The 112,182-nt window shown below is 70.4% G+C and carries 99 protein-coding genes and 7 pseudogenes (2 of these 106 running past the window's edge); 48 read left to right on the top strand and 58 right to left on the bottom strand.

What is annotated here, in order from left to right; translation table 11 throughout:
- Window positions 1-571: the 5' portion of a pyruvate formate-lyase-activating protein gene (gene pflA / locus IE274_RS33885; protein ID WP_229909984.1), read on the bottom strand. The gene continues 176 nt to the left of window position 1, outside the view; only the first 571 of its 747 coding nucleotides appear in the window; it begins with the start codon at window positions 569-571; its stop codon lies beyond the left edge, outside the window.
- On the bottom strand, window positions 568-2,829 hold the full coding sequence (gene pflB, locus IE274_RS33880; RefSeq protein WP_190119768.1) for a formate C-acetyltransferase: 2,262 nt from the start codon (window positions 2,827-2,829) through the stop codon (window positions 568-570). Before pflB ends, pflA begins: the two co-directional genes overlap by 4 nt.
- Before the next feature lie 285 nt (window positions 2,830-3,114).
- Between pflB and glgX the strand changes: the two genes are divergently transcribed.
- Window positions 3,115-5,223, top strand: a complete 2,109-nt coding sequence (glgX, locus tag IE274_RS33875) for a glycogen debranching protein GlgX (protein ID WP_190119767.1) — start codon at window positions 3,115-3,117, stop codon at window positions 5,221-5,223.
- Here the strand turns inward: glgX and IE274_RS33870 are convergent.
- From IE274_RS33870 to IE274_RS33860, 3 genes are all read right to left on the bottom strand, one after another.
- Window positions 5,198-8,134 carry an AAA family ATPase gene (locus IE274_RS33870; protein WP_190119766.1) on the bottom strand — a complete coding sequence of 979 codons (2,937 nt, stop codon included), beginning with the start codon at window positions 8,132-8,134 and terminating at the stop codon, window positions 5,198-5,200. The genes glgX and IE274_RS33870 overlap by 26 nt on opposite strands.
- Window positions 8,134-8,484, bottom strand: a complete 351-nt coding sequence (locus IE274_RS33865; RefSeq protein WP_190119765.1) for a CU044_2847 family protein — start codon at window positions 8,482-8,484, stop codon at window positions 8,134-8,136. The genes IE274_RS33870 and IE274_RS33865 overlap by 1 nt, the downstream gene beginning before the upstream one ends.
- A gap of 72 nt (window positions 8,485-8,556) precedes the next feature.
- Entirely contained in the window at window positions 8,557-8,751 is a 195-nt protein-coding gene (locus tag IE274_RS33860; RefSeq protein ID WP_229909983.1) for a hypothetical protein, read from the bottom strand.
- 346 nt (window positions 8,752-9,097) lie between these two features.
- Here IE274_RS33860 and IE274_RS33855 point away from each other — a divergent pair, with 346 nt between their 5' ends.
- From IE274_RS33855 to IE274_RS33845, 3 genes are all read left to right on the top strand, one after another.
- Complete coding sequence (locus IE274_RS33855) at window positions 9,098-10,081, top strand: Acg family FMN-binding oxidoreductase (protein WP_190119764.1); 984 nt, start codon at window positions 9,098-9,100, stop codon at window positions 10,079-10,081.
- A gap of 162 nt (window positions 10,082-10,243) precedes the next feature.
- Entirely contained in the window at window positions 10,244-11,143 is a 900-nt protein-coding gene (locus tag IE274_RS33850; protein ID WP_190119763.1) for a universal stress protein, read from the top strand.
- Between the two features lie 32 nt (window positions 11,144-11,175).
- Window positions 11,176-12,054 (top strand): universal stress protein, encoded by an 879-nt coding sequence (locus IE274_RS33845; RefSeq protein WP_190119762.1) that lies wholly within the window; start codon window positions 11,176-11,178, stop codon window positions 12,052-12,054.
- Window positions 12,055-12,126: 72 nt separating this feature from the next.
- On the opposite strand, the pseudogene IE274_RS33840 reads toward IE274_RS33845, so the two are convergent.
- Window positions 12,127-12,460 (bottom strand): annotated as a pseudogene (locus IE274_RS33840) (polyphosphate kinase 2 family protein); the annotation flags it as partial.
- 92 nt (window positions 12,461-12,552) lie between these two features.
- Between IE274_RS33840 and IE274_RS33835 the strand changes: the two are divergent.
- The 3 genes from IE274_RS33835 (at window position 12,553) to IE274_RS33825 (ending at window position 18,176) form a co-directional block, all read left to right on the top strand.
- Window positions 12,553-14,943, top strand: a complete 2,391-nt coding sequence (locus IE274_RS33835) for a phosphoketolase family protein (protein ID WP_190119761.1) — start codon at window positions 12,553-12,555, stop codon at window positions 14,941-14,943.
- Between the two features lie 69 nt (window positions 14,944-15,012).
- Window positions 15,013-15,756, top strand: coding sequence for an HAD family hydrolase (locus tag IE274_RS33830; RefSeq protein WP_190119760.1), 744 nt, complete (start codon window positions 15,013-15,015; stop codon window positions 15,754-15,756).
- A gap of 2 nt (window positions 15,757-15,758) precedes the next feature.
- Complete coding sequence (locus tag IE274_RS33825; RefSeq protein ID WP_190119759.1) at window positions 15,759-18,176, top strand: glycoside hydrolase family 65 protein; 2,418 nt, start codon at window positions 15,759-15,761, stop codon at window positions 18,174-18,176.
- Between the two features lie 54 nt (window positions 18,177-18,230).
- On the opposite strand, the gene IE274_RS33820 is transcribed toward IE274_RS33825, so the two are convergent.
- Together IE274_RS33820 and IE274_RS33815 are read right to left on the bottom strand one after the other, a co-directional pair.
- Window positions 18,231-18,860 (bottom strand): DoxX family protein, encoded by a 630-nt coding sequence (locus tag IE274_RS33820; RefSeq protein WP_190119758.1) that lies wholly within the window; start codon window positions 18,858-18,860, stop codon window positions 18,231-18,233.
- A gap of 151 nt (window positions 18,861-19,011) precedes the next feature.
- Entirely contained in the window at window positions 19,012-19,521 is a 510-nt protein-coding gene (locus tag IE274_RS33815; RefSeq protein WP_190119757.1) for a hypothetical protein, read from the bottom strand.
- Window positions 19,522-19,953: 432 nt separating this feature from the next.
- Between IE274_RS33815 and IE274_RS33810 the strand changes: the two genes are divergently transcribed.
- The gene (locus IE274_RS33810; RefSeq protein WP_190119756.1) at window positions 19,954-20,370 is read left to right on the top strand and encodes an STAS domain-containing protein; all 417 of its coding nucleotides are present in this window, start codon (window positions 19,954-19,956) and stop codon (window positions 20,368-20,370) included.
- A gap of 194 nt (window positions 20,371-20,564) precedes the next feature.
- Window positions 20,565-21,029, top strand: a complete 465-nt coding sequence (locus IE274_RS33805) for a cyclic nucleotide-binding domain-containing protein (protein WP_190119755.1) — start codon at window positions 20,565-20,567, stop codon at window positions 21,027-21,029.
- Between the two features lie 164 nt (window positions 21,030-21,193).
- Here the strand turns inward: IE274_RS33805 and IE274_RS33800 are convergent, their stop codons facing one another.
- From IE274_RS33800 to IE274_RS33790, 3 genes are all read right to left on the bottom strand, one after another.
- On the bottom strand, window positions 21,194-22,588 hold the full coding sequence (locus IE274_RS33800) for an alpha/beta hydrolase family protein (RefSeq protein WP_198897882.1): 1,395 nt from the start codon (window positions 22,586-22,588) through the stop codon (window positions 21,194-21,196).
- Between the two features lie 254 nt (window positions 22,589-22,842).
- Window positions 22,843-23,454 (bottom strand): dihydrofolate reductase family protein, encoded by a 612-nt coding sequence (locus IE274_RS33795; RefSeq protein WP_190119753.1) that lies wholly within the window; start codon window positions 23,452-23,454, stop codon window positions 22,843-22,845.
- Window positions 23,455-23,739: 285 nt separating this feature from the next.
- Window positions 23,740-24,285 carry a dihydrofolate reductase family protein gene (locus IE274_RS33790; RefSeq protein WP_190119752.1) on the bottom strand — a complete coding sequence of 182 codons (546 nt, stop codon included), beginning with the start codon at window positions 24,283-24,285 and terminating at the stop codon, window positions 23,740-23,742.
- Between the two features lie 185 nt (window positions 24,286-24,470).
- On the opposite strand from IE274_RS33790, the pseudogene IE274_RS39795 reads away from it, so the two are divergent.
- Both IE274_RS39795 and IE274_RS33785 read left to right on the top strand, forming a co-directional pair.
- Window positions 24,471-24,599, top strand: a pseudogene (locus tag IE274_RS39795) (LysR family transcriptional regulator); the annotation flags it as partial.
- A 197-nt stretch (window positions 24,600-24,796) separates the two neighbouring features.
- The gene (locus tag IE274_RS33785; protein WP_229909982.1) at window positions 24,797-25,438 is read left to right on the top strand and encodes a substrate-binding domain-containing protein; all 642 of its coding nucleotides are present in this window, start codon (window positions 24,797-24,799) and stop codon (window positions 25,436-25,438) included.
- Between the two features lie 120 nt (window positions 25,439-25,558).
- Here the strand turns inward: IE274_RS33785 and IE274_RS33780 are convergent, their stop codons facing one another.
- Genes IE274_RS33780 through wecB form a run of 5 tightly spaced genes read right to left on the bottom strand, consistent with a single transcriptional unit; the run spans window position 25,559 to window position 36,002 of the window.
- On the bottom strand, window positions 25,559-27,865 hold the full coding sequence (locus IE274_RS33780) for an NHL repeat-containing protein (RefSeq protein ID WP_229909981.1): 2,307 nt from the start codon (window positions 27,863-27,865) through the stop codon (window positions 25,559-25,561).
- Window positions 27,866-27,885: 20 nt separating this feature from the next.
- On the bottom strand, window positions 27,886-30,192 hold the full coding sequence (locus IE274_RS33770) for an NHL repeat-containing protein (protein WP_190119751.1): 2,307 nt from the start codon (window positions 30,190-30,192) through the stop codon (window positions 27,886-27,888).
- A 19-nt stretch (window positions 30,193-30,211) separates the two neighbouring features.
- Complete coding sequence (locus tag IE274_RS33765) at window positions 30,212-32,494, bottom strand: NHL repeat-containing protein (RefSeq protein ID WP_190119750.1); 2,283 nt, start codon at window positions 32,492-32,494, stop codon at window positions 30,212-30,214.
- Window positions 32,495-32,517: 23 nt separating this feature from the next.
- The gene (locus tag IE274_RS33760; protein ID WP_229909980.1) at window positions 32,518-34,806 is read right to left on the bottom strand and encodes an NHL repeat-containing protein; all 2,289 of its coding nucleotides are present in this window, start codon (window positions 34,804-34,806) and stop codon (window positions 32,518-32,520) included.
- 2 nt (window positions 34,807-34,808) lie between these two features.
- Entirely contained in the window at window positions 34,809-36,002 is a 1,194-nt protein-coding gene (wecB, locus tag IE274_RS33755) for a non-hydrolyzing UDP-N-acetylglucosamine 2-epimerase (protein ID WP_198897883.1), read from the bottom strand.
- Between the two features lie 795 nt (window positions 36,003-36,797).
- Between wecB and IE274_RS33750 the strand changes: the two genes are divergently transcribed.
- Complete coding sequence (locus tag IE274_RS33750; RefSeq protein WP_198897884.1) at window positions 36,798-38,165, top strand: glycosyltransferase; 1,368 nt, start codon at window positions 36,798-36,800, stop codon at window positions 38,163-38,165.
- A gap of 137 nt (window positions 38,166-38,302) precedes the next feature.
- On the opposite strand, the gene IE274_RS33745 is transcribed toward IE274_RS33750, so the two are convergent.
- Window positions 38,303-40,426 (bottom strand): GTPase family protein, encoded by a 2,124-nt coding sequence (locus IE274_RS33745; RefSeq protein ID WP_190119748.1) that lies wholly within the window; start codon window positions 40,424-40,426, stop codon window positions 38,303-38,305.
- A gap of 290 nt (window positions 40,427-40,716) precedes the next feature.
- Between IE274_RS33745 and IE274_RS33740 the strand changes: the two genes are divergently transcribed.
- Window positions 40,717-41,550, top strand: a complete 834-nt coding sequence (locus IE274_RS33740) for a lipase family protein (protein ID WP_190119747.1) — start codon at window positions 40,717-40,719, stop codon at window positions 41,548-41,550.
- On the opposite strand, the gene IE274_RS33735 is transcribed toward IE274_RS33740, so the two are convergent.
- The gene (locus IE274_RS33735; RefSeq protein WP_190119746.1) at window positions 41,531-41,836 is read right to left on the bottom strand and encodes a DUF1330 domain-containing protein; all 306 of its coding nucleotides are present in this window, start codon (window positions 41,834-41,836) and stop codon (window positions 41,531-41,533) included. The two genes, IE274_RS33740 and IE274_RS33735, sit on opposite strands and share 20 nt — an antisense overlap.
- Before the next feature lie 188 nt (window positions 41,837-42,024).
- Here IE274_RS33735 and IE274_RS33730 point away from each other — a divergent pair, with 188 nt between their 5' ends.
- From IE274_RS33730 to IE274_RS33700, 7 genes are all read left to right on the top strand, one after another.
- Window positions 42,025-42,927 carry a LysR family transcriptional regulator gene (locus IE274_RS33730; RefSeq protein ID WP_190119745.1) on the top strand — a complete coding sequence of 301 codons (903 nt, stop codon included), beginning with the start codon at window positions 42,025-42,027 and terminating at the stop codon, window positions 42,925-42,927.
- Between the two features lie 377 nt (window positions 42,928-43,304).
- Window positions 43,305-44,168 (top strand): hypothetical protein, encoded by an 864-nt coding sequence (locus IE274_RS33725; RefSeq protein WP_190119744.1) that lies wholly within the window; start codon window positions 43,305-43,307, stop codon window positions 44,166-44,168.
- Window positions 44,169-44,603: 435 nt separating this feature from the next.
- Window positions 44,604-45,230 carry a DUF2589 domain-containing protein gene (locus IE274_RS33720; protein ID WP_190119743.1) on the top strand — a complete coding sequence of 209 codons (627 nt, stop codon included), beginning with the start codon at window positions 44,604-44,606 and terminating at the stop codon, window positions 45,228-45,230.
- Between the two features lie 16 nt (window positions 45,231-45,246).
- The gene (locus tag IE274_RS33715) at window positions 45,247-45,960 is read left to right on the top strand and encodes a hypothetical protein (RefSeq protein WP_190119742.1); all 714 of its coding nucleotides are present in this window, start codon (window positions 45,247-45,249) and stop codon (window positions 45,958-45,960) included.
- A 3-nt stretch (window positions 45,961-45,963) separates the two neighbouring features.
- On the top strand, window positions 45,964-46,512 hold the full coding sequence (locus IE274_RS33710; RefSeq protein WP_190119741.1) for a DUF2589 domain-containing protein: 549 nt from the start codon (window positions 45,964-45,966) through the stop codon (window positions 46,510-46,512).
- Window positions 46,509-47,147 carry a hypothetical protein gene (locus tag IE274_RS33705; protein WP_190119740.1) on the top strand — a complete coding sequence of 213 codons (639 nt, stop codon included), beginning with the start codon at window positions 46,509-46,511 and terminating at the stop codon, window positions 47,145-47,147. Before IE274_RS33710 ends, IE274_RS33705 begins: the two co-directional genes overlap by 4 nt.
- Window positions 47,144-47,866 (top strand): peptidoglycan-binding domain-containing protein, encoded by a 723-nt coding sequence (locus IE274_RS33700; RefSeq protein ID WP_190119739.1) that lies wholly within the window; start codon window positions 47,144-47,146, stop codon window positions 47,864-47,866. Before IE274_RS33705 ends, IE274_RS33700 begins: the two co-directional genes overlap by 4 nt.
- A 167-nt stretch (window positions 47,867-48,033) precedes the next feature.
- Here the strand turns inward: IE274_RS33700 and IE274_RS33695 are convergent, their stop codons facing one another.
- Together IE274_RS33695 and IE274_RS33690 are read right to left on the bottom strand one after the other, a co-directional pair.
- Window positions 48,034-49,149, bottom strand: coding sequence for a hypothetical protein (locus IE274_RS33695; RefSeq protein ID WP_190119738.1), 1,116 nt, complete (start codon window positions 49,147-49,149; stop codon window positions 48,034-48,036).
- Window positions 49,150-49,418: 269 nt separating this feature from the next.
- Window positions 49,419-49,910 carry a DUF6086 family protein gene (locus tag IE274_RS33690; protein ID WP_190119737.1) on the bottom strand — a complete coding sequence of 164 codons (492 nt, stop codon included), beginning with the start codon at window positions 49,908-49,910 and terminating at the stop codon, window positions 49,419-49,421.
- A 41-nt stretch (window positions 49,911-49,951) separates the two neighbouring features.
- On the opposite strand from IE274_RS33690, the gene IE274_RS40135 reads away from it, so the two are divergent.
- A complete protein-coding gene (locus IE274_RS40135; RefSeq protein ID WP_268255599.1) occupies window positions 49,952-50,086 on the top strand; it encodes a hypothetical protein in 135 nt (44 codons plus the stop codon).
- Window positions 50,087-50,694: 608 nt separating this feature from the next.
- Here IE274_RS40135 and IE274_RS33685 read toward each other — a convergent pair.
- Together IE274_RS33685 and IE274_RS33680 are read right to left on the bottom strand one after the other, a co-directional pair.
- Window positions 50,695-51,312, bottom strand: coding sequence for a DUF7691 family protein (locus IE274_RS33685; RefSeq protein WP_190119736.1), 618 nt, complete (start codon window positions 51,310-51,312; stop codon window positions 50,695-50,697).
- Window positions 51,313-51,470: 158 nt separating this feature from the next.
- On the bottom strand, window positions 51,471-51,881 hold the full coding sequence (locus IE274_RS33680) for a winged helix-turn-helix transcriptional regulator (protein ID WP_190119735.1): 411 nt from the start codon (window positions 51,879-51,881) through the stop codon (window positions 51,471-51,473).
- A gap of 100 nt (window positions 51,882-51,981) precedes the next feature.
- Here IE274_RS33680 and IE274_RS33675 point away from each other — a divergent pair, with 100 nt between their 5' ends.
- Window positions 51,982-52,839 (top strand): alpha/beta fold hydrolase, encoded by an 858-nt coding sequence (locus IE274_RS33675; protein WP_190119734.1) that lies wholly within the window; start codon window positions 51,982-51,984, stop codon window positions 52,837-52,839.
- 101 nt (window positions 52,840-52,940) lie between these two features.
- Here IE274_RS33675 and IE274_RS33670 read toward each other — a convergent pair.
- The 3 genes and pseudogenes from IE274_RS33670 to IE274_RS33660 all read right to left on the bottom strand — a co-directional run.
- Window positions 52,941-53,129 (bottom strand): annotated as a pseudogene (locus tag IE274_RS33670) (IS5/IS1182 family transposase); the annotation flags it as partial.
- 79 nt (window positions 53,130-53,208) lie between these two features.
- Window positions 53,209-54,090, bottom strand: a complete 882-nt coding sequence (locus IE274_RS33665; RefSeq protein ID WP_190119733.1) for a GNAT family N-acetyltransferase — start codon at window positions 54,088-54,090, stop codon at window positions 53,209-53,211.
- A gap of 78 nt (window positions 54,091-54,168) precedes the next feature.
- The gene (locus IE274_RS33660) at window positions 54,169-55,098 is read right to left on the bottom strand and encodes a VOC family protein (RefSeq protein ID WP_229909979.1); all 930 of its coding nucleotides are present in this window, start codon (window positions 55,096-55,098) and stop codon (window positions 54,169-54,171) included.
- Between the two features lie 365 nt (window positions 55,099-55,463).
- Here IE274_RS33660 and IE274_RS33655 point away from each other — a divergent pair, with 365 nt between their 5' ends.
- Window positions 55,464-56,093 carry a TetR/AcrR family transcriptional regulator gene (locus IE274_RS33655; protein WP_190119800.1) on the top strand — a complete coding sequence of 210 codons (630 nt, stop codon included), beginning with the start codon at window positions 55,464-55,466 and terminating at the stop codon, window positions 56,091-56,093.
- A 438-nt stretch (window positions 56,094-56,531) separates the two neighbouring features.
- Here the strand turns inward: IE274_RS33655 and IE274_RS33650 are convergent, their stop codons facing one another.
- From IE274_RS33650 to IE274_RS33640, 3 genes and pseudogenes are all read right to left on the bottom strand, one after another.
- A complete protein-coding gene (locus IE274_RS33650; RefSeq protein ID WP_190119732.1) occupies window positions 56,532-57,095 on the bottom strand; it encodes a DinB family protein in 564 nt (187 codons plus the stop codon).
- Between the two features lie 37 nt (window positions 57,096-57,132).
- Window positions 57,133-57,316: pseudogene (locus IE274_RS33645) on the bottom strand (transposase); the annotation flags it as partial.
- 102 nt (window positions 57,317-57,418) lie between these two features.
- Window positions 57,419-58,285, bottom strand: a complete 867-nt coding sequence (locus IE274_RS33640; protein WP_190119731.1) for a GNAT family N-acetyltransferase — start codon at window positions 58,283-58,285, stop codon at window positions 57,419-57,421.
- 271 nt (window positions 58,286-58,556) lie between these two features.
- On the opposite strand from IE274_RS33640, the gene IE274_RS33635 reads away from it, so the two are divergent.
- Window positions 58,557-59,408 carry a class I SAM-dependent methyltransferase gene (locus IE274_RS33635; protein ID WP_190119730.1) on the top strand — a complete coding sequence of 284 codons (852 nt, stop codon included), beginning with the start codon at window positions 58,557-58,559 and terminating at the stop codon, window positions 59,406-59,408.
- A 322-nt stretch (window positions 59,409-59,730) separates the two neighbouring features.
- Here IE274_RS33635 and IE274_RS33630 read toward each other — a convergent pair whose 3' ends face one another.
- Entirely contained in the window at window positions 59,731-60,204 is a 474-nt protein-coding gene (locus IE274_RS33630; protein ID WP_190119729.1) for a carboxymuconolactone decarboxylase family protein, read from the bottom strand.
- 188 nt (window positions 60,205-60,392) lie between these two features.
- Between IE274_RS33630 and IE274_RS33625 the strand changes: the two genes are divergently transcribed.
- Both IE274_RS33625 and IE274_RS33620 read left to right on the top strand, forming a co-directional pair.
- A complete protein-coding gene (locus tag IE274_RS33625) occupies window positions 60,393-60,971 on the top strand; it encodes a sigma factor-like helix-turn-helix DNA-binding protein (protein WP_190119728.1) in 579 nt (192 codons plus the stop codon).
- Window positions 60,972-61,193: 222 nt separating this feature from the next.
- Window positions 61,194-61,604, top strand: coding sequence for a VOC family protein (locus tag IE274_RS33620; protein ID WP_190119727.1), 411 nt, complete (start codon window positions 61,194-61,196; stop codon window positions 61,602-61,604).
- Between the two features lie 221 nt (window positions 61,605-61,825).
- Here the strand turns inward: IE274_RS33620 and IE274_RS33615 are convergent, their stop codons facing one another.
- On the bottom strand, window positions 61,826-62,260 hold the full coding sequence (locus IE274_RS33615) for a peptidoglycan-binding domain-containing protein (protein WP_190119726.1): 435 nt from the start codon (window positions 62,258-62,260) through the stop codon (window positions 61,826-61,828).
- A 140-nt stretch (window positions 62,261-62,400) separates the two neighbouring features.
- The gene (locus IE274_RS33610) at window positions 62,401-63,729 is read right to left on the bottom strand and encodes a flavin monoamine oxidase family protein (protein WP_190119725.1); all 1,329 of its coding nucleotides are present in this window, start codon (window positions 63,727-63,729) and stop codon (window positions 62,401-62,403) included.
- 76 nt (window positions 63,730-63,805) lie between these two features.
- On the opposite strand from IE274_RS33610, the gene IE274_RS33605 reads away from it, so the two are divergent.
- Entirely contained in the window at window positions 63,806-64,348 is a 543-nt protein-coding gene (locus tag IE274_RS33605) for a TetR/AcrR family transcriptional regulator (RefSeq protein WP_190119724.1), read from the top strand.
- A gap of 178 nt (window positions 64,349-64,526) precedes the next feature.
- Window positions 64,527-65,333: an alpha/beta fold hydrolase gene (locus tag IE274_RS33600; RefSeq protein ID WP_229909978.1), complete on the top strand. Its 807-nt coding sequence runs from the start codon at window positions 64,527-64,529 to the stop codon at window positions 65,331-65,333.
- 113 nt (window positions 65,334-65,446) lie between these two features.
- On the opposite strand, the gene IE274_RS33595 is transcribed toward IE274_RS33600, so the two are convergent.
- The 3 genes from IE274_RS33595 to IE274_RS33585 form a co-directional block, all read right to left on the bottom strand.
- A complete protein-coding gene (locus tag IE274_RS33595) occupies window positions 65,447-66,217 on the bottom strand; it encodes an alpha/beta fold hydrolase (protein ID WP_307822171.1) in 771 nt (256 codons plus the stop codon).
- A 148-nt stretch (window positions 66,218-66,365) separates the two neighbouring features.
- Window positions 66,366-67,358, bottom strand: a complete 993-nt coding sequence (locus IE274_RS33590) for an NADP-dependent oxidoreductase (RefSeq protein WP_229909977.1) — start codon at window positions 67,356-67,358, stop codon at window positions 66,366-66,368.
- Between the two features lie 302 nt (window positions 67,359-67,660).
- A complete protein-coding gene (locus tag IE274_RS33585) occupies window positions 67,661-68,164 on the bottom strand; it encodes a hypothetical protein (RefSeq protein ID WP_190119722.1) in 504 nt (167 codons plus the stop codon).
- Window positions 68,165-68,450: 286 nt separating this feature from the next.
- Between IE274_RS33585 and IE274_RS33580 the strand changes: the two genes are divergently transcribed.
- Window positions 68,451-72,449 carry an nSTAND1 domain-containing NTPase gene (locus tag IE274_RS33580; RefSeq protein WP_190119721.1) on the top strand — a complete coding sequence of 1,333 codons (3,999 nt, stop codon included), beginning with the start codon at window positions 68,451-68,453 and terminating at the stop codon, window positions 72,447-72,449.
- Between the two features lie 152 nt (window positions 72,450-72,601).
- Here the strand turns inward: IE274_RS33580 and IE274_RS33575 are convergent, their stop codons facing one another.
- Window positions 72,602-73,078, bottom strand: a complete 477-nt coding sequence (locus IE274_RS33575) for a hypothetical protein (RefSeq protein WP_190119720.1) — start codon at window positions 73,076-73,078, stop codon at window positions 72,602-72,604.
- A 65-nt stretch (window positions 73,079-73,143) separates the two neighbouring features.
- Here IE274_RS33575 and IE274_RS33570 point away from each other — a divergent pair, with 65 nt between their 5' ends.
- Entirely contained in the window at window positions 73,144-74,115 is a 972-nt protein-coding gene (locus IE274_RS33570) for a helix-turn-helix transcriptional regulator (protein WP_190119719.1), read from the top strand.
- Window positions 74,116-74,446: 331 nt separating this feature from the next.
- On the opposite strand, the gene IE274_RS33565 is transcribed toward IE274_RS33570, so the two are convergent.
- Window positions 74,447-74,827, bottom strand: coding sequence for a VOC family protein (locus IE274_RS33565; protein WP_190119718.1), 381 nt, complete (start codon window positions 74,825-74,827; stop codon window positions 74,447-74,449).
- A 364-nt stretch (window positions 74,828-75,191) separates the two neighbouring features.
- Window positions 75,192-76,388, bottom strand: coding sequence for a serine hydrolase domain-containing protein (locus tag IE274_RS33560; protein WP_190119717.1), 1,197 nt, complete (start codon window positions 76,386-76,388; stop codon window positions 75,192-75,194).
- A 201-nt stretch (window positions 76,389-76,589) separates the two neighbouring features.
- Here IE274_RS33560 and IE274_RS33555 point away from each other — a divergent pair, with 201 nt between their 5' ends.
- Entirely contained in the window at window positions 76,590-77,222 is a 633-nt protein-coding gene (locus IE274_RS33555) for a DUF6461 domain-containing protein (RefSeq protein ID WP_190119716.1), read from the top strand.
- A 30-nt stretch (window positions 77,223-77,252) separates the two neighbouring features.
- Here the strand turns inward: IE274_RS33555 and IE274_RS33550 are convergent, their stop codons facing one another.
- Complete coding sequence (locus IE274_RS33550; protein ID WP_190119715.1) at window positions 77,253-78,026, bottom strand: TetR/AcrR family transcriptional regulator; 774 nt, start codon at window positions 78,024-78,026, stop codon at window positions 77,253-77,255.
- 306 nt (window positions 78,027-78,332) lie between these two features.
- On the opposite strand from IE274_RS33550, the gene IE274_RS33545 reads away from it, so the two are divergent.
- The 3 genes from IE274_RS33545 (at window position 78,333) to IE274_RS33535 (ending at window position 82,448) form a co-directional block, all read left to right on the top strand.
- A complete protein-coding gene (locus IE274_RS33545; protein ID WP_190119714.1) occupies window positions 78,333-80,570 on the top strand; it encodes an MMPL family transporter in 2,238 nt (745 codons plus the stop codon).
- A 398-nt stretch (window positions 80,571-80,968) separates the two neighbouring features.
- On the top strand, window positions 80,969-81,712 hold the full coding sequence (locus IE274_RS33540; protein WP_190119713.1) for an FG-GAP repeat domain-containing protein: 744 nt from the start codon (window positions 80,969-80,971) through the stop codon (window positions 81,710-81,712).
- An 88-nt stretch (window positions 81,713-81,800) separates the two neighbouring features.
- The gene (locus tag IE274_RS33535) at window positions 81,801-82,448 is read left to right on the top strand and encodes a helix-turn-helix transcriptional regulator (protein WP_190119797.1); all 648 of its coding nucleotides are present in this window, start codon (window positions 81,801-81,803) and stop codon (window positions 82,446-82,448) included.
- A 100-nt stretch (window positions 82,449-82,548) separates the two neighbouring features.
- Here the strand turns inward: IE274_RS33535 and IE274_RS33530 are convergent, their stop codons facing one another.
- The 3 genes and pseudogenes from IE274_RS33530 to IE274_RS33520 all read right to left on the bottom strand — a co-directional run bounded on the left by IE274_RS33530 (window position 82,549) and on the right by IE274_RS33520 (window position 84,306).
- Complete coding sequence (locus tag IE274_RS33530; protein ID WP_190119712.1) at window positions 82,549-83,097, bottom strand: hypothetical protein; 549 nt, start codon at window positions 83,095-83,097, stop codon at window positions 82,549-82,551.
- 373 nt (window positions 83,098-83,470) lie between these two features.
- Window positions 83,471-83,749: pseudogene (locus tag IE274_RS39790) on the bottom strand (arsenate reductase/protein-tyrosine-phosphatase family protein); the annotation flags it as partial.
- Window positions 83,750-83,907: 158 nt separating this feature from the next.
- Window positions 83,908-84,306 carry an ArsR/SmtB family transcription factor gene (locus IE274_RS33520; RefSeq protein WP_190119711.1) on the bottom strand — a complete coding sequence of 133 codons (399 nt, stop codon included), beginning with the start codon at window positions 84,304-84,306 and terminating at the stop codon, window positions 83,908-83,910.
- Window positions 84,307-84,384: 78 nt separating this feature from the next.
- Here IE274_RS33520 and IE274_RS33515 point away from each other — a divergent pair, with 78 nt between their 5' ends.
- Window positions 84,385-84,843: an ArsI/CadI family heavy metal resistance metalloenzyme gene (locus IE274_RS33515; RefSeq protein ID WP_190119710.1), complete on the top strand. Its 459-nt coding sequence runs from the start codon at window positions 84,385-84,387 to the stop codon at window positions 84,841-84,843.
- 55 nt (window positions 84,844-84,898) lie between these two features.
- Here IE274_RS33515 and IE274_RS33510 read toward each other — a convergent pair whose 3' ends face one another.
- The gene (locus IE274_RS33510; protein WP_190119709.1) at window positions 84,899-85,924 is read right to left on the bottom strand and encodes a LacI family DNA-binding transcriptional regulator; all 1,026 of its coding nucleotides are present in this window, start codon (window positions 85,922-85,924) and stop codon (window positions 84,899-84,901) included.
- Between the two features lie 69 nt (window positions 85,925-85,993).
- Window positions 85,994-86,467 (bottom strand): annotated as a pseudogene (locus IE274_RS33505) (substrate-binding domain-containing protein); the annotation flags it as partial.
- Between IE274_RS33505 and IE274_RS33500 the strand changes: the two are divergent.
- A pseudogene (locus IE274_RS33500) lies at window positions 86,460-86,900 on the top strand (FGGY-family carbohydrate kinase); the annotation flags it as partial. The pseudogenes IE274_RS33505 and IE274_RS33500 sit on opposite strands and share 8 nt — an antisense overlap.
- A 78-nt stretch (window positions 86,901-86,978) precedes the next feature.
- Here the strand turns inward: IE274_RS33500 and IE274_RS33495 are convergent.
- From IE274_RS33495 to IE274_RS33485, 3 genes are read right to left on the bottom strand one after another with little or no spacing between them, the layout of a single operon-like run.
- Complete coding sequence (locus IE274_RS33495; RefSeq protein WP_190119708.1) at window positions 86,979-87,704, bottom strand: FAD:protein FMN transferase; 726 nt, start codon at window positions 87,702-87,704, stop codon at window positions 86,979-86,981.
- A gap of 1 nt (window position 87,705) precedes the next feature.
- Window positions 87,706-88,116: an FMN-binding protein gene (locus IE274_RS33490; RefSeq protein WP_190119707.1), complete on the bottom strand. Its 411-nt coding sequence runs from the start codon at window positions 88,114-88,116 to the stop codon at window positions 87,706-87,708.
- Between the two features lie 11 nt (window positions 88,117-88,127).
- Entirely contained in the window at window positions 88,128-89,465 is a 1,338-nt protein-coding gene (locus IE274_RS33485; RefSeq protein ID WP_229909976.1) for a ferredoxin reductase family protein, read from the bottom strand.
- 153 nt (window positions 89,466-89,618) lie between these two features.
- Between IE274_RS33485 and IE274_RS33480 the strand changes: the two genes are divergently transcribed.
- The 3 genes from IE274_RS33480 to IE274_RS33470 all read left to right on the top strand — a co-directional run bounded on the left by IE274_RS33480 (window position 89,619) and on the right by IE274_RS33470 (window position 92,556).
- Window positions 89,619-90,317: a response regulator transcription factor gene (locus IE274_RS33480; protein WP_190119706.1), complete on the top strand. Its 699-nt coding sequence runs from the start codon at window positions 89,619-89,621 to the stop codon at window positions 90,315-90,317.
- Complete coding sequence (locus tag IE274_RS33475) at window positions 90,314-91,741, top strand: sensor histidine kinase (protein ID WP_190119705.1); 1,428 nt, start codon at window positions 90,314-90,316, stop codon at window positions 91,739-91,741. Before IE274_RS33480 ends, IE274_RS33475 begins: the two co-directional genes overlap by 4 nt.
- Window positions 91,742-91,983: 242 nt before the next feature.
- Complete coding sequence (locus IE274_RS33470) at window positions 91,984-92,556, top strand: dihydrofolate reductase family protein (protein ID WP_190119704.1); 573 nt, start codon at window positions 91,984-91,986, stop codon at window positions 92,554-92,556.
- A gap of 14 nt (window positions 92,557-92,570) precedes the next feature.
- Here IE274_RS33470 and IE274_RS33465 read toward each other — a convergent pair whose 3' ends face one another.
- A complete protein-coding gene (locus tag IE274_RS33465; protein WP_190119703.1) occupies window positions 92,571-92,729 on the bottom strand; it encodes a hypothetical protein in 159 nt (52 codons plus the stop codon).
- 21 nt (window positions 92,730-92,750) lie between these two features.
- Window positions 92,751-93,677: a hypothetical protein gene (locus tag IE274_RS33460; protein WP_229909975.1), complete on the bottom strand. Its 927-nt coding sequence runs from the start codon at window positions 93,675-93,677 to the stop codon at window positions 92,751-92,753.
- Between the two features lie 365 nt (window positions 93,678-94,042).
- Between IE274_RS33460 and IE274_RS33455 the strand changes: the two genes are divergently transcribed.
- Both IE274_RS33455 and IE274_RS33450 read left to right on the top strand, forming a co-directional pair.
- Window positions 94,043-95,155 carry an ABC transporter substrate-binding protein gene (locus IE274_RS33455; RefSeq protein WP_190119702.1) on the top strand — a complete coding sequence of 371 codons (1,113 nt, stop codon included), beginning with the start codon at window positions 94,043-94,045 and terminating at the stop codon, window positions 95,153-95,155.
- Window positions 95,156-95,332: 177 nt separating this feature from the next.
- The gene (locus IE274_RS33450; RefSeq protein ID WP_190119701.1) at window positions 95,333-95,773 is read left to right on the top strand and encodes an OsmC family protein; all 441 of its coding nucleotides are present in this window, start codon (window positions 95,333-95,335) and stop codon (window positions 95,771-95,773) included.
- A 175-nt stretch (window positions 95,774-95,948) separates the two neighbouring features.
- Here the strand turns inward: IE274_RS33450 and IE274_RS33445 are convergent, their stop codons facing one another.
- Window positions 95,949-96,683 (bottom strand): DUF8692 domain-containing protein, encoded by a 735-nt coding sequence (locus IE274_RS33445; protein ID WP_190119700.1) that lies wholly within the window; start codon window positions 96,681-96,683, stop codon window positions 95,949-95,951.
- 179 nt (window positions 96,684-96,862) lie between these two features.
- Entirely contained in the window at window positions 96,863-97,756 is an 894-nt protein-coding gene (locus tag IE274_RS33440; RefSeq protein ID WP_190119699.1) for an NADP-dependent oxidoreductase, read from the bottom strand.
- A gap of 70 nt (window positions 97,757-97,826) precedes the next feature.
- Here IE274_RS33440 and IE274_RS33435 point away from each other — a divergent pair, with 70 nt between their 5' ends.
- Window positions 97,827-98,417, top strand: a complete 591-nt coding sequence (locus IE274_RS33435) for a TetR/AcrR family transcriptional regulator (protein WP_190119698.1) — start codon at window positions 97,827-97,829, stop codon at window positions 98,415-98,417.
- A gap of 118 nt (window positions 98,418-98,535) precedes the next feature.
- Here the strand turns inward: IE274_RS33435 and IE274_RS33430 are convergent, their stop codons facing one another.
- Window positions 98,536-100,152 (bottom strand): GMC oxidoreductase, encoded by a 1,617-nt coding sequence (locus IE274_RS33430; RefSeq protein ID WP_190119697.1) that lies wholly within the window; start codon window positions 100,150-100,152, stop codon window positions 98,536-98,538.
- A gap of 189 nt (window positions 100,153-100,341) precedes the next feature.
- On the bottom strand, window positions 100,342-100,764 hold the full coding sequence (locus tag IE274_RS33425) for a Rid family hydrolase (RefSeq protein WP_190119696.1): 423 nt from the start codon (window positions 100,762-100,764) through the stop codon (window positions 100,342-100,344).
- A 93-nt stretch (window positions 100,765-100,857) separates the two neighbouring features.
- Here IE274_RS33425 and IE274_RS33420 point away from each other — a divergent pair, with 93 nt between their 5' ends.
- Entirely contained in the window at window positions 100,858-101,370 is a 513-nt protein-coding gene (locus IE274_RS33420; protein ID WP_190119695.1) for a MarR family winged helix-turn-helix transcriptional regulator, read from the top strand.
- A gap of 4 nt (window positions 101,371-101,374) precedes the next feature.
- Here IE274_RS33420 and IE274_RS33415 read toward each other — a convergent pair whose 3' ends face one another.
- Window positions 101,375-101,740, bottom strand: a complete 366-nt coding sequence (locus IE274_RS33415; protein WP_190119694.1) for a hypothetical protein — start codon at window positions 101,738-101,740, stop codon at window positions 101,375-101,377.
- 208 nt (window positions 101,741-101,948) lie between these two features.
- Between IE274_RS33415 and IE274_RS33410 the strand changes: the two genes are divergently transcribed.
- The 3 genes from IE274_RS33410 (at window position 101,949) to IE274_RS33400 (ending at window position 104,473) form a co-directional block, all read left to right on the top strand.
- Window positions 101,949-102,641: a TetR/AcrR family transcriptional regulator gene (locus tag IE274_RS33410; protein ID WP_190119693.1), complete on the top strand. Its 693-nt coding sequence runs from the start codon at window positions 101,949-101,951 to the stop codon at window positions 102,639-102,641.
- An 81-nt stretch (window positions 102,642-102,722) separates the two neighbouring features.
- Entirely contained in the window at window positions 102,723-103,685 is a 963-nt protein-coding gene (locus tag IE274_RS33405; protein WP_190119692.1) for an ATP-binding cassette domain-containing protein, read from the top strand.
- Window positions 103,682-104,473, top strand: coding sequence for an ABC transporter permease (locus IE274_RS33400; protein ID WP_190119691.1), 792 nt, complete (start codon window positions 103,682-103,684; stop codon window positions 104,471-104,473). The genes IE274_RS33405 and IE274_RS33400 overlap by 4 nt, the downstream gene beginning before the upstream one ends.
- Here the strand turns inward: IE274_RS33400 and IE274_RS33395 are convergent.
- On the bottom strand, window positions 104,454-107,708 hold the full coding sequence (locus tag IE274_RS33395) for an ATP-binding protein (protein ID WP_190119690.1): 3,255 nt from the start codon (window positions 107,706-107,708) through the stop codon (window positions 104,454-104,456). The genes IE274_RS33400 and IE274_RS33395 overlap by 20 nt on opposite strands.
- 204 nt (window positions 107,709-107,912) lie before the next feature.
- On the opposite strand from IE274_RS33395, the gene IE274_RS33390 reads away from it, so the two are divergent.
- Window positions 107,913-108,515 (top strand): DinB family protein, encoded by a 603-nt coding sequence (locus IE274_RS33390; RefSeq protein ID WP_190119689.1) that lies wholly within the window; start codon window positions 107,913-107,915, stop codon window positions 108,513-108,515.
- An 8-nt stretch (window positions 108,516-108,523) separates the two neighbouring features.
- On the opposite strand, the gene IE274_RS33385 is transcribed toward IE274_RS33390, so the two are convergent.
- Window positions 108,524-108,949, bottom strand: coding sequence for a VOC family protein (locus IE274_RS33385; RefSeq protein ID WP_190119688.1), 426 nt, complete (start codon window positions 108,947-108,949; stop codon window positions 108,524-108,526).
- A 317-nt stretch (window positions 108,950-109,266) separates the two neighbouring features.
- Here IE274_RS33385 and IE274_RS33380 point away from each other — a divergent pair, with 317 nt between their 5' ends.
- Window positions 109,267-109,977 (top strand): phosphatase PAP2 family protein, encoded by a 711-nt coding sequence (locus IE274_RS33380; RefSeq protein WP_190119687.1) that lies wholly within the window; start codon window positions 109,267-109,269, stop codon window positions 109,975-109,977.
- A gap of 20 nt (window positions 109,978-109,997) precedes the next feature.
- Here the strand turns inward: IE274_RS33380 and IE274_RS33375 are convergent, their stop codons facing one another.
- The 3 genes in view from IE274_RS33375 to IE274_RS33365 are tightly spaced (at most 7 nt apart) and all read right to left on the bottom strand, a layout consistent with a single transcriptional unit that may run on beyond the window.
- Window positions 109,998-111,323 (bottom strand): glutamate-1-semialdehyde 2,1-aminomutase, encoded by a 1,326-nt coding sequence (locus IE274_RS33375; RefSeq protein ID WP_190119686.1) that lies wholly within the window; start codon window positions 111,321-111,323, stop codon window positions 109,998-110,000.
- Between the two features lie 7 nt (window positions 111,324-111,330).
- Window positions 111,331-111,882, bottom strand: a complete 552-nt coding sequence (rfbC, locus tag IE274_RS33370; RefSeq protein ID WP_190119685.1) for a dTDP-4-dehydrorhamnose 3,5-epimerase — start codon at window positions 111,880-111,882, stop codon at window positions 111,331-111,333.
- A protein-coding gene (locus tag IE274_RS33365; RefSeq protein WP_190119684.1) for a polysaccharide pyruvyl transferase family protein crosses the window boundary here: on the bottom strand, window positions 111,879-112,182 show its end. It continues 941 nt past the right edge of the window; only the last 304 of its 1,245 coding nucleotides appear in the window; its start codon lies beyond the right edge, outside the window; its stop codon occupies window positions 111,879-111,881. Before IE274_RS33365 ends, rfbC begins: the two co-directional genes overlap by 4 nt.

Below are 112,182 nucleotides of genomic sequence, written 5' to 3'. Positions count from 1 at the left end.
GGAAGGCGCCGAGGCCGTCGATGTGGGACGCGTCGTCGGTCCGGCCCGGGACCAGGACGTAGCGGATCCACACGGGGATGCCCTTCCCGTCCAGGCGGGTGGCGAAGGCGAGTGTGGGGGCGAGTTCGCCTCCGGTGAGCCTGCGGTAGGCGGCGGCGTCGAAGGACTTGATGTCCAGGAGCACCAGGTCGGTGTCGGCGAGCAGGGCGTCGTCGGCGCGGGCGCCGAGGAACCCGGAGGTGTCCAGGACGGTGTGCAGCCCCGCCTCCTTGCATTGGCGCAGCACGGCACCGGTGAAGTCGGGCTGGAGCAGCGGCTCACCGCCCGTGAGGGTCACTCCTCCCCCGGCGGCGGTGATGAACGCGCGGTACTTGCTGATCTCCGCCATCACCTCGTCGGCCGTGGCCGACCGCCCATCACGCATGTGCCAGGTGTCCGGGTTCGCGCAGTAGAGACAGCGCAGCGGGCATCCACTGACGAACAGCACGAAACGGGTACCGGGGCCGTCCACTCCGGTGGAGAGATCCCAGGAGTGGACGCGCCCCGTCACCCGCCCGGTCGTGGTCTTCACAGCGCTCCGTGGAAGGTGCGGCTGATCACGTCGAGCTGTTGCTCGCGCGTCAGGCGGACGAAGTTGACGGCGTATCCGGAGACCCGGACGGTCAACTCCGGATACTTCTCCGGGTGGTCCATGGCGTCCTCCAGCGTGGCCCGGTCCAGGACGTTGACGTTCATGTGGAAGCCGCCGCAGCCCATGTAGGCGTCCAGTACGCCGACGAGGTTCCCGGCCCGCTCGGCCGGGTCGTGGCCCAGGCCCTCGGGGGTGATCGAGGTGGTCAGCGAGATGCCGTCGCGCGCCTGCCCGTACGGGATCTTCGCCACCGACAGCGCCGAGGCGGCGACACCGTGTCGGTCCCGGCCGTTCATCGGGTTGGCGCCTGGGGCGAAGGGCTGTCCGGTGCGGCGCCCGTCGGGGGTGTTGCCGGTGTGCTTGCCGTAGACGACGTTGGAGGTGATGGTGAGCACGGACTGGGTGTGCTCGGCGTTCCGGTAGGTGCGGTGCTCGCGCACCTTCGCCATGAACGTCTCCACCAGGCCGACGGCGAGCGCGTCGACGCGGTCGTCGTTGTTGCCGTAGGCGGGGAACTCGCCCTCGGTCTCGTAGTCGACGGCCAGACCGGAGTCGTCGCGGATCACCTTCACCCGGGCGTACTTGACCGCGGCAAGGCTGTCGGCGGCGACCGAGAGTCCGGCGATGCCACAGGCCATGAAGCGGTGCACGGGGTGGTCGTGCAGCGCCATCTCGATCCGCTCGTAGGCATACTTGTCGTGCATGAAGTGGATGACGTTGAGGGCATTGACATAGGTCTCGGCCAGCCAGTCGAGCATCCGGTCGTACGCCGCGCTCAGCTTCTCGTACTCCAGGTACTCGCTGCTCAACGCGGGTGCCTCGGGCCCGATCTGCTCGCCCGTCAGCTCGTCCCGGCCGCCGTTGATCGCGTACAGGAGCGCCTTGGCGAGGTTGACGCGCGCTCCGAAGAACTGCATCTGCTGCCCCACCGCCATGGCGGAGACGCAGCAGGCGATCGCTGTGTCGTCGCCGGTGAGGGGCCTCATCAGCTCGTCCGACTCGTACTGGAGCGCGCTGGTGTCGATGGAGACGCCGGCGCAGAACTCCTTGAAGCCGGAGGGCAGCCGGGGTGACCACAGCACGGTCAGGTTGGGCTCGGGGGCGGGCCCGAGGTTGTAGAGGGTCTGGAGGAAGCGGAAGGAGGTACGGGTGACGAGAGTGCGGCCGTCCGTGCCGATCCCGCCGATGGACTCCGTCACCCAGGTGGGGTCGCCCGAGAACAGCGCGTCGTACTCGGGGGTGCGCAAGAACCGTACGATCCGCAGCTTGATCACGAAGTCGTCGATGAGCTCCTGGGCCCGGCTCTCGTCGATGCGCCCCTCGTCCAGGTCCCGCTGGAGGTAGACGTCCAGGAAGGTGGACGTGCGCCCCAGGGACATCGCGGCGCCGTTCTGCTCCTTCACCGCGGCGAGGTAGCCGAGATAGAGCCACTGCACGGCCTCGTGCACCGTGGCGGCGGGGCGCGTGATGTCGCATCCGTAGGCGGCGGCCATGCGCGTCAGTTCCTCCAACGCCCTGGCCTGCTCGGCGAGTTCCTCACGGTCGCGGATGATGTCTTCGGTGGACGGTCGGGCGTCCAGCAGCGCCCGCTCGGCGCGCTTGGCGGCGATCAGTCGGTCCGTGCCGTACAGCGCGACGCGCCGGTAGTCGCCGATGATGCGGCCGCGGCCGTAGGCGTCCGGGAGGCCCGTGATGATCCCGGCCTTGCGGGCGGCCCGCATGGCGGGGGTGTAGGCGTCGAAGACGCCGTCGTTGTGGGTCTTTCGGTAGGCGCCGAAGACCTTGGTCACGAACGGGTCGGGCTGGTAGCCATAGGCCCGCAGGCTGCTCTCGACCATGCGAACACCACCGTTCGGCATGATCGCGCGCTTCAGCGGGGCGTCCGTCTGCAGACCGACGATCAGCTCCAGGTCCCGGTCGATGTACCCGGGGGCGTGTGCGGTGATCGTCGAGGGTGTGGCCGTGTCGACGTCCAGGATCCCCTTGCGCCGCTCTTCCGGGAACAGCGCGCTGACCTTCTCCCAGACGGCGCGAGTGCGGGCCGTGGGGCCCACGAGGAAGGCCGCGTCGCCTTCGTACGGCGTGTAGTTGGCCTGGATGAAGTCACGCACGTCCACGTGCTCCCGCCACCGCTCGCCCGCGAAGCGGCGCCACGCGGACCCCGGTGCCGCCATGTCTGTCGGAGCCACCGTTGTCATCACTATCACTTGCCTCCGCATCGGGTCGCCTTGCCGTCCGCGGGCTCGTCGGCTTCGAGGAACCGCGGCCCCTACGGATTCGATGATCGTGCGCGTCGGAAGCCCGGGGCAGGGGCCGTGAGGGGTCGTCGTGGTGCCGTTCGGCCTGTGTCCCGGCGTCTCACCGAATCCGATGTGCCCTGAAGCGGCTGGGACGTTCGGCCCTTCGTCGTCGGCCGCCGCGCTCGCCGTCCTTGCCCTAACCTCGTGGGGCGGGGAGGCCACGTTCTCGGGGAGGGGGCGAGGATGCAGGTCTGGCCCGGGCAGGCGTATCCGCTCGGCGCCGCGTACGACGGCGCCGGGACGAACTTCGCGGTCTTCTCCGAGGCCGCGGACCGCGTGGAGCTGTGTCTGCTGCACGACGACGGTTCGGAGACGGCCGTGGAGTTGCGCGAGTCCGACGCGTTCGTGCGTCACGCCTATCTGCCGGGGATCGGGCCGGGGCAGCGGTACGGCTTCCGTGTCCACGGCCCTTGGGACCCGTTCCGAGGGACATACTGCAACCCTGCGAAGCTGCTGCTCGACCCCTACGCCAAGGCCGTCTCCGGGTCTCCGGACTGGCACCCGGCTCTCTTCGGCCACGAAGTGGGATTCTCCCGATACCGGCGCAACGACCTGGACTCGGCGCCGCACACGATGACGTCCGTGGTGGTCAACCCGCACTTCGACTGGGGCGACGACCGCCCGCCGCGCACCCCGTACAACGAAACCGTCATCTACGAAGCCCACGTCAAGGGCCTCACGATGCTGCACCCCGAGCTGCCCGACGAACTGCGCGGCACGTACGCGGCCCTCACGCACCCTGCGGTCATCGAGCACCTGACGGCGCTCGGCGTCACCGCCCTGGAGCTGATGCCGGTCCACCAGTTCGTGAACGACCACCGGCTCGTCGACCTCGGCCTGAACAACTACTGGGGCTACAACACCATCGGCTTCTTCGCGCCCCACAACGCGTACGCCTCCCGGGGCGACCACGGCCAGCAGGTCCCGGAGTTCAAGTCGGCGGTGCGGGCGCTGCACGCGGCCGGGATCGAGGTCATCCTCGACGTGGTCTACAACCACACGGCCGAAGGCGACCACCTGGGCCCGACGCTGTCCTTCCGGGGCCTGGACAACGCCTCGTACTACCGCCTCACCCACGACCCGCGCTACTACGCCGACACCACTGGAGCGGGGAACGCTCTGCTGATGCGTTCCCCGCACGTCCTCCAGCTGATCATGGACTCGCTGCGCTACTGGGTCACCGAGATGCACGTGGACGGCTTCCGCTTCGACCTCGCGGCGACGCTCGCGCGGCAGTTCCACGAGGTGGACCGGCTGTCCTCGTTCTTCGACCTGGTGCAGCAGGACCCCGTGGTCAGCCAGGTGAAGCTGATCGCCGAGCCGTGGGACGTGGGCGAGGGCGGCTACCAGGTGGGCAACTTTCCACCGCTGTGGGCTGAATGGAACCGTGAGTACCGGGACACCATGCGGGACCTGTGGCGCGGGAGAGGCGTGCCTCCGGCCGCGCTTGCCGACCGGCTGACCGGGTCCGCGGACATCTACCAGGACGACGGGCGACGCCCGCTCGCCTCGATCAACTTCGTCACCTGTCACAACGGGTTCACGCTGCACGACCTCGTGTCGTACGAAGACAAGCGCAACGACGCCAACGGCGAGGACAACCAGGACGGCGAGAACGACAACCGGTCCTGGAACTGCGGCGTCGAAGGCCATACCGACGATCCGGACGTGCTGGCGCTGCGCGCCCGCCAGATGCGCAACCACATCGCCACGCTGATGCTGTCCCAGGGCGTGCCGATGCTCAGCCACGGCGACGAGTTCGCCCGCACCCAGGGCGGCAACAACAACGCCTACTGCCAGGACAGTGAACTGACCTGGCTGACATGGCGGCAGGGGGTGAACGGCCTGTTGGAGTTCACACGCGCCATGGTGTGGCTGCGTCGCGACCACCCGGTGTTCCGCAGGCGCCGGTTCTTCCACGGCCGCCCGGTCGAGGGCACGCACGACGAGCTGTCGGACATCTCCTGGTTCACGCCGGAAGGCAGGGAGCTCAAGCCCTTGGACACGGTACGGACGCGGGCCTTGACGGTGTTCCTCAACGGCAACGCCATCTCCGAGCCCGGCGAGCGCGGCGAGCGCGTCGTCGATGACTCGTTCCTGCTGATGTTCAACGCCTCGTCGACACCACAGGAGTTCGTGGTCCCTGTTGGGCACGGCCCACCATGGCGGGTAGTGGCCGACACCGCCCGGGACGGCGGGGTGCCGTCGGGTACGGGACCGCGGGCTCAGGCAGGCGGGCGGCTACCGCTTGCCGGGCACAGCCTCGTCATCCTGCAACGCCCCGCGCGGTGACAGGCGGGATGCCGACGTGACGCTGCCACTCGCTGTCAGTGAGGTCACGACCCGCCACCTTGCGCGCGACGGCCGCGAGTCGGGCGGCGTGGAGTGGCAGCCGAACGACCGTGCCCAACTGGTCCGGACGCTGCCCCGCGGACACCAGGTACGCGGCGTCGGCGCTGAAGGCGACGTGGCCCATGGGCGCCTCGGCGTCACAGCGGCGTTCCCCCGAGGTGAGGTCCCAGACGGTGAGACGGCCTCCGGTGACCTGTCCCGCCAAGGACAACCCGTCCGGTGCGAAGTCGAGGTCCTCGACAAAGCCCGGTGAGGCGAGCGCCAGGAACTCATGGCCGTCCGCCTGCGCCGAGAGCACCCGGGTGACACCGTCGTCGCAGCTCACGGCGACTTTGCTGCCCTGGCCGTCCACGGCCACGCAGGTCGCGGCAGCCGGCAGGGCGATCTGCCACATCTCCTCCACGGAGTCCGTGATCTGGTACAGGTGCAGCTCGCCCGACTCGGTGCCCAGGCACAAGGCCGTCGCAGCGTCCGTGCAGGCCGCGATGACCGCAGGCTCGGCGAGCGGTACGTCGACTCCGCCTCCCACACCACCCTCCGCGACTCCCCAGAGCACCTGGGCACGTCCTCGTGCGTCGATGAGCACGCTGGTGTTGTCGTCGCCCAGCGCCCAGTGGCGTGGCGCCCCGGGCGCGGTCGACCAGCGCCCCGGGGGGCCCTCCGCCCATTCAAGGAGGCGGATCCTGTTGGTCGTACGTCTCAGTTCGTTCTCGTATCCGGCTCCTGACACCTCCTCCAGTTCAGTCGCCCCCATGCGGCGCAGGCAGGTGCGCACGAGAAGATCCACGGACGGATCGGCGGAGCGGTCCAGCGCCTCGACAGCGAGGAGCAGGGCCACTGTCGCGTCCTCGGCGCGCTGCGCGGCCAGAGTGAGGGTGCGGGCCAGGGAGTCCTCGAACAGAGTGCGGTACTTGCGCTCCTCGCGCTTCTGGTGCTCGCGGTTCGCACTGATGAAGCGTCGTTCGTCGACGGTGACGTCGGACGGTCGCTCCGCCAGCCAGCGCTCGGAATCGGCGAGCAGAGGCCCGGTCAGCACCGATGTCTCGTCGGCGGCGTCACGTCGGCGCATGGCGTAGGCGAGCATGCGACGCCAGTTGCGGAAGGGCTCCTCTTCCTTGAGCCAGGACGTCAGCGTGGCCCAGGCGTTCAGCAGTGCCTCGTGCACCACTTCGACGGTGTCCTCGCCCTCCTCGCTCCGACTCGTGGTCAGCAGCCGCTCGTTGGCCAGCCGGACCGCGATGGCCCACTCCGCGGGGCGCAGCTCGGAGCGCGTGGCGACCCGACGGACACCTGGCTGGTCGGGCGTGGTCAGATGGTTGAGGAACAGCCGTCGTACGAGCGGGCGCTCCTCGGCGGCGAGTGCCGCCAGGACGCCGTCGGCATATTCGGCCAATGCTCCGTCGAGTCCGCCGATCTCCGCGTACGCCTCGTAGGACAGGGTGTCCTGACCGCGCCGCAAGGTGGACCACATCCGGTCCAGGGTGAACTCCAGCAAGGGCAGCGCGCCGGGGCGGCCTTCGACGAGCGAGGCCAAGTCCTGCACCAGCCGGCCGTGGACGGTCACACCCCGGAGCAGGGCGGGCTGCACGATCGCCCGGTTCAGTTCTGCGGTGTCCATCCCTCGCAGGGCCACGGCTGTCCGCCGCAGAGCCTCGCCGAAGCGCCCCGCCCGCACGAAGAGCCGACCGAACGCGTCCTCCCTGAGGGTGAGTACCGCCACCATGCCGGTTCGCTCGCGCCCGGCCAGCTCGGCGAGTCCGTCGAGCACGTCCCACGTGGTCGGCGAACCGTCCAGGGCTTCCTCGAACTGGTCTATGACGAGCAGCAGCCGGTCAGCTCCCGTCGCCGCCAGCACCAGGTCTCCCGCGGCGACGAGGCCGATCGAGCCCAGACGTGCCTGCCATGACTCCAGTTCGGACAGCGGAACATGATCTGGAGCTCCGACGGCACGAGCGAAGCCCGCTGCCAATGCGGTGTCCAGACGGGGGCGTGGGCGTACGGGCACGAAACCCCATGCGGTCCGCCCCGCCGCCAGTCGCGGCATGAGGCCAGCCTGTACCAGGGACGACTTGCCCACGCCCGAGGCGCCCACCACGGGCACGAGGCCGCAGGCGTCCACGGCCGAGGCCAGCTCGTCGGTCATCGCGTCACGGCCGAAGAAGAGGTGCGTGTCTTCGCGGCCGAATGCCGCAAGTCCCTTGTAAGGGGAGACAGGCAGCGGGGCGAAGGCCGTGGGCCATGCCGCCACCAGGTTTGTCACCGGTATCGCATAGACATCCGCGTCGTCGCGTCTGGTCGCGACGGCCACCAGGATGCCGAGGACGTGCTCCGTGCGCGGGTCGAGGACCGGCGTGCCGCTGTATCGCGGCTGGGCCGCGTGGGCGCCGTGGGCACGCTGGTCGATCTGCTGCCTGAACTGCTTGACGAGGGGACGCAGCCGGGCCGGGACCCAGCCACCGGGCCGGCCTTCGACCGGCCCGAACAACAGGACGTCACCCTCCATGCAGTCCTCGTGGGCCAACGGCACGGGGACCGCGCCCATCGGCCTGTCCTCGCCCACGAGTGTCAGCCCGGCCACATCCAGTCCGTCCCAGGCAGTTCCGGGCGCCTCCCAGACGTCGACCCGGGCGCGACGTTCCGGTGCCAGCGCGCCCAGCTGGACCAGCAGCGGGAATTCGAGCCGAACGACCTGCCCCCTGGCGTCGTCAGCATCGCGCGGTGGACGGCCGAGGGCCGCGTTGACGACGTGCGCGCACGTGACGACGTGTTCCTCGTCCACGAGGACACCGTGCCCCACGACCCCGCCACCGGCGGAGCGGAACCGGACGACGGCCGCACCAGAGGCCACCATCACGCAAGCGGGGGCTCGGCAGGAGCAGGCCGGGGCGCCCACTGGACGTTCACGGTGAAGTGCACCTCCGCGGTGCCCTTGGCGAGGATCACTCCCGTCTCGCCTCCCAACTTGACCCCGAATTCGATCGACACCGCGTCCGGGCTGAGCTCGTCCAGCGTCTTCGTCAGTCCGGTCAGGGCCGGACGAAGGCTCAGCAAGCTGGATTCCAAGGTCCGCGACGCCTGCCCGATCGCCCGTCCCGGCCCGGGAGAGGCCAGGACAACGGACTCCTCGGGAATGTCGGCGAGGTCCACCTCCGCGACCAGGAACTCCCCTGTGTCCAGCGGAATTCGCACCAGCTGGATCATCGACGCCTCCTCTGCGCTGCCCCGCCTCAACTCCTCATCGTCCTCCGGAGTGCCGCCGTCACCCACCCTCCGTCAGAGGCTTGCCTTGTACTTGGCCGGTGCCGCACGGTTCACGCAAGACGCCGACGGCCGCCTGCGGGTCCGGTGCTGCCGCGCCCACAGCACCAGTGCGTCGAGCGCTGTGGCGGCCGCGAAGGTCACTGCCAGGGCGATGACGAAGAGGACGGCGAACAGCCTCCAGAACTCCGGGGTCAGTGACGTACCCACGATGCTCACCTCCTTCCGCCGGTGTTCCCATGCCGTCATCGAACACCTCCGCCCGATCGGCGCACAGGGGCCGCAGGGATCGCCTTACGTGCCAGGTCGGCCCGTCCGCCGGGGCCGGGTGGCCCCTGGTGCGCGGCGGCGCGGCGCACCAGTCTGATGGGGCCGGGCCGGTACGCCATCGAGTCACGGGGCACCGCCGCGGCGGGTGTCGTCCGGCAGGCCCGGCCGGTCCGGCGCTCGGGGCGCTGTGGGTGAGGTCTGCCGAAGGCTCCGCAGCGGCCTATCGTGGAAGGAGCGACGCTTCCTCTTTGCCCCGCCCCGGCGCGAGCCCCGTGAGGGAGGCACCATGCCGGCTGACAAGACCGTCCAGCAGCTGGTCAGGGATGCGACGGCCGCACCGTCCATGCACAACGCGCAGCCCTGGCGGTTCCGCTTCCTGCGCGCCAGCGGAACCCTCGAACTGCGCGCCGACCCGAAACGCGCCATGCCCGCTTCCGACCCTGCGCACCGTGCCTTGCACATCGGCTGCGGAGCCGCCCTGTTCAATCTGCGGGTCGCGGCGGCGCACGCGGGTCGGCTGCCCCGGGCACGGCTGCTGCCCGATCACGCCGATCCGGGGCTGCTCGCCACCGTCGACCTGTCCGGCAGCCCACTGGACGGACCCGACGACGGCCTCGCCCGGCTGTATCCGGCGATCCACCGCAGGCACACGAGCCGCTACCCCTTCGCCGAACAGGGTCTCTCGGACGCTGAGCGAGCCGCGTTGACCGAGGCCGCCGACCGCGAGGGCGCCGTGCTGTTGTTCCCCTCGGACTGGCATCTGGAGGTGCTGCTGGACCTCGTCCACGACGCCGAAGGGCGTGACGGCGCCGAACCGGCCCGCCAGGAAGAAGTCGCCCGCTGGACACAGCTCGGTGCGGCCGAGGCCGACACCGCCTCCGAAGGCGTCCCTGAATACGCTTTCGGCCCCCACAAGCGGGACGGCCGCGCTCCGGTGCGCGACTTCGCCGGTCGCCGACCCGTCGCCGACCGCGGCACGACCACCTTCGAGTCCCACCCGAACCTGGCGCTGCTCGGCACCGCGGACGACCGGCCGGCCGACTGGCTCCGCGCCGGTCAGGCGCTGGAACGGGTCCTCCTGCAGGCCACACTGGACGGCCTGGCCACGTCCCTCACATCTCATGCCCTGGAGTGGTCCGACCTGCGCGAGCTCGTGCGTGATCCGGCTTCGGCCGTGGGCTTCGTCCAGATGGTGCTGCGCGTCGGCCACGGCCCACAGGGTCCGACGACCCGCCGTCGCCCGGTACGGGAGGTCCTGGAGTTCGAGTGAGGGCCGGTCGGCCCGGGCCGGGACCCAGTCGGCCCTTCCACCTCAGGCACCCCACAAACGACCCTGGAATCGAAGCCAGGTGCGCATCGAAGCCGTGACGCATCAGGGCGGGCACCACCCGCCGCCCTCGACGGTTCCGGCCCTGACCAGGAGGTACGCGTCATGTCCCGTACTGTCGTCGCCGGATTCGACGGCTCGCCCGAGAGCCGGGCGGCCGCCGAGTGGGCCGCCCGCGAGGCGGGGCTGCTCGGCGCGGCGCTGAAGCTCGTCAGTGTCTGGCAGCCCGTTCCCCTGGCGTACGCCCCGTTCCTCGGTGGTGAGAGCGCGCAGCACGAGATGGTCCGGGTGCCCCGCGAGGCGGCCGACGGCCTTCGGCTGCGTCACCGCGGCGTGTCCGTGAGCGTGGAACAGCTCAGTGGCCGGCCGAGTGAGGTGCTGGCCGCCGTGGCGGACGACGTCGACCTCTTGGTTCTCGGGTCGCGCGGGCTGAGCGGCCTGAGCGGCTTCCTGGTGGGGTCCGTGGGCCAGGCCGTGGTGGCCCACACCCGGCGCCCGGTCGTCCTCGTCCGCGCCGGGGAACAGGCCGCGGACGAGCATGCTCACGATCCGTCCGGAGTCCCGTCCGCCGCGACGCCGTTCCGGCCCGTCGTCCTGGGGCTCGACGCCGTATCGCCCGACGGGTCGGTGATCGAGTTCGCGTTCGAGGCCGCGGCTCGCCGCGACACCGCCCTGCGTGTGCTCCACTCCTGGCCCCTGCCGCCCTACTTCGCCTACGGCCTTCCCGAGGATCCCGAGTTGAACGCCCGGCTGGCCGAGGACGACGCGGCGATACTGGCCGAGGCACTCCGCTCCTGGCGGCAGAAGTTCCCGTCCGTCGAGGTCCGCGAGGAGTCCCGTCCCGGCAAACCCGTCGACCACGTGGTCGAGGCCTCCCACGACGCCTCGCTCGTGGTCGTCGGACGCCGGATCCGCAGCTCGCCGGTCGGCGCCCGCGTCGGGCCCGTCACGCACGCGGTGCTGCACCACGCGGCCGCCCCGGTCGCCGTCGTCCCGCACGACTGACCCGGAGAGGGCAGGTGAGGGAGGTGCCAGGCATGGAACTGCCCGTGGTCGTCGGCGTCGACGGCTCCGCTCCGAGCCTGCGCGCCGTGGACTGGGCGGCGGACGAAGCCGCCCTGCACGGCGTGCCGTTACGGCTGGTGTACGCCTCGTTGTGGGAGCGCTACGAAGGGCCCGCGCTGGCGCGGGCGCTGGGCAAGCCTTCGGAGCAGGTACGGGCCGACCTCATCGTCGGCGGCGGCGTCGAACGAGCCGAGCGCCGCGCACCGGATCTGAAGATCTCCGCCGAAGTGCTGCGCGCCGACGCGGTGAGCGCCTTGCTCCGGGAGGCGCGTAACGCCTCCATGGTGGTCGTGGCGTCCCGCGGCCGCAGCGGGGTCGCAGAGTTGCTGCTCGGCTCGGTCAGTCTGGCGGTAGCCGCGCGGGCCTCCTGCCCCGTGGTCGTGTTGCGTGACGGTCGCGGTCAGGGCGCTTGGACCCGCGCCGCGCAGCGGATCGTGCTCGGGGTCGGCGACGAGGTGGACTCGGCGGCGGTGCGTTTCGCGTTCCAGGAGGCGGCCGACCGCCACGCCGCTCTGCATGTCGTACGGGCGTGGCGGTGCCCCGCGCAGGAGTCCTCCGGTCCTCCTCTCACGGCGGGGGATTCCGCCCGCGACCACGAGCAAGGCGCTGCGGACCTTGTGGCGGAGGCGCTGCGGGACGCCGCCTCGGAGCATCCGTCCGTGCGGGTGCTCCTGCGGATCGTCGAGGGGGAGGCGCGCACGGCGTTGGTGGAGGCCTCGGGCACCGCCGACCTCCTGGTCGTCGGCGCTCGCCGCCAGCGCGGACACCTCGGGCTCCAGCTCGGCCGGGTCACGCACACGGTGCTGCACCACTCCGTCTGCCCCGTCGCCGTCGTCCCGCAGCGGACGTGACGGTGCTGCCCCGCTCAGAGGTCGGCCGCGTGGTCGGGAGCGTACGTCTGCAGCTCACACCGTGGCCGAACGTAACCGGTCGACACCGGCACGGTCGAACCGACTCCGGTCGAACAGCGCGATTTCACCTGCCGCGGTCAAGAGCGCGATGTAACGCTGGAAGTACCACTGGGTTCGTTCGCGCTCAGTGGGCTTGGGGAGAGCCACGATGCGAGCCACCCGGGGGTGAGATGCTCCGCGACCCGCTTCACGCTGCCCCCTTGCCCGCCGCGTCCCGCCCCTCGAACACCACGACGAGCCGGGCGCCCTCCGCACGCAGCTTCACCAGCTCCGTCTGCCGCCGCAGCAACTCCGGCTCGTACGTGCCACGCGGCAGCGACGCGGAGCGCTTCCTCTTTCCAGCCATTCCGCCTCCTTGATCCCCGACCGTCCCCCGACCGCTCCTCGACCTCTCCTCACCTCCGTTCGCCCCATCCAACGACGTTCACGAGGTCCTTCATGTCCAACGCCAAGCAAGAGCACCCGGACAGCACGACGTTGACCGACGCGGAACTGCGCACGCTGGACGCCCACTGGCGGGCCGCCAACTACCTGGCGGTCGGCCAGATCTATCTGCTGGCCAATCCCCTGCTCGCCGAGCCGCTGCGGCCCGAGCACGTCAAGCCTCGCCTGCTCGGACACTGGGGCACCTCGCCCGGACTCAATCTGGTCCACACGCACCTCAACCGTGTGATCAAGGAGCGCGGCCAGGACGCCCTGTGCGTCTGGGGGCCCGGCCACGGTGGGCCGGCGGTCCTCGCCAACGCCTGGCTCGAGGGCAGCTACAGCCAGACGTACCCCGATGTGACCCGGGACGCGGTGGGCATGGAGCGGCTGTTCCGCCAGTTCTCCTTCCCGGGCGGGGTGCCGAGCCACGTCGCCCCGGAAACCCCGGGCTCCATCCATGAAGGCGGCGAGCTCGGCTACGCCCTGTCCCACGCCTATGGCGCCGCGCTCGACAACCCTCAGCTCCTGGTCGCCTGCGTGATCGGCGACGGCGAGGCGGAGACGGGGCCACTGGCCGCCTCCTGGCACTCCAACAAGTTCCTCGACCCCGTGCACGACGGCGCGGTGCTCCCGATCCTGCACCTCAACGGCTACAAGATCGCCAACCCCACGGTTCTGTCCCGGATCCCGGAGACCGAACTCGACGAACTGCTGCGGGGGTACGGCCATGCCCCGCTCCACGTCACGGGCCACGATCCGGCCCAGGTGCACCGGGACATGGCCCTGGCGATGGACACCGCCCTGGACCGCATCACCGAAATCCAGCGCACGGCACGCCGGGAGGGCGGGATCGACCGGCCCCTGTGGCCGGTGATCGTGCTGCGCACCCCCAAGGGCTGGACCGGGCCCGCCGAGGTCGACGGGCTGCCGGTGGAGGGCACCTGGCGCTCCCACCAGGTCCCGCTGGCCGCCGTCCGCGACAACGGGGAGCACCTGCGGCAGCTTGAGGAGTGGATGCGGTCGTACCGGCCCGAGGAACTCTTCGACGAACGGGGGCGGCCGCGGGAGCAGGTCCTCGCCTGTGTCCCCGAGGGTGCGCGGCGCCTTGGCTCCACCCCGCACGCCAACGGCGGACTGCTGCTGCGGGAGCTGCCGGTGCCGCCCCTGGAGAAGTACGCTGTCGCGGTGGACAAGCCCGGCGCGAGCCTGCACGAACCCACACGTGTCCTGGGCGACCTCCTCGAAAACGTCATGTCGGCGACGAGCGAGCGGCGCGACTTCCGCATCGTCGGCCCCGACGAGACCGCCTCCAATCGCCTCCAGGCGGTCTACGCCGCCAGTGGCAAGGCCTGGCAGGCTGAGATGCTGCAGGTGGACGAGCACCTCGACCGGCACGGCCGGGTCATGGAGATCCTCTCCGAACACACCTGTCAGGGCTGGCTGGAGGGCTATCTGCTCACCGGCCGGCACGGCCTGTTCTCCTGCTACGAGGCGTTCGTCCATATTGTCGACTCGATGGTCAACCAGCACATCAAATGGCTGCGGGTCACCCGCCGCCTGCCCTGGCGCGCGCCCATCGCCTCGCTCAACTACCTGCTCACGTCGCACGTGTGGCGCCAGGACCACAACGGCTTCTCGCACCAGGACCCCGGCTTCGTCGACCACGTCCTCAACAAGAGCCCCGAGGTCGTACGGGTCTATCTCCCGCCGGACACCAACACCCTGCTGTCCGTGGCCGACCACACCCTGCGCAGCCGCGACTACGTGAACGTGATCGTCGCGGGGAAGCAGCCCTGTTTCGACTGGCTCAGCCTGGAGCAGGCGCGTGCTCACTGCGCCCGCGGCGCGGGGATCTGGTCCTGGGCCGGCACCGAGAACAGCTCACGAGAACCGGACGTGGTGCTCGCCGGCGCGGGCGACGTACCCACCCAGGAAGTGCTGGCCGCGGCGCAGCTGCTCCGCCAACATCTGCCGGAGCTCGCCGTGCGGGTCGTCAACGTCGTCGACCTGGCCCGCCTGCTGCCCGCCGAGGAGCACCCGCACGGCATGCCCGCCGCCCAGTACGACGCCCTGTTCACCCAGGACAAGCCGGTCATCTTCGCGTACCACGGCTATCCGTGGCTGATCCACCGACTCGCCTACCGCCGCACCGGTCACCACAACCTGCACGTCCGCGGCTACAAGGAGATCGGCACCACCACGACGCCCTTCGACATGCTGGTCCGCAACGACCTCGACCGCTACCGCCTGGTCATGGACGTCATCGACCGCGTCCCGGGCCTCGCCGTCCGTGCCGCCGAGGTACGCCAGCAGATGGAGGACACCCGGCTGCGCCACCACGCCTGGATCCGCAAGCACGGCACCGACCTCCCGGAGGTCGCGGACTGGACCTGGAGCACCTGACGTGCCCCGGCCCGTACAGGAGCGCCCCGTCATGACGGCGAGCGCAAGCCTTGGCTCCGGCGGCTCCCGATGAGCGCCGGTCCCGTCCAGGCCGCCGTGCCCCGCGCGCTGCGGGGCACGGCGGCCGCGGTGTTCGACACCGACGGCGTCATCACCGACTCGGCCCGGGTGCACGCCGCCGCCTGGAAGACGGCCTTCGACGCCCACCTGCGCGACCGGCAAGTCCGCCAGCGCCCCTTCGACGAGCGCGACGACTATCTGCGGTACGTCGACGGCAAGTCACGTCTGGACGGGGCACGGTCCTTCCTGGAATCCCGCGGGCTCGACCCGGCCGAGGACGAGGTGCGGGCCGTCGCCGCCGACAAGGAGCGGCTGTTCACGGAGCGGCTGCGCGAGCACGGCATCGACGCCTACCCCGGCACGGTCCGGCTGCTGCGCGTCCTGCGGTCGGCGGGGATTCCCCGGGCCGCCGCCTCCGCGTCCCGGCACGCCCCGGAGCTCCTCGACCACGCCGGTGTACGAGACCTCTTCGACACCGTGGTCGACGGCACCGAGGCCGCCCGCCTGCACCTGCCCGGCAAGCCCGACCCCGCCCTGTTCCTGGAGGCCGCCCGCCGCCTGGGCGTCCCCGCCGCTCGCACCGCCGTCATCGAGGACGCCCTCGCGGGCGTGGCGGCGGGGCGGCGCGGCGGCTTCGGCTTGGTCGTCGGCGTGGACCGGGCCCGCACGCCGCAGACGCGCGCCGCTCTCCTGGCACACGGCGCGGACATCGTGGTCGACGACCTCGCCGATCTGCTCGCATCGGAGGACTGAGCATGCCCGACGGGACCGACTCGACCGGCTTCCCTGACCTCCCCGACTGGACCTGGGAGTACGAGGGCTACGACCCCGCGCAGGAACGGCTCCGCGAATCGCTGTGCACTCTCGGCAACGGCTACTTCGCGACACGCGGCGCCGCCCCGGAGTGCGCCGCCGACGCCGTCCACTACCCCGGCACGTACGCCGCCGGCTGCTACAACCGGCTGACGTCCGACGTGGCCGGATGCAAAGTCGAGAACGAGGACATGGTCAACCTGCCCAACTGGCTGCCGCTGCGCTTCCGTACCGGCTCGGGCGAGTGGCTTTCCCCCGACATCCACAAGGTCCTCGACCACCACCAGAGCCTCGATCTGCGCTCCGGCACGCTCACCCGCACCCTGCGCTACCAGGACGACAGCGGCCGCGTCCTCGCGGTGCGCCAACTACGCCTGGTTCACATGGCAGACCCTCATCTGGCCCTGCTGCGCACCGAGTTCACGGCGGAAGGCTGGTCCGGCGGCCTGGACGTGGAAGCGGCGCTCGACGGGACCGTCACCAACTCCGGCGTAGAACGCTACCGACAGCTGGCCGCACGCCACCTCACCCACGCCCATACCGGTGCCTCGGACGACAGCGGCACGGTGTGGCTGCGCTGTCGCACCACGACCTCCGACATCCGCGTCGGACTGGCCGCCCGGACCACGGCCGACGCCCCGACGAGGATCTCCGTCGAGCGCGATGACGGGCGGGCCGTCCAGCGGTTGCGGCTCTCCCTCACCGAAGGGCGGACCGTGACCGTCGACAAGACCGTCGCGCTGCACACCTCGCGCGACCCGGCGATCAGCGACCCGCTGCACGCCGCCGTCGACCGGGTACACCGCGCGCCCGACGCCGCCGCCCTGCTGGCCTCCCACCGCACGGCCTGGCAGCAGTTGTGGAGCAACGCCGAGCTGGACGTGCCCAACAGCGCGGGGCCGGTGCTGCGACTGCACCTCTTCCACGTGCTGCAGACCCTCTCCCCGCACACGGCCGACCTGGACGTGGGCGTCCCGGCCCGGGGACTGCACGGCGAGGCCTACCGGGGCCATGTCTTCTGGGACGAACTGTTCGTCCTGCCCTACCTCAACCTGCACTTTCCAGAGGTCTCGCGGGCCCTGCTCAGCTACCGCCACCGGCGCCTGGAGCAAGCCTGCTTCGCCGCTCGTGACGCCGGACACAGCGGCGCCATGTACCCGTGGCAGAGCGGCAGCGACGGCCGTGAGGAGACCCAGGAGCTGCACCTCAACCCACGCTCGGGCCGCTGGCTGCCCGATCACTCCCGACTGCAGCACCATGTCGGTTCGGCGATCGCGTACAACGTGTGGCAGTACTGCGAGGCGAGCGGCGACAGCGAGTTCCTGCACACCAAGGGTGCCGAGACACTGGCGCAGATCGCCCGGTTCTGGGCCGGGCTCGCCACGTACGACGAGACGCTCGGCCGCTACCGGATCCGCGGCGTGGTCGGCCCCGACGAGTACCACGAGGCCTATCCGGGATCCGCACGGCCGGGTCTGGACGACAACGCGTACACGAACGTCACCGCCGCCTGGGTGCTGGCTCGGGCGCTCGACGTGCTCCGCGGTCTGCCCGCGCCACGGCGCCGGGACCTCGGTGAGCGCATCGGCCTCGCCTCCGGCGAGCTCGACTCCTGGGAGGACGTGTCACGGAAACTGCACGTGCCGTTCCACTCCGGTGTCATCAGCCAGTTCGAAGGGTACGGCGAGCTGGCCGAGCTCGACTGGGCGTCGTACCGCGCGCGTTATGGCGACATCCGGCGCCTCGACCGGATCCTGGAGGCCGAGAACGACAGCGTCAACAACTACCAGGCGTCCAAGCAGGCCGACGTCCTGATGCTCGGCTACCTCTTCGGACCGGCCGAACTCAGGGGTATTTTCCGGCAGTTGGGATACCCGCTCGACGACGCCACATGGCAGCGGACCGTCGATCACTACCTGGCCCGCACCAGCCACGGATCCACCCTCAGCAGCCTCGTGCACGGCTGGGTCCTGGCCCGCGCCCGGCGCTCCGACGCCTGGACCTACGTCCAGGAGGCCCTGGCCGGGGACATCGCCGACCTGCAGGGCGGCACCACCGGGGAGGGCATCCACCTCGGCGCCATGGCGGGCACGCTCGACCTGGTCCAGCGCGGGCTGACCGGCCTTGAGACCCGCGACGGGGCTCTGCGCCTCGACCCCGTACCGCTGCCGGAGCTGTCCGAGTACGGCTTCGCGATCCGCTACCGGGGGCACTGGGGTGTCGGGCTGCGGCTCAGCGCGGGAAAGCTGCGGGTCACCGTGCCGGAGTCCGACCGGGAGCCGATCGACATCGGGCTGGCCGACCGGACCGTGCCCGTGGAGCCCGGCGAGTCCTGCACGCTCGTCCTCACCGACCGGTAAGCGGCGTGGACGGAGTGAATCCGTCCACGCCCGTCCCGGCCCGCGGCCGCCGGGTCAGCGCAGCCAGCCGTTCTTCCGGACGAACGGCAGCCCGGCCCACAGCCGACCGGCGCCCAAGGTGTCACCGGCGGAGGACGCCGCGAGGACTATCAGCGCCACCGCGTAGATGACGTGGTACTCCACCAAGGGGTTCGTGGACATGCTCGCGCCACCGTCGGAGAGGTGCTTGGCGGGCGGCCATTCGGCCATCCACATCAGCACCATCATGGCGGTGCCGGCCAGCGCGGCGAGCCGCAGGGCGATGCCGCTCACCAGGGCGACCCCTATGCCGAGCAGGCCCAGCATGAACAACCAGTCGACCCAGGCGTCGCCGGCCCAGGAGTGGAACGTGGACTCCATCGGACCGGCCGCCACATCGCTGAGGAAGCCCTTGGTCGGCGAACCGCCGTCGATCCACCCCGTGCCCGACGGGGTGGCGTACCCGAAGCCGAAGGCCTTGTCGAGGAACGCCCACAGGAAGACGAACCCGGTCAGCAGGCGCAGCGAGGCGAAGGCGTAGGCCCGCGCGGTGTGCGTGTCGGCGTGGTCCGCCACCGCGGTCTCGGACGAGTCGCGCCGGGCCCTGCGGAACGACGGCGGGTGGATTCCCCTGCTGCGGTGGCGCGGGTGGGCGTGCACGGCCATGGTGATGCCCTTCTCGTGAACAGTGCGCTAGGTACCTGACACGGTTCACTCTTGTTCACCGGGGACGGCGCCCGCCCGATGCCGAAGGTCACCCCTGAGGTGCCACACGACCCTTTCGTACCGGTCCTGTCGGACCATCGGCAGACTCGGCTCAGGTTGTCGAGGACGTGTCCCATGGGGCATGTCGTCCGAGCCGGATGTGTCCGTCGAGCGTGCGGTGCAACTGAAGCCCGCCGTCCGGGATGTGGCGCGTCGACGGGTCGTCGTGGGGACGGATTCCGTCCTGTCGAACGTTGTGAGGGCGGGTGATCCTCAGCCAAGCCGGAGGTCCGGCGACGAACTGGTCAGCGTGGTCCGTGACCGCCACAGTGAGGCCGGTGTCGTCCGAGGTGATCAGGAGCCGGTAACACGGAGCATCACTGTGCCCGTAGACGTACTGGGCCGAGATGCGCACCGCCTCCTGCAACTGGCACGCCAGTTGCCTGGCGATCGGGGCGGCGTGCAGGACCGCGGCGGCGACATGGGTCAGCGCCGTCTCGCTGCCGGGCAGTCGCTGAGTCTCATAGGAAAGCGCCAGGTGCGGTCCGGCGAGCTGGGTGTCCGCAGTAGTGGTGCCGTGCACGGTGCGAGGCAGTCCCGCGGCACTGATGGTGTTCGGCATTGGCGTCTCCGCAAGCGCCCATGAAACACGGAAATGGCGGGACTGCAGCGGGCGGGGCCAAGTTCGCTCCCTGCAGTCCCGCGCGTACCTGGACGCCCGAGGGCTGGGGGCCTGGCACACGCTACTCCGCTCCCCGAGGTGAGCGCGAGGCCGCCGCTCGCCGTCCACGTGGCGGATCTCGGAATCGGCCAGAAGGTCCGGTGAATCCGGTACAGACATACGACGGGAGGACACGTTGACCTCATACCAATGGGGGAATCAAACCAACAGACCATCGCTCCTGGGCCCGTCAACTCCCCCACGTCTGCGTGCACTCCTGCGCGTCTTTGCTCAACGTGCTCTCCCCCGGTCGCCCCGGACCTCGGTGACCCCGCTCTGTGTTTCCACCCCCCGCCGACCACGAGGCGGCGGACCGCACCGAGGCGGCACCACATGTTCCAGGGCACCCAACCCTCCCGTCGGCACCTGTCCACGTACCGCGTCCAGGGACGCACCGTCCTTGAGCTCCACGGTGAAATCGACATCGCCGCCACCATCGCCATCACCCCGGCGCTGGACGCGGCGACCAGCCGACCCGAGCCGCTGGTCGTTCTCGACCTCACGCAGATCACCTTCATCGACTGCTCCGGTCTGAGCCTGCTCTGCCGCGTTCACCGCCGCGTCAGCAGCCGTCACGGGGACCTCAAACTGATCTGCCACCACCCCCAGGCCCTGCGCCTGCTGCGCCTGGCTCGGCTCACCGACACCTTCCGCCCCGCTCACACGCTCGGCGAGGCGCTTGACCAGCACCTCACCGGTGGCCAGGCTCGGGTGCCACACGGTGGTGACGGCCCTGGCGGCAATCACTGACTGTTGCTGTCGCATGGGCTGCTGCCTGGGCAGGTTACAGAGCCATGGGGGCAGCAGCCGGTGAGTCCAGCGATGTCGCCACCGGCCCGGCAGCCCAAGGGACCCGGTAGCAGAGCCGAAAGACCCTTGGAGTGCGCGGCCGCCCGGGAACATCATGGAAGTGGCGAGTGCTCACACCCTCCTGGAGGCACGCCATGACCTTCTCCCCCATGCCGAGCACGCTGAAGTCACTGCCCGCCACCGACCAGCGGCGGCTGATGGACACCGCCCGTGAAGTGTCGTTCCCCCAGGGCGCACGGCTCTTCGAGGAAGGCGGGCACGCCGACCGGTTCTGGATCGTCCGTACCGGTACGGTCGCACTGGACCTGTCCGTTCCGGGCCGCCGGGCCGCCGCCATCGAGACCCTCGGACACGGCCAGCTCATCGGCTGGTCCTGGCTGTTCACCCCACACGTCTGGCACCTGGGCGGCGAGGCGACAGCTCCAGTGCGAGCCTACGAGTTCGACGCCTCCACGGTGCGAACACTGTGCCAAGAGGACCCCGCCTTCGGTCGGCACGTCGCCCAGTGGGTGGGCGGCATCGTCGCCCACCGACTGCACGCGACCCGCACCCGACTCCTCGACCTGTACGCCCCGTACGGCAGCGGCAGCACCCTGTGACCGCAACCGTCTCCCGCTCCGCGTCCTCCTGCTGAACGACCACGAGGTCGTCCGACTCGGTCCAGCCGACCCGCGCTGGTACGGGGGTCCCGCGCTCCGTCCCGAGGTGGCGGTCCTGGACGTACGCCTGCCGGACGGTGGCGGCCCGGGGCCGGGTGGTGCCGTCAGCGGGAGGGACGGGGGAAGCGGGCGGGGGTGAACCGGGTGAAGGCGGGCGGCACGGTCTTCTTCTCGAACGTCGCCAAGTCAAGGACCTGCTGCAGCTCCGGCTGATAGCGGCCGACGGACCGGTTCAGTGTCCGCGGGTCGGTGCTGGGCCAGCGGTCGGTGTCGGCCTTGGCCAGCAGGGCCTCCAATGCGGTGATCTCGTCGGCCGCGCTGAACGCGCAGTGCGAGCCTCGGTTCACGTACATCTGGCGCAGGCTGCCCGGCTCGCCGTTGCGGCGGACCTGGTCGGCGTACCAGCCGGTCTGGTCGGAGACCGCGCCGCCGTCCTGGGTGTTGTGGAGCGTCACCACGGGCTGCGGAGTCGTCCCACGCGCGATGGTGTACCGCTTCATGTAGTCGACGGCCCTCCTGTCCGCCGTGATCCGGGTACCGGTGTTCAGTTTGGCCACATCGGCGGCCAGGGCGGCGCCGGGCGACCCAGCGGCACGGTACGCCTTGCGGACCAGGTCCTTCTGCGCCGAACCGGCGAGCTGCCGCCGGTAGTCGACGCCTGTGTTGGAGGACGGGTTGCCGCCTGCCCGGCGCTCCAAGTCGATCCGGCCGAGCGGGCCGGTGCCCGCGACGTACGCGTTGCGCAGCCACTGCGCCTGCGCCCGCACGCGGTCCGCGGTCTTCGTCGGCCGCGCCTCGTGCGCGGAGTACCACCCGGGGATGTTGCCCAGCGCGCCGACGAGGGCGAGGCGCGCCCTGCCGTGCTCGGTCTCCAGGGCGCGGTCGATCGCCGCCACGAGAACCTTGACGCTGCGCTCTGGATCGCGTGGCCGCACCAGGTCGATGTCCTGGTCCGCTGCGGGCACCAAGAGCGTCTTGAGCGCGTAGGTCATGTCCAGCGTGGTGTTCCAGGTCCCGTTGCCGTCGTACTCCGCGCACATCGCCAGTACGCCGTCGAACCGGCCCGGGTGCCGCTCCCCCAGCAAGGTGGCGACGGTCCCGCCCATCGACTGGCCGGTGCTGATGGTGCGCCTGGGCCGACCGACGTTCTGGTCGAACCAGTCCCGCAGCGCGAGCTGGTCGGTCAGCGCATCCGCCACCGCGTACCCGTGCGTGCCCTTGTAGTCGGACGCCGCCAGGGCGAACCCCTTTGCCAGCAGGGCCTTTTCAGCCTCTTCGCTATTGGTCAGGGCGATCTTCTCCGGACCCCAGCCCGCGGGATAGTAGCCGTGGCTGTACAGCAGCAGCGTCCCGTTCCAGCGCTTCGGGACCTCCACGCGGTACTTCGCCCCGTCGATCTCCCCGGTGTACGACCGACGCTCGCCGACGGTGTCGGCCGCTTCGGTGGCCACCGCGGTGCCGGTCCCGAACATCGAGCCCGCCACCAGTGCGGCAGTCACGACGACGCTCCCCCCTCGTCTCCTCATCAGGATCATCAGGAGAGCTCCTTTCATCATTCAACGTTTGACGGACACAAGGACAGACCCTCGGCCGACGGTGAACTCATCGGAGTCCGAGGCATTTTCACGTTCTCGGTGAACCTCAGGGCCACCACGGCCCGGGGCGCTCGGCCGGTGTGCGGCGGTCGGTGTAGCTGCGCCGACCGCCGCACGGAAAGAGGCCCGAAGGCACCGTGGTGGGTGCCGCGCGTCGGCTACGCGGCGGTGGCCGTCGGGGCCTTGGGCCGGTAGGTGCACACGTGCACGCCGGTGCCGCTGGTGACCGTGGAGACCAGCTCGAAGGAGCGCAGGACGCCATCCACCGGGTATATCGACTTCCCGCCGCCGAGGAGCACCGGCAGGATCATGAGCCGGAGCTCGTCGACCAGGCCCTCGGCCAGCAGGGTCCGGGACAGCGACGCGCTGCCCAGCACGGCCAGGTCACCGCCTTCGGCCTCGCGCAGCTTCTTGATCCGGTCGACGGCCTGGTCGCCCGGGATGATTCTGGAGTTGTTCCAGGCCGTCACGTCGTCCTCACCGAGGGTGCTGGACACGACGTACTTGGCGACGCTGTTCATGTGATCGGCGAACGGGTCGCCCGCCCGGCCGGGCCAGGCCGCGGCCATGACCTGCCAGGTGCGGCGCCCGTAGAGCATGGCCTCGGTGCTCTTGGACCAGTCGGCCAGGGCGGAGCCCATCACCTCCGGGTCGAAGAACGGATGGGACCAGCCGCCGTGGGCGAAGCCGCCGTCGCTGTCCTCGTCCGGCTGGCCCGGGGCCTGTACGACGCCGTCGAGGCTGATGAACTCGCCGATGGTGATACGCATGAGTGACTCGCTTTCCTGTGGGTGGGCTTCGTGCGGAGTGCCGCGAAGCGGGGTACTGGGAGCCGCGGGTGCCGGCCCGCGCCGATCGCCGAGGTGTTGACCAACAGGTGGACCTCGTCGATCAGTTCGCGGTCGAGGAGGGTGGCCGTCGGCGGTCGTGCGGATCTGAGGCTTCCGCTTGCGCATGGCGAAGCCCCTTTCATGGGTGTGATGGTCGAGTGGTGCGAGGTGGGGGCCCGACGCGGTGGGCAGCGGCGCCGGCCCCGCTGCGGCACGGGGGGGCGGTCAGACCTGTGCCGGTGCCTGGTACTCCAGGACGACAGCGCCGGAGGGGAACATCGACGTACCGGTGAGTTTCCACGTGCTCGGGGCACCGCCCTGCGGGAACAGGCGCCGCCCGGTACCCGCGGTCCCCGGATGGACGCACAGCTTGAGCACGTCGACCAGGCCGAGCCGGACCAACTGCCCGACGAGTTCGGCCCCGCCCAGCACCAGCAGGTCCTGGCCCGGTTCGCGCCGCAGCTTCGCGACGTGCTCGGCCAGTCGGCCGGGGATCAGCACGCCGTTCCACGGCACGTGGTCAAGGGTCGTGGACACCACGTACTTCGGCGCGGCGTCCACCAGCCTGGTGTACTCCTCGGCCGCGTCCCGTAAGGGCCAGGCCGCGGCCATCTCCTGGAAGGTCACCCGCCCCAGCAGCAGCGCCCGGCTCGCGGCGATCTGGCCGAGCTGGTACTTCTCGTGCTCGTCGTACCGGAACGGCCGGGCCCAGGACGGGTTCGCGACCACGCCGTCGAGAAGGACGTGCATCAGGACGACGACTTTGCTCATGTGCGGGGCTCCGATCGAGGCGACGGGACACCGGCGTCCGGCACAGTCCTGGCGAGGAGGAAGGCCTGTTGAACGCGGCACCATCAGAGTGCGTGATCCATGGATGAGCCAACAAGATCGGAGAGTGGCATGCTCCGTTGAGCGGTGCTAAACGCTGGGGGGCGGCACCAAGCACGGGGGTGGAGATGCTGGAGCGACTGGAGCTGGAAGCGTTCCTGACGCTGGCCGAGGAGCTGCACTTCGGGCGTACGGCCGAGCGTCTGCATGTGACGACAGGCCGGGTCAGCCAGACCATCCAGAAGCTGGAACGCCGCATCGGTGCCCCGCTCTTCGAGCGCAACAGCCGCAAAGTGACCCTCACCGAGGTCGGACGTCAACTGCGGGACGACCTGCTGCCCGCGTACGAGCAGATCACTGCCGGGCTCGCACAGGCCATCGCGGTGAGCCGCGGGGGGGGGCCGTCAGAGGGGTCGTACGGGTCGGCTGGTCCGGGCCGTGGTGCGGAAACGTCATGGTCCAGGCGGCGGACCGGTTCCGCGTGCGCCACCCGCACTGCGACGTCGAGATCGTGGAAGTGCAGTTGTGCGACCCGCTCGGAGGGATGCGGGCGGGCACCATCGACCTCCAGCTCACCGAATTCCCCATCCGCGAACCGGACATCACCACCGGACCACTGCTCTTCAAGGAGCCGAGGGCGCTCATGGTGCCGGCGGACCACTCCTTCGCACGACGGGACTCGGTGTCGCTCGAGGACCTTGCCGACACCACCCTGGTCACCCTCAACGACGCGCACATACCTCGCTACTGGATGGACCGCTACTTCCCCCGCGAGACCCCATCCGGCCGCAGGATCCCGCAGGGCCCGGCGACCAACTTCTGGCCCGAGGTCCTCGTGCACATCGCCAACGGCGTCGGCGTCAGCACGGTCTCGCTGCGGGCCGAGAACTTCCACCAGCGGCCCGGCATGGTCTTCGTACCGTTCCACGACGCCCCGCCCATCGAGTACGGACTCATGTGGCCCACCGCGGGAACGAACCCCCTGACCGGCCCGTTCCTGGACATCGTGAACGAGATCGCCCACCCGATACGCAGCGCTCCCCACGCCCCCGAGGAGCTGCCGCAACCGGACACGACCGGCAGGCCGCTCGGTTGACGTACAGGTCTCCGCGGTGAGACCAGGCTCGACGACGGCGCCCGACGGGCCGCCGCTCCGGTCCGAGCGGAACTCGGGCCGGAGCGGCGGCGGTTCACCTCATCAAGAGCCCTCGCCGTGTCACAGCACCCGGGCGGTCAGCGGCACCGGTGTCAGGCGGCCGATGGCGGCCTGGCCGTCGTCCGACTGCGTGCCCGGCCTGGCGTCCGGCAGGGCGCGGATGCCGAGGGTGTAAATCAGCGCGGTCCTGTCGGTGGCGCCGGTGTTCAGGTGCGGGTTGGAGGACACGACCAGGGTGCGTCCGCCGTCCTCTAGGCGCGCGTCCAGGTTCCCGGTGACGTACGGCTGGGCGAAGTAGTAGCCGTATGAGGCGCCGCCGGTGAACACGAAGCCGGTGGGGGCGGTGAAGCGCTGCTCGATGGTGCCGGGGTTGACCGGCTGGTTGCCCAGCGAACGGATCTCCAGGTTGAACGTGGTGTTCTGGTTCGGCGCCGCCCCGGGGACCGTCTCCTGCACCACGCGCAGCGCGGTCTCGTTCTGGGCGGCGCCGGTGATCTTGCCGGAGAGCTGCACGGGGACGTGCCGTCCCACGCTCGCCGAGCCGTTGTCGAACTGCCCCGGCAAGGCGTCCGTGCGCGCCTGCACCGGGATGGTGTAGATCAGCGAACCGGTGTCGCTGGTCGTGGTGTTGACGTGCGGGTTGGCGGTGATGACCAGGGTCCGCCCGCCGTCCTCGACGCGGTGGCCGAGGTTGCCGGAGATGACGCCGTGGATGGTCTCGTAGTACGCGTACGTGGGCTGGCCGACGAAGGTGAAACCGGTCGGGGCGCTGTAGCGCTGGACGATGGTGCCGGGGTTGACCGGCTGCCCCGCGGGTGCGGTGTACCGCACGTTGAAGGCGGCGCGCTGGCCCGCGGCGACCTCCGGGACGGTGTCCTGGAAGATCGTCAGCGCGGTCTCGTCCGCCACGGGGGCGGGCACGACGACGGTGACGGGGAGCGTGTAGGAGTTGTCCTTCAGGTTGAGGTCGCCGCCGTACTGGATCTCCAGGGTGCAGGTGTAGGAGCCCGGCGGGGTGCTCTCCGGTGCGGTGATGCGGAACACCCCGTCCAGCGTGCCCTGGTTGGGCGGTAGTTGCTGCCCGGTGAAGGTGCGGGTGAGCCGTCGGCCGGTGGTGCCGGGGCCGCCGACCAGGCCGTCGGCCAGCGTGAGCACCACGGTCACCGACTGGCCGTCGGCGGGGTGAGGGCCGCGGTTGCGAATGCGCGCGCCGAGGTCGAACTCCTGGCCGCGCTGCACCCGGTAGGGGCTGACGACTTCGCCGTACAGGTCGGCGGCGGGCGGGAGCGGCGGGGTCATCTGGGCCACGGCCGTGACGCCCCGGATGCGGTGGTTGTAGTGGTCGGCGATGTAGAGGTGGCCGGCGCGGTCAAGGGCGATGCCCAAGGGGTGGTAGAGGCGCGTGCCCGCGGCAGGGCCGCCGTCGTCCACGTAACCGGCGGTGCCGTTACCTGCCACGGTGGTGATGATGCCGTCCGGGGTGACCTTGCGGACCCGGTGGTTGTGCTGGTCACCGATGTAGAGGCTGCCCGCCTCGTCGAGGGCCAGACCCCAGGGGTAGTGCAGCGAAGTGCCGAGCGCGGGTCCGCCGTCCGAGACGTAACCGGCGGTGCCGTTCCCCGCGACGGTGGTGATGTTCCCGTTCGGGGTGACCTTGCGGACGCGGTGGTTGTGCCGGTCGGCGATGTACAGATTCTCTTCGCCGTCCACCGCCACCGCTATGGGGTGGTACAGCCGGGTGGAGATCGCCGGTCCGCCGTCGGACACGTATCCGGCGGTGCCGTTACCCGCGACGGTGGTGATGTTCCCGTTCGGGGTGACCTTGCGGACGCGGTGGTTGTGCTGGTCCGCGATGTACACGTTTCCGCTGCGGCTCACGGCCACCCCGTGCGGGTAGTGGAGCTTGGTGGCGATGGCGGGCCCGCCGTCGGAGACGTAGCCGGCCTCGCCGGTGCCCGCGACGGTGGTGATGAGGCCGTTGGGCGTGACCTTGCGGATCCGGTGGTTGTAGGTGTCCGCGATGAAGAGGTTGCCCGCGTCGTCCACCGCCACGTCCCCCGGGTAGTGGAGCCGGGTGGCGACCGCGGGCCCGCCGTCGGAGATGTACCCGGCGGTGCCGTCGCCCGCGACGGTGGTGATGAGGCCGCTGGGCGTGACCTTGCGGACCCGGTGGTTGTTCCGGTCGGCGATGAAGAGGTTGCCGTTCTTGTCCACGGCGACGCCGTAGGGGTAATGGACCCGGGTCAGCGCGCCCGGTCCGCCGTCGGAGATGAACCCGGCCGCGCCGTTGCCCGCGACGGTCGCGATGGCGCCTTCCATCAGGCCCGCGGGCTGTGGTCCGGCTCCCGTACTGGCTGCGGTTGTCATGGTTGTTGCTCCCGTCGGGGTCAGAGGACGCGGGCGGTCAGGGCTGCCGGGGCCAGGCGGCCGAGGGCGGCCTGGCCGTCGTCGGACTGGGTGCCGGGCCGCGCGTCGGGCAGGGCGCGGATGCCGAGGGTGTAGATCAGCGCGGTCCTGTCGGTGGTACCGGTGTTGAGGTGCGGGTTCGACCTGATGACCAGGGTCTTGCCGCCGTCTTCGAGACGGGTGTCGAGGTTCCCGGTGACGTACGGCTGGGCGAAGTAGTAGCCGTACGAGGCGCCGCCGGTGAAGGCGAAACCGGTGGGGGCGGTGAAGTGCTGCTCGATGGTGCCCGGGTTGACCGGCTGGTTGCCCAGCGAACGGATCTCCAGGTTGAACGTGGTGCTCTGCCCCGGCGCCGCCGCGGGAACCGTCTCCTGCACCACCCGCAGCGCGGTCTCGTCCTGTGCGGTGCCGGTGATCTGGCCGGACAACTGGACCGGGGTGTGCCTGCCGACGCTGGCCGAGCCGTTGTCGTACCGCCCCGGCAAGGCGTCCGCCCGTGCCTGCACCGGAATGGTGTAGATCACCGAACCGGCGTCGCTGGTCGTCGTGTTGACGTGCGGGTTGGCCGTGATGACCAGGGTCCTGCCGTCGTCCTCGACGCGGTGGGCCAGGTTCCCGGAGACGACGCCGTGGATCGTCTCGTAGTACGCGTAGGTGGGCTGGCCGGTGAAGGCGAATCCGGTCGGCGCGGTGAAGCGCTGGACGACGGTGCCGGGATTGACCGGCTGTCCGGTGGGCGAGACGTAGCGCAGGTTGAAGGACGTGCGCTGGCCCGGGGCGGCCTCGGGGACGGTGTCCTGATAGATCGTCAGCGCCGTCTCGTCGGCGACCGTCGCGGGCACGACGACGGTGACGGGCAGTGTGTACGTGTTGTCCTTGAGGTTGAGCTCGCCGCCGTACTGGATCTCCAGCGTGCAGGTGTACGTGCCCGGCGGGGTGCTCTCCGGTGCGCTGACCCGGAACACCCCGTCCAGGATGCTCTGATGCGGGAGCAGTTGCTGTCCGGTGAACGTGCGGGTGAGCCGGCGCCCCGTGGTGCCGGGTCCGCCCACCAGGCCGTCGGCCAGCGTGAGCACCACGGTCACGAACTGTCCGTTGGCCGGGTTCGGGCCGCGGTTCCTGATCCGGGCGCCGAGGTCGAACTCCTGGCCGCGCTGCACCCGGTACGGGCTGACGACCTCCCCGTACAGGTCGGCGGCCGGCGGGAGCGGCGGAGTCATCTGGGCCACGCCCGTGACACCGCGGACACGGTGGTTCGAGTAGTCGGCGATGTACAGGTTCCCGGCGCGGTCCAGGGCCACGCCCTGGGGCTGGTAGATCCGGGTGGTCGCGGCGGGGCCGCCGTCGTCCACGTAGCCGGCGGTGCCGTTGCCCGCGACCGTGGTGATGGTGCCGTCGGACGAGACCCTGCGGACGCGGTGGTTCTCCTGGTCGGAGACGTACAGGTTCCCGGCTTCGTCCACCGCCACCCTTCGGGGCCCGTTGAGCCGGGTGGCGATGGCGGGCCCGCCGTCCGAGACGAACCCGGCGGTGCCGTTGCCCGCCACGGTGGTGATGATCCCGTTGGGCGTGACCTTGCGGACCCGGTGGTTGCTGTACTCCGCGATGTAGAGGTTGCCCTCGCGGTCGAAGGCAAGGCCGTCCGGGTGCTGGAGCCGGGTGGCGATGGCCGGGCCGCCGTCGGAGACGTATCCGGCGGTGCCGTTGCCCGCCACCGTGGTGATGATGCCGCTCCGGTTCACCTTCCGGACGCGGTGCCCCGACCACTCGCTGATGTAGAGGTTGCCCTCGCGGTCCAGGGCCACCCCGTGCGGGTGGTGGAGGCGGGTGGCGATGGCCGGGCCTCCGTCGGAGACGTATCCGGCCTCGCCGTTGCCCGCGACCGTGGTGATGATGCCGCTCGGCGACACCTTGCGTACGCGATTGTTGTAGATGTCCGCGATGTAGAGGTTGCCCTCGCCGTCGATCGCCACGTCCACGGGCTGGTTGAGCCGGGTGGCGACGGCGGGTCCGCCGTCGGAGATGTATCCGGCCTCGCCGGTGCCCGCCACGGTGGTGATGATGCCGTTGGGGGTGACCTTGCGGACGTGGTGGTTGTTCCGGTCGGCGATGTACAGGTTGCCGTTCTTGTCGACGGCCACGCCCTCGGGGTTGTGGAGCCGGGTCAGCGCGCCCGGCCCGCCGTCGGAGACGTACCCGGCCACGCCGTTGCCCGCGACCGTGGCGATGGCGCCCTCGGCCAGGCCTGCGGGCTGCGGGCCGGTTCCAGTACTAGCTGCGGTGGTCATGTTGCCGCTCCTGTCGGAGTCAGAGGACGTGCCCGGTCAGTGGTACGGGAGCCAGCCGTCCGATGGCGGCCTTGCCGTCGCGGTACGTACCGGGCACGGCGTCGGGCCGGGCACGCACGGTGAGCGTGTACAGCAGCGCGGTCGTGTCGGTGGCACCGGTGTTGACGTGCGGGTCCGACTCGATGACCAGCGTCTTGCCGTCGTCGCGGACGGTCGTGGCCAAGTTGTCGGTGACCGTCGGCTTGACGTAGTAGTAGCCGTACGTGGCGCCGCCGGTGAAGGCGAAGCCGGTGGGCGCGGTGAACGTCTGGACGGTCGTGCCCGGGTCGACCGCCACGTTGTTCAGGGACCGGATCTCGATGTTGAGCGACGCGGCCGCACCCGGTGTGGCCTCGAGGACGCTCTCCTGCTTGACCTGCAGCGCCGTCACGTCGTGCGTGGCACCGGTGACCTTGGCGGCGATCTGGACGGGCGCGTGCTTGCCGACGACCGCGCTGCCGTCGGTCCGCAGGCCGGGCTCGGCGTCGGACCTGGCCTGGACGGGGATGGTGTAGACGAGCGGGCCGGTGTCGCTGCCGGTGGTGTTGACGTGCGGGTTGGCGTTGACGATCAGTGTCCGGCCGCCGTCCTCGACGGTGAAGTCGTCGAGGTTGCCCGTGACGACTGCTTGGTTCGGACCGTAGTAGCCGTAGGTCGGCTCCCCGGTGAAGACGAACCCGGACGGGGCCGTGAAGCGCTGGGTGATGACCCCCGGGTTGACCGGCTTCGCGGTGGTCGAGGAGTAGAGCATGTTGAACTTGGTGCTCTGGCCGGGAGCCGCCTCGGGCACCGTCTCCTGATGGATGTCCAGCTCGGTCTCGTCCGCCACGGGCTCGGGCGCCACGATGACGACGGGCAGGTTGAAGACGTTGTCCTTGACGTTCAGCTCGGCGGCGTACTGGATCTCCAGCGTGGAGGTGTAGACGCCGGGAGGGGTACCGTCCGGCGCGATGACGCGGAAGGTTCCGTCCCACGAGCCCTGATTCGGGGCGAGTTCGGCGCCGGTGAAGGTGCGGGCCAGCCGTCGCCCGGTGGAGCCGGTACCCGGCTCCAGGCCGTCCGCGAGGGTCAGCACCACCGTCACGTCCCGCCCGGCGACCGTGTTCGGGCCCCGGTTCCTGATCCGGGCGCCGAGGTCGAACTCCTGGCCGCGCCGGGCCGAGTGCGGGCGGACGACCTCCCCGTAGAGGTCCGCCGGGGGCGGCGTCGGCCGGACGACCCGGGCCACCCCGGTGACCTTGCGGATGCGGTTGTTCCAGCAGTCGGCGATGTACAGGTCGCCCAGGTCGCTCACCGCCACGCCCAGGGGGTAGTAGAGCTGTCCGGCGGTGGCCTGGTGCCCGTCCCCGCCGTATCCCGCGTTGCTGTTGCCCGCGACCGTGGTGAGGCTGCCGTGCGGGTCGACCTTGAAGACACGTTGCTGGTCGTTGCCCGCGATGAACAGGTTTCCTGCGGTGTCCACCGCCACGCCCACGGGGTTCCAGAGCTTGGCGGAGGTGGCCTGGACTCCCTCCGCGACGGGGCCGCCGTCAGGATTGCCCGCGACCGTGGTGATGCGCCCGTCGCGGGCCACCTTGCGGATGCGCTGGTTATACTCGTCGCCGATGTAGAGGTTGTCGGTGCTGTCGACCGCCACGGCGCGCGGGTGGGAGAACTGGGCCGCGGTGGCCGGTCCGCCGTCTCCGCCATAGCCCTGCGCACCTGTGCCCGCGACGGTGGTGATGACGCCGCCCGGCGTGACCTTGTAGACGCGCTGCTGGTCGTTTCCCCCGAAGTAGAGGTTCCCCGCGCTGTCGAGGGCGACGCCCGTCGGGTACTTCAGCAGGGCGGATGTGGCCTGCCCGCCCTCGCTCTTGAAGTCCCCGAAGCCGTTCCCGGCGACGGTGGTGATCCTGCCGTCCGAGTCGACCTTGCGGATCCGGTGATTCTGCTGGTCGGCGATGTAGACGCTGCCCCGGCCGTCCACCGCGACGGCGATGGGCGCGTTGAGCTGGGCTTCGGTGGCCCGCCCTCCGTCGCCGCTGAAACCGGCCGAGCCGTTCTTGCCCGCGACCACGGTCAGCGTTCCGTCCGGCGTCGCCTTGTAGACCATGTGGTGCTCGTTGTCGGCGACGTACACGTTGCCGTGCCCGTCCACCGCCACTCCCCAGGGCTTCCTGAGCTGGGCGGAGGTTGCCTGGCTCGCGTCCGGGCGGTAGTCGTCGCGGCCGTTGCCGACCACCGTGGTGATGGTGCCGTCCGGCACGCTTGCGGATGTCGTCATGCCTGCTCCTCCGGTGGGTGGCTTCAGCTGATGCGACCGGTCAGCGGTACGGGAGTGAGTCGTCCGATGACCGCCTGCCCGTCGTCGTACGTACCGAGCTTGGCGTCGGGCAGCGCGCGCACCGCGAGGGTGTAGAGCAGCGCCGTGGCGTCCGTACTGCCGGTGTTGACGTGCGGGTTGGACTCGATGACCAGGGTCTTGCCGCCGCCCTCCACCCGGGTGGTCAGATTCCCGGTCACGGCGGGCTTGACGTAGTAGTAGCCGTACGAGGCCCCGCCGGTGAACGCGAGGCCGGTGGGCGCGGTGAACGTCTGGACGACCGTGCCCGGGTCGACCGGCGCGTTGTTCAGGGACCGGATCTCGACGTTGAACGACGTCGTCGCGCCCGGTGCGGCCTCGGGGACGCTCTCCTGGACGAGCCGCAGCGACGTCTCGTCCCCGGCCGATCCGGTGACCTTGGCGGCGATCTGGACGGGGGCGTGCTTGCCGACACTGGCGCTGCCGTCCGCCGAGATGCCGGGGCGGGCGCCGGGGAGCGCCTGAACGCCGATGGTGTAGACGAGCGGGCCCGTGTCGCTGGTGGTGGTGTTGACGTGCGGGTTGGCCGTGATGATCAGGGTGCGCCCGTCGTCCTCGATCACGTAGTCCAGGTTTCCGGTGATGACGCCGTGGATGGTCGCGTAATAGCCGTACGACGGCTGGCCGGTGTAGACGAACCCGGTGGGCGCGGTGTAGCGCTGGGTGATCGCTCCTGGGTTGACCGGCTGTCCGGTGGGCGAGTTGAACAGGACGTTGAACTTGGTCTGCTGTCCGGGGGCCGCCTCGGGCACGGTCTCCTGGTGGATCTCAAGAGCCGTCTCGTCGCTGACGTCCTGGGGGACGACGACGGTCACGGGGAGGGTGAAGGTGTTGTCCTTCAGGTTCAGTTCGCCGCTGTACTGGATCTCCAGGGTGCACTCGTAGGTGCCCGCGGGAGTGGTCTCGGGCGCGCTGACGCGGAACAGCGCGTCGAGGTGCTCCCAGCCGTTGGGCAGGGCCTGGGCGTAGGGGACGATCTTCACGCCGGGGAAGGTGCGGGTGAGTCGCCGCCCGGTGGTACCCGGGCCGCCGGTGAGGCCGTCGGCCAGGGTGAGGACGACGGTGACGCTCTCCCCGTCGACGGTGTTCGGGCCGCGGTTCCTGATCCGGGCGCCGATGTCGAACTCCTGGCCGCGCTGCACGGTGTGCGGGGCGACGGCCGCGCCGTACAGGTCGGCGATCGGGAACCTGGCCGGGTCGAACCGCGTCGCCCCGGCGACCTTGCGCACACGGTTGTTGCCGCCGTCGCCGATGTAGAGGTTGCCGTCGCCGTCCAGCGACACGGTGTCGGGGAAGTAGAGCCGCGCCGCGTCGGCCGTGCTCCCGTCGGCGTTGTAGCCGCCGGTGCCGGTGCCCGCGACGGTGGTGATGATGCCGCTCGGGGCCACCCGGCGCACCCGGTGATTGGCGCTGTCGGCGATGTAGAGGTTGCCGTCGCCGTCCACCGTGAGACCTTCGGGGGCGTTCAGGCGGGTCTTGGCCGCGGGCCCGCCGTCCGCGATGTATCCCGGGTCCCCGGTGCCCGCGACGGTGGTGATGGTGCCGTCCGTCGCCACCTTGCGCACGCGGTGGTTGCCCGTGTCGGCGATGTAGAGGTTCCCGGCCCCGTCCACCGCGAGGCCCTTGGGGCCGTCCAGTTTGGCGGTGGTGGCGGGGACGTCGTCCTTGTCGTAACCGGCCTGGCCGGTGCCCGCGACCGTGCGGATGACGCCGTCGGTGCCGACCTTGCGCACCTTGTGGCCGAAGCGTTCGGTGAGATAGAGGTTCCCGGCCCCGTCCAGCGCGATGGCGAAGACGTTACTGAAAGCCGCGTTGACGGCCTTTCCGCCGTCCGCGGTCTCCGTCCCGCCGCCCGCGACGGTGGTGATGATGCCGTCGGGCGCCACCTTGCGTACGCGGCTCCCGCCCCACGTCGCGAAGTACACGCTGCCGTCGCCGCCCGCCGCCACCGACACCGGCTGGGCGATCTGTGCCGCGGTGGCCTGTCCGCCGTCCCCGCTCAACCCGGATGTGCCGGTTCCCGCGACGGTACGGATCACGCCGTCGGGGCCGACCTTGCGTATCCGGTGGTTGTTCGTGTCGGCGATGTAGAACGCGCCGAAACGGTCGCTCGCCACTCGGGTGCTCTGGAGCGCGGCGGCGGTCGCGGGCCCGCCGTCCCCGTCGAACGCCGCCTCGCCGGTGCCCGCCACCGTCGTGATCGTGCCGTTGGCCACGGCAGTTGGTGTCGCCATCGCTACTCCTTAGGGAGGTCCATCGGGATGTCGGGCATGTCGGGCGGCCTGGGTGTCAGGCCGAGCAGCCAGCCGCAGGCGGCCGCGCATCGCCGGGCCGCCCGCCCGTCGCCATAGGGATTGCGCCGCACGAATGGCAGATTCGCGGCACCCGTGCCCCATGGCGCGCCCTCGCGTGCGAATTCCTTTTCGGCCGCCGCCACGATCTCCGACTCGTCCGTACCGACGAGCCGCGCGATACCGGAATCAATGCCTTCGGTTCGCTCGGTGTTGTCCCGGGTCACCAGGACCGGCAGGCCGAAGGCGGCGGCCTCTTCCTGGATTCCGCCGGAATCCGTGATCGCCAGAATGGAACGAGCCAGAAGTCGCGCGAAGGCGTCGTACGGAATGGGCCCCGGCAACTGCACGTTGGGGCGGCCGGGCAGTGATTCCTCAAGCGCGGTACGGACCAATGGATTCATGTGTGCTGCCACCACGAAGGTGACTTCCGGGTATTGGTGGCTGAGAATTGCCACCGCCCGGCCGATGCGCCGGATCGGCTCGCCCCAGTTCTCCCGGCGGTGCGCCGTCACCAGCACGAGCGGCGCGCCGTCGCGTGCCGCGCGGCGCGGTACGGGGTCGTCGCCGACGGGTGCGCGCCGGCTCGCGCTGACGACCGCGTCGATCACGGTGTTGCCGGTCACCAGGATCCGATCGGCCCGCACCCGCTCGGCGAGCAGATTCCGGCGAGCGGCATGAGTGGGCGCCAGATGGAGGTCGCACACCTCGGCGATCATCCGGCGGTGGGCTTCCTCGGGGAACGGACTGCGCAGATCCCCGGAGCGCAGTCCCGCCTCCACGTGCACCACGGGAATCGAGGAGAAGAACCCGGCCATGGCCCCGGCCAGGGCGGACGAGGTGTCGCCCTGGACCACGACCGCGTGCGTCGCGGGTGAGCTCAGCCCCTTGCCGAGCCCGCTGAGCAGACCGGCCGTCAGATCGCTGACCGAGTGCGGGCCGGGCGGCAGGGTCAGCTCGACCTGCGCGCGCAGCCCGAAGCAGGCGAGCGTCTCGTGGACGACCGGGCCGTGCTGGCCGGTGGTGACGAGGACCGGCTGCGCCCAGCGCGTGCGGGACAACTCGTGCGCGACAGGGGCGAGCTTGATGGCTTCGGGGCGGGTGCCCACGACTATCGCGATGCGCTTCCGCTTGTTCAACGCGCTAGTTTCTCCGTCCGTCGTGCGGGAAATTTGACCATCGTTTCTCCGGCGTCGCGAAGGAATTTATGGCGCACTGGATCACCACCCGTCACGTAGCAGCACGAAAGATTCGATACGAAAGATCACGCAATCGCGCGGAAGTTGAAAGGGGTACCGGTCAGGGATTCCGGCGACTCATGCCCGGGGGTAGCCCGCCGATGAAAGTAACTCCCGGTATGCACGGTGTGCAATGGGTCGGATACAGCACGATTGGCCGGATCCGGGCAGCGTTCTCACGAGGAGAGCGGGAATCTCCTGGTGCCCTCACAGAGCTGGGGGTCAGATTCTCTCGGCATCGACGCGAAAAAGCCTCCGGGTGTCTGTCTGACTCCGCACGGGGGTCTGGTCAGCGGCCGGTTTCTCGGTGAGAGTGGACGGGCGCTCGTCCCGCGCCCCACATGCGCTCTCCCCTGCCCGGAGGTACGCCCGCGCCATGTACATGGGATTCACCGGGCCGCTTCTCGGCGGCATGGCAGCGGCACGGGCGGGAACAGGGCGCGGCACCCTGATCGCGGCGCTCGGCGCGGCCGCGCTGCCCGCCGGTTTCCTCCTGGCGCGGGAGCTACAGCGGCGACTGCCCGGAAGGGAGCGGGCGGCACCGCCTCCGGGGCGTGGTCGGCCGCGGCCCGTCCCGTCGCATCCACCCGCCCCGTCGCGTCCGCCCGCCCCCTCCCGTGCGCCCACACCGCATCACCTGTACCCGACCCCCGCACCCTCCTCCCTGATGGATCATCAAGAACAGGAGGTGCCCCGGTGAAGCGCGCCCTCCTCAAGGCCGTCGACACCATCGGCTACACCGTCATCGGCATGTCCGCCGGCTATCTCGCCCTGGCCATGGGCGCGGGCCTGCTTGAACTGCGGCGCCAGAAAGCCTCGTTACGGGTGCAGGGCGACGCCGCCTACGGCAGCCCGCACCTGGACCGCCGCGACCGCCGCCACCTCTACGCCCTCGTCCCCTGCCTCAACGAGGAGTCGGTGATCGGCACCACGGTCACCGGGCTGCTCGGGCCCCGTACCACCGTCGTGGTCATCGACGACGGTTCCGACGACACCACCGGCGAGGTCGCCGGGCGGGCCGGTTCCGGGGCGCGGGCGGCCGGAGGCGATGGGGACGTGGCCGTGCTGCGCCGTGAACTCCCCCACGCCCGGGAGGGCAAGGGCGAGGCGCTCAACCATGGCATCCGGTTGATCCGCGAGCAGGTCGCCGCCCGCGGCCAGGACCCCGCCGACGTGGTCGTCTGCGTCATGGACGCCGACGGCAGGCTCTCCGACCGCGCGCTCTCCCACGTCCTGCCGCTGTTCGACGATCCCCGCGTGGGCGGCGTGCAGTTGGGGGTACGCATCCGCAACCGCCGCGGCAACTTCCTGACCTGGTTTCAGGACTACCAGTTCTGGGCCATGGCCGCGGTCACCCAGTTCGGCCGGAACTGGACCTCCACGGTGAGCCTCGGCGGCAACGGCCAGTTCACCCGCCTCACAGCCCTGGACCAACTGGGCGAGCGGCCCTGGTCGCAGTCGCTCACCGAGGACTTGGACCTGGCCATCAGCCTGGCCGTACGAGGCTGGCGGCTCCGCACCACCGCGCACGCCTCCGTCGACCAGCAGGGCGTCAGCGATCTCCGCCGGCTCGTCCGCCAGCGCACCCGCTGGTACCAGGGCCATATGACGGCGATCCGACGGATGGGCGAGATCTGGCGGGCGCCGCGGATGCGGCACCTGGCCGCCCTGGAGATGTTCGCCTACCTCCTGGTGCCCTGGATCCTCGACCTGCCCTGGTCGTTGCTCTTCCAGTACTGCCTGATCTGGTTCATCCGCAGTCCCAACGTCCTGGTGCTACGCGGCCGACGGGCCGTTGCCGTGAACGCCACCTGGCTCAAGTGGCCCCTCAACGTCACCGCCTGGTACCTGCTCGCCTTCGCCCCGGCCCTCGCCACGTCCTTCGCCTACCTGCGCCGCGACAAGCAGGTGGGCCCGGCCCGCGCCCTGCTCCTGGGCCACTCCTTCGTCGTGATGAACTACCTCTCGTTCCTCTGCGCCTGGCGTGCCCTGTTCCGCATGGTGCGCGGCCACACCGGCTGGACCAAGACCACCCGCGAGGCGGAGCCGCTCGCCGCGGCATGAGCCGGTGCCCTACGGACAGTCTGTATGCCGGTGGCCACGGATGACGGACCGCGAGCGGAGTCCAGGGCGCACTCGCGACGCCCTGCTCGGCGTTCGGCCCGGGTCTGGGTCGTCGCGACGCGCATGCCGCCGCCCGGTCAGAGCGCCTCCAAAGCCCGGAGGGACTCGACGAGAACGTCCGCTTCGGCACACAGCGGTTCGAGCTGGTCGACGAGTCCCTGCCGGACCTGATTCTCAGGGTTCGCGATGCGCTCGCTGATGCGATCGCGGGACTGTTCGAGCTGCTCCCGGTATTGCGCCAGATTGTCCATCAGATGATCGACGACATCGGTTCCCTGAACACCTGTTGCCAGCGTGAACTGTTCCTTGATCGCGGCGACTTCGGCGTCCATCGCGCCGATCCACTCGTCCTGGAGGACTTGCAGGGAACTGATCCGGCCTTTCCGGCGCTGAACACCGACGAAGACCAGAGCGGCGACCCCGGCGACAAGGCCGGCGGGCGGGAAGAGCGTGCCGGCCGCGGCCAGACCGTACAGCCAGCCCCCGCTGGCTGCGACGGGGGTGACGATGCCGACCAGCGCCGCTGCCCGCTGCACCACGTCGTGGCGGGTGGTCGAACGCCTGCTTTGCTGGGGAAGCGACAGGCTGTTCACGTCAAGAGTGAAGTCCGGAAGCCGTCCTGCGAGATCCTTGTCTCCGAAGACCTGGTCCACCGCTTGGACCAGGTCCTTCTTGAAGCCTTCGAACTCCTCGGTCCACAGCGTCGCCGGACCGGTGGGCCCTTCGATCCAGGTACGGAGCGCCTGGGCCTTCGACACCTGAATCTGGTTCGCCTTGGTGGGCCTGTTGAGGTCCGTGGCCCTGATGACATCGTCCAGCTCGGCGTGGAGATGGGCGGACAGTCGGGTGAAGGGGCGAACGGTCCGCGCGATGCGGTTGTGGAGTTTACGCTCAAGCTCCTCGCGCATACGCGGCAACGCGGTGTCGAGGAGCTCCAGTCGCTGCCGCTCGCTCTTCAGCAACTCCTTGAGCTCGTCGATCTCAAGGCGTTCGTCGCGCAGCCGCACGGTAAGCGCCTGGTGCCGCGGGGCCATGAGGATCCGGGCCTCCGTCGCCACCGCGCCGATGTGCCGGGCGCCGGTCCCGGTACTGATCAGGTCCTCGATCGCCTGACGCAGTGTCTCCATGCGGCTTTCGGCACGCTGCCGCTGCGCTGCGGCCTCCGCTCCCTCGGCGCCGAGTTTGTCCGCACGTGCTTCCAAAGCCGGGGAGACAGGCAGGAAGCCTTCACCGATGAAGCCGAGATCCGGCTGGCCGTTCGGCAGCGTGAAATTGTCTCGCAGGTACGTGTTGTTGCGGGCGATCGTCGCCTTCCACTCCGGGATGTTCCGGAGGTCGAGATTGGCTGCCGCGTCGATGGCGGTGACCACCCACACCACCTGTTTCCCCGACAACAGATAGTGGTCGTACAGGAAACGGATCAGATCAAGGTCACGTTCCGAGAGCGTGCGGCTGGCGTGCGACACGTACATGAAGCAGTCCGCGTCGGCCATCGCCGTCCGGACGATCATGTCGTGGACCGGATTCGGGGAACCATAGCCGGGGAGGTCGTAGAGCTTCGCCGGAAGCTTCGCGCCGGCGAGCATGATCTCCAGTTCGGCCACCTCACGTCCGCGGTGAGGCCTGAGCCGGTCGGTCACATCCGCATCCTGCATCGCATACGCCGCGACCACAGAGGGGGCCGGGGAGTTCCCCACCTCCTCCCACCTGTCCTCTCCGGAATCCGTGAAGCGCACCCTCAGATAACCGGTGCCCGAAGCCTCGAAGCTGGACTGGTCGTCCACCGGCACCACGCTGGCGGGACACGCAGTGGTGGGGACGGGGGATGAAGGCAGGAGGCCCACGAACTTGTCTGCCGTGTGACCGTCGGCGGTCGGTACCTCGACCAGCTCGAGCCCGCCCTGCAGGCCGCTGAGAAGGAAGCTCTTGCCGGACGAGAAAGCGCCCAGCAGCGCCACGTTGATCAGGGTTGAGGCCGCACGTGTCCGCAGCCGTGTCATCGTGCCCGCGTCGCCGAGGACCTCCTCCGGCCATTCCGCCGGAGTCTCAGGAGCGGCTGACGCGGCGCGCAGCCACCCCTCGCACCGATCGAGAACAGCGCGCAACTCGTTGCGTACTTCGTCTATGTCCCTCGGCACAGTCACGGCACAGGTATAGCCCAGGTCGGCGGGGTGGTGTGAGCGTTCACGGAATTCCCGCATGGCTCGGGCCTCTTGAGTTGGGTTCGCCTGCGGCCGGTGACGGTGCCAGTCACGCCGACCGACACATAGTGGGGATCCTCTCGTGTTCGCCGGGATCAACGACGTGGACCTACACGGTCGATGTTGTGGCGACAGGCAGGGCGGCCGGGGCGGCACGCACCCGGGCGCAGGGCGGCAAAGCGACAGCAGCTCTCCGCTCCCGGCGCTCACCGCTGTACCTGGCTCTACAGTGTTGACCACCGTAATCCGGGGGTGAGTTCGGGGGTACGGGCATGGCTTGCGTGGTGGCAGTGCACGGTATCGGCAAGCAGACGCTCGGCGAGGAGACGCTGCGTCGGCAGTGGTTACCAGCCCTCAACGACGGTCTGACGCACGACGGCGCCGCGGATCGCCTCGCGGAGGCGGATGTAGCGGTGGCGTTCTACGGCAACCTGTTCCGCCCCGACGGAGAGTTCCTGGCGGCCGGTGGCCCTCCCTACACATCTGCCGATGTCGAAGAAGGCTTCGAGCGGGAGCTGCTGCTCGCTTGGTGGCAGGCAGCCGCCGCAAGTGATCCGGCCGTGGTCCCGCCGGAGGCGGACACGCTGGTCTCCATGCCGCGGTCAGTACAGGCGGCGCTGATGGCTCTGTCGGGGTCACGGTTCTTCGCCGGCGTTGCGCTGCGGGCGATGGTGTTCGACCTGAAGCAGGTGCACAGCTACCTCACCGACCCGGATCTGCGCGCCGAAGCGCTCGCACGGCTGGTCGGCCGGATCGGCGAGGACACCCGGGTCGTCGTCGCCCACTCGCTGGGCTCCGTCGTCGCCTATGAGGCGCTGTGTGCGCGTCCCGGTCATCAGGTGCGGGCCCTGGTCACGATCGGATCGCCGCTCGGCATCCCCAACCTGATCCTTCACCGCCTCCAGTCGGCACCGCTCGCCTTGGGAGGGCAGCCCCGCGGAGTGTGGCCGGGCGGCCGGCAGCTGACGTGGACGAACCTGGCGGACGGCGGAGACGTCGTCGCGCTCGTGAAGGATCTCAGGACGGCGTTCGGGGAGCAGGTGCGCTGCGCGGTGTGGCTGGGCGGCCGGCTTACGGATGCTCAGCGATGGCCGGGCCCGCCGGTCAGTCGATGCCGTCGATGATGCGGAAGTCGCGCTCGATGCCGTCGGGGAGGGCCACCAGCGCCTTCTGGTATGCCTCGCTCTCGTATGCCGCGACGGCCTGTTCAAAGCTGTCGAACTCGATCAGAACGACGCGTTGCGTGATTCCGGCCTCGTGGGCGACGACTCGACCGCCACGGGACGGGATCCGGGACAGGGTGCGCCCGCCCTCAGCCTGGACAGCCGGACCGGCCAGCTTGTCGTAGGCAGTCAGCTCCTCAGGGTCAGAAATGGCGGGGTAGACACTGACCCAGTAGCCCTTAGCCATGAAAACCTCCTGTGTTCGGCCGGACACGTCCGACTTCGAATTGACACGCAGATCGATCGGTCCCGGCGACCACTACTGCGGTCAGTTGAATCGTCATATGCGCAGGTTAGGGCTTGATCTGCGGCCGAGGGAAAGACCGGTACGGGATAGACTCAGAACGGATCGTTATCAATCGGCAGGGAGGGTACGTGGCGCCGGATACGGTGAGCCTGCGGTACTTCCTGGTACTGGCGCAGGAGTTGAACTTCACCCGCGCGGCCGCACGGATCGGTATCGCACAGCCCGCACTCAGCGCCCGGATGCGCCGATTGGAGACGGAACTCGGTACGGCCCTGCTGGTCCGCAACACGCGTAGCGTCGTACTGACCACGGCCGGTGCGGCTTTGGCGGAGTCCGCGCCGCCCGCGCTGGCGGCGCTGGACCGGGCATGGGACACCGCCCGGAGCGCGGCGGCCGGTGAACTGGGCACGCTGCGCATCGGATACAGCCTCAGCGCCGGGGCCGAGACGGCACCGGCCCTGGTGGACAGGCTGATTCGCGGCAACAGCGGACTCCAGGTCGGCGCGGTCCCGATGGCGACACCGGAGATCTCCCCCGCGGTCGCCGACGGCCGCATCGATGCCGGGATCACCCGCGGTGAACAGCCGGGCCGTGGCGTGCGCCGGTTCCTGCTGCGGCGTGCGCGCATCGGGGTCCAGCTGGCGCAGCACCATCCGCTGGCCGAACAGACGGAGATCGAGATCGCCGACGCGGCCGCGTATCCGCTGCGACTCCCGGACCGTGCGGCCAACCCCGTGATCCACGATCAGCTGTCCGCACTGTTCCGAGACACCCGACCACACCCCCGATTCCACACGCCCGCAGTCTCTTTCGACATGTCTCAGCGCGACCTGCGCGACGGGGTCACCCTCGCCCCGGCCGGAGAAGCCGCGGCCACGGCACAACCGGCCGGTCTCACCTGGCGACCGCTACGGGGCGCGCCCAGCCTCACGATCCACCTGGTCCTCCCACGCGAGCAGTCACCGCTGCACCGCCGCATCCGTGCCGTCGCCAAAACCCTGGCGCACGAGCTGCACTGGCTGCCGGACTGACGCGCAAGAGGTCAAGCGAGACAGACACCTGCGGTGGCGAGATCGCTCCCCCGAGGCCGGGTTCGAGACAAGCGATCCGCGATCCGGCTTACCAAGTCCCGTTGTCCGGAGGACGGTTGCGCCGCTGATGCTGACGTGCGTCGGCGCGCGGCAGCACTCGGCGATGGTCATCAGCGATCCCTACTCGCTCTCCAACCGGGCATGGATGGCACCCAGTAGCGCACAGGTCTCCATGCTTCGGGCAGCCCCGAAACACCTTCCGGCGGCGCGTGAGCGCGAGGAGCATCACCCCCCGGGCAGCATGCAGGGCTCCGCAGCACCGAGCTGTGCGTACGCCCGCTGCTCGGACGGGACGACAGCGACCGAGGGGGATTTCGATGGGAAAGAACCGCGCGGCCACAATCGGCTTCGCCTCACTGCTTCTGGCGGCAGGCGCACTGACCGCGACCGGCGGCTCCGCTGCCGGGCAGCCTGCGGCGCCCGAGCCGCGAAACAGCTGCGATGACGAAGGCTTCGACTGGGGCAGCGACAAGCTCTATCCCGGTGAGGAGAAGTACAACCCGGAAGTCGTGGACTCCAAGCTGCAGATGTGGCAGTGGCACTACATGCGGGAGGACACTTACGGCGTCCTGACCGCCGGTGGGCCCCATGTGAGGTTCTACATCGAGGACAAGAAGAGCGGCCAGAAGTGCTGGGGCAAGAAGGAATCCGAAGAGTGGGGCGAGGAGATCGAGACAGGGGTCCTGGACAACCGCAACACCTCCATCCGGGGATGCATCGTGGACCCCGATGAACGGAAGTGCGGGGCCTGGCTGCGCGAGGACGCCGGCGGCCACCGGCAGAACGGCACAGGCCGCGGAAAGATCGACAACTACCCGGACCTCCACCTCAAGGCCAAGGCCAACTACGACGACCACGAATACCCCGGCGCCGGACCCGACGTCCCCGGAACCACCGTGAAGGTCGGCAACCACACCAAAGCGGTCATGCGCATCCGCATGGACGAAGGCGAGGCCATCAAGACCTTCGGATTCGTCCGCACCTCCCGCAAGGACACGGAAATCGCGCTGGTCAGCGACAAGTACGGGTTCGCCGACTGGATGAAGGTCGACGCGTTGGCGGACGGCGGCTACGCGGCACGCACCGGCATCCTCTACAACAAGCACGACCAACTCATGGTCTGCGTCCGCCGGATCTCCAACCCCTCGCCCACGCACTGCGGGAACTGGAACCGCGCCTGACCTTGCGCCACCCATACCCGTGTGCGGGAGTGATCAGACGACGGCGTCCCCCCAGGAAGACGGATCGTTCCTCTGTATGCGCACGTGCGGGGCGGGGAACAACCTTGATCGTGATGGCCGGCGCGTCCTGAGCCCAGGGGCCGTGGATGGAGCGTTCACCCGACCCCGTCATGTGCTCGGTCAGGTAGGGGGAGCTCTCCGTCAGGCCCTCTGGCTCGATCTTGGCTGTGACGAGGACGGTGCGGCAACGGCACCGGCTCTGCGGAGCCGCTCGCCCGGGTCTGCTCGCACGCGTTACGCCAGATGCATCGAACAGTTCCAGCGCAGTACTTCTGTTTGACCGGGGAGGCGCTCGGTCCGCCTTGACGGCGGTCGCCCCCAGTCCTTGCATGGACCGTGCCCACTCGGGCGGTACCGCAGAGCAGGGGGATTGCCATGTCACGCGCGGTCGAAGAACTCCAGCAAATTCCCTTCTCCCAGCTCATCGGCGCCCCTTTGAAGGCCGCCGTCGAGGCCCAGGCGCTCGCGGCGCAGTCAACGATCGAGTTCATCCACAAAGTCGGTTTCAAGCAGCCGGCCTTCGGAGATGACGATCAGGACCTGGTCTTCACCGACGTCGACAAGGACGCGGACGCCGGCGAACTGCGGTCGGTGACCTTCAGCTATACGAAGAAGGGCGAGAACGAGGCTCCCGAGCAGTTCTCGCTGACGGTGCCCTTCCTGGCGATCACCCCGATCCCCTACATCAGGATCGATGAGATAACCATCGACTTCAACGCCAAGCTGACCGACTCGGTCGAGCGGAAGACGAGTTCGGCGTTCAAGCTCGACTCGCAGGTCAAAGGCAGCTACAGCTCCTTCTGGAGCCCGATCAAGATGGAAGCCCGCGTGTCGGCGACGTACAACCAGAAGTCGAGCAGCACCGAACGGCAGCAGCGCGAGTACGCGATGCAGATCCACGTCCGGGCCACCCAGGACGAGATGCCTGCGGGTCTCTCCCGCATGCTCGACATCCTCGAACAGGCCATCCAGGAGCAGCCGAAGCCCGAGGCTCCGGCGTAGCTGCGGGAGGCGGGGAGTGCCCAGGCTGGGAGAAGTGCTCGGGGGTCTGCTCACCGACGTGCTGCGGGCGCGGTTGGCCGCCGACGCGCTCACCGCACAGGCTCTGGAGGCGTACCGCGAGGACCCGGTGCTGGCGTCGTTCTCCGTGCCGCGGGTGGCCGTGGCGGACCTGACGGTGCGGCTTCGGTTTCTGGTCACAGGAGTCGAGGTGCCCGAACCATCGCGGCCGGACCGGGTCCGGGCGAGCCGGGTGTGGAACGCCATCGTCCGGGACCAGGTGCTGCCGCGGCTGAGCACCAGCCATCCGGACGCCGGACTGGACGAGGTGGTCCGGCTGCTTCAGGACGCGGTGCGCAGGAACCCGGTCGGTGTCGGTGAGCGCGAGCTGGACCGTGCGGTGGACGGCGACACCGCCCCGCTGGTCGACTCGACGCTGGTGCAGGTGGCCGAGCAGGTGGACGGCCTCCCGCCCGCGGCACGGGCACGGCTCGCCAGAATCCGCTGGGAGGAGGAGGTGCAGCGTGAGCTCGCCCTGCGGGCAGGCCCGTTCGCCGAGCGGGTACGTCAATGGGCTGCGGCTGAGCAGGCGTTGCGCTCCCGTGTGGAGGTCGAGGTGAGTGCGGACCGGCTGCAGGAGCGGGCTGCGGAGACGCTGCAGCAGGTCGAACTGACCGTCGCGCTGGCCGACGTCGAGGAGTTCGTCGATCTCGCCACTCGAACGGAGCCCTGAGACATGCCCATTCGCGACCTGACCTCCCTCGGACTGGACCAGCTTCTCGGCGCCCTGCTCGCGGCGGTTGTCAACGGCCAGCGCGAGGCGACGGCGAGCACGCTGGCGCTGGTCGAACAGATAGGCCTGCTCCGCGGCGACGACGGCGAGGAGCGCTTCCGTACCGTGAGCGTCCGGTACACCAGGCTCGACGAGAACCAGCAGCCCGCCGAGTTCGTCCTGGAGGTGCCGCTGCTGGCCCTGGTGGCGATCCCGACACTGACCGTGCGCAGTTCCAAGGTGTCCTTCCGCTACGACATCACGGAGACGACGGTCGAGAAGCCGGCCGACGGCGAGCGGGGTGTGCGGCAGCCGCTGGGCGGCCTGGCACCGCAGCAGGTGATCCTCAAGGGCTTCGTCCCCCGGACCCGGACGACCCGGGAGACCCGGGAGACAGCGGGCATCGAGGTGGAGGTCACGGTGGAGAGCACACAACTGCCGCTCGGCCTTGAACGACTGCTCGATCTGACGGAACTCACAGCCGCGCGGCCCGCGGAGGATGAGCGGTCATGACAGGGCCGGTGCACCAGGACCACGTCGTAGAGAGCACGGATGCGGCGACACAGGCCCTCGATCATCTGGAGCGGGCGCTGGAAGCGGCCGGTTTCCCCGGGGGCAGGAGCGCCTATCGGCGTATGGCCGAGGTGCTGCTCGCGCAGCGGTGGTCGACGGATGCGCCCCTCGACCCGCGGGCGCTGGCCGACTTCGAGCAGATCGCGCTGACTGCGGGGCGGATCTACGCGATGCTCCAGCCGTACGTCGAGGTGATGCGGAGCCTTGCCTCGCTCGCCCCTGATGCGCCGGGCAGCCCCGGAACCCGTCCGGCCGACCCGGCCATGAGGGCGCCCGGCCCCACGGGACGCCGCGCGGCTCCGGTCGGCCCCACCGGCCCCGGTCTGCCCGCGACCGAAGCGGTCCGCGCGGCCGTTCTCGCCGAGCTGCAGCGCCGCGGCCGCCGGGCGGCCTCCGTGTCCGTGCTGGCCCGCACGGCGCGCAGCAGCATCGAGGCGGCGGAGGCGGTGCTGGCCGGGCTCGTCGGCGACGGCACCGTCCAGGTGCGCACGGTCGGCAGCGAGTGCCGCTACCTCCTCACCGCACCCCGGCCGACCCGGCGCACCGCACCCCGAACCGCCCGAGGCACCCGATGACGACAACTGCCCCTTCCCTCTCCGCGACGGTCGGCGCCGGGGGGACCAACACCCCCGATGACGTGCGCGTCGTGCAGGACCTGCTCAACCGCGCCGCGGACGCGGGGCTGGCCGTGGACGGTGTGTGCGGACCGGACACGCGCCAGGCCATCACCACGTATCAGGCGGCCTTCCTGCGTACCCCGGACGGACGGGTGGACCCCGGCGGCCAAACCCTGCGGCGGCTCGCGGCCGAGGTGCGCGACCAGAAGAGGTCACCCCGCAGCGACCCCGCGACTGCCGCCGGACCAGCCGACGGCCTCCGCCTCTCCCCATTCCCGGGCCACGGCAACGGCCACTACGCGTACTCCGCCCCGGAGCGCCAGTACGGCACCGACACCATGCTGCAACTGCTGACGTCCACGGCTGCCGCCCTGCACAGGGTGGGACTCGAGTTCGGCGCCGGCGACATCAGTTTCCAGCAGGGCGGCCAGATGCCCCCGCACACCACTCACCGCGCCGGCCGGCACGTCGACCTGCGCCCGCTTCGGACCGACAATGCCCGCGGCCCCGTGTCCCTCGGCGACTCCCGCTACAGCCGGGAGGGCACCCGCACCCTGGTCGAAGCCCTCCTCGCCCAGGGGTCGGTCCGCAGAATCCTGTTCAATGACGCGGAGGTCACCGGCGTACGCCACTTCGCCGGCCACGACAATCACCTGCACGTCGAACTCGGCCAGTAGCCCAGACCCAGCGGGTGACCACCCCCGGGAGGGCGCGCGCCCAGCGGCCGTGAACACCTCACGAAAATCTTGCCCGATCCGAGCATGGACAGCAGATGTTCGCCTCTTCGGGAGGTACGAGGGTCCGGCGCCGTTCGCCTGCCGGTCGACCAGAAGATGTCGGCCGATCAGAAGATGTCGGCCGATCTGTCCTGCGTGAGGTTCTCGAGGATCGTGCGCATCCACGGGCTGCGAACGGCCGGTAGCCGGACCAAGGTGTGCTGGAACGTTCTCCGGTCCACCCTGAACAGGTAGTTGGGGCGCGGCGGGAGCGGGTCGTCGCGGAGGACGTCTTGAGGTATGCCGCCCGACGCGGGAACCGGCAAGTACAGCTGGGGAGAGACCAGCCACCGCCACACCCCCAGCGGCAGGGGCACCGGGTATGCCGCTGCAGCCGGGCCGGTGGGAGCCCAGGTCTGACCCGTCTGGGGATGGACCGGTACGAGGAGGATGTCAACGCCCGCGTCGGGGGCGGGTTCTCCCGGTCCAGCCAGGACGGCGCGCCGCGTTGGCGGGCCTGCGGGCAGCAGGGCGTCGAGCGCGCGTTGGAATACGTCCGTGGTCAGACCGTCGGGGACCTTGACCGGCTGCCCTTCGGCGGCCACTAGCAGGTGGGCGAGCGCCTGTCCGGCTGCCGCCTCCCACTGCGGACTCCACGACCAGTAGTAGCTGGACCCAACCCGTCCTCCCCATGTGGCAATCGGCTCGAGCGGGGGCGTGCTCTCCCCCTTCTCCGCCAGCTCCGCCAGCTCCGCCCAGGAGAACGGCGCGGCGTGGACACCGTCGACGAGAACGCGGCGCACGGCGTCTGAGCTGAGCCGCGCCGCCTGCCAGAGTGAGCAGTCGTCGACCCTGGTGGCCACGGGCAGGCCGCATGCCTCGCAGGCCATGTTGGGCCCGTCGGCCCCGTCGAGGCCACAGCAGGCACCGCCGCGCTTCTCGGGGATCAGCCGGGTTCCGCGAATATCTCCGGGCGCGATGACAATCGCCCCGGGCGTGCTGTCGGACAGGGCGTGGACCGGCGCGTAGATGCCGCGCGCCTCCGCCTCGCCCGGATCGATCTCGTCCCACATCCGCCACGGCCCTCCCCAGGGGGCCGGGTCCACGGCAAACGTCCCTGACTCCATGAGCACCGGAAGCTGGACTCCGTTCCCGTACGTCTGACGGGCGTGGGCCGGAAGGGCGACCTGGGACAAGGGGACGGTCAGCTCGGCATCACACCGCGCACAAACGAAAACGAACAAAAGCCCCTCCGTATGGGAAACAGCTGCATCGTCGCAGCTCGGCGGCGGTCCGCCAACGTGTTTTCTCATCCGTCAGGGAGAAGTCGTCTCGCCGCTGGCGGCCCAGCAGTGCGTCAGCATCTCCGTGGGCCATCGCGGTTCCTGGATCTCGCCACGAGGCCCCATCGCTGTGGTGGAGGGAACGAGGTCGCAGATCGGCGTGCCGTCTACCGTGTCGCTCAGACCGGCTCAGACCGGCTCAGACCGGCTCGGCCAGGCGACTGCTCTGGTCAGCGGGGCATGCGCCGTCCCAGCTCCCACGCCTTCTCGCACAGACCCGCAGCCCAGGCTGCGCCTTCCGCAGGGGCGGACATCCCATCGACGGTGGAGACCTGCACGTCTTCGAGTGCGGCTTCCGGGGCAGCTCCGTGCCGTGCCCAGTCCACCTTGATCGCGGCGCGTTCTGCAAGAACGAGAACGGTGGCCATGAAGCCCTCGGAGAGCGCGAGCCAGATGGCGTGACTCGTTCTTCGGTGCTTCGCCAGGAGGGCGTTGACGAAGGTCTCGAAGGTATCGGGGCTGATCTGGCACTCGTCGTTCTCCATCGGCCCGATGCCGGACGGGAGCTCCAACTCCGCTTCGAAGACCGCCACCTGGCGTCGGAACATGCGGGAAGCTCCATTGGATGGGTTCCACAGCGTCTCGTCGCCGATGTCGAAGTACTGGCTCACCGCGGCACCTTGCAGATGGTCATGACAGGCCAGCGTATCCAGCCGGATCATTGCCGTCGTCAGCGCTACGTCTTGGCCAGCGCCGGTGGCCGATGAGGGCCGCGGCTGTACGGCACGACGCGGGCCGCCCCGCTCTGTACGACTACGGCATGACAGTCGAGGACGGCGCCACCCAGTACCTGTGGGCACACGACGCCATCAACCGCCCACGATGGCCCTTCACCTGAACAACTCCCCCAGCAGCACCGCGTCCCCCGTGGCATCACCGACGTCGTAGGCCCTGCTCACCCAGCCTGAGCAGAAGTGTTCAGCCCAGCACGAATCCGGCTCTGGTCCCACCCGTCCGTGGGTCCGCCGACCGGGCGACTGCGCCCCACGGCCGCACCCGTCAGTGGAAGACGTCGACTCGCCGCCGCCACGGCGTCCTCGTCACCGCCCACGCCGCACGGCCGTGAACGTCGTCGCGTGCGGCGTGGGCGGTGACCGCGGCCGGGAACTTCTCGGCGGCCGAGCGCCAGGAAGCGGACCTACGTCGGGACCGGGCAGGCAGCAAGGGGCACATCATCATCGCGACGGCGGCAGCGCCCAGCACGATCGACGCCGTGCCCGCGGCTGCTGCCGTACCGTCACCTGACCTCTCGACCCGGCTTTCTGCTCAACGCTCATGCTCCGGATGCTGGACAGCAGGTACCGCGCGCCGCTTGGGCGCGCACCTAGATCGTCCTGCGTAGCCCGCAGTCGGCGATCACAGCACTGGTCGCCCTGAGGCGGTCCGAGCGGCCGGGGCCCGGCTCAGCCGGGCATCACGCCGCTGCGCGGAGCGCTGCACCCGTGCTCACGACTGGAAACCGATCACGCCGTAGCCCGGGCGCTGGGCGGCGGAGATGATCCAGGCCGCGCAGTCCTCCACCGCGCGGGCCACAGCGGGATCCGCGGGCGGGACGCGCTGCGCACGCTCGGCCTCCCGCAGCTGCTCCAGGGCCTTGCGGCACTGCTCGTGGGTCCACTCCCCGCAGCCGGGAAACTCCGCCGGCCACGGCAGGTCCCCCGGCAGCCCGTCGCTCATGCCGAAGTCCTCGACCGACACCGCGCTCACCCCGAGTTCGCGCAGGGCCTCGTCCACCATTCCCAGCCAACCCCAGCGGAACGGGGAGAACGAGCTGTTGTCCAGCCGCCCCCCGGTCAGCGAGACCAGCCGCCGGTAGGCGTAGGCGTACTGGAACGCCTCGTGTGATCCGCCCTTGGGGAACGGGCCACCGTGCACCACCGCCCGCAGGGCCTCATACGCGGTCGGCACACCCTGCGCGATCTCGGAGGAGAACCAGTCGTCGTCACGCGCCAGATCGCCACCGAACTCGTCCCGGATCACCTGCAGCAGCTGCTCGTCACCGGACCCGACCAGACCCCGGGCCGCCGACACATCCACGAGAAACACGCTCAACGAAAGACTCATGCAAGCGACCGTATCCACCACCACTGACACCGCTTGACCTGAGCCGGTGGTCGGCGGCCGCCGTCACCCCGATGAGAACCCATGAGCCGTGGCCAGGGCAGTTAGCTTGTTCTTCTCGAGTACCCGAGCGACCAGTACTGGACGCGGAACCGGCCTGCCTATCCCTCATCGGCCTCCTCGTCGTTGGCTTCGTTGGCGCGGTCGATCTCAGCCATGTGCTCCTCCGCCCAGGTCCGCAGCCCAGCGAGCGCGGTTTCCAGGGACAGTCCGAGTCCGGTGAGTCGGTAGAAGACCCGTGGCGGCACGGTCGGTTCGACTCGGCGCGACACCAGCCCGTCGCGGGTCAGGCTTCGCAGCGTCACGGACAGCATCTTCTGCGAGATGCCGGGCATCCGGCGTCTCAGCTCCGCGAAACGCACCTCGTCCGGTGCGGCATCGGCGAGCGCTTTGACGGCCATGGACGTCCACTTCGTACCGATGCGGTCCAGCAACTGCCGCGTCGGGCACCGGGGATCGAACAGATCACCGCGTACCCCACGATCGGCGCCCCGGCCTCCTGGGGTGGTCACCTGTGGCTCACCACCTTCCCTGAAAGTGCCGTCTAGGAAGCGACCGGACAGTTACCTATCGTTTGATGGTCACCAATAGTAACCAGTTGGAGGAGCCGTCATGCCCGCCACCACCGCACACCAACTGCGCCGCATCGCGACGAACGGCGTACAGCTCAACGTCGCAATCGCCGGGGACGGACCTGCGGTACTTCTGCTGCACGGCTTCCCGCACACCTGGCGACTCTGGAGCGGCATCATGGGGCAACTGGCCAGGCAGTACCGGGTCATCGCCCCGGACCTGCGAGGCTTCGGTGCCAGTACACGAGCCGTCGAGGGTTACGACGCAGGCACCCTCGCCGCCGACGCCGAAGGGCTGCTCGACGCACTCGACGAGCCCTCCGCAGCAGTGGTCGGCATCGACGCGGGCACCGCCCCCGCCGTCCTGCTCGCGCTGCGCCGACCCGGCCTCGTCCGGCGCCTGGTCGTGATGGAAGCACTGCTCGGCCGCCTGCCCGGAGCAGAACCCATCGTCGCGGGCGGCGCCCCGTGGTGGTTCGGATTCCATGCCGTCCCCGACCTCGCCGAGACCGTCCTGGCCGGCAACGAGGCCCCGTACATGGACTTCTTCCTCGACTCGGGGACGCTCGGGCGAGGAGTACCCGACGACATCCGCGCGGCCTTCGTCCACGCGTACACCGGGAGCGAGGCCCTGCGCTGCGCGTTCTCCTATTACCGGGCCCTGCCCACCAGCGCACAGCAGCTCCAGGACGCCGCCGCGACGGCTCGGCTGACCATGCCCACCATGGCCGTCGGCTCTCACCCCGTCGGCACCGGACTCGAACGCCAACTCCGTCCCATCGCCGATGACCTGGTCGGACACCATCTCCAGGACTGCGGCCACATCATCCCCCTCGACCGCCCCGACGCATTGTTCGCGCTCCTTGCTCCCTTCCTCGCCGCCGATCTGCCGAAGTGAGCCGACGCGGGGCCGAAGGATCACGGTCGCCGGCCCGGACGTTCATCCGAGCAGTGAGGTGTCCAGGACCGCCGGATCAGGCTGCGCACGGTGATGACTGTGTCGGCGAGGTCACGTCCGGCGGCCTCCCCGCCTGCAGGTGCCTTGGTGATCGGTCCGTCCACGGCGATCTGGTCAAGGACGAGGCCGACGATCCGGTCGTAGGAACCCAGCGCGAGCTGCTCAAGCCGGGCAAAGACGCCCAGTCGTACCCACTCGTCGCGTCGACTGCGGATCGTGGTGGCCGAGCAGGCGCCTGCGGGCGGGCCGGGCCTCCAGTGGTACGGGCCTGAGCCCGGCAAGGGGAAAGCCCTTGCCAGGAAGGCTCGCCTACAGGTCCAGCTGGTACTCGTGGGCCGCGTGTGTCGGGAGGTAGCCGAGTTCGTCGTTGACGCGGCGCATGTGCGGGTTGTTGTCGGCGGTGTCGGTCAGCAGGCCGCCGAGGTGGGGGTGGCGTTCGCGGGCCGTGACGATCGAGGCGGCCTTCATCCAGCGGGCGAGGCCGTGGCCGCGGTGTTCGGGCAGGACGGCCGTGCCGTAGTGCTGGGCGTCGCCCGTGCCGTCGCCGGGGACGACCAACTCGGTGAAGCCGGTGATGGTGGCGTCCGAAGCGTCGACGGCCGCCACGGTGTGGAGGATGTCACCTCGCGCGGAGACGGCGTCCGCCGCCGCCCGTATCCGGTCGACATCCCAGACCACCGTGCCGTAGTCGACGGCCCCCATGGGCATGTCGTCCATGGCCCGACGTGACGCCGCGTACGTATCGGCGAGTTCGTCGGGCACCCTCCCCTCCCACGCCGTCAGCCGGTAGCCGGGGTGCGGCTTCTCGGCGACGGCGGTGAGTGCGGGCAGGTCCGCGTCGGCCAGCGGCAACCGGGCGTACGTGAGGGTCAGCGCCACACGGAAGCCTCCGGCGGCGAGGAAGGCGGCGCCCGGTGATTCGCCCGGGGCCTGGGCCACGACGGCTCTCCGGCCGTCCTCGCGGGCGGCTGCGACGGCCGCTTCGAGCAGCAAGGTGCCCGCCCCCGCGCGCCGTTCGGCCGCGTGGACCTGGACATCCAGTTCGGCGAGGTGGCGCTGGCCCTCCTTGGCGAACAGGCGCAGGAAGGCGTACCCGGCGGGGCTGCCGTCGGGGCCCGCGGCCAGCCACGCCAGGCGGCGGGCCGCGGAGGTCTCTTCGGGGTCGGTCAGGGCGGTGATGCGTAGGGGCAAGTCATCTCCGTCAGAGAGGGATCGAATGGGGAGGGGCTGCGTGGGGCTGTGGGTGAGGTGCGCCCTGCGTCGGGGCCGTTACTGAGCCCAGGGCAGGACTCGGGTGCCCTCCGTGCCGGGTACGGACGCCACGCCGTCCGCGCGCATGGCCACGTGGGCCTCGGCCGCCTCCGGAGCGTGGACCTGGCGGAGCACGTCCGGCGGGAGAACGAAGGTCTGGCCCGCCGAGATCTTTTCGGTGCGGCCGTCACACGTGACGTCGAGGGCGCCTGCGGTCACCGTCCAGACCTGCTCACGGTTGATGACGTGCTCGGGGCCGGTCTGGCCCGCCTCCATCGCGACGGTCCAGGTGCTGAGTTGCTCGCTGCCGCGGCTGGGGGCGGCCAGGCCGGTCATGCGGGCGTTCGGGGACTCGGTGACGTTCTCGGCGGTGGGCGTGATGACGTGCATGGCGGGCTGTTCCTCCGTCTGTATGGGTCCCTCCGGCTGTACGGGCTCTTCGAGCTGCGCGGGTGCTTCGTCGAGGGCGGGCTCGTCACCCTGCGTGGGCTCTTCCTGCGCGGCCCACTCGACAAACTGGACTACCACGCCGTTCGGGTCGGTCAGTTGGAACAGCCGCTCACCCCAGGGCTCTTCGCGCAGCGGCATCGTGATCGGGGCGCCGGCCTCGCGCAGGCGCCGCTCCTCGGCCTCGATGCCGGTGACGGTGAGCGCGAAGATCAGGCCCGTGGCCTGCTGGTCGCGCTGCTCGGGCGGGAGCACCTCGCTGCCGCGCTGGAGCAGCACGATGTCGGCGGCGGCGTCCCCGCGGGTCAGGGACGCGAAGCCGTCGGCGGCCATGGCGACCTGGTAGCCGAGGTGGGTGTGGAAGAACTCACGCGAGGCGGCGACGTCGGCGACGGTCAGGGACACGGTGGAGGCGGTGACGTTCAGGGCAACTCCTGGAAGAAGGTCGGGGGTGGCAAGTACGGGTGCGGCAGGCGTCTCGGGCGTGTGAGCGGTCGTCATCGGTTGCCTCGACGGCCGGGTCCGCGCTGGTGGCGAGCGAGCGGGACAGGGCGATTCGTCGCAGCGGCGCGTACGGGCTGGTGAGACACATGGCCGAGCCCGGGGCGTCCGTGCTCCGTCCCGTCAGGACCGGGGCGGAGCGTGGTGTTGAGCGTGTCCGCGAGGCCGAGTGCCGTGCGGTCCGGCGCGGGAAGGGCGTCCGCGAACTCGGTGGCGATGGTGGTGCCGACGAGGTACGTGAGCTGGCGCAAAGGCAGGTCCGTTCACTGAGGCGATTTTTGCAACGGACGTAACTTTAGGTCCGCCCCCTCAGTTCGTCAAGCATATTTTTATGTTGGATGTAAGATTCCCTCATGACTACCGAGATGGGGCTCCGTGAGTCCAAGAAGCAGGAGACCAGGCAGCTGATCTCCGACTGCGCCACCAGGCTCTTCATCAAGCAGGGCTTCGAGCAGACCACCATTGCCGAGATCGCCGCCGCGGCCCGCGTGGCCAAGAAGACGGTCACCAACTACTTCGCCCGCAAGGAAGACCTGGCCCTCGACCACCACGAGGCGTTCACCGGGGGCCTGGCCCGGGCCGTCATCGAGCGCGAGCCCGGCGTGGAGCCGCTCACCGCCGTGGGCCGGACCTTCCGCGCCGCCCTCCTCGACCACAGCCCCGTCGTCGGCTTCACCGGCATCGCGTTCGCCCGCATGATCGCCGACAGCCCCACCCTCACCGCCCGGCTGCGCGAACTGCACGACCAGCGCGAGGAGGCACTCGCCGCGGCGCTGACCGCCACCGCCCCCGACTCCGCCCCGCCCATCGCACCCCTGTCCGGTGCCGCCCTGATCGCCGCGGCGGACCGGCTGCTCTTCCGGCGCATCCAGGAACTCACCCTCGCCGGCCACACCGACGACGAGATCGAGGCCACGCTCCTCCCGGAGGCCGACCACCTCCGCGCTCTCCTCGCCGCTGCCCTCGCCAACGACCCCACGGCCATGACCTGGTGAATGGCGTGGCGACGGCGGCAGTCGTAGGGCGCTGATCAGGCTGGCACCCCAGCTGTGCAGCCGTTCTCCCGAGCCGCGTGTTCCGGGCTCGCCGACCGCGAGACGGCGTGGACGGCCCCGGCCGATACCGGGGCCGCCGCGTAGCAGTCCGCGTCAGTGGCCGATGTCCGTGCCGAAGCGGGGAAGCAGGACGCGGGGCGAAGCAGTCGCCCATCTCCAGCAGGTCCGCGCTAGCTTCGTCCACCTCGGGCGCGTGCACTGACTCGTGAAGTACTGACTCCCCCCATCCGGTTCGGGAGTTCTGTCGCTTCATGGAAGATCCCAGTCACGGAGTCCACGTAGGTTTCCGAAGCTCGATCGCCGGTCGCCGGTCGCCGGTCGCCGGTTGCCGGTTGCCGGTTGCCGGTTGCCGGTTGCCGGTTGCCGGTTGCCGGAAAGTCATATGGGGCGCGGTACGGCTCCGTCCTGCCAGCGGTAGAGGTCGCGCAGCAGGGAAATCTCGGCGCCGTGATGGATCAGCTCCCTGTTGACGTGCAGGACCCTGTTCTCCATGGGAAACGGCTCGGGACCCGTCTTGGGCGGATTCTCCAGGTCAGCGTCCGAGAGTTCGCGGACCCCCGTGTTCCATCTCCCATACATCTCATCGAGCTGTTTCAGCGCCTCGTCAGCGGTCCCCGCGTAGGCGAATGTCTCGGATTCGATGTCCTGGCCGTCGAAGTACCATCCGACCCGATAGCCCAGGCACGAGACGATGATGTGCGCCAGCCGCCAGGCAATCGTGGTCACCGGCGCCGGCACCGGGCCAGGGGACGCGAAGTCCATCGTCCACTCCCCCGAACCCTCCGACATCGGTGCGGCCGACGTGCCACGTGGGCGGATGCTCCAGCAGCCACGCACCGGCTCCCAGAAGTACTCCTCGTCGGTAAGACCGTCCAGCCCCGGCCGCAGGTTCTTGCGCCAGTACCAGTCGAGCTGGTCCGCGATTCGCTCGCTTCTTGTCATTTCCGCACACTACATACAACGGACACCGCTCATGTCAGGTCTTCCACGGCCCATACCGCTCCGGCAGATCCCGCCACGGCGCACCCGTGCGTACCTTCCACAAGAGCCCGTTCGATGCCCTGGCGATGATCCCGCTACCAGCCACGACGCGCGTTGGAGCGCGGCAACAGCGGCATGACCCGCGCCCAGGCAGCATCGGTCAATCCGCCACGACGCACCATCCGACCATCGTCGAACCCCGGCCTACCCCATGTCCTCAAAGGGCGTTCGGCCCCAGCCGGGGTCAGCGACGCGGCCTGTCCGATACCGCCGTCTGATCAGTCTCAGGCGGCTCGGCTGACGTCCAGCCGTTCGGACGAAGGCTCGTATCCAGCCGCCCTGTAGGTGGCGACGGCGGCAGCGTTCGAGCTCGGGGTGCTGACGAGTGCGCTTGATGCACCCAGTTCACGCAGCGCCGCCGCAGCGGCGACGCTGATCGCCGTCCCGTGGCCGCGACCGCGATGGTCGGCGTGCACGCCGACCGGCTCCAGCAGGCCGGGCTTGCCGGGCCCGGCCGACCAGACCGTCGCCGCGGCCACCGCGTTGTCCTGGTCGTCGTAGCCGATCAGGCAGCGGGCGTCGGCGTAGACCGGCCCGGCCGCGAGGACGTGCCAGATCTCCTCGGTGAACCTCGGGCTGCCGAACGCCGAACGGTGCACCGCGGTCCGCACCCCCGCCGTCTCCGGACCGGCTACCTCGATCCGCAGGCCGGAGTCCTGCACCGGCTCGGCGAGGTCGCGGCGCAGCGGCGTCCACGGCTCGTCCAGATTCCAGCCCGCCGCCAGGAGGACCTCGCGGAGCAGGGCGCCGTCGGGGATTTCGAGGCCGACCTTCCCGGGCGGCAGGACCCCGCGCTCCGGATCATTGAGGTCCGCCAGCAACTGGCGCGCCAGCTCACCGTCCTGACGCAGGTCCGGCGCGGTCGTCAGGCGCAGCACATCAGGGCCGTCCAGGTATCCGACGGCAATGATCCGTCCGTCCGCGCTCCAGGTGCGGACGTCCGCGGCCAGCCTCTCCGCGCCCAGCGCCCAGGCCCAGCCGAGGTCTCCCGGATGGAGTTGCAGCGGCGTGCGGTCCTCCTGCCATGCGCGAAGGGCAGCCACGGCCCCGGTCAGCCCGTCGACACCGGGCTCGTTCAGAACGATCATCATGTCCCGCATCTCACACCATCGCTGCGCCCGGCGGCACCTGGTTTTACTCAGCCCGTCAGATCGACAGGACACACCCTGGGCGCCTGCGCACTTCGTCTGATCGTTGGCCAGCAACAGTGGACCCTTGCGCCAATGCGTGCCACATACATATCTTGCCGATGTATCAGTTCGATACATCGTGCCGATAGGTTGCGCCACCCGGGCCCTGCCAACCCCCCTTGGCCGCCCGCGAGTTGCGCACCTGGCACGGACTGCTGCCAAAGGAGCTGCGATGGGGCGGACGGACGACGGCACGGAGCAAGACCAGGACTGCGTACGAGGCCGCGTGGTCACCGAGCAGGAGCGGCGGCAGGACGAGCGGCTGCTTCATAGCTCGTCGTTCGGTGCGGCGGCGGTTGCCTACGACGAACATCGCCCGGACTACGCGCAGGACGCGGTGCGTTGGGCCCTCGGGCACGCTCCCGGGCTGCGTGTGCTCGACCTGGGTGCCGGGACCGGCAAGCTCACCGCCTCGCTTGTCGCGTGGGGTGCCGATGTCGTCGCGGTCGAGCCCGACGCTGCGATGCTGGCCGAGTTGCGCCGCGCGCTGCCGGATGTCCGTGCGCTCGCGGGTAGCGCCGAGGCGATACCGCTGCCGGACGGTTCCGTTGATGCCGTGCTGTCGGGCAATGCCATGCACTGGTTCGACATGGACGTCGCGGGGGCCGAGATCGCCAGGGTGCTCGCGCCCGGCGGGGTTCTGGCGGGGCTGTGGAACGTCTTCGACGACCGGGTCGACTGGGTGGACGGACTCGCGCGGGTCGGCGGGAGCGCGGCCATCGGACCGCGTGACGTACCCACCAGTTGGCGTACCGAGACTGCCGACATGCACCTTCCCAAGGCGGGCGGGGCCGCCTGGTTCGGATCGCCGGAACAGGACGAGTTCCCGCACGGGCAGAGGCGTACCGCCGATTCCCTGGTCGCGACCCTCGCGACGAAGGCGGGGATGCTGGTCATGCCGGAGCAGGAACGCGAGGCCGCGTTGGGCCGGATGCGTGCCTACCTCGCGAGTCGGCCGGAGACCGCCGAGGGTGTGTTCACCCTCCCGATGCTGACCTGCGGGCTGCGCGTCCGGCGGCTGTGACCTCGTGCGGGCTTGCGCCCGCTCGACCTTGACGCGGATGTCGTACCGGCCGACGTATGCGGCGTCGACGGGGGCATGCGCGACGGGCCCTCGCGTGCGAAGAGCGACGCCAAACGGTCGTCGTCGTGCGTTGCCATCCTTGTGTCGGTGAACTCGCCGTGCAGCGCGCGGATTTCGACGTGGTCGGTGCGGCAGCCCGGATGCCGGTCGCCGGTCTCCGTCCTGGTCCGATGGCCGGGCGCCGAAGACTCGGCGTCCGGCCATCGTTGTCCCCGTCCGGTGCGGCCCGTCCGTCAGCGGTGATCGGGGGGGGCTGCCCCGGCTACCCGAACTGGCCGGGCTGGTAGTCGCCTGCGGGCTGCTGGATGATGACGTTCAAACGGTTGAGGGCGTTCAGGAGCGTGATGGCCGATACCAGGGCGACGAGTTGGTCCTCGTCGTAGTGCTTGGCGGCGTTCGCCCAGACCTCGTCGCTGACGCCGCCCGCGGCGTCCGCGATGCGGGTGCCCTGTTCGGCCAGTTCCAGGGCGGCGCGCTCGGGGTCGGTGAAGACGGTGGCCTCTCGCCAGGTCGCGACGAGGTTGATGCGCACCGGGGTCTCCCCGGCGTGGGCGGCGTCCTTGGTGTGCATGTCGGCGCAGAAACCGCAGCCGTTGATCTGGCTGATGCGCAGGGCCATCAGTTCCATCGTGGCCTTCGGCACCGAGGTGGCCAGGAGGGCCTGGCCCGCCGACGCGAGGTACTTCACGTGCTTGGCGCCGATCGGGTTGCTGTGGAAGTCGAGGCGGGCGTTCATAGTGATCTCCCCTTCGTGCTTGGCCCCTCCCCCGTGGGGAGGCGGCAGCTGTTCGCGGGATCGCGTGCGTCCCTGCACGGCCGACGAGACAGGCCTGCGGAATGTGAGGCCGACGAGCAAGGTCACATTCCGCAGGGCCGTCTCGTCGTACTCGTGACAGCACCTCAGGCAAGGGAGGCAGAGGAACCATGAACGTGCGGTCCGAGCCGGTGAACAGCCCAGTCGATCCAGGCCTGAGCGTGATCATGAGTGAGCGGTGTCAGCTGATCGGCCTGGCGTACCGGCTCCTCAGCTCGCTGGCGGACGCGGAGGATGTGGCTCACGAGACGTACGCCCGTTGGTACGCCATGTCCCCCGCACAACAGCAGGCCGTCGATCCCCCTGGCGCCTGGCTGACGAAGGGCGCCGACCTCATGTGCCCCGACGCGCCGGGCGCGGCCAAGGCTCGGCGCGAGCGTTACGACGAATGCATCCCTGAGCCGATACCCGGCCACGCCGACGGGACCGGTGGGCGGTTATCGAGCCGCAGCGCCGACCCGGCCGACCGCGTCACCCTGAGCGAGTCGATCACCATGTCCTTCCTCGTCGTGCTCGAATCGATGCCCCCGGCCGAACGTGTCGCGTTCATGCTCCACGACGTCTTCCAGTACCCCTATGCGGAAATCGCCGACATCGTCGGCCGCACTCCCGCCGCCTGCCGCCAGTTCGCCGCCTCTGCCCGCCGCCGCATTCGCACCTCCTACGGCCCCACGACCCGGTCGACTTAGCGCGCCGACATCGCCAAGGACGTCAAGCGGGCCTGGGAGGCCAAAGACATCGAAGCCGCCACATGACTGCCCCCACTGCCCTGAACGGGCGTGGGGGTACCCCGGCTGCACACGCGGATCGCACACGCCGAACGCCGCTCCCCCCTTCACGGAGATCCGTCAGAAGGCCCCTAGCGCTTGCCTCGGAGTCCGGCGTATTTCGTCTTGTGGCAAGATCGCGGGATGCTGCGACTCACCGACTTCATCATCGACTGCCCGGACACAATGAAACTGGCGGCCTTCTACTCCGAGGTGACGGGTCGCCCGGTCAAGGCGGGCAGTAACGAGCACTGGGCCGGTATCCAGTTCGGTGAGATCGAGCTGGCCTTCATCCAGGTGGAGGACTACCGCGCCCCGCAGTGGCCCGACAGCGAGCACCCCAAGCAGTTCCACCTCGACTTCGAAGTCGACGACATCGAGGCCGAACAGAGCCGCGTCCTGGCCCTCGGCGCGACCCTGCAGCGGGACTCCACCGACCCCGACGGCTACGGCTTCCGCGTCTACACCGACCCCATCGGCCACCCCTTCTGTCTCTGCCGCAACAAGGGCGTCATCTGGACCGACCAGGGCCCCGTCTGGCCCGAGCGCGACTAGGGCCCTTCTGACAGCTCTTGGACGGTGTCGCGGAGTCAGATGACGATCGCGGCCCGCCCTGCCCGTCGAGCCGGACGGCGGTCTCCGCCGCATCGGGCAGTGGAGTCAAGCGCACGACAGCGCCGGGTGGCCCGGCAGGAGCAGTGTCCTGCCGGGCCACCCGGCCTCCGTTTACTGATTGGGGATGGGGACTTACTGATCGGGATGGGGACGCTGCGGGATCAGAACTTGGAGCAGACGGCGCCCTGCGGGCCCTTGATGAGCCAGTAGAAGACCTTCCGGGTCTTCGGGCCGTACAGGCCGTCGACGGGTGACACGCCCTTGGCCCGCTGGAGCTTGGCGACAGCTGCCTTGGTGTCGCGGCCGTAGATGCCGTCGATGGTGCCGGGGTTCGCCGTGCTGCAGCGCCACAGGGAGTTCTGGAGCGCCTTGACCGCGGAGCCGCGGTTGCCCGGGCCCAGCTGGCAGTTCAGGGAGCCGTTGGATGCCGCGGCAACGGGCCCTGAGAAGCCGCCGTACGACTTCGTCACGGTCTTGGTGCAGATCGGGGTGGCGGCGTGGGCCGGGCCGGTGCTCATGGCCAGGAGCCCTGATGTGAGGAGTGCCGAGCCGACGCCGGCTGCGGCGAAGCGTCGGATACCTACAGCGATGGACATGTGTGCCCCCGTGGGTGCGAGTCGTGGTCGGCCGGCCCCGGACCTGGGGCGTGCCGTTCGGTTCGCCGTCGACTCCAGCAGGGCGGGAGTTGTTCTACAGCCCGATTCTGTGCGGGAAACAAAAAGAGGGGCCCGGCGGGTCAGCTCGGCACTGCCGGTTCGGTGAACTTCGCCTCGGTCCGCAGGACTTCGTCGGCGGCTCGTTCGCCTGAGCGGATCGCGCCCTCGATGTAGCCGGCCCACTGGGTGGCGGTTTCGCTGCCGGCCCAGTGGATGCGTCCCACAGGGGTACGCAGTGCGGAGCCGACGCTGGTGAGGACTCCGGGTGGGAAGTAGGCGTTGTATCCGCCTCGGCAGTACGGGTCGTCGGCCCAGTTCTTCTCCCGCCAGTCGAGGGGACGGGCCGCGCGCGGACCGTATGCGCGTATGAGGGATCGGATGATCGTGGCCCTGCGTTCGGGCGCGTCCAGTCGGGTCAGTCGCCGGGCCGCGGGCCCGGTGGCGAGTGTGCACAGCAGGCCGGGGCCGCCCGGGCGTGAGGCGTCGAAGGTCATCGGGCCGTCGAGGTCGAGTGCTTGGCCCGAGAGTCCCTGGGCCCGCCAGAAAGGGGTGTCGTACACGGCGAACGCCTTGAGCGCTGCGCCCATGGGCATGCGTTGGGTCAGCTGGTCGCGGGCTGCGGGCATGGGTGGGTCGTAGTGGATGCGCCCCGCCAGGGGCGGTGGGATCGTGACGATCACTCGGGCGGCCTGTACGTCGGCGACGCGTACCGCGTTGCCGGTGTCCTGGATGGAGGTCACCGGTGTGTTCAGTCGTACGGCGTCGCCGAGTTCGGCTGCGATGGACTGGGCGGGGCCGTCCGCTCCGTGCGTGAAGAGGGCGGCTGTGGTCTCGGCCGCCACGCCGCCCCCGACTCCGTCGGCGCTGCGGATGGCGGTGATCAGGGCGAGCATGGACACGCTTGCCACGTCGACGGACAGTTCCGCGCCCAAGACCGCTTCGGCCAGACGGCGGGCCTGCGGCACGGGCAGCCGACATCGCAGCCAGGTGGCGACGGTGATCGAGTCGAGGTGCTGTGCCTGGGTGGTGGTGAGCGTGCGGCTGGCGAGGCGGTCCAGTTTCCAGAGCGCCAGGGCCAGGACCGCGGTCGCGTGCGGGGGCAGCGGAGGGAGTTCTCCGGTGAAGCGGCGGCGGGAGGTCGTGGACAGCAGCAGGTGGTCGCCCTGCGCGTGGCCGGTGAAGGTCGCCGCGTCGTAGGATCGGGCGAGTTCGGTGAACCGGGTATGGGCGGGGGCGATCCATTGGCCGCCGAGGTCGACGGCCCAGCCTCCGGAAAGGCGTGCGGTGCAGGTCCGGCCGCCGACGCGGTCGCCTGCTTCCAGTACGACGACGTCGAGCCCGGCCGTGCGGAGTCGGCGTGCGGCGCACAGCCCCGCGTAGCCGGCGCCGACCACGATGGCATCAGGCATAACCACCCCTGTTTTTGCATCAGTTGTTTTACAACGAGCGTTGCATGAAGCGTGCGGGGCGTGCAACAGTGGCCGGATGCCCCGCCAGGTCGACCACGCAGCCCGCCGCCGCGACATCGGCGCCGCGGTCCTGAAGATCGCCGCCGAGCGCGGTTTCCGTGAGGCGACGATCCGGGCCGTCGCCTCGGCCGTCGGCGCCTCCACCTCTCAGGTCACGCACTACGTCAGCGGCCGGGACGAACTGATCCGGATCGCCGTACGCCACGAGATCGAGACCCGGCAGGCCCAGATCACCGAGCTGCTCGCCGACAGTGACCGTCCCCTGCGCGCGCTGGTGGAGTGGGCGGTCCTCGGTGCGGGCCCCGACGCGCAGCGGATCTGGCTGGCGATCGTGCTCGGGGCGCGGACCGAGCCGATCGTGCGCGCCGAGCTCGAGGAGTTCAACCGCTGGTGGGACGCGGCGGTGCGGCGTCTGGCCGGTAGCCCCGGCGCCGCGGATGTCGTCGATGTCCTCGTCGACGGCCTGGTCCTCGCTGGTTTCGAGGCGCCGGAGCAGTGGACGCCCGAGCGGCGGTTGCGGGTCGTGGACGCGGTGCTGGCACCGCTGGGTGCCCGGTAGGTCATGGTGCCGGTGGGACAGCACGGCCCCGAGACCGCACACGGACGCACCGATCGCCTCGGGGAGGCGCCCAATCACCTGGGTGCAGCTCGGCTTGAGCGCGGGCAGCCGATCCTGTGGGCTGCGACGGGTGCTGGTCGGCCGGGAGATGTCAGTGCCGTCTCCTACTATCCGCACCATGCGCAAATTCTTCACGGTGGATGGTCGGAGACTGTCCTATCTGGACTTCGGGGGTTCCGGTAGGCCGCTGCTGGCGCTGCACGGGCATTACAACGAAGCGTTGACGTTTGCTCCGTTGGCTGCGGCGCTGGCTCCGGGGTGGCGAGTGATCGCGCTCGATCAGCGCGGGCATGGGGAGTCCGACCGAGCTCACCGTTACGAGCGGGACGAGTACGTAGCCGATGTGGCGGCCTTTCACCGGCATCTGGACCTAAGCCGGGTGGCGGTCCTCGGCCATTCCCTGGGCGGGGTGAACGCCTACCAGTTCGCGGCCCGCCACGCGGACAAGGTCAGCGCGCTGATCGTCGAGGACATCGGTGCGGTCGTGGACTGCGACTGGTCGTTCACCACACGCCTCCCGGGCGTCACGCCGTCCCGGGAGGCGCTGGCAGCGGCCCTGGGTGCGGCGGCACCCTATGTGGAGTGTTCCTTCCGTCGGACGGAGCAGGGCTGGGGGTTCTCCTTCGACATCGCTGACACGGTGGCGTCCCAAAAGGCGCTCAACGGTGATCACTGGAACGACTGGATATCCGTGACCTGCCCCACGCTGCTGATCCATGGAACCCACAGCGACGAATTGACGGTCGGTCACGCCCAAGACATGGTCGTCCGCCGGTCCGGCAGTATCCGCCGTGTCGAGCTGCCAGCCGGTCACGTCGTGCACCACGACGTTCCACACCTCTTCGCCTCGGCAGTAACCGCCTTCCTCCAGGCCTCGATCAGTCCGGTCGCGACGGACCAGCACTCGGTGAGCGCCCGGTCATAAAGGGGCCCTGGGATGCGGTTGTTGTCACTCGGCCTGCTGGAGGGAAGCGTGTCATCCGCCGCCACGGCCCGCAGGGCTCCTCCCCCGCCCCCCCTGCTTCCCACCAGCGTCCGCTACACCGTGGGAAGTTGAGACAGGAAGGTACGCACAGCGGCGGCGAACTCGTCGGGGACGTCGTGATGCACGACGTGCCCGGCCGGGAGTTCGACCAGCTGAGCCTGACCAGCCCGGCGCGCGACCATCTCCCGGGCATGATCCGGCGCCAGCACCTCGCTGTCCGTTCCCCGGATCAGCAGGGTCGGGCACGTCACCGACTCCCAGTCGCTCCAGTGGTCGCCGTTGAGGGCCTTCTGGGACAACACCGTGTCCTCGATACCGAACGAGTAGTCCCAGCCGTCGTCGAACTGGCGGATGGAACACTCGAAATAGGGCGCCGTCCAGCCGATGGCCGAGGTCAACGCCTCGCGGGTCGGCGCCTTGCGAGGCAGCTGCGTCGTGAACGTCCAGTCGGCGTCCATCACGGCGCATACGTCCTCGATGATCAGGGCTGTGGCCCGGTCCGGGTGCCGGGCGACGTACTGATAAGCGTTCACGCCGCCCAGGGAATGGCCGAGAATCGCCACCGGGCCGAGTCCCAGATGGCGGTGGAAGGCTTCGATGTCAGCGACGAAATCGGCCCGTTCATAGCTCTCGGTGCGGTCGGATTCGCCGTGCCCGCGCTGGTCCAGGGCCAGCACTCGCCACTGCGGTGCCAGCGCCTCGGCCAGCGGGGCGAACACCGACGCCTCGCTGAAACTCCCGTGAAACGCCAGGATCGGGACTCCTGAACCGCCGAAGTCCAGAAACGACAACCGACGTTGATCAACTGTGAAGAACTCACGCATGCCGCTCATGCTAGGCATCGCCCCTGACCGCAGCCCGTCCATTTCGACCAGCACCGCCTCAGCACGGCACAATCGGCCACTCACTCACGGCGAGCCGCCCCCACCCAGGATGAGGAGCCACCCGACCCGCCTGGCCAGCAGGCGGGTTTCAGTGCCGCCCGGGCGCAGGGGCAACGGTCAGGACGATCTTTCCCGTGGTGCGGCCGGTCTCCCCCAACGTGTGCGCCTGCGCGGCCTGTTCCAGTGGGAGCACCGCCTCGACGATCACCCGCAGGCGGCCGTCCTCGACCAGCGCGCCGATCTCCCGCAGCCCCTGCTGGTCGGGTTCGACGAGCATGAACGCCGCACGCACCCCCGCCTCCTCGGCCTGCTGGACGGGGAAGGTGTCGTCCGGCGGCACCAGGGAGACGAGGATGCCGCCCGGGCGCAAGGTGCGCAGGGAGTGTGTCCAGTTGGGTCCGCCGATGCTGTCGAGGGCCACGTCCACGTCGCGGACGGTGTCGGCGACGTCCTGCGTGCGGTAGTCGATGACCTCGTCGGCGCCGAGCGTGCGCAGCAGGTCGTGTTTGGCGGTGCTGGCGGTGGCGATGACGTACGCGCCGCGCGCCTTGGCGATCTGCACGGCCAGGTGGCCGACACCACCGGCGGCGGCATGGACCAGCACCCGCTCCCCCGCCTGCAGCCGGGCGGTGTCGACCAGGGCCTGCCAGGCGGTGAGCGAGGCCAGCGGCAGCGCGGCGGCCTGGACGGCGTCGAGGCCGCGTGGGCGCGGGGCGAAGTGGCGGGCCGGTGCCGTGACGTACTCGGCGTACGCGCCTGCCGGGTGCGGGAAGCGGGGCATCCCGAACACCTCGTCGCCGGGCCCGAAGATCGTCACGCCCGCGCCCACCGCCTCGACGACTCCGGCCACGTCGAAGCCCAGGGTGAAGGGAGGCGTCGCTCCGGTGCCGAACACGCCTCGTGCGCGCGTCTTCCAGTCGGCGGGGTTCACGCCCGCCGCGTGTACGCGGACCAGGATCTCGCCCCGGCCCGGCTCCGGCCGCACGGTCTCGACGACCTTGAGGACATCGGGGGCTCCGGCCCGGTCCTGGGACACGGCACGCATCGTCAAGGGGGCGGTGGCGGGCTGGGGCTGGGGCATGGAGACGATCCTTGTACGGGAGGGAGTGCGGCCGGCGGTCCGGGGCACCGCGTAAGACTCGCCGGTCGGCGACGCCTCCGGTGGTGGCGTGATGGCCACGTCCCGACAAGATCTGGCCACGCACCGTGTCGGCGTGCGTGTCGGCGTACCTGCGCCGGACGGCATCATTCCTCTTCGCGCTCGCCACCACCGGCCGCCCCACCCCCACCCCCACCGCCGGTCGGCCGGGCAGGAGTGGGGCGCGGGGCACGCATGGATCTTTGCTGCCCCCCGTGCGGCAAAGACCCACGCGTATCGGGCCGTCAGAACCGCCAGGCCCTGCAGTTGAGGAGCTTCTTCGTGCCGACCTTGCGGTCGCAGGCGTAGGCGACGACCTTGTCCTTGGCCCGGAACGACCACGACTTGGTGCTGTTGACCACGGCCACGCGGTTCTTGACGGTCCGCCAGCCACCGCCGGTGAACTCGTCGTACTTGAGCGCCAGGACGGCCTCGTACCCGTCACCCGACACACGGTCCTGCGCCGTGGCGCCCGAGAACTTGCCGTCGTAGAAGGCGCGGCCGGAGGTGTCCTTGCCCGCGTACCAGTACTGGTACGTCCCGCTGATCTTGGCCTTGCTGCTGCCGGACACCCCGTGGAAGCCGATGGGTGCGGCGATCGAGGTGCGCGGACTCTTCTCGTCCGGGGCCGCGCTGGACGCCCCGGCGGATGACGCGCCGCTGAGTGCGAGCCCCGCGAACACGCCGGTGACGCCGATGCTCGTGACCGCCGTGCGCAAGCGGGTGCGCCGAATCGTCGAAGTAGGCATTTCTCGTCCCTCCCTGCCGCGGGCCGACCCCTGCGGAGAGGTCTATGGAACCCGCGGATCGGCAGCGCGGTACGCCCCGCGCAGAGGCGGGCCGTGGCCGTGCTGATGACGAGAGTCCACAGCGTGCGGCGTTTTTCAGCACCCCGCTTCGGTGCTGGTGAACAATCTCGGCGAGGTCGGCCCGGTCGCGCCCGGCGCCTCGCGCGGGCCCGCCGCATTCCTTGCCGGGAGGGGCGGCTCCTCGTAGGTTTGGCGCGATCGATCAACGGCATATGGGGGGCGCGGGGTGGGGCGTCGGGAGAAGCCGCTCGATCCGACGGACGGGCCGGTGGCCCGGTTCGCGGTGGAGTTGCGGAAGATGCGGCAGGAGGCGGGGGCGCCTTCGTATCGGGTGATGGCCCAGCGGGCGGGTTACTCGGTGACGGCGCTGTCGCAGGCGGCGGCGGGGGACAAACTGCCGTCGCTGGCGGTGGTGCGCACGTACGCGGAGGCCTGCGGGGCCGATCCGCAGGAGTGGGAGCGGCGCTGGCGTGACGCGGAGCGGGAGCAGGCCGAGGAGCCACTGGACGAGGGTGCGGGCAGCCCCGGGGAGTCGCCGTACCGGGGTCTTACGCGCTTTGAGCCCGATGACGAGGAGTTGTTCTTCGGGCGGGAGCGGCTGACGGAGGACCTGGTCCGGCGTGTGCGCGAGGGCCGCTTCACGGTGGTCTTCGGTCCTTCCGGGGGTGGTAAATCGTCCCTGCTGCGAGCGGGACTCATACCCCGGCTGCGGCGCGCGGACGATGGCATGGCGCGGCCTGCGGCGATTCGGATTCTCACGCCGGGCGAGCACCCTTTGCGTACGCACACAGCAGTGTTCACGCCCGCCACGGGGGACGGTGACACCTGGCTGATCATCGATCAGTTCGAGGAGGTGTTCACGCTCTGCCGGGATCCGCAGGAACGGGCCGACTTCATCGACCGGCTCCTGGAGGCACGGGGTCCCGACAGTCGGCTGCGGGTCGTACTCGGTGTGCGGGCGGACTTCTACGGTCGCTGCGCCGAACACCGGGTCCTGGCGGACGTGTTGTCCGACGCCAGTCTTCTGGTCACGGCGATGTCGCCGGGCGAGCTGCGGCAGGCGGTGGTGAAGCCCGCGCAGGTCTCAGGGCTGATTGTCGAGCGTGAGTTGACCGCCCGGCTGGTGCAAGAGGCCGACGGTGAGCCGGGGGCGCTGCCGCTGCTCTCCCACGCGCTGCGGGAGACCTGGCGGCGGAGGCGTGGCCGGACGCTGACCTTGCAGGGGTACGAGGACACGGGCGGCGTGCACGGTGCCATCGCCCGCACCGCCGAGGACGTGCACGCGCGGCTCTCGGACAGCCGCAGGGAGTTGGCACGGCTGATCCTGCTCCGGCTGATCGCCCCGGGCGAGGGCGCGCAGGACACCCGGCGTCCGATCCGGCGAGCGGAGCTCGACTTCGGCGAGCGCGATGAGGTCGACGCCGTGGTGGACCTGTTGGCCCGGGCCCGGCTCATCACCCTCGACGACGACACCGTGGACCTCGCCCACGAGGCGCTCATCACTTCCTGGCCCCGGCTCGGCTCCTGGGTGGACGCCCACCGCGACCGGCTGCGCGCCCACCGCCATCTGACGGAGGCGGCGCGCACCTGGGAGGAACTGAAGCACGACGGGGGCGCGTTGTACCGGGGCGCGCGACTGACCACGGCGGTGGAGCACTTCACCGCCGAGGGTGGCGGGTGTGCGGATCTGACGGGGCTTGAGCTGTCCTTTCTCACGGCGAGTCGGCGGGCTCGTACGCGGGCGCGGCGCCGTCGTCGTGTCCTGTCGGGTGCGCTGGCGGTGCTGGTGGTCCTGTCGGTGGTGGCGGGCGCGCTGGCGTGGCGGGAGAGTCGTACGAGTGAGCGTCGGCAGGTAGAGGCGGAGGCCCGTCGTATCGCGGCGGCCGCCGCGAGCATGCGTGATCATGATCCGGTCACCGCGATGCGGTTGAGTGTCGCCGCCTGGCGGCTCGCGGAGTCCACCGAGACGCGCTCGGCGCTGCTCGGCGCCATGGCGCAGCGCGAGGTGTCGTCCTTCTCCCGTCCGGGCGCCGCGTCGGAGGCTGTGGCGACCGAGTTGACCGCCGACGGGCGGACGCTGGTGGCGGTGGGCGCGCAGCGCGTGCGTACGTGGGACATGCGGAAGTTGCGGCCGCGAGCGCGTTCGTATCCTGGGCTCGGGAAGCGGGTCGCGGACGGTGCGGACGTGAAGGTCAGTCCGGACGGCCGGGTGCTGGCCGTGGACCGGACGGACTACACGCTGATGTGGGACGTCCGTGCCGGACGAGAGATCAGCCGCTTGCCCGCGGCCGAGCCGGAGAGCGTTGTCTTTTCGCCCGACGGCAGGCGGGTGGCACTCCAGGTGTGGAGCGTCGACGGCGCGGGCACGGCGGAGAGCTCGGGCGGCTCGGATCCGTTGGAGGGTTCGGACGGCTCCGGTCCGCCGGCGGACCCGGGCGAGTCAGATACGTGGGAGAGCTCGGGCGAGTCAGGCGTGTCAGAAGGCTCGGACCCTGCGGATGATTCGTACAGCAAGCTCTTCGACGTACGCAGTGGCCGGGCCCTGCTGACCATGAAACGGCGGCACCCGGACGTTCCGGAGAGTCTGGCGCTGAGCGCGGACAATCGCTGGCTGGCCCGGTGCGGGGAGAAGGGCCCGCTGGAGCTCTGGGACATCGCCAAGCGCACCCGGCTCAACCGCTCCTGGCTGACCAAGGACAAGAAGCTGACCAAGGGCAAGAAGGGGTTCGACTGCGACGGCGCCTCGTTCGTCTTCACCCCGGACGGCAAGCACCTGGCACGCGTCACCGGCCGTGAGATCCGCCGCTGGGACCTGCGCAGCGGCCGCCAGACACCGCGGGTGGCGAGCAAAGGGATGGAGGACGTCCGCTTCAGCGCGGACGGCAGGTTCGCGGTGGCGTCCACGGCGGACGGGGTCGAGATGTGGCGGCTGGCGGCGCCGGACGCGCCGGTGTTGCGCGTGGCCACCATCGGCAGCGCGACGTGGGGGTTCGAGCTCGACCTGGACGCAGGAGCCGTGCGCTACTTCAACGAGACGAGGACGGTCGTGCACTCGCTGAGTGTGCGGCCGGTGGTCGACGCGGCATGGCGCCCGGACTACTTCTCCCCGGGGAAGCTGGCCGCGGACGGCCGCACCCAGGCCGTCGTCCGCCACCGGGGCGACGGCAAGGACCTGCGGCTGATCGACACCCGGAGCGGGCGGACCGTCTTCAAGCCGCCCGTCGAACCTTGCCCCAGGGCCGATGAGGACAGCCCCGGGTCCGGCAGTTCCGGCGGCACGGTATCGCAGGAGGTGGTGGGCTCGGGCGTGCTCGGTGACGATGCGGAGCAGCCGGAGGAGTGCACCGACCTCATGACGTTCAGCGCCGACGGCCGGTACTTCGCCTACGGGCAGGCTCGGCCGATGGGCGCCGCCCGGGCGCCGGAACAGGACCGGGTCAGGGTCTGGGACGTCCGGGGCGGGCGTGAGCACGCGGTGGTCGACGTGGGCGGGGACGCGATGGAGGGGAGCGGGCTGGACGGCATCGTGCTCAGCGCCGACGGCTCCCGCCTGTTCGTGGCCCGCAGCACGATGCGCGACACCACCGCGGTGTGGGACCTGCGCTCCGGTGGCCGGCCCAGGAAGGTCAGGACCCTGAAGGGGATCTCCGGAGGGCTCGCGGTGCGCCAGGACTCGGCCAGGGTCGCCTCCTGGAGAGCCATCTCCGACACCCGCTCGGGCAAGACCGTGGCCACCTCGCTGAGCGGCACCCTCACCAGCGAGCTGGCGTTCAGCCCTGGCGGGCAGTACCTGGCCGCGGGCGACGCCTACGGCCGGGTGACCATCTGGGACGGCGCCGGACGCGCACGCCGCGCCGTGCTGACCGCCGCGGACTCCGCCACCGCGCCCGCCGCCGACGACGACTGGGTCACCGCGCTCGCCTTCTCCCACGACAACACCACGCTCGCCGTCGCCACCCACTCCGGGGCCATCCAGCTGTGGGACGTCCCCTCCAGCCAGCCGTTGGGCTCGCCCCTGCCCGCGCCCGGCGACGCGATCACGTCCCTGGCCTTCAGCGCCGACGGCAAGACGCTGTTCGCGGGTGGCTCCCATGTGCCCCTGCAGAAGTACGCACTCGACCCCGCGCGTCTGATGGCCGCTGTGTGCGAACGGACGGGGTCGGGGCTGTCGCGGCGGGACTGGCGGACGTATCTGCCGGATCTCTCCTATCGCGCCACGTGCTGACCGGTCGCGCCACGTGCCGACCGGGGGTGGGCATGCCGCCCGACCGACCGCTGCGTTCCCCTCCCCCCCCGTCCCAGGTTCAAGAGAGGCTTCTCAGCCGTGGCGCGGCCCGACGGACGGCCACAGGTCGGTGACTGCCTGAGGGCGCCGGGTCAGGTTGCCCAACGGGTGATGTGCATGTGCCAGTTGGTGAGCCAGGTCTCTCCCCCGTCCGCGGAGAACGCCTGCTCCCAGTGGGCGCTCGTCCCGGTGATCCCCGACCAGATGAAGCGGACCTTCACCTTACGGCCGTCGTGCTCGTCGTCGCCGTGGAAGACGCCGGTGCCGTCCGGCTCGAAACGGCCGGTCACCGGCGGGAACAGCGTGCCGGTGCGCTTGCTCGACCAGTACAGGGACCAAGCGTCGGCCGCGGGGTCGTACAGGCGCAGGGTCAGCCCGGCGAAGCCCTTGGTAGGGAAGTCGATCTCGTCGAAACTGGCGCGCCCGTCGAAGTGCACGGAGGCGCGGGTGAGGCCCGGGAACTCCTCCCAGCGGTCCTCGCCCTCGGTGGGGTCGAGGAAGTCCTTGCGCCAACGGTTGACGACGTCATAAGTGCCGGTCAGGAAGGCGAATCCAGTGCTGTTGTCCATGTCGGGGAGGCTAGGACATATCCACTGACAGCCAGTGTCAGTGGATACGGCTAGATTTTCTGAGCATGCGCGCCAGCCGACTTGTCTCGCTCCTCCTGCTGCTGCAGAACCGCGGCCGGATGACCGCCGCCGCCCTCGCGGCAGAGCTTGAGGTGTCCGTCCGTACGGTCTACCGGGACGTGGAGTCGCTGGTGGCGGCCGGTGTTCCGGTCTGCGGGGAGGCGGGCCACGACGGCGGGTACACGCTCCTCGACGGCTACCGCACCCGCCTGACCGGGCTCACCGCCGGTGAGGCCGAGGCGCTGTTCCTGGCCGCGCTGCCCGGACCCGCGGCCGAGCTGGGACTCGGCTCGGTCCTCGCTGCGGCCGAACTGAAACTCGCGGCCGCCCTGCCGGTCGAGCTGCGGCGGCAGGCGCGCGGCATCCGCGAGCGGTTCCACCTCGACGCGCCCGGTTGGTACCGGGAGGCCGACGACGTCCCGCATCTGCCCGCGGTCGCGGCGGCGGTCTGGCAGCGGCGGGCGGTCCAGGTCCGCTACCGGCGGTGGTACGCCCCGCGGGTCGTGGAGCGACGGCTCGAGCCGTACGGGATCGTGCTCAAGGCAGGTTCCTGGTACGTGGTCGCGCGCGCCGATGCCGACGCGCCCCGCACCTACCGGGTCAGCCAGATCCTGGAGCTGCGGCCTCTCAACGAGGAGTTCACGCCGCCCGCGGACTTCGACCTGGCCTCCTACTGGCGGGAACACACGGGGCAGTTGCAGGAATCGCTGTGGCAGGGGCGGGCGGAGATCCGCATCTCCCCCGCCGGTGCCGAGCGGCTGCGGGAACTCGGCATACCGGCGGTCGTCGACGCCGTGGACGCGGGAGAGGAGGAGCAGCCTGGCGGCTGGCGGCGCGCCCTCATCCCGATCGAGAGCCTCACCCATGCGGAGGGTGAACTGCTGAGGCTGGGCGCGCAGGTTGAGGTGGTGCGGCCGCCGGAGCTGCGGAAGCGGATGGCCGCGACGGGGGCGGCGTTGGCGGCGCTTTACGGGTGAGCCACGTGGCTGTCGCGGCTTGCGGCTCGCCCAGGGCTTTGGTGAGTTGGTCGAGCTCGTCGCCGCGCCCCGTGAACACTCTCGGGGACAGGGGTAGTTGACGCGGTGCGGGTGCGGGTGCAGGTGCGGGTCTGGGTGCTGGTGCGGCAGGCGACGATGCGGTGTTCGGTGGTCGCGGCGGGCTGAGTTGGGGATCGTCGGTGAGGATGCGCTGGTGGAGTTCCGCAAGGAGGTTCCGGGGGCGACGCCGAGTTCTTCGGCGAGGTGTTCTCTGACGCGTTGGTAGTGGCCCAGGGCGGTATGAGAAGCCGGGTGCGCCGGGACCAGGCCGTCAGAGTTCAGGGATGCGGGCCTTGAGCAGGCAGAACTCGTTCCCTTCGGGGTCGACGAGGACGTGCCAGGGCTCCTCGCCGGTCTGGCCGATGTCGGCCGGGCGCGCGCCGAGCTTCAGGAGGCGTTCCAGCTCGGCGTCCTGGTCGCGGTCAGTGGCGTTGACGTCGATGTGCAACCGGGACTTCCCGGGCTCCGGCTCGTCCCGGACACTGAGGATCAGCGTCGGCTGCGCGCCGCCGAACCCTTCGCGCGGCCCGATCTCGATGCTTCCGTCGTGCTCGCGGTCGAGCACCACGAAGTCCAGGACCTCGCACCAGAACCGCGCCAGCACCTCGGCGTCGCGGCAACCGAGCACGAGCTCACTGATACGGCATGCCATGTACGGAACCTACTCTCGGCGTGGGGGCTGTCGGCGTGGCCGCGCGCAGGTCGCAGGGCTTCCAGCGGTGCGGACACTCGCGCGACCGTATCGGGCGGGGTGGCCGGGGGCGAGTGATTTCCACCGAGAGGGTGCACGTCGGCGTGCCTCCGACGTCGGCCGGTCGTGCCGCGCTCGTGGCGGCGTGGCTGCGGCTGGTCGCGTGACCGGGCCTCGCGATGACCCGGGGCACCGGGGAGTCCGGCCGGTGTTGTCGCGTCGCGGTGCGCCGCCACCAGCGAGTACCTGATGCGCTCGGCATCGATCGGAGGCGCCCTGCGACTGTCTCCGGCCCTGCGCCTGACTCCGGCCCTGCGGCGGCCAGTCACTCCTTCAGGAGCAGGCGGACGATCTTGCGCGCGAGGTCGAGGTCGCCGATCGCCCATTTCCCCTTTCTGGTGCTGTAGTTGGTCGCCACGACTGCCAGGGCCTCCCCGTCTACGGAGCGGACGATCTCGGAGTAGGAGCCGCCGACCTGGCTCTGCCCGGTGTGCCAGGCGATCCGCCGTCCGTCGGTGCCGGGCGCCAGGGCCCATCCGTACCCGTACGCGAGTCCGTCCTCGGAGGCCTCGTCCTCGAACGCGTGCGGCGTGAACATCTTGCGGCGCGCGTCGGCGGAGAGGACCTCGCTGCCGTTCAGGGCGACGTGCCAGCGCAGCAGATCCGTCGCCGTGGACAGCATGCCGCCGTTGCCGCGCAGGTTCCAGTGCGGTCCGTCGGGCGCCCAGGGCTGCTCGTTAGGGCGACCTGCGGGCCTGCCCTTCTCGTCGTACTCGACGGCTATGTCCGACTCCGACCAGCGCGGCCGTACGGAGCCGGTCTTCTTGAGGCCCGCCGGGTGGAAGAGGCGGTCGGCGAGGAAGCGTTCGTACGTCGTCCCTGACCGCTCCTCGATGATGGCGGCCAGCAGGCTGTATCCCAGGTTGGAGTAGTGGAAGGCCTGGCCCGGCCGGGAGAGCGGTTCGGTGTGGGCCAGGGCCTTCAGCATCTCCGCGCGTGTCAGGGGGGTGTAGTCGTCGCCGTAGCGGTCGGGCAGGAATTCCGGCAGGCCTGAGGTGTGCGTGAGGAGCTGGTGCACCGTCAGGGGCCGTATGTGCGGGGGAAGATCCGGCAGTAGGTCGCCGAGGCGGTCGCGTACGTGGACGCGGCCGTCCATCTCCAGTTTCAGGACGGCGGCCGCGGTGAACTGCTTGGTGTTGGAGGCGATGTCGTACACCGTGTCGCGTCCGCACCGGATGCCGCGTGCGCGGTCCGCGGACCCGAAGCTCTCGCAGTACACGACACCGGACCCGCGGGCGGCGAGAATGGTCACGCCCGGGCCCTTCGGCAGCTCGGCGGTGACCACGTCCTGGATCTGGTCGTGGAGTTCGCCGTCGGACCGATGGCGCTCCTCCTTCTTCGGACCGCACGCCGTGGCACCCACCAGGGCGGGCACGACGAGCGCCGCCCCGCGCACCACCGCACGACGCCCCACCGGAACCCGCAGAAACGACGCGGTCGTTGACACCCTCGGCCCAGCCATCGGCCACTCCCCCTCCAGGCACTCGCGCACGCCTCGGCACCAGCCGACGGCGCGAGCACCACCGCCCTCTCGGGTCCAGCATGACGCAGTGGGTGTGAAGGCTGAGTGAGAGGCGGACCTTGAACGTCGATGTCAGTGCCGCCCCTTACTGTTCCGTTCGCGAAGGTCGTCACGGCGGATCACTGTGCGGGAGGGGACTTGATGAACCGGGAGACCACGGAGAACGGGCTCAGCTGGATAGCCGATGCCTACGACCTCGGCTTCACACTCACCCTCAGCGAAGGGCTCTCTCCGCACGAGTTGCTGCGCGCCATCGGCGCCGAGGAGCGCCACATGGTGCCGCTTTCCCGCGACGCGGCGTCCGAATTGCTGGGCAGGGATGAAGAGGACCACATCAGCGATCTCGACTTCCTGGACTGGGAGGACGAAACGACGGTCGCCCGGCTTGCGAGCGCGGGGTTCCTGCCCGTCCCGCCGGAGAGCATCGTCAGAGCGGGCTCGGTGGCGGGGTGGGCGTATGCGCTGGAGGAGATCAGCTGTCATACGGGTGACTACATAGGGGCGTTGTCCACGCGGGGACGGGCGGTGTGCGTGCATCGCAACCAGAACTTCAGCCGTGTCGAGTTCGCCCTGCGCGGCGAGCTGGTTTCGTCCTTCGAGCCTGGTCTGCCACACCTCGCGAACGGCGTTCCGGCCGAGGTCGCGCTCGGTTTCGTGCACGACAGTGACGAAGTGGGTGAGGTCGCCTTCCTGCAGTTCCTGGAGGGTGAGTTCGGCATCTGCCTGCCCTGGGAGGAGACAGAAGCGGAGCTGCTGGCAGCCGCGTTCGGCTGACTCCGCCTCGCCGCATCATTTCGTACGCCGCTACTCGGCATCCCCTGCCGCCCCGCGAATCCGGCGGTGGGTGTCGTCGAGCATGTTCAGCATCGAAAAGCGGAAGACCTCCGCTTGGTGCTCGGCCATGAACCCGGTGTGTCCGAACACCTCCAGGACGACGAGGCCGGTCAGGTGTCCCCAGGCGCTCAGGAAAAGGGCGGCCGCTTGGGGGGACAGGTCGCCCAGGCCGTCCGATGGCAGGTGCCGCACGAACGCCTGGAATGAGGGCGTCAGGGCGGGGGTGTCCGCTGCGGCGAGCTGCTCGGGGGTGAAGCCGTCGAACATCGCGGACTGGAAGATCCCGCTCATCCGGCGCACCGCCTGGGTGGTGGGGCCCTCGACGGGGGCCTCGTAGTCCCGCAGGGGTGCCCCGTAGAGGAGTTGGAATCGCTCGGGGTGGGCAATGGCCCATCGGCGATAGCCCTCGGCCGCCACCACGAGTCGCGGCACAGCCGTGCCACCCCCCACCGCGCCGCCCGCCGCGCCACCCCCCGCGTCATCGACAGCCGCCTGCACCGCCGCGGCCAGATCGTCGTACGCCTTCGCGATCAGCGCCGTCACCAGCGCGTCCCGGTTCGGGAAGTAGTGGTAGAGCGCCTGCACGGTCATGCCCAGACCGCGGGCGATCGCGCGCAGGGACATGGCGTGCGGGCCGTGCTCGGCGATGTGGTGCTCGGCGGCTTCGAGGATCTCTTGGGTGGCGGCGGCTCGACGTCGCTGGCGCAGGGTGGGCTGCTGCGCTGCGTGGGTTTCTGCGGACATGTGGTGACCATACGACGGTGAGCCCTGGTGGGTCAGCGGCATCGTGGACAGTGTGAGGAAAATCTAACACTGCCAAATTTTCTGTGTCCTCGCTAACGTCGTCTTCGGCGCGAGGGGCTCGACATCAAGCCATTCGCCACCACCGACGGGGAGCCTCCACAGGGCGTCACGCCCCCTCCCCTTGCCCGTCCTTCACTTTCCGTCGCCTGCCGCAGGCCTACCTGACGTCGCCGATTTTCGTCGGTTTTGACCGTATTTGTTCGCACGTATTCGCATGTATTCGTAAGTACTCGAAGGAGACCTCCCGTGTTTGACCGCCTAGCCGAACTGGCGATTCGCCGATCCCGGCTGATCCTCATCGTCGCCGTCGTGGCTGTGGCCCTCATGGGTGCCGTCGGCAGCGGCGCGTTCACCAAACTCAAGGGCGGCGGCTTCGACGACCCCGGATCCGAGTCCACCCGGGCCACGAAGGTCATCGAGGACAAGTTCGGCGGCGAGACGAACCTGATCCTGCTCGTCCGTGCCGACAAGGGCCGTATCGACGCCCCGGCCGCCCAGGGCGACGGCCGGGCCCTGGTGGCCGACCTCAAGAAGGAGAAGCACCTCGACAACGTCGTCTCGTACTGGGACACCAAGAGCCCCACGCTCCGGTCCGAGGACGGTCGCGAAGCCATGGTGCTCGCCCATGTGAAGGGCGACGCCACGCAGCTCGAGAAGAACACCACGAGCGTCATCGACGACTACAGCGGTCCCCACGAGGGCGGACTCAGCGTTCGCGCCGGGGGCGGGGCCGCGGTCAACAGCGACATGTCGACCCAGGTGGTCGACGATCTCCTCCTGGCCGAGCTCATCGCCATCCCGCTGACCCTCGTACTGCTGCTGTTCGTCTTCGGCAGTGTGGTCGCCGCCCTGCTGCCGCTGGCCATCGCCATCTTCGCCATCGCGGGCTCGTTCGCCCAGCTCAGCATCCTCGGCAGCATCACCGACGTCTCCAACACCGCGACCAACCTCACCACCGCCCTCGGCCTCGGACTGGCCATCGACTACGCCCTGTTGATGATCAGCCGCTTCCGGGAACAGCTCACGGCGGGTGCGAGCGTGGACGACGCCGTCCGCAAGACGGTGCACACCGCGGGCCGTACCGTCGCGTTCTCCGCCGCGACCGTGGCGGCCGCGCTCGCGGCGCTCCTGGTGTTCCCGCAGTACTTCCTGCGCTCGTTCGGCTACGCCGGGGTCGGTGTCGTCGCCATCGCGGCCCTCGGCACCATGTTCGTGATGCCGGCCCTCCTGAAGGCCCTGGGGCACCGGGTCAACAGCGGAAAGCTGCCGTGGCCGAAGACGGGACGCGCCGACGGCCGGACGCCGCTGTGGGGCCGGCTGGCCCGGACCGTCATGCGCAGGCCCGTGCTCACCGCGGTCCCCGTGCTCGCGGTCCTGCTGGTCGCGGCGAGCCCGCTCCTCGGCATCACCTTCGGCACGCCGGACGAGCGGGTGCTGCCCGATGACGCGCAGAGCCGCCAGGTCTCCGCGACCCTGCGGGAGAACTTCGACGGCAACGACGACGCGGCCCTGCACATCGTCATCAACCAGTCCGTGGACAAGGCCCCACTGGCGTCGTACGCGACCAAGCTCGCCGGACTCGACGGCGTCACGCGCGTCGAGACCAGCGCGGGAACGTACGCCGACGGCAAGGACCCGGCGGGCGGTCCCGGCAATGCCGCGCTCAGCCGCGCCGACGCGCAGCGCATCAACGTGGTCAGCGACCTGGAACCGAAGTCGGACGCCGCCCAGAGCCTGGTCAAGGACGTACGGACGCTCGCCCCGCCCGCCGGGTCGGACCCGCTGGTGGGCGGCATCGACGCCGAACTCGTCGACTCCAAGGACTCCATCAGCGGCCTGCTCCCGGTCGCCATCGGCCTGGTCGTGCTCACCACCTTCCTGCTGCTCTTCCTCTTCACCGGCAGCGTCGTGCAGCCGTTGCGCGCCCTGGTCCTGAACATGCTGAGCCTGGGCGCCACCCTCGGCGTCATGACCTGGATCTTCCAGGACGGCCACCTCTCCGGTCTGCTCGGCTTCACCGCGCAGCCCATGGAGCTGGCGATGACCGTGCTGATGTTCTGCATCGCCTTCGGCCTCTCCATGGACTACGAGGTGTTCGTCACCAGCCGGATCAAGGAACTCCACGACCAGGGCGCCGACAACGAGACCGCCGTGACCAACGGCCTCGGGCACACCGGCCGCATCGTCAGCGCGGCCGCCTGCCTGCTCGCGGTGAGCTTCCTCGCCTTCGGTACGGCCAAGCTCAGCTTCATGCAGATGTTCGGCCTGGGCAGCGGGCTCGCCATCCTCATCGACGCCGTCGCCGTGCGCGGTGTCCTCGTCCCGGCCGCGATGCGTCTGCTCGGCCGCTCGGCCTGGTACGCGCCCGGCTTCCTCCGCACGTTCCACAACCGGTACGGCCTCAGCGAAGGCGGTCCCGAGCTCGCTGCCGTGCCGACGGCCGAGCCCGAGCCGACCGCGGAGTCGCCCTTCGTGCGGCACTAGCAGAACCAGCGGAGGCGCTCGTCGGCCACGGGAACGTGAAAGGGAGTTCCCGTGGCCGGTGGGCCAACCCCGTGCAACGGCCAGACCGAACCTCCAGCGGGGTGACGGGTGACGGTCCGCCACCGCCCGGACACCCCATCTCCCCTCCCCCGAAGGACTCTCGCGTCCCATTCCCGCGTTCCAGGCCACTCACGTTTCACCAGGTCAAAGCTCATTTCAGCGTTCCAGTGTCCCGAACTGCCCGATTTTCCTGGCGGTTGGGACGGATCACCCCACAAGCTCTATCCGTGCTCATCCGAGAGCTCGCCCCGCATCGTCGGCTTCATCGCCGCACGGGGTGCGGTGGGGGGGATCGGTGGCACAGCACGGCTCAGCGCAATGACATTGGAGATTCGTAGATGCTTCGTAAGCGCTCACGTTTGATCGCCGCGCCGATCGCGGCCGCCGCCCTGACCCTGACTGTCTGCGGCTACCAGGCCAGTGCGACCGGGTCGTCGGCGGACGGTGCGGGTCGGTCCGGCAAGGCCGCTGCGGCTGCCGCCGGATGTCTGACCGGTGCCACGACGCTGGTCGGCGATCTCAACGGTGACGGCCGCCCGGACAAGATCTCGAATCCTGGGCACACCGGCACCAAGATGACGGTCCAGTGGGGCACCGCGAGCGGCTCGTTCGGCGCGAAGAAGACGGTCAGCAAGCTCCTCGGCGCGAAGCCGGGCGAGGTCGCGACCGCCGCGGTCGCCGACTTCAAGAACGACGGCACCCTCGACATGGTCGTCAACATCGTCAAGCCGTCCGGCATCGACGACCCCGCGAAGGCGCGCGTCGCGCAGTACCGCCCCGGGCCGCTCAAGCGGACGAACCTGGCCTCCGCCAACGCCCGGCACTCCGACATCGGCGACCACGGAGAGGCCAAGCAGCTCCGGGTCGCCAACTACAACGACGACAAGTACCCGGACATCGCGATCCTCAACAACTCCGGCGACGGAGTGTGGGAGCGGCACGTGCGCCTGTCGAAGCGCACCAGCGGCCCGGGCAAGTACGTCTACGAGGAGCAGACGAAGTACGGCCAGGTCGGCACCCCCGCCGAGCCGCCGTCCATGCCCACCAGCGGCTGGAAGCACTTCTACAAGCCCTGCTCCTGACCCCCACCGGGCGTCGCCGATCCTCCGGGCATCGGCGGCGCCCGGCGCATCGCCGCAGCCCCAGAAGTGAGGTAATCGCGTGACCACGATGATCCCGTCCTCCGTGTCCTCCGCACCCAAGACGACCCGAGTACGGGTCAGCGTCACCGCGCACGATCCGATCAGCCGCGAGGGAGTCCGCAGCCAGCTCCGGCGGCACCCCGAGGTCGAGCTGACCGAGGACTCCGGTCCCGCCGCCGTCGCCTTACTCGTCGAGGACGTCCTCGACGAGTCCGCCCTCGCCCGGCTGCGGCGGGTCGTGCGCAGCGAGGGCTCGCGTGCCGTGCTCGTCGTCGGCACGGTCCGCGAGAACGAGCTCCTCGACGTCATCGAGTGCGGCGTCGGGGCCATCGTCTGGCGCCGCGAGGCCACCGCGCAGCGGCTCGTGCAGGCTGTGCTCACCACCGCCAAGGGCGGCGGCGATCTGCCCTCCGACCTCCTGGGCCGCCTCATCGGCCAGGTGGGACGCCTGCACCGCGGCGGCGCCGAGCAGCCCGGCTCCGCCCTGGGACTCACCCCGCGCGAGGTGGACGTCCTGCGGCTGGTCTCCGAAGGCCTCGACACCGCCGAGATCGCCACGAAGCTGTCGTACTCCGAACGCACCGTCAAGAACGTCATGCACGGCCTCACCACCCGCCTCCACCTGCGCAACCGCTCGCACGCGGTGGCCTACGCGCTCCGCGAGGGCTACATCTGAGGTGGGGCGGCGGGTCGGCCGGGGCAGCGGTCGCTCAGTCTGCCCGCGTCGTCCAGCCGGCCTGGTGCGGGTCCTGAGCGTTCCGGTGTCGGTGGACAGGTCAGGCGAAGTAGGTGTTCGCGGCGGGAACCGTCAGCAAGATGACGACCAGCAGTGAGCCCACCGTCGCCAGCCCGAAGCGCGCAGCGATCACGTAGCGGGACCAGGCGGGCTGAGTGCTCACCGCGGCATCGACGAGGGCATCGACATCGACGCTGTGCAGTGCCGGATCGTCGGCCTTGTTGAAGGCGGACCTGATGCCCTGAGTGAGGAACACCTCGCTGGGTATGATCAGGCAGCCGAGAACGAAGACGATCGGCTGGACGATCCACGACAGGAGCTGGCCGGTCCCGCTTCCGGCCAGGTTGAGCGCTGCCAGCGCCGTCAGGAACAGGCCGATGGAAACCGCGACCAGGACACTGGCGCGGCCGGCCGCGAAGTTGATCCGGTGCCGGGCGAGGACAGCGGCGGGAATTCCTTGCCCGGCCATCTCAGCCTCGGCGGCACGCTGGGCACCGGCGCCCCAGACTGCGCCTGTGGCGGCAACGATCACAAAGGTCACTCCCAGCAGCAGCTGCAGCGACGAAGCTCCAAGGACAACGAGCGGCATGGGTCACTCCCTTCGGTAACCGGCTCGGGCTCCGCCGAAACGGCGGTCTACTGGCATGTCAATAGCAGGGGCACCCTCCTGGTGCTCACCAGCGACACGGCGTTGAGTGAGATCGAGCTGCCCGAATTGGGCGAGTTGGACGAGGTCAAGTGATGGCCTTCGCGCCCGCGACCTGCGAACACATCTGGCTGACCAGTGCCCGCCTGATCACCTGAGGCACCGGCCGTCCCGGGCATCTCCGCCGCCTCGGCCGGGGAGGCATCGCCGGGACGGCGATTCACCCTTCTCGCCGCGCACCCCTGAACTCCCAGCCCCCGCACGCCCGTTGAGGCGTCCCCGCTCTCCGCCTTAGGATCGGCGTACCGCACGATTGAAACGTTTCACAGATGTCGCCGCAGCCCATCGTGATCACCACGTCAGCTGCCTGCACGGCCTCGGCAGTGAGCATCTTCGGGATCTCGGCCGAGACGTCGATTCCCACCTCGGCCATCGCTTCCACCACGGCAGGGTTCACGTTGTCCGCGGGGGCGGAGCCAGCGGAGCGCACCTGTACGCGTCGCCCGCACGGTGCGTGAGGAAGGCGGCGGCCATCTGCGAACGACCGGCATTGTGGACGCAGACGAAGGACGGAGGGCAGGGCGGCAGCAGACATGGGCGACGTTTTCCTCGGTCACGGGGCGGGGCGGGGAAGAGGCGGCGGGCGTACAGAGCGGCGTGGGCGGGGCCGATCGGCACGGGCGGCCTCGGCGAGGGGGCCGACGGCGCGATCGCCAGCGCCACCCCGGTCAAGGTGGCCTCGGTGAGCGCGGCTTACGAAGGCGCCTCGGCGGGGGCAGGCACAGGCCCGCCCACGGGGCGGGTCAGGATGCCCGCGAGGCGGTCGGTCATGTCGGGCAGCAGCCAGTAGTACACCCACGTGCCTCGCCGCTCGCAGTCGATGAGTCCGGCCTGTCGGAGCAGCTTGAGGTGATGCGAGATCGTCGGCTGCGACAGATCGAACGCGGGGGTCAGATCGCAGACGCAGATCTCGCCGCCGGCGCGCGAGGCGATCATCGACAGGAGGCGCAGCCGCACGGGGTCGCCCAGCGCCTTGAACACCTTCGCCAGCTCTACGGCCTGCCCCTCGTCGAGGGGTGCGGTCAGTAGGCCGGGGCAGCACACGCCCCTCTCGCCCGTCCCGCCGAGCACGAACAACGCTTGATTCGACATGGTTCTATATTGACAAGTCTCAATTCAAGGCGCAATCTTGAATAGACAGACGTCGAATCAGGTCGATGGGAGTCCACCATGCCCCGCGCACAGCTCGCCCTCCGCGTCAGCGACCTCGAAGGGTCGATCGCCTTCTACTCGAAGCTGTTCGGCACCGAACCGGCCAAGCGCCGCGAGGGCTACGCCAACTTCGCCATCACCGAGCCACCGCTCAAGCTCGTGCTGATCGAGGGCGAGCCTGGGCAGGAGACCCGCCTCGACCACCTCGGAGTGGAAGTCGAGTCCACCGACCAGGTGACCGCCGCGACGACCCGACTCAAGGACGCGGGCCTGGCCACGTTCGAGGAGAACGACACCTCGTGCTGCTACGCGCTCCAGGACAAGGTGTGGGTGCACGGCCCCGGCCAGGAGCCGTGGGAGGTCTACGTCGTCAAGGCCGACGCCGACACACTGGGCAAGAGCGCTGACGCCGACGCGGCCGGTGACGGCAGCTCCACAAGCCAGCCTGTCGCGGCGGGATGCGCCTGCGGGTCTTGAACCGGTACGGGCTCATCGCCCGGCTTCGAAGGCGCGGGACTCCAGGTGCGTCGAGTCAGCGGGTGGGGAGGCTGGAGCGGCGCACCACCAGCTCCGGGTCGAGCACGATCGTGCGGTGTTCGTGGGTCGGGGATTCCGGATCGGAGTCGATCTCGTCGAGGAGAAGGTCGGCGGCCATGCGGCCCATGGTGACGGCGGGCTGGCGTACCGAGGTGAGGGGGACGGCTGCCGCGGCGGCGAATTCGATGTCGTCGTAACCGACGATGGCCAGGTCGTCGGGGACACGTACGCCCGTGGCGTACAGGGACTGGAGCACGCAGAGGGCCAGCAGGTCGTTGGCGCAGAATACGGCGGTCGGTCGGTTCGCGAGGCCGGGGAGACGGGCCCCCGCGTCCCGTCCGGCCGCGACGTCGAGGCGTTCGGTGGGCAGTTCGCGCAGCGCTTCGGGGGGCAGTCCGGCTTCGGTGAGGGCCTGGAGCGCGCCGGTGCGGCGGTCGGACACCTGCTGGAGTCCGGGCGGACCGCTGACATAGGCGAGGGAGCGATGTCCCGCGTCGAGGAGGTGGCGTACGGCCAGAGCGCCCCCGGTCACGTCGTCGACGGAGACGGAGCACTCGGACGTGCCCTCGGCCACCCGGTCGACCAGGACGAAGGGGATGCGGTGCCGTCGGAACGCCTCCACCGTGCGGCCGGTCGCATCGGCCGGAGTGAGCAGGACGCCGCGTACGCGCTGCTCGGCGAACAGCGCGAGGTAGTCGGCCTCTTCGGCCGGGTCCTGCTCGCTGTCGCAGAGCATGACGCCGAGGCCCGCCGCCCGGGCGACGCGCCCCGCGCCGCGGGCGATGTCCACGAAGAAGGGGTTGCCCATGTCGAGGACGAGCAGGCCGGCCATGCGGCTGTGTCCGACGCGCAGTTGGCGGGCGGACTCGCTGCGCACATAGCCGAGCCGGTCGATCTCCGCCTGGACGCGGGCGCGTGTGTGCGGCGAGACGGAGTCGGGCCGGTTGAGCACGTTGGAGACCGTGCCCACAGAGACTCCGGCGGCGTGCGCGATGCCCTTGATACCCACGAGCCGGGCCATCGGGCCGGGACCTCCAGCGCTGCGTAGTTCGATGAGGCAGAGGCCAGGCTAACGGGCGCTCCCCCGCGCCTAGAAGTCGAAGTCGTCGATGTTCTTCCTGTCGAAGACCGTCGGCTTCCCGAGGTTGATCACACCGTCCTTGCCGAGGGTGAACGCGCCCATGCCCCCGGCCTTGAAGGTCTCGCCCACCCTGCCGGTGATCCGGCCCGACTTCAGGGCAACGGCCGTGTGCGCGGCGAGTGCGCCGAGCCTGGCCGGGTCCCACCGTTCGAATGCCTCGACGGTGCCGTCGGTGACGTACTCGCGCATGTCGTTGGGGGTGCCGAGGCCAGTCAGCGCGACCTTGCCCTGGTACTTGGAGCCGGACAGGTACTGGGCGGCCGCCTTGATGCCGACGGTGGTCGGGGAGATGATCCCGGCGAGCCGGGGGTGTTCCTGGAGCAGGCCCTGGGTCTGCTGGAAGGACGCCTGCGGGTCGTCGTTGCCGTACGCGGTCTTCACCAGCTTCATGTCCCTGTACTCGGGGTTCTTCAGCTCGTCCTTCCTGGTGCCGGGGCGGATGCCCGAGCGGATCGCCGAGGCCTGCCGCGCGAGCGGGCAGCCCGCGCCGTCGACCCGCGCCGAGACCACCCGCTGCATCCTCGACTCGCTCGCCCTCGCCCATCGCCGCGCCATCGACCGGGCCCGGCGACTCGCCGACCACCCCGTCGACGTGGTGCACCTGGTCGGCGGCGCCGCCCGCAACCAGCTCCTGTGCCAACTGACCGCCGACGCCTGCGGATTGCCGGTTGTCGCGGGACCGGCCGAGGCCGCGGCACTGGGCAACGTCCTGGTGCAGGCGCGGACGCACGGCGCGGTCGGCGAGCTGGCCGGAATGCGGGAACTCGTCGCACGTACACAGCCGTTGAGCCGCTACCAGCCCTCCGCCGACCGTGGCGTCTGGGAGGCGGCGGACCGGCGCGTCCCCGGCGGGTGAGCCGACCGGCGGGACGGACACGGCCGGGCGCGGCTCCGCCCATCCGGCAGGCGGGCCGCGGCTCGGCCGCGCCGGCCCTCACACGGCGACGGGGAACCCCGCCGTCCGCAGCACCCGCTGCTCCTCGTCCACCGCGAACACCTCGCAGCCCGCCCGCGCGGCGGCCCATGCGACGCCCTCGGTGCCCAGCGCGAACGCCGCCGTCGCGGTGGCGTCCGCCTCGGTCAGCGACGCGGCCACGACGGTCAGGCTGAGCAGGCCCCGGACCGGGCGGCCGGTGCGGCCGTCGAGGATGTGGTCACCGCGCTCGTAGCGGGCGGACGTGGCGACCGCGCCCTCGGTGAGGTCCACCGCCGTGCACAGCCGGTCGGCGTGTTCGGGGTGGCGTACGCCGACGCGCCAGGGCCCGCCGGACGCGACGACGTCACCACCGGCGTTCACGCAGAACCGGGTGGCCCCGGCCGCCGCGAGGAGGTCCGCCGCCTTCTGCACCGACCAGCCCTTCACCACCGCGCAGGGGTCGAGGCCGCGTCCGGGCAGCCGGGCGTCGAAGGCGCCGCGGGTCGCGACCCGGTAGTCCTCGCACAGCGTGAGGATCTCCAGGAGCTCCGGGCTGATCTCGTCGGTCGGCACCTCGCCCCGGTCCAGGCGGGACACCTCGCTGTCGGGCTTGAACGGGCTGAACCGCGCGTCGACCTGGCGCAGCCACGCGAACACCTCGTCCACGGCGGCCTCCGGCTCGGCCGCCCCCTCGTCGATGCGCACCGAGACGGGGAAGCCCATGACGTGTTCGACGCGCAGCACGTCAGGCGCCCTTCGCGTCGATCGCGGCCTGCAGCGACTCCTTGTAGCCGTCGCTGGTGACGGTCGCGCCGGACACCGTGTCGACGTCGGCGCTCTGCGCGGAGAGCGTCTCCTCGACCAGTTTCGGCACGGCGGCGGTGGTCTGCGGGTGGTGGGGCTGCTGGAGCATGCGTACGGAGCTGATCCGGTCGCCCTCGAAGGTCACCTCGACCTGTACGGGGCCCTTCTCCGTGTGGACGGTGGAGCCCCGGACGGCCCTCGCGGCGGTGCCGTCGGAGGACGACGACGGTGGGGAGGAGGGCGTGGGGGCCGGGGCCGCCTCGGTGGTCGTCGTGCCGAGGGACGGTTCGTAGCGCCACAGCGGGATCACCGCGGCGGCGGTAAGCGCCAGGACGGGCAGTGCTCGCTTCATCGTGTTTCCCCTTATCCGGCCAGGCTGAAGCGCTCGGCGTGGATCTGCGGCTTGGGCACGCCCAGGTCGCCCAGGGTGCGCAGGACGGCGGTGGTCATGCCGGGCGGCCCGCAGACGTAGACGTCCCGGTCGGCGACGTCGGGGACGAGGGTGGCGATGTCGCGCGGGGCCAGCTTGTCCGGCCTCGCCGGGCCGGTGACGAGGTGCAGCTCGGCGCCCTTGGCGTGGGCCAGTTCGGTCAGCTCGGCGTAGAGGACGGCGTCCTGGTCGGTGGCGACCCGGTAGATGAGGACGACGTGGCCGTGCAGCTCTTCGAGGAGGGCGCGGACGGGGGTGATGCCGACGCCGCCCGCGATGAGGAGGGTGTCGGGGCGGGTGCGGTGCATCGTGGTGAAGGCGCCGTACGGGCCCTCCGCGAACACCCGCGTGCCCACCTTGAGGTGGCGCAGGGCCGCCGTGCCGTCGCCCGCGGTCTTCGCGGTGAGCCGCAGGTGCGTGCCGTCGGGGGCCGCCGAGAGCGAGAACGGGTTGGCCTGCCACCAGCGGTCCCTGGTCAGGAACCGCCAGAGGAAGAACTGACCGGCGCGGGCGGGCAGCCGGTCCAGGTCGCGGCCCGAGACGTAGATCGAGACGACGTGCTCGGACTCGGGCACGACGGCCGTCACCCGCAGTCGATGGCGCAGGTTGCGCCACAGCGGGAGGACGAGACGGCCCACGACGACCGCGCCGAGGGCCACGCCCCACAGTGTGTACCAGTACGTCGTGGCGGTGGCCGACGCGGTGAACGTCGAGCCCGCCGCGACCTGGTGGGTGAAGGCGAGGACCACCGCGAGGTAGGTGTAGAGGTGGATGAAGTGCCAGGTCTCGTACGCGAGCCGGCGGCGGGCGTAGCGGGCCGAGACCACGCCGACCGCCATGATCAGGACGAGGGCGACGAGGGCGCGCAGCACGCCCTCGACGGTCTCCGCGAGATCCACGAGCTGGTCGACCGGACCCATCGACGAGGCCTGCGCGTAGCCGAAGACGATGAACACGCCGTGCGCGAGGAGCAGCCACAGCAGGCTGAAGCCGACCCAGCGGTGCCAGGACGTCAGCCGGTCCATGCCGATGCGCCGGTCGAAGAACGGGAGCCGGGCGACGAGCAGCAGCTGGAAGGCCATCAGCAGGGCCGCGTAGAGCCCGGCCAGGCGCCCCATCACGATGAGCGCGTTCGAGGCGAATCCGGCCTGCAGGAAGAACACGGTCACCACGGCCGCGTTCGCCGCGAGCAGGGCGTAGAGACCGGTGCGGGCCACCGCTTTCGGGCGGACCGCCGTCCGGGGTGGCTCGACGCGTGGGAGGGTCGTCACGGGCGGCAACTCCTAGATCGGCGCCTGGGGCTTACGAGCCTGCCTCCCGGTAGCTGTCGTTTCCCTGTCGCTGAACTTTCAAGTGCCTGTCGATGTGGGTGCGGCGCTGTGGGCCGGTAGGGCGGCGGCGGGCGCGTGCCGCACTATGGGCGGGTGGAAAAAGTGCGCCTTCTCGTCGTGGACGACGACCCGCCCATCGCCGACCTGGTGGCGACGGTGGCCCGCTACGAGGGCTGGGAGGCGATCACCGCGCACACCGGCGAGGAGGCGCTGCTGCGGGCTGCCGAGTTCCAGCCGGACATCGTGGTGCTCGACCTGATGCTGCCCGGCCTGGACGGCTTCGCCGTGCTCGACCGGCTGCGGTCGTCCGGGACGATGGTGCCGGTCGTGTTCCTCACCGCGCGTGACGGCGTCTCCGACCGGGTCGCGGGCCTGACCCGGGGCGGCGACGACTACCTGGTCAAGCCGTTCGCGGTGGAGGAGCTGATGGCCCGCCTGCGGACCGTTCTGCGGCGCAGTGCCGGTCCTGGCTTCCAGCGCTCCGTGCTCCAGGTGTCGGACCTGACGATGGACGAGGACACCCGTGAGGTGCGGCGCGGGACCCGGCTCCTCACGCTCACCCCCACCGAGTACGAGGTGCTGCGCTACCTGATGCGCAAGTCACCGACGGTCCTCACCAAGGCGCAGATCCTCGATCACGTCTGGGAGTACGGCTTCGGGGGCCGCTCGAACGTCGTGGAGCTGGTCATCAGCCGACTGCGCCGCAAGCTCGACGAGCCGCACGACGGCGGTGCGGCGCTGATCCACACGGTCCGGGGTGTCGGGTACGTGGTGCGACAGGTCGCCGAGTGATCCGCCGCATCGCGCGGACGTACCGCAGGATGCGTCTCGGCACTCGCCTCGCGCTGGGTCTCGGCGTGCTCGCGCTCGCCGTGTTCGCCGTCGTCGGCACCGCGCTCTCGACGTACATGCGGGACTACCTGGAGCGTCAGCTCAACGACCAGATGGCGCTGGTCCAGGGCACCCAGGCCAAGGACGCCAAGGTGCACGGGACGGTGGAGCGGCAGCCGTACTACCGCTGGTACACGGCGGTGTACGACGTCGCGGGCGGCCGGGCCGTGCTGCGCAGACCCAGTGAGGTGCCCGCGGACGCCGGAAAGCTGTCCGCCGTCGCCGAGGTCCAGCGCGAGTCGGGGGCGAAGGAGGTCTTCCGCACCACGCACATCGAGGGGCAGGGCGCGTACCGGCTGCGGGCCTGCGAGGTCAGCCCCGGCGTCGTCCTCGTCACCGCGGCGCCCCTGGAGGACATCGAGGAGACCATGGACCAGCTCCTCATGGTGCAGGTCGTCGCGTTCTCACTCGCCCTGGTGGGCCTGGTGGGCCTCGGCCGTTCCCTGCTGCGCCGCGGACTCAAACCGCTCAGCGACATGGCCCACACGGCCCGCGGCATCACCTCGCACGACTTCACCGACTCGGCCGGGCTGCCGGTCCGCGTCGACTCCGACGCCGGCGGCCCGGAGGTCGGTGAACTGCGCACCGCGTTCAACACCATGCTCGACCACATCGACGACTCCCTCGCCGTGCGCACCGAGGCGGAACAGCGCCTGCGCCGCTTCGTCGCCGACGCGTCGCACGAACTCCGCACCCCCTTGATGTCGGTACGCGGCTACGCGGACCTCTTCCAGTACGCGGCCGCCAACGAGCCCGCCGAACGCGACAAGCACCTGGCGCGCCTGCGCGCCGAGGCCGCCCGGATGGGCCTCCTCCTCGACGACCTGCTGCTCCTCGCCCGCCTGGACGCCGCCGACGTGGAGACGCCGCTGCGCCTGGCGGACACGGACCCGGCGGAGCTGGTGAACGAGGCGGCGGACGCGTTCCGCGCGGGACGGCCGGACCACCCGCTGTCCGTGCGGGTCGACGGCGACCCGGCGGCGCTGCTGCGCCTCGACCCCCTCCGCATCCGTCAGGTCCTGGACAACCTGCTGTCCAACGCCGCCGTGCACACCCCTGCCGGTACGCAGGTGTCGCTGAGCCTGTCCGTTTCCGCTGACGCCGCCGTCGTCCAGGTCGCCGACTCCGGCCCGGGCATCCCGGCCGCCGACCAGGAGCGGGTCTTCGACCGCTTCTACCGCGTGGACAAGGCCCGCACCCGCGACCGGGGCGGCAGCGGGCTCGGCCTCGCGGTCGCGCGGTCACTGATCCGGGCCCACAACGGCACCATCGAGCTGACCAGCCAGGCGGGGTCGACGGTGTTCACGCTGCGGATTCCGCGCTAGCGGTCCGCCGGTGAAAGCTGTCGTCGTCCGCCTGTTCTCTCGGCACTGAGGCCCCATCCCCCCACGAGCGCAGCCGTGGTGACCGTCGCGGCACATCGCCGACCACGGTGTGGCCCGACCGATGACTTTCCACGAGGTCCACAGTCATAGGTACTGGTCGGTGCGCCGCAGCGGTGAATGTGATCCGATGGCGCATCGACCGGAACTGCCGAAGCCGGACCCCAGACACCGAGGAATTTCAGATGCGTACCTTGATCAGCACCGCCTTCATCTCGCTCGACGGCGTCGTGGAGGCTCCGGGCGGCGAGCCCGGTTACCGGAACTCCGGGTGGACGTTCAAGGACATGGAGTTCCTCCCCGAGGCGTTCGAGATCAAGGGCCGGGAGCAGCAGGAGGCCACCGCGATGTTGTTCGGCCGCACCAGCTACGAGGCGTTCAGCCCGGTCTGGCCCGACATGGAGGACTTCGCCGACTACAAGCTGATGCCCAAGTACGTCGTCTCGACCACCCTCACCGAGGGCGACCTCGTGTCGAACTGGGGCGAGACCACGATCCTGCGCTCCCTCGACGACGTCGCCGTGCTCAAGGAGACCGAGGGCGGCCCGATCATCATCCACGGCAGCGCCTCCCTGAACCAGGCCCTCTCGGACGCCGGCCTGATCGACCGCTACCACCTGCTCGTCTTCCCCCTGCTCCTCGGTGCGGGCAAGCGGCTGTTCAGCGCCACGGACAAGGACACCCAGAAGCTGAAGCTCGTCGAGCACGAGGCGTACGCCAACGGCTTGCAGAAGAACGTCTTCGACGTCGTCCGCTGACGGGGCCCGCGAACTCACGGCGATTCCTTCAGGCCCAGGGCCTGTCCACCGGACAGGCCCTGGGCGGCCCGGCGCAGGTCCCGAACCTCGGGGCGTTGCTGGAAACCGGCTGCCTTGCGGGTGGCGACGGTGACGGCCTCGCCGTAGCCGTGGCGGCGGTGGTCCCGGTTCACGCGTGGGGGCGGGTGCGGTGGTCACGCAGGGGCGTTGACGGGGTGGGGTGCCGCGCTGCGCCTGCGGGGTCGGAGCAGCGCCGCGAGCATCACCGCGCCTGCCGGCACTGCGGCCACGTGCACCACGGCCGCGACGGCGAGGTCCTCCGGCAGTGACGCGTCAGCGGGGCGTGCCATCGCCACGTACGACGTGAACAGCAGCCTCCAACTGCTCCACGCGAAGAGCGAACCCGTTCCCAGCCAGCCGAGCGTCAAGGGGATCCAGCGGGGCAGTCGGGCGGGCCGACCGCGGCCGACCGCCCAGGTGGCGGCGGAGGCGGTGAGCGCCCACCCGCCCCATATGCCCGTCAGCAGGCGCCCGTTGGCATGCAGTTCCGTCGGGTGTGCCATACCGGCCGTGCCGCCGAGCGCCCAGTAGATCCAGACCGCGCCGACCACTGTCCCGGCGCCAACGGCCCCCAGCACGTGGCGCCGACCGCCCCGCGAGTGGCCGCTCTGCGCGTGGACGCCGACCGGACCGGCGAACGCTTCCGGCCAGCGCCGCCTCAGATAGGCGGGCAGGGCGAGCGCCAGGCCCAGCCCCATCCCCACGAAGCTGAACTGGATCAGCCCTGCCTCCCAGCCAGGCATGGCCGGACCGTCGTCCTCATGGTGCTGCGGTTCACCCCCGCCCGAAAGGCCGAGCATGGAGTCCAGCACGGCGTACGGCAGCACGGGGACGAGGAACCCCGTCCCCACCCACGCGACACACACGACCAAGGGCCCCGGTATCCGCATCCCCCAGGGCCGGACGAGGGCGAGGGCCATGGCGATCCCGATGCCTGCCATGCCGACGGTCACGGTGTTGAGGACCGCCCACCCGGCCGGGCTGAACCCGTCGCCGATCGGCACCAGCCCGGCCATCGCGCCGACCGCCCAGGAGATTTTGATCAACGCGTAGGGGGTCATCGCGAAAGCCGCCCCATACGCCGCCAGCCGTCCGGCGCGGTCCAGCCGATCCAACCGATCCCGCCGATCCCGCCGATCCATCGAGGGGTCTCCTTCGCTTCCCGCCATGAACCCCACCCTCGTCGGCCGCACCACCCGTTGCGTCAACCGCCGGTCTTGTCCTCCTCCCCCATCCGGCGGGGGCGAGGTCATCGCAGTTCCCACCGCAGTCGAAGGGGTGCGCACCCGCGAGGTGTTCGCCCACCTCGCCCCCGTAAGGGGCGCCTAGGCCGACCGTTCGCGGCTCAACTACTCTCGGCGCCAATGACGTTCACACCGTGATCCGGGCAAAGAACCCGAATCACCGCTCGGGGAGGCGCCAACCCATGACCACGCCACCATCGCCACTTGCGGCGAAGCAGAGCGACGCAGCCGCCGTCCGGATCGGCGCTCTCGTTCCGCTGACGCGGCCCGGCTGGGTCGGGGCAGGGCACCACTTGCTGGCCGGGCTTGAGTTGGCCGTACAGGCAGTCAATGAGGCGGGCGGCGTCGCCGGAAGGCCGCTTGAGCTGGTCGTCCGGGACACCGCCGCCGATCCGCAGCGGGCCGCGGCGGCCGTGGCTGAGTTGGCGCAGCTGGGCGTGGTCGCCGTGGCGGGCGAGTACCACAGCGTCGTCGCCCGCGCCGCTGCCGCCAGGGCCGACGCCCTCGGCCTGCCGTTCCTCTGTTCGTCGGCGGTTCTCGACGCGCTCACGGAGCAGCCGACGGAATGGGTCGCGCGGCTCGCCCCGGCGCAGTCCCACGGCTGGCAGATCTACGCGGACTTCCTCCTCGGCGCGGGCCACAGCCGCGTCGCCGTGGCAACCCAGCCGAGTGTCTACTGGGCGTCCGGGACCCGCGTCCTGCGCGACCACCTCACTCCGCGCGGCGGCACCGTCGTCGAACTCGACATGCGGGCGCTCGACCCCGACGCGGTGTGCGACGAACTCGTCGACCAGCGCGCGACTGCCCTCCTACTGCTGGTCGGCCACCCGGAGCCCGCCGTTCCGATCGTCAAGTCCGTCCGCCGTGACCCGCGCCTCGGCGAGATTCTGATCGGTGCCCCGGCCGGACAACCGGAGTTCGCCGAATGGGCCGAACTGCTGGGCGACGACGGCGCCGCGATCCCGTTCCTGCGCTACCTGCCCGAGCACCTCACCCCACTCGGCACCCGGGTCGAGACCGCACTCCGAGAGCAGTTGGCCGAAGCGCCGTCCTTCGTCGCCTTCGAGGGCTACGACACGATCGCCGTCCTCGCCGAGGTGCTGCGTTCGCACGGGGTGGACCGGGCGCGCATCGCCGATTCCTGGTCGCACGCCGCCGTCGAAGGCACCCGCGGTCAGATACGGTTCTCCCGTATGCCGGGCATCGGCGTGTGGCAATGGGTCTGGCCGTCGGTCCAGGTGGTGGATCGGGATCCGGCGGAACCGGATCGCTTTCGGGTCCTGCACGTCGGGTGAGGGAGCGCGGCTCGTGGCGGCGCCACCTTTCGTACGCCACGTCTTGTACGCCGCCTTCGTACGCCCCTGTCGTACGTCACTCCCGTGCGACACCGGAACAACAACCGGCTGTGAGCGGAGCCCCGGGCAGGCGCGGCCTTCGGATGGTTCGGACGGCGTGACGTTACCGTCGTCGTCATGACTGACAATTCACTGCGTTCCGTCACCATCGAGCGGTCCGGCCCGGGCCGGTTCACCGCGACCAATGCCCGCGGGGGCACGCTGACCTTCGGCACCGGCTCGGGCACCGACTTCACGCCGGTCGAGCTGTTCCTCGCCGCGATCGGCGGCTGCAGCGCGGCCGATGTGGAGGTCGCCACGAGTCGGCACACGGATCCGACCACGTTCACCGTCACCGTGACCGGCAACAAGGTCGAGGACGAGAGTGGCAACCGGCTGTCGGACCTCGACGTCGCCTTCTCCGTCACGTTCCCGGACGGCCCGTCGGGGGACCGCGCCCGCGCGATCCTCCCCCGGGCCGTGAAGACCTCGCACGACCGGCTCTGCACGGTCAGCCGCACCGTCGAGGCGGGCACGCCGGTCAGCACGACTGTGTCCGGCACCGCTGACGGCGCCTGACGCCCGAGCGGGCAGCGCCCGAGCAAGCGAAAGGCCCCGGCCATCACCTGCCGGGGCCTTCCGCTGTCCGAGATCGCGTGCTCGTCGCCGACCGTTCCGGGTGCCGGCGCGCGCACGCGCGCGGCGCCATCGGTGCCGCGCTCCACGACGACGAAAGCCCGCCCCCGAACCTCCGCTAGTTGTCCCGCAGTCGTACCACCGCGCGTCCTGACGCCGGGTCATGCTCCAGCAGTACGTACCGGCTGAGGACGGCGAGGGCGACGACGCAGCCGCTCATCTCCAGCCCCTCCTCCACGAGCGTGCCCAGCATGAGTACGGTGCTGTGGCCGTTCTCGAGCGCCCAGCCGTTGAACGCCTCGGTGAGGAGCGCCCCGCCCAGGTACACCCCCAGTGCGGCGAGGAGGCCGTTGCGCAGGTCGCGTGGGAGCTTTCGGGCCCACAGGACGGCGATCACGGTGCCCGTCGCCGCGAGGAGCGCGCCGGGCAACACCCAGGCGTGCGTGGGCAGCGAGCCCCCGGCCCACTCCTTCCACGACTTGCCGACCTCGCCGAGGCGCTCGTGCAGCGAGATCGTCTCGTCGAGGCTGAGCAGCGCGGTCGCAGCGGCGAGGCCCAGCCAGGACAGCCGCCCGGGACGCGCGTCGCGCCCGCTGAGCAGCGCGGCGATCAGCGCCACGCCCGCCACGGCCAGCAGCAGCGTGCTGTTCCACCAAGTGGCCAGATTTCCCTCGACGTCGACGTTCACCAGCCTGCGGACGCTCGGTATGGAGTCGTAGCTGTTGTAGGCGCGCGTGCCGAGATCTGCGACGAGTAAGGCCCCGGTGGCACCCGCGGCGAACCACAGGACGCGGCGGGCCGGTGGTCTCTCGACCTTACCCACAAGTTGGTCCTGCGTTTGAAGATCGGTCATGCATACGGAGATTAGCGGTTTGATCAGCACCCGAAGTGGCCGGGGCACCCCGTACCGTGCCCTTTCAGACACGCCTCTTGTGCCCGTGCGCAAGCGGTGAACTCGGCCCGGGCGTCGGGGCCGAGGCGGCGCACGGAGCGGCGGCGCTGGGCGCCCGGCCGGCGCCCAGCGCCCGCGACTCAGACGACGATCACCCGCCGCCCGCGCGTGTGCCCCGCCTGGCTGTCGATGTGCGCCGCCGCGGCCTCGCCGAGCGTGTACGACTTCTCGACCGGGATGTGGAGCCTGCCCCGCTTGATGAGGTCGGCGGCCACGGCGAGCGCGTCCGGCACGCTCCCGGCGGTGTCGGAGAAGCGGACGCCGAATTCCGGCGCGCCGAGATCGGCGATGGAGACCACCTTCTGCGGGTCCCCGGTCAGTTCGACGAGTTCGCCGATCACGCCCGAACCGGCGAGATCGAGGGCCGCGTCGACCCGGCCGAGCTCCCGCACCCGCTCGACCCAGCCCTCGCCGTACGTCGTGGCGACGGCGCCGAGGTCGCGCAGATAGTCCTGGTTCGCGGCCCCGGCCGTGCCGATCACCGCGATGCCGCGCTCGCGGGCGATCTGCAGCACCGCCGACCCGACTCCCCCGGATGCGCCGCTGACCAGCAGCGTCTGCCCGGGCCGCACACCGACCTGACTGATGATGCGCAGCGCGGTCTCCACCACGGAGGGGTACCCGGCCGCCTCTTCGAACGACAGCCCCTCGGGCATCCGGGCCCAGGCCGTCAGCACGGCGAACTCGGCGTAGGTGCTGAGCCCTTCGCCGAACACATGGTCGCCGACCTCGACCCCTTCCACGCCCTCGCCGACCTCGTCCACCACCCCGGCAGCGTCGAGCCCGACCCCGGCGGGCAACTCGAGCGGATGCGCCTTGAGGAACTGGCCTTCACGGATCCGCCAGTCGACGGGGTTCACGCCCGCCGCCCGTACGGCGACGCGTATCCGGCCGGGGCCCGCGTGGGGCTCCTCGGCGTCTATGAGGTGCAGGACGTCAGGACCGCCGAACTCGGCGAAGCTCACTCTCTTCATACCTCCGACCGTAACACTAACGGTTAGCATTTCGGAACGGTTACGTCTTTGGATTTGATAGCGTCAGGGCATGACCGAGCCGACCGGACGCCGCGAGCGCAAGAAGGCCGCGACCCGCCAGAAGATCGCCGACACCGCCCTGCGGCTCTTCCTGGAACGCGGCTACGAAGCGGTGGGCATCCGCGATGTGGCCGCCGAGGCCGACGTGGCCGTCACCACGCTCTTCGCCCACTTCGCCTCGAAAGAGGCCCTGGTGTTCGAGCGGGACGACGACTTCGAGCAACGCCTCACCCGGGCGGTCACCGACCGGCCGCCGCGGGAACCGCTCCTGCCCGCGCTGCGCCTGGAGATCCACGCCCTGGTGCGCCACTGCACGGCGGACGGCGCCGCCCCCATATGGCGCATGATCGAAGAATCCCCTGCCCTGCGGGAGTACGAGGAGTCGATGCGGCTGCGCCACGCGAACACGCTGGCGACGGCCATCGCCGCCGACCCCGGCCTGCCGCAGTCCCCAACGGCCTGCCGGACGATCGCGAGGTTCGTGATCGACGCCTATTCGCTGGCCCGCGAGGCAACCGATCCGGGGTCGGCGGTGGACGAGATCTTCGAGATGATCGAGGCGGCGTGGGAGGCCGCCAGCCCTTCTCCACGGGCGCGATGAACTCTCCTGGTGCCACACCAGGGCTCACCGTCCTGCTGTACCGGGAGCCCTAGTGCTCGTGCGCCGCCGGATCATCCGGGATGCGCTGCCCGCCCTGAAGAGCCGGGCGAGCGGCGGCCTACAGATCAGCGGCGATGATCTTCTCGATGTTGCGTTCCGCGAGTGCCGTGATCGTGACGAACGGGTTGACGCTGGTGTTGCCGGGGATCAGGGCGCCGTCGATGACGTAGAGGCCCGGATGGCCGTGCAGGCGGCCGTAGTTGTCGGTGGCCTTGTCGAGGACCGCGCCGCCGAGGGGGTGGTAGGTGAGGTGGTCGCCCCAGATCTTGTACACACCGAAGAGGTCGGTGCGGTAGATCGTCCCCTCCTTGGCGTTGATCTTGTCGAAGATCGTCTTGGCGGCGTCGATCGACGGCTGCTTCCAGGCGGTCTGCCAGTTGAGCTCGGCGCGGCCCGCCGACGCGTTCCAGGAGAACTGGGCGCGGTGCGGGTTCTTGGTGATCGACAGGTAGAACGAGGCGTACGTCTCGATGCCGGTGGGCAGTGGTGCCACCTCGGCGAACGCGCCGCCCGCGGCCCAGTTGTCGATGCCGGCCGTGGGGATGGCGGACTGGAGGCTGCCGGTCGGGTCCCAGAGGTGGTTGGCACGCCCGCACATGACGTTGCCGTTGTCGCCCCAGCCCTTGCCGACCTCGCCGTTGAGGTGCGGGAGTGCACCGGTGGCCTGCAGTTTCACCAGGAGTTTGCTGGTGCCGACGCTGCCCGCGGCGAAGAACACCTTGTCGGCCGTCATGGTCTTGGTGGCGACGGTGTCGCCGTTGGTGTTGATCTGGTCGACCGTGACCGTATAGCCGCCCCCGGCCGCCGGGGTCACCGAAGTCACCTTGTGCAGCGGGGAGATGGTGACGCGGCCGGTCGCTTTCGCGCGGGCGAGGTACGTCTGCTGCAGCGACTTCTTGCCGTAGTTGTTGCCGTACAGGATCTCCCCCGCGAGCGCCGACTTGGGGACGGTGCCCGCGGCCTCCCGCTTCATGTAGTCCCAGTCGTACACGTCGGGTACGAAGACGAACGGGAACCCGGAGCGCTGCGCGTGCTTGCGGCCGACCCGGGCGTACTGGTAGCACTCGGCCGTCTCGAACCAGGCCGGGTCGATGGCGTTCACGCCGAGGCCCGCGTTGGCGCGCGGGTAGTAAGTGTCGTACATCTCCCCCGTGTTGACCGACGGGAGGACCGCGGCGAAGTTCTCGCGCTTCGGCGTAACCGCCATGCCGCCGTTGACCAGTGAGCCGCCGCCCACGCCGCGGCCCTGATAGACGGTGATGCCGCCGAACTCCTCGGCGTCCAGGATGCCGGTGTAGCGCGGGACGGCCCGGTCGATGGGGAAGCCGAGGAAGTTGCTCAGGGGCTGCTTGGTCTTGGTGCGCAGCCAGTAGGAACGGGCGTCCGGGCTCGTGGTGTTGGCGAAAATCTTGCCGTCGGACCCCGGGGTGTCCCAAGCCATGCCCATCTCCAGCATGTGCACGTCGACGCCCGCCTCGGCGAGCCGCAGGGCGGCGACGGAGCCGCCGTATCCGGTGCCGATCACCAGGACGGGGATGGCGGCGCCGTCGACCGCCCGGGCCGGGGAGGCCTGCGAGGCGAGCATGGCGGCGCCGAAAATGGAACTTGTTCCAGTGATGAATCTTCTCCGTGACAGGCCGTCAGATGCCTTGCCACGTAAGGGTGTACCACTCATGTGACCTTCCTCACTCTTGGCTGAATCAGAACGAGTTCTACTGCTGGGCACAGAGGAAGTCACGACATACCTAAAAGTAACTTCTGCCCGATCTTGCACCTTACTTGCCGTCGTCCAACGAAGATCACGCAGGGGTGGGTACGGCTCGGCCGCAGTCGTCGGTGCGTCGGGCAGTCGTCTGTGCGCCGGTCAGTCGTCGTGGCCGATGACAGCGGTGACGCGGATCTCGACGCGCATCCCCGGCGCCCCGAGGGCCGGCACGCCGACCTCGGTCCAGATCGGCGCACGGTCACCCATGCGCCTGCGGAACTGCTCGACCATGACGCGGTTGTGACCCTCGCCGATGGACTCGGCGGATTCGGGGACGTGGTACGAGTTCACGGCGACGACGTCCCGCCAGCTCGCGCCGGCCTCCGCGAGGGTGCGCTCGACGTTCTCGAACGCCCGGACAATCTCGTCCTCTAGGACCTCGGGGAAGTTCCAGTCGTCGTCCCAGCCGCCCTGGCCCGAGGTCTCGACGCGGTCGCCGATGCGGACCGCCTGGCTGTAGTGCATGGCTTCGAGCTGCGTCTCGCCGTATCCGGGCGTGGCGAAGAACTCCGGCTTGGTCATGATGACCCCTTCCATTTCACTTCACGTGTGAAGTGAAAGCTACCACGCATTCGCTTCACGCGTGAAGTCACTACCGTTCGGTATGGTGCGGTCATGGCCACCCGCGCACACCCGAACCCCGGCGAGGACGCCCCCGACGGCGCCGCCACAGACGCGTTGTGGCTGAGCGCACCCGAGAAGGAGGCGTGGACCGGGCTCGTCTCGCTGGTGCTGCTGCTTCCGGGGCAGTTGGAGTCGCCGCTGCAGCAGGAGGCGGGTCTGACCCTGTTCGAGTACCTGACGCTCAGTCACGTCTCGGAGGCCCCCGAACGCCGCCTCAGGATGAGTGAGTTGGCCTATCTCGCCAACGGCTCCCTGTCGCGCCTGTCCAACGTCGTCAAGCGGTTCGAGCAGCGTGGCTGGATGGAGCGGTGGCCCGACCCCGACGACGGCCGCTTCACGATCGCCGCCCTCACCGACGCCGGGTACGACGTGGTCGTCGCCGCCGCACCCACCCACGTCCGCTCGGTGCGACAGCTCGTCCTCGACCAGCTCACCGCCGCCGACCAGCAGGCGCTCGCCCGGATCGCCGAGAAGCTGCGGGTGCGGCCGGCCGACCTGGCGTAGCGCGTCACCGCGCCGCGCTCTCCCCGCGGCGGGCGCGACGGAGGGCGAGGATGAGCGCGGCCCCCGCGGCGACGATCAGGCCCACGAACGCCGGGTGGATGTCCTTGGACAGGCTCTGCGCGCCGTCGGGCCGCACCAGCCAGATCGCGAGCGGGACCGTGAAGCTGACAGCCAGGAGCGTGGCCGCGCCGCGGACAGCCCGGTCGCGGACGCGGGTGAACGCGCCGATCAGGGCGATCACGACCGGCACGCCCGAGATCAGGGCGAACTGACCCAGGACCATGAGGGGGACCGCCCACGCGGAGATGGTCACCGCCCGCGGAATGCGGCGGTGGTCCGTCGTCGCGGGTGTCGCGGTGGAGGCTGCCATGACGTTCTCCTCGGGTGCGAGTGGCCGGACGTGCGGAGCCTGAGGTTGCGGAGTCGGATCCGCCGCGCCGCCCGGATGATTAGTGGCTTTGCCGTTCGTTATAAGTTCTAACGCCCGTGAGGATCTATCGTCAATAGCTTCAGTGATAACCTCTAACGAAACCTTGAGTGCATAGCAACGGTGTGGGTCAGGAGAGGTGGGCTAGGCCATGGCTGATACGGGCACGACGACCCCGCGCGAGCGGTACCGCGCTCAGGTGCGGACGGAGATCAAGGACCACGCATGGGGGCAGATCGCCTCGGCGGGGGCGTCCGCGCTGTCCCTGAACGCGATCGCCAAGCAGATGGGGATGAGCGGGCCCGCGCTCTACCGGTACTACGCCAGCCGCGACGAGCTGATCACCGAGCTCATCCGGGACGGCTACCGCAGCCTCGCCGACACCTTCCAAGCAGCCGCCGCCCCCGGAGCCGACCTCACCGCGCTCGCGCACGCCCTGCGCCGGTGGGCGCTGGACCACCCCCAGCGGTACTTCCTCCTCTACGGCACGCCCGTCCCCGGCTACCACGCGCCTGACGACACCACCGCCATCTCGTCCGAGATCATGGCTACGCTGCTCGACGCCTGCGTCGCGCTCGCCGACTCGCCTTCGGAACGGTCCGAGGTCAGCCCCGCGACCTCCTTCGCCGCCCACCTCGCAGACCACCGCCAGTGGGCGGGCGACCACCCCGCCCCGCCCGCGGCCCTGCACCGGGCCCTGGCCTTCTGGACGCGGATGCACGGCGTGCTGTCCCTGGAACTCGCCGGGCACTTCACCGGGATGAGCTTCGACCCCGAACAGCTCTTCGCCGCCGAGCTCGACGGCCTGCTCGCCGGCGGTGCCGGGCTGCCCGCCGGGCCCTGACCACCCGGCGCGGCCCCGGTTCCAGACCGCTGAAACCCTCCTGAAACCGCGCTGAATGCGGCCTGCCGCACCTTCTGCGGCATGACCACAACGACATCGCGCTCACTCGCCATCGCGGCCAAGGGGCTGCACAAGGCGTACGGGGACAAGACGGTCCTCGACGGCATCGACCTGGCGGTGCCCGGCGGCACCGTCTTCTCCCTGCTCGGCCCGAACGGCGCCGGGAAGACCACCGTCGTCAAGATCCTCTCCACCCTCATCGGCGCCGACGCCGGTGAACTGCGGGTCGACGGCCACGACCTGGCCGTCGACCCGCAGGCGGTGCGGGCCGCGATCGGCGTCACCGGGCAGTTCTCCGCCGTCGACGGGCTGATCACCGGCGAGGAGAACATGCTTCTCGTCGCGGACCTGCACCACCTCTCCCGCCGCGAGGGCCGTCGTACCACCGCCGCGCTCCTGGACCGCTTCGACCTGGTGGCGGCCGCGAAGAGGCCCGCCGCCACCTACTCCGGCGGCATGCGGCGCCGTCTCGACATCGCCATGACGCTGGTCGGCGACCCGCGGATCATCTTCCTGGACGAGCCGACCACCGGCCTCGACCCGCGCAGCCGCCACACCATGTGGGGCATCATCCGCGAGTTGGTCGCCGACGGCGTCACCGTCTTCCTCACCACCCAGTACCTAGAGGAGGCGGACGAACTCGCCGACCGCATCGCGGTGTTGAACGACGGCAGGATCGCCGCCGAAGGGAGCGCCGACGAGCTGAAGCGGCTCATCCCGGGCGGACACGTACGGCTGCGGTTCGCCGACCGGTCCGCGTACCGCTCCGCCGCCGTCGCCCTGCGCGAAGTCACCGCGGACGAGGAGTCGCTGACGCTGCGGCTCCCCAGCGACGGCAGTCAGCGCGAGCTGCGCGCCCTCCTGGACTGGCTTGACTCCGCCGACGTCGAAGCGGACCAGGTCACCGTGCACACTCCCGACCTCGACGACGTGTTCTTCGCCCTGACCAGCGGCGCCGACAAGCCCGCGGAGGCGGTCCGATGAGCTCCCTCTCCCCCGCCGTACGCGACTCGTTCACGATGCTGCGCCGCAACCTCCTGCACGCGCGGCGCTATCCGTCGCTCACCCTGAACGTGCTGCTGATGCCGATCGTCCTGCTGCTGCTCTTCGTCTACGTCTTCGGCGACGTGATGAGCGCGGGCATCGGAGGCGGCGGCGCCGACCGCGCCGAGTACATCGCCTACCTCGTGCCGGGCATCCTGCTGATGACCATCGGCGGCACGCCGGCCGGGACGGCGGTGTCCGTCACCATGGATATGACCGAGGGCATCATCGCCCGCTTCCGGACCATGGCGATCCACCGTGGCTCGGTACTCATCGGGCACGTCGTCGGGAGCGTCCTGCGGGCGGTCATCAGTGTGGTCCTCGTGGGCGCCGTCGCCGTGGCCGTGGGTTTCCGGTCCACGGACGCCACGGTCCTGGAGTGGCTCGCGGCGTTCTGGCTGCTCGTGCTGGTCACCACGGCGTTCACCTGGATCGCCGTGGGAATGGGCTTGGCCAGCCCGAACGCCGAAGCGGCCAGCAACAACGGGCTGCCCCTGATCATCCTGCCGTTCATCTCCAGCGCCTTCGTCCCGGTCGACGCGATGCCGAGCTGGTTCCAACCCATCGCCGAGTACCAGCCGTTCACCCCGGCCATCGAGACCCTGCGCGGCCTGCTCCTCGGCAGCGAGATCGGCAACGACGGCTGGATCACCGTCAGCTGGTGCCTGGGCCTGGGCACGCTCGGCTACTTCTGGGCGACGTCGCTGTTCAACCGCGATCCCGAATGAGCGCGCGGGCCGCGTCCCGCAACTCGTCCAGCCCCAGGGCGGCGTACCCCGACACCGCGTCGGCGTACGCCGCCCCGTCGGCGTGCTCGGCCGCGTGCCGGGCGCGGGCCGCCGACATGGTCGGCTGGAACTCGCGCAGCACGCGCAGCCGTTCGGCCAGAGCGATCATTCGTACGGCATCGGCGGCGGCGCCCGCACCCGCGCTCCCCTCCGCACGCGCACCCGGACGGACACCGGCACCGCTGGACGCGAGCCCCGAAACCCCCAGCGCGTGCAGCACCGTCCCGTACACCGGAAGCTCCATGGGCGACCGTGACGGCCCGCGGAGCAACGTCCGCAGCCGCTGCCGCAGCCGGTCGACAGCCTCCTCGACGACCTCAAGACGGCCGGCGTACGCGTGCGCCGTCACAGCCGCCGCCTGGATCTCCAGTGCCCAGGGGTCGATCCAGGGGTCGCCGTGGTACCTCGAACCGGTCTCGGCCAACCGCTCCATCGCGCCGCGCCACAGGCCGAGCCCGGTCTCCGGCAGCCCGCGGACGAGCGCGATCTCGGCGCGTACGCCGATGTCGGGGCTGTAGAACCCGTCCTGCTGTGCGCCGCCGGCCTCCACCTGCCGCAGCCAGTGCTCGGACTCGTCGAGGTCGCCGCGTTGCAGGCAGGCGAGGGCGAGGCCGGAGCGGATGCCGATGTAGTCGTGCTCCTCGCCGAGTCTCGGCAGCGCCTCCAGGGCGGCCTGCAGATAGCGGTACGCGTCCTCGCCCCGCCCTGTCTTCAGGCACAGCTCGCTCAGCCGGGAGTAGCTCATGACCTGCAGGGACGGGTAGTCCACCGCGGCCACCGCGGTGATCATCCGGTGGGCCGAGGCGAGCGCGCGGTCGATGTCGTGCTGGTACTCCCAGACGTAGGTGGCGACGCACTCGGCGATGCCCGCGACCAGCGGCCGCTCGCTGTCGCAGAGCGTGCGGAGCACCGCGTGGTCGGGAGGGAGCATCTCGGGGACCGCGCTCAGCACCACGGCGGTGGCGCGCAGCAGGGTGTCCGGCGGGGCCGGGGGCAGCCGTCGCAGGGTGACGAGATGACGTACGACGTGCGAGCCGTTGAAGAGACTCGCCGTGCACAACACGGCTGCGGCGCGGGCCACTTCGACGTACGCGGGCTCGGGGTGGTAGTGCGACAGGGGCGGGCCGGTGTCGGCGGCGAGGGCGGCGAGGCGGGGGTAGTTGGAGTCGGTGGACCACACGGCGGCGAGGACGGCGGTGACGGCGGCCGTGGTGGGGCCGTCCGTGCGGGCCAGGGCGTGCCGCAGGGCCGCGACGAGGTTGTCCTGCTCGGCCTTGATCAGCTCCCAGGCGGACAGGGGTTCCGAGCCGAAGAGGAGGTCGTGGTGGGCGACGCCGAAGTCCCGCGCCCAGGCGAGGAACCGGCCGACGGCCTCCTCTTCCCCACCCGCCCCCGCGACATCCCGGCCCGCTTCCGCACGTTCCCTACTCGCCTCCCCGAACTCCCCGCCTGCCTCGGCGGGTTCGTCGCCCGCTTCCGCGAGCCGGGCCGCGCTGAACTCCCGTACGGTCTCCAGCATCCGGAACCGTACGCCGACCGGGGTGTCGGCGACGGTGAGCAGCGACTGCTCGGCCAACTGCGCAAGGAGCGACAGCGCGTCCTCGCCGAGGACCTGCTCCGCCGCGTCGCCGCTGAAGCCGCCGGGGAAGACGGACAGCGTGCGCAGCGCCGCCCTGGCGTCCCGCGTGAGCAGGTTCCAGCTCCATTCGACGACCGCGTGCAGGGTGCGGTGGCGTTCCGGCGCGTCCCGGGCCCCGCCGCGCAGCAGCGCGAACCGGTCGCCGAGGCGGCGGGCGATGTCCGGCACGGACAGGACCCGTACCCGCGCCGCCGCCAGCTCCACGGCGAGCGGCAGCCCGTCCAGGTGACGGCACAGCTCGGCCACCGCGTCCGGCGGCAGCCCGACGCCCGGCCTGGCGGCCCGGGCCCGCTGGGTGAACAGCTCGACGGAGGTGTCGAGCCCGAGTTCCGGCAGCGCGTACACCGCCTCGGACGTGAGGTCCAGCGGGGCCCTGCTGGTGGCGAGCACCGTGAGGTCCCGCGCGGACGCGACCAGGGCGTGTACGAGGCCGGCGGCGCCGCCGATGACGTGTTCGCAGTTGTCGAGGACCAGCAGGGCGGGTCCGGTGCCGAGCACGCCGAGGATGCCGGTCACGGGGTCGACCGGGGTGTGGCCGGTCACAGCGCCGTGCCGCCCCTCCCCCGCGCCGAGCGCGGCGGCCACCTCCGCCGCGACGTCGTCGTCCGCGGTGACACCGGCGAGCGGCACGAAGTGCACCACGCGCTGCTCGGCCCGGCGGCTGACGGTGTGCGCGAGCCGGGTCTTGCCGAGACCGCCGGGGCCGACGACGGTGACGGCCCGTGAGGCGCGCAGCAGCTCCTCTACGTGCGCGATGTCCTCGTCCCGGCCGAGGAGTTGGTTCGGCTCGTGCGGTACGCCGTGCCGGACTGCAAGCGCTTCGCCGCGCAGCAGCTCCTGTTGTACGGCCTTGAGCCCGGCGCCCGGTTCGGTGCCGAGTGCGTCGCGCAGCTCACGGCGGTACGTCTCGTAGCGGGTCAGTGCGGCCGATGGGCCCGCCGTCGCCGCCGTGGCGCGCAGCAGCTCGGCGAGGACCTCCTCGTCGCGCGGGTGCTCCACGGCGATCACGGCCAGCGGTCCTGCCGCCTCCGGGTGCCGTCCGAGGCGGGCGAGGGCGAGCGCCTGGGCGCGGGCGAGCGTGTCGAGGACGGGGGCGCGCTCGGCGCGCAGCGCGGCCACGGGGTCGTCGGTGCCGTGGACGTCGGGGGTGCCCGGCCACAGCGCGAGCCCGGCCTCGGCGGCGGCCAGCGATCCGGCGTGGTCCCCGGCCCTGGCCCGGTCGGCGCTCGCGGCGGCGTGCAGCAGGAGGGCGGAGCTGTCGACCTGGTCCTCGGTGAGGGCGAGCCGGTATCCGGTCGGCGTGCTCGCGATGGTGTCGGCGCCGAGCTGCGCCCGTGCCCTGGACACGAGGACCTGCACCGCTTTGCCCGGCCGCTCCGGCAGCTCGTCCGGCCACAGCCCGGCCACGAGCCGCTCGGTGCTGCAGCCCGTGGCCAAGTCCCCCGCGAGCAGCGCGAGGAGGCCGCGGAGCCGGGGTGCGGTGACCTCCTGCCCGCGATGGGCGACACGCGACAGCAAGGTCAGGTCGGTGCTCATCCGTGCAGGTTAGCCAAGCCGGCGGGCGGCAGGTCAGCCACTGCCGACCAGGCCGCGTACCGCCTGGGTGGGACACACCCCGGCAGCACGCCGAGCCACCACCCGACCCCACCACATGGACGACAGCCACCTCGGAGACTTCCTGCGCGGACGCCGCATCGGCCTGCGGCCGGGTTGTCAGTGCCGGGTGGGAGACTGCGGGGCATGATCCGACACGACGCGAAAGCGGACCTTCTCCGCTACCTGCAGGAAGCCCGCGAAGCCTTGCTGTGGAAGCTGGACGGGCTCTGCGAGTACGACGTCCGCCGTCCTCTCACACCGACCGGCACCAACCTGTTGGGACTGGTCAAACACGTCGCGTCGGTGGAACTCGGGTACTTCGGCGACGCGTTCGGACGGCCGTACTTCGACGAGGCGCCGCCGCCCTGGTGGTACACGGAGAACCCCGAGCACACCGCGGACATGTGGGCCACCGCGGACGAGTCCCGCGAACACATCGTGGGGCTGTACCGACAGGCGTGGGAACACTCCGACACCACGATAGAGACGCTCGGCCTGGACGCGATCGGCCAGGTCCCGTGGAGGCCCGAGGAACGGCGAGAGGTGACACTGCATCACGTGGTCGTCCGCATCATTGCCGAAACCCATCGGCACGCCGGTCACGCGGACATCGTGCGCGAGCTGATCGACGGCTCCGCCGGGCGGTTGAAGGACAAGGACAGCATGCCGCCAGGTGATGCGGCGTGGTGGGAGGACTACCGGGATCGGCTGGAGCGGGTCGCGCGGGAGGTCGGCAGGACCGACTAGGAGACTGCTCAGTCGACGCAGAACTCGTTGCCCTCGACGTCCTGCATCACGATGCACGAGTCGGTGCCGTCGTACAGCAGTTGCACGCGTACCGCGCCGAGCGGGATCAGGCGTGCGCACTCGGCTTCCAGTGCGGCCAGGCGCTCTTCGCCGACGAGACCGGTGCCGACCCGTACGTCGAGATGCACCCGGTTCTTGACGACCTTCCCCTCGGGAACGCGCTGGAAGAACAGGCGCGGGCCGACACCGGAGGGATCGCCGCAGGCGAAGAACGCACCCTGTTCCTCGGGCGGGCGCGAGCGATCGAAATCAGCCCACGTGTCGAACCCCGTCGGTGGCGGCGCCTCGTAACCCAACACCTCGCACCAGAAGCGACCCACGCGCTCGGGCTCCGCACAGTCGAAGGTGACTTGGAACTGCTTGATCGATGACATCGGCGCACGATAGCAGGGGGCTCTGGTGCCCGTTTCCCGGTGTGGATCCGGATTGTTGGTTAGGGTGACAAGTAGTGGCTGATCCCGAAATGCCCCTGGCCAGGGCGGTTTTGGTCGTTGGTGGATGGGTCGGACACGACGAGGGGGCTCGCGTTGGATCGCCTGGCCGGAGCGGACCTGGGCGTCGGCCCAGACCAGTTCGTGTGTGACGGGCTTGATGGGCTTGATGGGTTGGCCGTGGTGCTTTGTCCGGCCGCGTCGCCCGCGCAGGCTCACAGGAACGTCACTGCCGTGGACCGACCAGGCGCGGTGAGCGTGTGACCGGCCGGTCGGGGCCCCCGGTGCTGCCCCCGTCGCTGCGCGCATGGCTCGGGCTGATCGCAGCCCTCGCCGCGCTGGCGGTCGTCGCGCTCGGCGTCCGCTATGCCGGTGACAGCGAACCCGGCACGGTGGACCGGTGGATCGTCTCGCCGACGGCCGACAGCGTGCGGCCGCCGTGGCGGAACGTCGCCCTCGCCACGGACTTCTGGGGGGAGCCCGCCGGAGCGGCGCTGTTGGTCGCGGCCGCCGTGGTCGGTTGCCTACTGCTTCGGCGTCGTCGCGCAGCGGTGCTCGTCGTGGTCGGCCCCGGCGTGGCCGTGGTGACGGCGACGCTGCTCAAGCACCTGGTGGGACGCACCATCCACGGCCCCGACAACCTGTCGTACCCGAGCGGGCACACCGCCTTCGCCACCGCGCTCGCCCTCTCGGTGGCGCTGCTCGCGACCAGCCGGTTCGGCCTCGCAAGGACGGCCGGCGTCTCCCTCGTGCTCGCCGCCGCGCTGGTCGCGGGCGCCGTCATGGGCTGGGCGCAGGTCGCCCTGAGCGCGCACTACTCGACCGACGTCCTCGGCGGTTGGTGCACCGCGCTGGCGGTGACACCGGCGACCGCGTGGCTGGTCGACCGGACGGCCACCCGGCTGGGCGACCGGGCGGCCGACCAGCCGGGCGAGCGGACTTCCGACGCCGGTCAGCGCGAGCCTCGCTGACGTAGCATCACTTCACCGCGTCACGCCAAGCGGCGGAACACGGGCTTCACCGGCCGCCCGCCCAGCCACGGCGTGGGGTCACCGGCGTCGAGCGCCTTCCGGTAGGCCGCACACGCCTGCGCCACCACCTCGACGGTGCGATCGATGTCGGCGTCGTCGAGCGCGCTGCTCACCACGAACGACGGGGCGAGGACTCCGCCTTCGATGAGTCGGCGCAGGAACAGGGTGCGGTACTCCTGCGACGGCTGCCCCTTCTCGTCGAGGGTGGCGAAGACCAGGTTGCTGGCCCGGCCCCGGACGACGACGTGATCGCCGACGCCCATGCCGGACGCCGCCGCGCGGACACCGGCGGCCAACCGCTCGCCGAGGGCGTGCAACCGCGCGCTGATGCCCTCCTCGACGTACGTGGCCTGCACAGCCATCGCGGCGGCGAGCGAGTGCGTTTCCGCGCCATGCGTGGTGGACAGCAGGAACACCCGCTCACCGGAGTGGCGAAGGCCGCCCCGCTCCATCAGATCGCGGCGCCCGGCGAGCGCGGAGACAGCGAACCCGTTGCCGAGCGCCTTGCCGAACGTGGAGAGGTCGGGCACGACCCCGTACAGGCCCTGAGCGCCCGCCTCCGACCAGCGGAAGCCGGTGATCATCTCATCGAAGATGAGGACGCAGCCGTGCCGGTCGGCCAGCTCGCGCAGGCCGGTGAGGTAACCGGGTGACGGCTCGGTGTGGCCCGCGGGTTCGAGGATCAGGCAGGCGACCTCGCCCTCGTACCGGGTCAGCAGCTCCTCCGTGGCGGCCAGGTCCCCGTAAGGGAAGGCCACGGTCAGCTCGGTGGTCGCCGCCGGAATCCCGGCGGCCATCGGCGTGGTGCCGATGAACCAGTCGTCGACGGAGAAGAAGGGATGGTCGCCGCAGACGGCCACCCGCGGGCGCCCGGTGACGGCGCGGGCGAGGCGTACCGCGGCGGTGGTGGCGTCGGAGCCGTTCTTCGCGAACTTCACCATCTCGGCGGTCGGCACCGTGGCCAGGAAGCGTTCCGCGGCCTCGACCTCCACGATGGACGGCCGCACGAAGTTGCCGCCTCGGTCGAGTTCCCGCCGCACCGCCTCAAGGACGCGCGGGTGCGCGTGGCCGAGGCTGACCGACCGCAGCCCTGACCCGTACTCGATGTAGCGGTTACCGTCGACGTCCCACACGTGGGCACCCTGGCCGTGGCTGATGACCGGGGCCAGGTTCTCGGGGTACTGGTCGTCGCCCTTGGCGTAGGTGTGCGCACCGCCGGGGACCATGGCGTGCAGTCGCTCGTTCGCCCGCCGCGACCGGGGCAGCGGGAAGTCCTCGTTGTCCACGCCGACTTCAGCTCTCTTTCTGCTTCAGGGCCACGGCGAGGCTCGGCGCCTCCCGGTCCCGCTGGGACATCGACGTGGCCGGCAGCGGCCAGGGGATGGCGAGCTCCGGGTCGTCGAAGGCGATCGTCACGTCCTCGGCCGGGTCGTGCGGGCGGTCGATCCGGTACGAGGTGTCGGCGGTCTCGGTCAGCGCCTGGAAGCCGTGCGCGCACCCCGCCGGGATGTACAGGGTCACCTGCGTCTCGCCGGACAGCTCGAACGAGGCCACGTTGCGGTACGTCGGCGAGTCCGGCCGCAGGTCCACGACGACGTCGAAGATCTTCCCGTACGAGCACCGCACCAGCTTGGCCTCGCCGTCGCCGGAGCGCAGGTGCAGGCCACGCAGCACGCCCCGGACCGAGCGGGACACGCTGTCCTGGATGAAGGCGTCCGGGTCCAGGCCCACCGAGCGGACCACGTCGGCGTCGAAGGTGCGGCAGAAGAAGCCGCGCTCGTCGGCGTACGGCGTCGGTTCGAAGAGGTACGCGCCGTCGATCGCCGGGACTTCGGTCGCTTTCATGGAGTCTCCCGCAGGGCAGTGGCTTGGGGCTGGGCGCGGTCGGTCGCCGGGAACACGGCCGTGGTCAGGGCGGTGAACTGGTGCGTCAGGCGCCGGGTGGCCGCCTGGTTCCGCTCGGTGAGGGTCCGCCGCAGCTCCGCCGATCGCTGCTCCAGCGCCCGGAACTGTGCGAGCAGCCGGTCGGCGTCGACCTCGCGGGCCGGGTGGCGGTACGCGGCGAGGCCCATCTGCGCCATCAGCGCGTCGCTCTTGGCCGCGTAGCTGAGCGCGAGCGTCGGGGTGCCGACCTTCAGGGCGCAG

The organism is Streptomyces flavofungini (assembly GCF_014650815.1).
Classification (GTDB): domain Bacteria; phylum Actinomycetota; class Actinomycetes; order Streptomycetales; family Streptomycetaceae; genus Streptomyces; species Streptomyces flavofungini.
This window is presented reverse-complemented; position numbering and strand designations above follow the sequence as displayed.

What these genes read in the sequence shown, in the direction of transcription:
- pflB (WP_190119768.1), bottom strand. Translation starts at nt 2,829, where the DNA reads ATGACAACGGTGGCTCCGACAGACATGGCGGCACCGGGGTCCGCGTGG.
- glgX (WP_190119767.1), top strand. Translation starts at nt 3,115, where the DNA reads ATGCAGGTCTGGCCCGGGCAGGCGTATCCGCTCGGCGCCGCGTACGAC.
- IE274_RS33870 (WP_190119766.1), bottom strand. Translation starts at nt 8,134, where the DNA reads ATGGTGGCCTCTGGTGCGGCCGTCGTCCGGTTCCGCTCCGCCGGTGGC.
- IE274_RS33865 (WP_190119765.1), bottom strand. Translation starts at nt 8,484, where the DNA reads ATGATCCAGCTGGTGCGAATTCCGCTGGACACAGGGGAGTTCCTGGTC.
- IE274_RS33855 (WP_190119764.1), top strand. Translation starts at nt 9,098, where the DNA reads ATGCCGGCTGACAAGACCGTCCAGCAGCTGGTCAGGGATGCGACGGCC.
- IE274_RS33850 (WP_190119763.1), top strand. Translation starts at nt 10,244, where the DNA reads ATGTCCCGTACTGTCGTCGCCGGATTCGACGGCTCGCCCGAGAGCCGG.
- IE274_RS33845 (WP_190119762.1), top strand. Translation starts at nt 11,176, where the DNA reads ATGGAACTGCCCGTGGTCGTCGGCGTCGACGGCTCCGCTCCGAGCCTG.
- IE274_RS33835 (WP_190119761.1), top strand. Translation starts at nt 12,553, where the DNA reads ATGTCCAACGCCAAGCAAGAGCACCCGGACAGCACGACGTTGACCGAC.
- IE274_RS33830 (WP_190119760.1), top strand. Translation starts at nt 15,013, where the DNA reads ATGAGCGCCGGTCCCGTCCAGGCCGCCGTGCCCCGCGCGCTGCGGGGC.
- IE274_RS33825 (WP_190119759.1), top strand. Translation starts at nt 15,759, where the DNA reads ATGCCCGACGGGACCGACTCGACCGGCTTCCCTGACCTCCCCGACTGG.
- IE274_RS33820 (WP_190119758.1), bottom strand. Translation starts at nt 18,860, where the DNA reads ATGGCCGTGCACGCCCACCCGCGCCACCGCAGCAGGGGAATCCACCCG.
- IE274_RS33815 (WP_190119757.1), bottom strand. Translation starts at nt 19,521, where the DNA reads ATGCCGAACACCATCAGTGCCGCGGGACTGCCTCGCACCGTGCACGGC.
- IE274_RS33810 (WP_190119756.1), top strand. Translation starts at nt 19,954, where the DNA reads ATGTTCCAGGGCACCCAACCCTCCCGTCGGCACCTGTCCACGTACCGC.
- IE274_RS33805 (WP_190119755.1), top strand. Translation starts at nt 20,565, where the DNA reads ATGACCTTCTCCCCCATGCCGAGCACGCTGAAGTCACTGCCCGCCACC.
- IE274_RS33795 (WP_190119753.1), bottom strand. Translation starts at nt 23,454, where the DNA reads ATGCGTATCACCATCGGCGAGTTCATCAGCCTCGACGGCGTCGTACAG.
- IE274_RS33790 (WP_190119752.1), bottom strand. Translation starts at nt 24,285, where the DNA reads ATGAGCAAAGTCGTCGTCCTGATGCACGTCCTTCTCGACGGCGTGGTC.
- IE274_RS33785 (WP_229909982.1), top strand. Translation starts at nt 24,797, where the DNA reads ATGGTCCAGGCGGCGGACCGGTTCCGCGTGCGCCACCCGCACTGCGAC.
- IE274_RS33780 (WP_229909981.1), bottom strand. Translation starts at nt 27,865, where the DNA reads ATGACAACCGCAGCCAGTACGGGAGCCGGACCACAGCCCGCGGGCCTG.
- IE274_RS33770 (WP_190119751.1), bottom strand. Translation starts at nt 30,192, where the DNA reads ATGACCACCGCAGCTAGTACTGGAACCGGCCCGCAGCCCGCAGGCCTG.
- IE274_RS33765 (WP_190119750.1), bottom strand. Translation starts at nt 32,494, where the DNA reads ATGACGACATCCGCAAGCGTGCCGGACGGCACCATCACCACGGTGGTC.
- IE274_RS33760 (WP_229909980.1), bottom strand. Translation starts at nt 34,806, where the DNA reads ATGGCGACACCAACTGCCGTGGCCAACGGCACGATCACGACGGTGGCG.
- IE274_RS33745 (WP_190119748.1), bottom strand. Translation starts at nt 40,426, where the DNA reads ATGCGGGAATTCCGTGAACGCTCACACCACCCCGCCGACCTGGGCTAT.
- IE274_RS33735 (WP_190119746.1), bottom strand. Translation starts at nt 41,836, where the DNA reads ATGGCTAAGGGCTACTGGGTCAGTGTCTACCCCGCCATTTCTGACCCT.
- IE274_RS33725 (WP_190119744.1), top strand. Translation starts at nt 43,305, where the DNA reads ATGGGAAAGAACCGCGCGGCCACAATCGGCTTCGCCTCACTGCTTCTG.
- IE274_RS33720 (WP_190119743.1), top strand. Translation starts at nt 44,604, where the DNA reads ATGTCACGCGCGGTCGAAGAACTCCAGCAAATTCCCTTCTCCCAGCTC.
- IE274_RS33710 (WP_190119741.1), top strand. Translation starts at nt 45,964, where the DNA reads ATGCCCATTCGCGACCTGACCTCCCTCGGACTGGACCAGCTTCTCGGC.
- IE274_RS33705 (WP_190119740.1), top strand. Translation starts at nt 46,509, where the DNA reads ATGACAGGGCCGGTGCACCAGGACCACGTCGTAGAGAGCACGGATGCG.
- IE274_RS33700 (WP_190119739.1), top strand. Translation starts at nt 47,144, where the DNA reads ATGACGACAACTGCCCCTTCCCTCTCCGCGACGGTCGGCGCCGGGGGG.
- IE274_RS33690 (WP_190119737.1), bottom strand. Translation starts at nt 49,910, where the DNA reads ATGATCCGGCTGGATACGCTGGCCTGTCATGACCATCTGCAAGGTGCC.
- IE274_RS40135 (WP_268255599.1), top strand. Translation starts at nt 49,952, where the DNA reads ATGAGGGCCGCGGCTGTACGGCACGACGCGGGCCGCCCCGCTCTGTAC.
- IE274_RS33685 (WP_190119736.1), bottom strand. Translation starts at nt 51,312, where the DNA reads ATGAGTCTTTCGTTGAGCGTGTTTCTCGTGGATGTGTCGGCGGCCCGG.
- IE274_RS33675 (WP_190119734.1), top strand. Translation starts at nt 51,982, where the DNA reads ATGCCCGCCACCACCGCACACCAACTGCGCCGCATCGCGACGAACGGC.
- IE274_RS33660 (WP_229909979.1), bottom strand. Translation starts at nt 55,098, where the DNA reads ATGACGACCGCTCACACGCCCGAGACGCCTGCCGCACCCGTACTTGCC.
- IE274_RS33655 (WP_190119800.1), top strand. Translation starts at nt 55,464, where the DNA reads ATGGGGCTCCGTGAGTCCAAGAAGCAGGAGACCAGGCAGCTGATCTCC.
- IE274_RS33650 (WP_190119732.1), bottom strand. Translation starts at nt 57,095, where the DNA reads ATGACAAGAAGCGAGCGAATCGCGGACCAGCTCGACTGGTACTGGCGC.
- IE274_RS33640 (WP_190119731.1), bottom strand. Translation starts at nt 58,285, where the DNA reads ATGATGATCGTTCTGAACGAGCCCGGTGTCGACGGGCTGACCGGGGCC.
- IE274_RS33635 (WP_190119730.1), top strand. Translation starts at nt 58,557, where the DNA reads ATGGGGCGGACGGACGACGGCACGGAGCAAGACCAGGACTGCGTACGA.
- IE274_RS33630 (WP_190119729.1), bottom strand. Translation starts at nt 60,204, where the DNA reads ATGAACGCCCGCCTCGACTTCCACAGCAACCCGATCGGCGCCAAGCAC.
- IE274_RS33625 (WP_190119728.1), top strand. Translation starts at nt 60,393, where the DNA reads ATGAACGTGCGGTCCGAGCCGGTGAACAGCCCAGTCGATCCAGGCCTG.
- IE274_RS33620 (WP_190119727.1), top strand. Translation starts at nt 61,194, where the DNA reads ATGCTGCGACTCACCGACTTCATCATCGACTGCCCGGACACAATGAAA.
- IE274_RS33615 (WP_190119726.1), bottom strand. Translation starts at nt 62,260, where the DNA reads ATGTCCATCGCTGTAGGTATCCGACGCTTCGCCGCAGCCGGCGTCGGC.
- IE274_RS33610 (WP_190119725.1), bottom strand. Translation starts at nt 63,729, where the DNA reads ATGCCTGATGCCATCGTGGTCGGCGCCGGCTACGCGGGGCTGTGCGCC.
- IE274_RS33605 (WP_190119724.1), top strand. Translation starts at nt 63,806, where the DNA reads ATGCCCCGCCAGGTCGACCACGCAGCCCGCCGCCGCGACATCGGCGCC.
- IE274_RS33600 (WP_229909978.1), top strand. Translation starts at nt 64,527, where the DNA reads ATGCGCAAATTCTTCACGGTGGATGGTCGGAGACTGTCCTATCTGGAC.
- IE274_RS33595 (WP_307822171.1), bottom strand. Translation starts at nt 66,217, where the DNA reads ATGCGTGAGTTCTTCACAGTTGATCAACGTCGGTTGTCGTTTCTGGAC.
- IE274_RS33590 (WP_229909977.1), bottom strand. Translation starts at nt 67,358, where the DNA reads ATGCCCCAGCCCCAGCCCGCCACCGCCCCCTTGACGATGCGTGCCGTG.
- IE274_RS33585 (WP_190119722.1), bottom strand. Translation starts at nt 68,164, where the DNA reads ATGCCTACTTCGACGATTCGGCGCACCCGCTTGCGCACGGCGGTCACG.
- IE274_RS33575 (WP_190119720.1), bottom strand. Translation starts at nt 73,078, where the DNA reads ATGGACAACAGCACTGGATTCGCCTTCCTGACCGGCACTTATGACGTC.
- IE274_RS33570 (WP_190119719.1), top strand. Translation starts at nt 73,144, where the DNA reads ATGCGCGCCAGCCGACTTGTCTCGCTCCTCCTGCTGCTGCAGAACCGC.
- IE274_RS33565 (WP_190119718.1), bottom strand. Translation starts at nt 74,827, where the DNA reads ATGGCATGCCGTATCAGTGAGCTCGTGCTCGGTTGCCGCGACGCCGAG.
- IE274_RS33560 (WP_190119717.1), bottom strand. Translation starts at nt 76,388, where the DNA reads ATGGCTGGGCCGAGGGTGTCAACGACCGCGTCGTTTCTGCGGGTTCCG.
- IE274_RS33555 (WP_190119716.1), top strand. Translation starts at nt 76,590, where the DNA reads ATGAACCGGGAGACCACGGAGAACGGGCTCAGCTGGATAGCCGATGCC.
- IE274_RS33550 (WP_190119715.1), bottom strand. Translation starts at nt 78,026, where the DNA reads ATGTCCGCAGAAACCCACGCAGCGCAGCAGCCCACCCTGCGCCAGCGA.
- IE274_RS33540 (WP_190119713.1), top strand. Translation starts at nt 80,969, where the DNA reads ATGCTTCGTAAGCGCTCACGTTTGATCGCCGCGCCGATCGCGGCCGCC.
- IE274_RS33535 (WP_190119797.1), top strand. Translation starts at nt 81,801, where the DNA reads ATGATCCCGTCCTCCGTGTCCTCCGCACCCAAGACGACCCGAGTACGG.
- IE274_RS33530 (WP_190119712.1), bottom strand. Translation starts at nt 83,097, where the DNA reads ATGCCGCTCGTTGTCCTTGGAGCTTCGTCGCTGCAGCTGCTGCTGGGA.
- IE274_RS33520 (WP_190119711.1), bottom strand. Translation starts at nt 84,306, where the DNA reads ATGTCGAATCAAGCGTTGTTCGTGCTCGGCGGGACGGGCGAGAGGGGC.
- IE274_RS33515 (WP_190119710.1), top strand. Translation starts at nt 84,385, where the DNA reads ATGCCCCGCGCACAGCTCGCCCTCCGCGTCAGCGACCTCGAAGGGTCG.
- IE274_RS33510 (WP_190119709.1), bottom strand. Translation starts at nt 85,924, where the DNA reads ATGGCCCGGCTCGTGGGTATCAAGGGCATCGCGCACGCCGCCGGAGTC.
- IE274_RS33490 (WP_190119707.1), bottom strand. Translation starts at nt 88,116, where the DNA reads ATGAAGCGAGCACTGCCCGTCCTGGCGCTTACCGCCGCCGCGGTGATC.
- IE274_RS33470 (WP_190119704.1), top strand. Translation starts at nt 91,984, where the DNA reads ATGCGTACCTTGATCAGCACCGCCTTCATCTCGCTCGACGGCGTCGTG.
- IE274_RS33460 (WP_229909975.1), bottom strand. Translation starts at nt 93,677, where the DNA reads ATGACCCCCTACGCGTTGATCAAAATCTCCTGGGCGGTCGGCGCGATG.
- IE274_RS33455 (WP_190119702.1), top strand. Translation starts at nt 94,043, where the DNA reads ATGACCACGCCACCATCGCCACTTGCGGCGAAGCAGAGCGACGCAGCC.
- IE274_RS33450 (WP_190119701.1), top strand. Translation starts at nt 95,333, where the DNA reads ATGACTGACAATTCACTGCGTTCCGTCACCATCGAGCGGTCCGGCCCG.
- IE274_RS33445 (WP_190119700.1), bottom strand. Translation starts at nt 96,683, where the DNA reads ATGACCGATCTTCAAACGCAGGACCAACTTGTGGGTAAGGTCGAGAGA.
- IE274_RS33440 (WP_190119699.1), bottom strand. Translation starts at nt 97,756, where the DNA reads ATGAAGAGAGTGAGCTTCGCCGAGTTCGGCGGTCCTGACGTCCTGCAC.
- IE274_RS33435 (WP_190119698.1), top strand. Translation starts at nt 97,827, where the DNA reads ATGACCGAGCCGACCGGACGCCGCGAGCGCAAGAAGGCCGCGACCCGC.
- IE274_RS33430 (WP_190119697.1), bottom strand. Translation starts at nt 100,152, where the DNA reads ATGAGTGGTACACCCTTACGTGGCAAGGCATCTGACGGCCTGTCACGG.
- IE274_RS33425 (WP_190119696.1), bottom strand. Translation starts at nt 100,764, where the DNA reads ATGACCAAGCCGGAGTTCTTCGCCACGCCCGGATACGGCGAGACGCAG.
- IE274_RS33420 (WP_190119695.1), top strand. Translation starts at nt 100,858, where the DNA reads ATGGCCACCCGCGCACACCCGAACCCCGGCGAGGACGCCCCCGACGGC.
- IE274_RS33415 (WP_190119694.1), bottom strand. Translation starts at nt 101,740, where the DNA reads ATGGCAGCCTCCACCGCGACACCCGCGACGACGGACCACCGCCGCATT.
- IE274_RS33410 (WP_190119693.1), top strand. Translation starts at nt 101,949, where the DNA reads ATGGCTGATACGGGCACGACGACCCCGCGCGAGCGGTACCGCGCTCAG.
- IE274_RS33405 (WP_190119692.1), top strand. Translation starts at nt 102,723, where the DNA reads ATGACCACAACGACATCGCGCTCACTCGCCATCGCGGCCAAGGGGCTG.
- IE274_RS33400 (WP_190119691.1), top strand. Translation starts at nt 103,682, where the DNA reads ATGAGCTCCCTCTCCCCCGCCGTACGCGACTCGTTCACGATGCTGCGC.
- IE274_RS33395 (WP_190119690.1), bottom strand. Translation starts at nt 107,708, where the DNA reads ATGAGCACCGACCTGACCTTGCTGTCGCGTGTCGCCCATCGCGGGCAG.
- IE274_RS33390 (WP_190119689.1), top strand. Translation starts at nt 107,913, where the DNA reads ATGATCCGACACGACGCGAAAGCGGACCTTCTCCGCTACCTGCAGGAA.
- IE274_RS33385 (WP_190119688.1), bottom strand. Translation starts at nt 108,949, where the DNA reads ATGTCATCGATCAAGCAGTTCCAAGTCACCTTCGACTGTGCGGAGCCC.
- rfbC (WP_190119685.1), bottom strand. Translation starts at nt 111,882, where the DNA reads ATGAAAGCGACCGAAGTCCCGGCGATCGACGGCGCGTACCTCTTCGAA.